The following is a 115,343-nucleotide window of genomic DNA, read 5'->3' as shown; positions in this document are numbered from 1 at the left end:
TTTTATCACAGTTACTAATGGCATCTCTTACGTTGTCTGACTCAGATCTTTTAGACCTTGAACTTGGTCGTAAAGCCCGTAACCAACTGAGCTCTAAGGATAGAGCTATACATAACTGGTATCGGTTTGTCTTGTCTTTTCCGCCTCACTTAGTGAGACATTATTTACATCGACTGCAAGCGACTGAACAAACTGTTGTTTTAGATCCGTTCTCTGGAACAGGAACCACTGTCGTTGAAGCGAAAAAACTGGGTCTACCTGCCGTTGGGCTAGAAGCAAATCCAATGGCGCATTTTGCATCCTCTGTAAAACTAGATTGGTCACCGCTACCGGAGCATTTGTCCCAAACCGCTGAGGTGATTGCGGCAGCCGTGCGGGAAGAGTTCGAGCTATTACCAAATCTTGCCCCAAGCTTATCTCCAGAAGCAGCTGGCTTATTGTTTAAAGATGCCATTAGTCCCCGTCCGCTCCAAAAAGTTCTGACGTTGTTAGGGCATATTGATCGAGACCGTTCTAGCGTCGCTTGGCGACATTACCGCCTTGCCTTAGCGAACTCAGCGGTATTTGCGAGCAATCTACGATTTGCTCCGGAGGTGAGTGTTTCCCGCAAACACAAGTCCGATGCTCAGGTGGTTGCTCATTGGTTACAACAGGTCAACATAATGGTCCAGGATTTGAGTGCTTTAGGGAATGCATTTTCACCAACCCAGTCTGCTGTTGTGCATTTGGGGGATGCCCGTCAGCCCCATCGTCATATTGCGCCCAACTCGGTTGATGTGGTGATCACATCACCTCCCTATCCCAATGAAAAAGACTATACCCGGACTACCCGTCTAGAGTCAGTACTCCTGGGATTTTTGGAAAATAAGGCTGGTTTGCAAGCAATTAAGCATGAACTGGTGCGGTCTAATAGCCGTTGTGTCTATCGTGATGACGATGATGATCGATGGATTCAAAACTATCCTCAGATTTTAGAGATTGCCGATACCATCAATCGACGACGGGAAGAACTGGGTAAAACGAGTGGGTTTTCTCGACTGTATGCGCGGGCAACAACGCTTTATTTTGGTGGGATGGCCTGTCATCTGGCTAATTTGCGATCGCGACTCCGTCCCAATGCCCGATTAGCCTACGTTGTTGGGGACCAGGCATCCTACCTACAGGTGCATATCCCCACGGGCTCCCTGCTCGCCCACATTGCTCAAGATCTCGGTTATGAACTGATGGGTATCGACCTTTTCCGCACAAGACGTGCGTCTAAGACCGAAGTAGATCTTAGAGAAGAAGTTGTTTTGCTCCGTTGGCCCGGTTAAAACATCTCTTTGGGCGCATGTTATACGTAGCTGTTGCACAACATATCACCTGCCCAAAAGCTTGCTTTAATGGTGTTGTACAGCCTGATATAAACATTGTTGTTAGTCGCCGAAATCTTTTTAATTCAAGAGTTTAGTTGGATCTCTCTAAATTCAGACTTTACCCTGGTAGATTGTGCGCAACAGTCAAGTGATCCAGTAAAGTACAAACCTGTTCATCCGTGACCTGCTCAAAATTGTCATACCACAGCCCAATGGCAAACAGACGGTTGGGAATACACAAACACACCAGCCGATCTACCTGCTTTTTAAGTTGTTGGTATGCATTTTGAGAGGCAATGGGTACAGCTACAATCAACTGCCTTGGATATTGAGATCGCACCCCCATCACCGCCGCCCGCATAGTTGCCCCAGTGGCTAACCCATCGTCAACCAAAACAACAATGCGATCATAGACATTGACTTTAGGGCGATTACCGCGATACACCTGTTCTCGGCGTTGTAACTCTTGCTGCTCCTTGGCCGTAATCTCTTCAAGCTGCTGTTTAGTAATTCCCAACCAGCGGACAACGTCATAGTTAATCACCCGTGAACCATTTGCGGCAATGGCTCCGATGGCATGTTCCTTATTATCGGGATCTCCTAACTTGCGTACCAAACAAAGATCCAGGGTTAGGTTGAGGGTGCGGGCAATCTCGTAGGCCACGGGCACCCCACCCCGTGGCAGGGCTAACACTAAAACATCCGCACGATTGGCGTAGGCTTGGAGCTGTAGCGCTAGTTTCTGGCCTGCCTCGGTGCGATCTCGAAATCGAGTGTTCATGCTTTTTCCCATAGCCATTACCCCTACTCCACGATAGGTACACCCCCATTAAACCGAAGTAACCGTCTGGGGTTTCATGGTTTCAAGTACTTGCCAGGCGATGTCACATTCTTGTTGAATCTGAGCATCTTCATCATCAATGATTCGAGCATGCTGTAACGCTGTTTGTACTCGTTGGGAGAGTTCATCTCGAGACAGGGCACCTGGGTGTCCTTTCATCAGCATGTCCGTCAATGAAATAATGCCCAGTAGCTGGTCATCCTCAATTACCGGAGCTCGATGCACACCTGTGGCTGAGAAAATTTGGGCCGCTTCCTGTAACGTGGCATTCATGGGCATGCGGATACAAGGACGTCGCATTACATTGCTAACCCGAGTAAAGTGTGGAGAGCTGCCCTTAGCGATCACCTTATAGATAATATCTCTCTCAGTTACAATCCCATAGGGACCCTGACCTTCAGCCTCTTCTACAATTAGCGATCGCACGCGCTTAGTCCGCATCAGCCAAATTGCATTTTCTACCGTTGCCGAACTGCGAATGACAATCACAGGCTTGGTCATAATGTCTTTCACAAATAGCATGTCGTCCTCCCTGAACAATGACTCCGCCGTCCATAGTTCCTCCCATACCTTTTGTAGGTAAAGAATCTGAGGAATTTATGAAGGGGGATCGTAGTGCATCACGTTCAAGATTTACAGACTACTAGATGTGCATCCGTTTTCAGGGTTGAGTTTTGAAGATTGAATGGCGACACTGACGTATACCCCACATTATTCCAAGGCATAGCTCAAGACTAGGGGCTCTAAATTGAGGGCTTCAGGGGGACAAAAATTAACTTCTAAAAAGGCCACAACATCTTTTTCCTGGGGATTTCCCCGATTTCGTCCCGTCACCCCTGCCGCAATCATAACGCCGCAGCAACCATGACTTTTGATTTGCTGTTGATGCCATTTATCTAGGGCAGTGCGATGTTGACCATCGCTCACGTCATATTCATGGAATAGGTGGAAACTATTATCACCAGCTTGCCAAATACCCAATTGAAATGTGAGCTGACTAAACGGATCATGACCAGGATTGAAACACATGGACTTAATCCCGCCGATTAACTCGATGTGCTCAACCAGGGCCATGGCTTTAGGGCGAGATGTTTGAACAATTACCACAGGCCAAGCGGCTTTTTTGGCGCTAGCTTTAACGCTAGCAACAGGCTGATAGTACATGTTTCCAGTGCGCAGTTGCTTGAGGCGGTCTGGAGGTAGCTTGGTCAGTAAAATCAGAGCGCCATCAGGGACAAGATCATCGTGCAAGATAGGACCACTGGCAAAATTCTCTCCTAGATCCAACATGTCCTCAGTTTCTGCCATCAAATTAGTCGAAACCTCTGGCAGTGACTTCACGTTTACCGTGCATTGTTTAGGATGGCTGCCTTCCATAGGGTTAGGCACTCGGAAGGTTTTTTCAATGGGCTCTAAAACATTAAGGGGATCGGGCGCTTTTTTAAAAAAGCGATGCAGGGCCTCTAATGCCACGATCAACGTAGCGGCCTCCGCCTCATCTAGTTCATGGCGCATCCCTTCAAGGGGGTGGATACTGCCAAATTCATAGTCATCAGGTTCTGGCTGGCGGGGGCGTTCGACAACGTAGTTTAGAAAAAAGCAGTCCTGCGTCAGAAAAATTTGCTGTAGATCCTGGGGAGACATAGACATGGGTAAATCGGCGCTGATGCTATCGCAATCCAGAACGCGCTCACGAAATTGCAATAGTGAATCCAAATTGCGATAAAACAGCAAACCATAGTCCACATCGGCCATGCCTAAAATAGACACATACAGCGTATCCACATCCCATTGATTTAACTCAATCGCCAGTAGTTCCTGCTCACTAAGTTGATACCAAGGCGCTTCATGCCACAACGCCAGCGCTTTTTGACGAAGACTCTCGCTGTAATTTGCCGGCAAAGAGGAGGACGGTACGGAGAAGTGGGACAACACATGATCAAAAATTTCGTCTACCCAAGGCAGCTTAGCCCCATAGACAACATCGATCTCTAAATCCTGAAGCACACCCCGCAAAAAAAACTGTAACTCTCGATCGTTGACAACAACTCTCTGGGGACGGCTTGGTTCAGCAGGTCCTTGGGGATGTTCTATCGCCTGCAGTAAACTCCGCGCTACGGCGTCATACCCACTATTGGCAGAGATCAGATCTACACTGCGTACATACCCCTGATTGCCATCAATCCACAAAATACAGTCACGCTCATCTTCCTGGGCTTCAGGCATAGAAAAACGTCCCCCCTCCCAAACACTATCCGTTTGGGGTAGCTTTTGAATACGACGGCGGGTAAACGGGCTCAGTGGAGGCATAAATATGGGTATATAAACAGCCTCTATTGTGGAGAAGAATCAAACCATTGGCTATGTCCCGATAGATTTGTTCAACTATTGAGGGTAATAAACGTGGCTGTATTCAATGATTGCCATTGAAGCTAGAAAAGCGCTCTATCAGTCCCTGAAGCTACACTATATAAGTATTAACGGCAGAATTTTAGTTAACCACACGACCCATGACCCAAGCTACTCAATCGCAACAGGGAATCATGATGACTGAGGCGGCTCTCTCCCACCTCCTCGCGTTAAAAGAGAAACAGGGAAATGACCTGTGTCTGCGAGTCGGGGTACGTCAGGGAGGCTGCTCTGGCATGTCTTATATGATGGACTTTGAAACCCTTGGCAATCTTGGCGAGCACGACGAAGTGTTTGACTATGAAGGCTTCAAGGTTATCTGTGATAAAAAGAGCATGCTCTATCTCTACGGACTGGTGCTCGACTATAGCGATGCCCTCATCGGTGGTGGCTTTCAATTTACGAATCCCAACGCTGACCAAACCTGTGGCTGTGGCAAGTCGTTTAGTGCCTAAGGCGGCTTAAAATGGGAAGGTTTTCGATAAAAACTTCCCATGAGCCAAACCATTGATGAACTGTTTGAAGAGGGGTTGAACCGCTACCAGGCAGGTGAAAGTGTCGATACTCTGATTCCTATGTTCAAGGAACTTAGCGCACAGGCACCCAAAAATAGTGCTATCTACACATGCCTGTCATGGCTCTATTTACTGGCGGAGAAACCTACTGCTGCCTATAAAGCTGCTCAGAAAGCCATTAAGATCACACCTCAAGACCCTCAAGCCCATATCAACATTGCGATCGCAATTCTTGATAGCGGTCGTAAAGGAGTACGGGAACATATCGAATTAGCAACTCAACTTGTGATGTCAGTTGAGGAGGTTCAAGACGATATACGGCAGAATTTTAAAGAAGGATTAACTAGAAAACCCGATTGGGCCAGTCTTAAAAAAGTAGAAAACTGGATTTTCAATAGCTGAAACCCCTGTTTGTAAAGGGCATGTGGCGTCAACGTACGATCCACTTGGGATACTTTAAGGGTTTACAGAAATTTATGAATTTTTGTTTTTTTGCCCTAAAAACATCAGGCGCTACCCCCCTTAACAAACGTCGGGTAGTGGGTGTTCGTTAGCTTTTTGTAAGGGTTGCGGGGCAATGATCCCCGCTTTTTTTTGCATTTTTTTGAGGTCAGATAACTTAACGCTCGGAATAAAAAGGAACTGATAAGCTTAAGAAAAGATTCCAATAAGATTTTCTTTTTGTTGGAACTCACCCCGTTGCAAGGAGTCTTAAAAAAATGGATAAGCATGCTGTAGAAGTTAAGCCTGAAACTAGAAACCACAAGGGGTTCTTTGTTCAGGATGGGCCCTATGAATTGATGGGAATCGAAAAGTCTGGTTGGGCTTTAATTTGTATCGATGATTCAGTTTGCCACTACGTTGATCCTGACAATTTAAAAGCTTCTCAAGGACTTGATGTTGATGCTGTGTAGGGCTTTACCCCTCATCCCTTCTGTTGTTCACCGTCGGTAAAACTCAGCTTCTACAGTATGGCTATCCTGATTGGATCAGCCATATTTTTTTGTCTTTTTGCGATGCCAATTTCAAGGTCAATGTGCATCTTAAATATGACTAATAAGAGGCTGGTACTTGACTGTTTCGGTGTTTGTTAGAGTGTTAAGAGTTTCCTTTTTAAGACATTAAACTTTACTGAAAAATGTCATCATATTTGCTATCTCCGGGCGATCTACTGATGACTTTGGGGCAAATATTCAGTCAAGTTTGCTCCGATTGTGCTCGATTAATTGCCCTTTAGGGTTGATAATCTGACCTATTAGACCGTAAGTCGCTTTTGTTGTCTGAATGAAAGATCGCTTAATCAACTGGTTAAATACAGCATTAACCATCAACCTTTTCTTTGTGCTGCTCAGTTTTGGGTGGTTTGTAGTGTCCTTAGCAGGCAAAGCTGCCCACATTAATTTGGGGTTCGACATCTGGTACAGCCTGTGGGACCCCCTATTTATGCCCTCCATTGGTATTTTGATGGCAGGGGCCATCGCCATCGGTGTGATTAACTGGGTATCAAATCGTTTTTTTGCTAAGGGATAATTATGTGGAGACGTTCCATGGAACGTCTCCACATAATTGTTTGACCTACATAATGATCAATAAACCCTGGCGTGCCAACGCATGAGCACCTTAGCCAGTCGTGGTGGGTCGTGGCGAATGGTGCCTTTTTCGGTTTCATGCATGACATTGGCGATGACAATGCGGCGACCTGAAGCGATGACGGCATCTCGATCAAACACCACTCGCTCTGCCCCCTCTTTGCGATAACGCTCTAGTGCCGCTGTCGAGGGTGAACGTTTTTGCACAAGGACAGCATCAAATAACCGGCGACCGCAGGCTCGGTCAATGGCACGAATATGCTCAGAAACACTGTAATCGTCGGTTTCACCGGGTTCGGTCATGATATTGCACACATATACACGGGGGACCTGGGCAGATGCGATCGCATCTGCAATATCGGGCAACAGTAGATTCGGCACAATGCTGGTATAAAGGCTACCTGGGCCAATGATGATATAGTCAGCTTCCTTAATTGCTTCGATGGCTTTAGGCAGAGCTGGTGGCGCAGATGGAGTACAGCCAATATTGACGATGCGGCCCCGCGCCTTCGTAATATTCGACTCTCCCTCAATCCGCCGTCCATCGCTGAGTTCTGCCCACAGCTTGACATCGCTGAGGGTGGAAGGCAGCACTTTACCCCGTACCGCCAGTACCTGGGAACTGGCCTCAATGGCCTTTTCCCAGTCGCCAGTTATTTCGTTCATGGCGGCCAAAAACAGGTTGCCAAAACTGTGGCCGCTGAGACCGCTGCCGCTGCTAAAGCGATATTGAAAAAGTTCAGTGACCAGTTTTTCTTGATCGGCCAGGGCGGCCAGACAGTTGCGAATATCGCCAGGGGGCAGACCGCCCATTTCCCGCCGTAGTCGCCCCGATGAACCGCCGTCATCTGCCACGGTCACAATGGCAGTGATATTAGCGCTGTAACGTTTTAACCCGCGTAGCATGGTAGATAAGCCCGTTCCACCGCCAACAACCACAATGCGGGGACCGCGATTGAGTTTACGATGGGATGCGATCGCATCCCATAGGCTACTTTCCTGGCTGCCCGGTAGCAAAACTTCCGTAATTGACCCCAGGGTACGACTTTGCCCCCAAATAATTAGGGATAATCCAAAGATGATGGCCAGCGGTCCACTAATGTATCGGGGTATCAGCTGAGTGATCGTACGCAGTACCGTAGATACAAATCGAACGGTCAAAAAGACGGGGGTTAATCTTAACCAAATCATGGCCCCTAGACCCACCAGGAGCACCCCCACTGTGCTTAGAAACAGCCAGCGTTTGACTAAAAGACCCGGTAGAAGCCAGCGTACCCAGCGCTTGTTCACTGGGGTTAAATCCTTTGTTTCTTGCCAAACAAATCGGATATTACGCTTTAAAAACTTCCTAATTGAACCGATCCACAAGAGCATAGGCTTATCTCTCACGCCCTTTTTATAACCTTGGGTTATCTTGTCATAAGCTGTCCCCAGCTCGTTAGCGAGTTATAGCAACCACCGCCATGTCTGTCCCAGAACCTAACGCGATTGTTCCCCAGTCTCCCTGCGGAGGGGATACCCCAATTCTTGAACTCAAGGGTATTTCTAAACGATTTGGTAGCAATCAGGTACTTGACAATGTTGACCTAACTGTTGAGCCCGGTGAAGCCGTCGCCCTCATCGGCCCATCAGGTACGGGAAAATCGACTATTTTGCGTATCATTGCGGGGTTGCTCGCTGCTGACAATGGCGATGTTTTTGTGGCTGGCCAGCAGCGCCACGGGTTGATTGAAGATGCGACAAACGATCCGGTCAATATTGGCATGGTGTTTCAACAGGCAGCCCTGTTTGATTCATTGACAGTACAGGAAAATGTCGGGTTTTCCTTATATCAAAACTCTGATTTAGCAGAGCGTGAGATTAATGAACTGACTAAACATGCCCTGGAGATGGTGGGGCTACCGAACATTTGCGATCGCTACCCAGCCGAACTCTCAGGCGGTATGCGCAAGCGAGTAAGCTTTGCCCGCGCCGTCATCAATAATCCCCGTGAGGCCGAAGAAAAGCCAACGGTTTTGCTCTATGACGAACCAACTGCCGGATTAGATCCCATTGCTTCAACGGTGATTGAAGATTTAATTCGTGACATCCATGGCAACCGGGGCTGTAGCACTTATTTAATTGTCACTCACCAGGACAGCACAATTCGTCGCACCGCCGATCGTGTCGTTATGCTGCACAAAGGCTCCATTCAGTGGATGGGACCTGTTGAAGACATTGACTCTACCCCTAACCCCTATGTCCGACAGTTTTTTAGTGCCGCCATCGACGGCCCGATTCGAGTTACCAATTGATTCTGTTAAATGTAGCGAAATTGAAACCGCGCATTTCCCTGGATCAGAACAATATTTCTGAATATGGGACAACTTTCTAGATATAGACGAGGTTTAGACTCCCCTTTATAATTTTCCCCAGGGTGTACGACTGGCTGTACTATCTACCGTTAATCCCATAGGAAACTAATGCGTGCAAGAACCATTCGTGAAGGCTCTGTTGGCCTGCTAGTACTGGCAGGTGTGGCCCTCTTTGGCGGTCTGGTTATATGGCTAAGAGGTGTGAACTACGGTCAGCGTAGTTATCGCCTGTTGGTGGATTTTGAAAGCGCCAACGGTATCCTGGAAGGCTCCGCCGTTAGTTATCGTGGTGTGCAAGTCGGCCAAATTACTCGCATGACCCCAAGCTCGAATACAGTGGTAGTCGAGCTTCAGATCAATAAATCAGACCTGCGTATTCCCGCCGAGTCAGTCATTAAAACAAGTCAGTCGGGACTCATTGGTGAAACGACGATTGCCATTCAACCGCCATCAGACGTCAGTGTGAACGACGATTCCTTACCTGAGCCCATTGCACGCGACTGTGATAGTAGCGTAATTCTCTGCAATGGCGACCGGGTGAATGGCTTGGTGGGGGTGAACTATGAGGATTTACTGGAATCCTCCCAGGAGATTTCTGAGGCCCTTGCCGACCCTGAGCTCTTGGCAGATGCTAGGGAAATTCTGGACAATACTCGCCAAATTTCGGGTAACGTCGTTGGCCTGACCGATGAAGTGACTTTGATGGCTCAAAGTCTACGCAATGAAATTCAACCCCTATCCGTATCAGCACGCCAGACCTTGGCGTCTGTATCGGAAGCAGCTAACCAGCTAGAAGCAACCACTGTACGTACATCTGAGCAATTAGATGTCACATTGACCCAGGTCAATACGATGCTGGCCAGCAACCAAGATGATCTGGCCATTACCCTTGACAACATTAGTGCTAGCACGGGGCAGTTGCGTTTGGCTTTAGATACCCTCAGCCCCGTCATCCAGGATGGCACTCTGGTGAACAACATTGAGCTTTTAGCCACCAATGCTGCCGTTGCATCCCAGGATTTGCGGGATATTTCTTCGAGACTTAACACTAGCGAAAACTTAGTCCTGCTACAGCAAACCATCGAATCCGCCCGCGATGTGTTTCAGAGCGCCCAAAAAATCATGGCCGATGTGGACACCTTGACCGGCGATCCCACCCTACGCAGTAATGTGCGGGATTTACTCAACAGCCTCTCCAATCTGGTGTCCTACACAGGGGATTTAGAAGACCAAACTGAGGTGGCTGCCCAGCTTAACCATCAGGGGCAAATTGTCACAGATCTGGAACACAGTCTGGAAGAAGCATCCATCCTGGATGCTCCCGCTGACACAACTGAGCCTGAAATGGATGAAGCGGTTCCTGTCCTGCGATATAACGGTGAACGCTACGTCACAGACTTAGCCAATAGCGCGCCCCTTTCACCCGTTAATGACCCCACAAAAAATGACCCCACAAAGAGCGAGTAGGCAATGACTCTACTCGCTTTTTGCTAACTAGTTACAGCCTACAGCCTGACATTTTGCAACTCTTGTCGGGGGTTATAGCTGCGTACATTACGCAGTTGCTCGTACAGAGCACGCTCTTTATCAGTAACGCTTTTGGGCGCTTTAATCATCACCGTTACCAGCTGATCGGTGCGACTGCCCTTGGGTTTGGGCCATCCTTTACCTCGCAAACGCAGGGTTTGACCAGAGCGAATCCCGGCAGGAATATTGACAGTAACACTACCGTCAGGGGTAGGGACGTCAATTTTGGCCCCTAACACGGCCTCATCGGGAGAGATAGAGACTTCGCACACCAGGTTATTGTCGCCATCAAACTGGAAAAAAGAATGGGGTTGAATATCTACCGTCAGGTAGATGTCGCCCCGCTGCTGGGTGTAAGGATTCATTTGTCCCTTACCCCGCAGACGGATTTTGCTACCCGGTTTTACACCGGCTGGAATTTTGACTGTCAGTGCATCACCACCGATGCGAAACTTTTTCTGAGAACCATTAAACGCATCTGACATGGCCAGAGTGATGCTGGCTTCTTGGTCAAACTGGGCACTATTATTGGCCCCAGCGGTTTCAAACCCAAACCCTGGGCCGCCACCGGTGGACTGACGATAGGTCGTGCGGGCTCCACCGGGGAAGCCGCCGCCTAACCCTCCCAACAGTTCATTTAGTAGCTCATTAAAACTGCCGTAGTTGCTAAAGTCGAAGCCACCAAAATCGCCCGGGGCTGCGCCTGCACCTGCACGCCCCCCCTGTTGCCAATAACGGCCAAACTGGTCATATTTTCGACGTTTTTCCGGATCCGATAAGATCTCGTTTGCTTCGTTGATTTCTTTAAATTTGGCTTCAGCTACTTTGTCGCCAGGGTTAACGTCTGGATGGTATTTACGAGCGAGCTTGCGAAAAGCACGTTTAATGTCGTCCGTGCTAGCGGATTTACTGACCCCCAGAATTTGGTAATAATCTTTGAAGTCAGTTGCTGCCATAGCCAAGCTCCTCGTTGCGATCGCACAATGCCGTTACGGTATTTTCTTGATTAGCCTAGCAAAGCTTGTAAGGGAAAGAGGTTCGGTATTCCGCCGTTAAAACCTAATCCTTTTTCAAGACTAGAGCTTTGCCATTGCGCCCTGCGGTCCATGTCTGTTCTTTTGAACCAGTTACTTACTACTTCAAACCGTTCCTAAGTCATCCGGGGGCCAAAAGCGTACAGTAGCATGGCCGATTATATTTTCTATGGGTAAAAAACCCCAAATGTGACTATCATTACTGTCGTTACGATTGTCTCCCATGACAAAAACAGTATTGTCTGGCACCGCGACTGGGGGCATCTCATAGTTAGGAGCAGCCAGAATATAGGGTTCTGTTAGGGGCTGATCATTGCGATAGACCTGACCTTGACGGACAGCTAATGTGTCACCAGGCAAACCCATAACCCGTTTAATAAAGGCCTGCTCAGGCCGATAGCCAATGGCCTGGAGCTGTGGCGGTGGTTCAAACACCACAATATCGCCATGGTGCGGTGGATGGAAACGATAGGAGAGTTTTTCGATCAGCAACCGATCGCCAATATGTAAGGTTGGATCCATCGAGTTAGATGGAATAAATCGAGGTTCTGCAATAAATAGTCGAATGACCACGGCGATTGCCATAGCAATGGCCACCAATCTGGCATTGGACTTCACCATGGTTTGCAGTGATGTTCCCAACGTGGTTTCGGGAGAAGATTTTTCAGCGGTCATTCCAGGCCTAATAATGTGCCTAGCAATTTTACCTTCTCCATACCCTATGTAGGGGCGTTCCATGGAACGCCCCTACATAGGGTTATTCTCTATTCCCCGACACATAATCCGCCCGTGTGCCCCGTGCATCCATGGCTGCACCTAAGCTATTCAGGGCATGGATATAGGCCGCCGTGCGCACCGATGTTTTGTGGGTTTGGGCAATGTGCCAAATCGTATCGGCCGCCGCCACTATTTGTTTCTTCAGGCGTTGATTAACTTCGTCGAGGGTCCAATACAGACCGCTGCGATTTTGCACCCACTCAAAATAGCTCACGGTCACTCCCCCGGCATTGACCAAAATATCGGGAAAGACGGTAATGCCTTTGGCCTCTAAAATGTCGTCGGCGTCGGTACTGATGGGCCCGTTGGCCACTTCAAAGATATAGCGAGCTTGAATCGCATCGGCGTTGGCTGCGGTAATTTGGTTTTCCAATGCCGCTGGAATCAAGATATCCACATCTAAGCTGAGCAACGTATCGTTGGTAATCACTTCGTGCTCAACAAGATTGCACACACTGCCATCACAGTAGACGGCTTTAACAGAGCGGGTATCAGCCTTGAATTTTTGAATACTGGGAATATCTAGTCCATTAGGGGTATAAATGCCCCCACGCGAATCACTCACGGCAACAATGGTGTAACCTGCGTCAAATAGATGCCGAGCGACCACCGCACCAGCATTACCAAAACCTTGAACGGCAACAGTTTTTGGAGAGGATGGCTGTTTGCCTGATCGTTTGTTTGACAGATGCTCCATCATGGCTTCTAGCACGTAAAACGCACCAGTCCCCGTCGCTGTAGATCGACCTAAACTCCCCCCCAGGGCCACAGGTTTACCGGTAATCACTGCCGGGCTGCGCTGCTGGCGGATGATGCTGTACTGATCCATCATCCACCCCATGATCATGGGATTTGTGTAGACATCGGGGGCCGGAATATCTGTATCAGGACCAATAAAGTTTGCGATCGCATCAATATATCCTCGGCTTAACCGTTCCAACTCTGCTTTGGAAAGCTCTTTGGGGTTAAGGGTAACGCCTCCCTTGGCCCCACCAAACGGGATATTGAGCGCCGCACATTTAAACGTCATCCAAAACGCCAGGGACTGAACTTCATCCAACGTCACCTGGGGGTGGAAGCGAATCCCTCCCTTTGTGGGTCCACGAGTGTCATCAAAATGCACACGATACCCCTCAAAAACCTTCAGGGATCCGTCATCCATACGCACCGGAATAGACACCTTAAGACTTGCTTTGGGGGCTTTTAACCGCTCCGCCGCATCCTCAGAAATCGTCACGTACTTGAGTGCCCGATCCAGGCGACGGCTGGCATCAGTCAGTAGAGATTTAGTCATAGTCCCTATGGTATGGGAGCCAACGCCGGATCCAAGGATATTGTTACGGAACGTGCCCAAAATCGCGGTCAGCTAAATCTAATGCAATAAATGTTAACCTACAGCTGTTCACTGATGGCTGTAAGCCTTGGTTCGGGAGCTCAGTAAGAGTGTTGCTAAACTCTCTTGGGAGTCTTGCATGTCCTGCGTAATTTCTTTATCAGCTTGATGAAGTTTTAAAATAGCCTGTATCTGGTGTCTTAATACCTCTCCGCTGTTTGCCTGATTCTCAGCGGGCATGGCTGCGTAAATCGTAGCGATCGCAATCGTCATTGCAACAGCTGTGATCCCACGATGAATTGCCTTACTGACCTTTGTTAGTCCCTGCATGGTCCCGACTCTATACTTATCTCAACCTACTCAATTCCACAGACAGACCCAGGATATTCCCGTAGAATTTGCAGACAACTCAAGTAAACTCCGCGTTTTACAAGATTGGTGTGAGTCTCATCACCATAACTTGATATACCTATCACCAAGTCAACTCAACCGTTTTCCGCACAGTACCCGACTGGATGAGAGATTTTCAGATTAAATAGATTTCCCTTCAGCCGTTTCTTATCGTCCCAATATCCACATAGGCAAGGGATACAGTGTTCATTCACCTTAAAAACGCAAATAGTGCAATAACTCTGTTATCACATCAGGAGGTAACTGTAGTCGCCGTTTTAGATCTAACCAATCCCTGTAGGGACCATAGCGATGACGACCGTAAACCAACCGCTCAGCAAGTGCTAGATCAATACTCGGAATTGTTGTTAACTCCCTAGCACTTGCCTGATTAATCAGCAGCTGTCTGGGCATAACCTCACTATCGGGATCGTAATAATAAAACTGCACCACACCCTCAAATACCTGCAGGTGCTGTAAACCGATACCAGTGATGGCTGCAACATCGTCCCAACAGGTTAGCAGCGTGCCCGAACGACTGAGTTCCACCAAAGACCTCGCCTGATGAATCGAAATACCTGGCAATCGTAACCAGTCATCGACAGTGGCGCGATTGGCGTCAATCCGCACTCCCAACTTTGCTCCCAATTGCACTTCATCAACTGAGCTAAAGCGATAGTAATTATCCTGAGCCAGCTTTTTTCTCAAGGGAGTAAGCCCAGCTTCTAGGGCATCCAAACCTCGCAGGGCCTGTTTAACCCAAAAACGTCGCCATGACTGTGGGGATTTCTGACGGGTCACTCAAGGCCTCCATTGCATCAGGGTATTTGCTCTAGCAAGCTGCGTCGTTTTTGCTCAAACTCATACTCTGACAGCAGCCCTTCCTGCCGCAAATGCTCGATTTCTCGGAGGCTATTCGCCACACCTTCAACGGCTTCACCCAGGTTAGGGATGGGTGAAGCCCTCTGGTTATTATGCTGCCAAAGCCTTTGGAACAGAGGCTCAGTTAAATACCAAATGCTTTCAAGCAGGCAGGCAAACCGTGGTACCTGGGTTGCCCCCAAAAGCAAATAAGCCATCCCCCAGCCATACTGACCTAAATAAAACTTATGAATCCCAGCAAAAGGAACCGGAGTTGGCTGAATTGCCCCTATAAATGCGAGTAAGGCTGCAATTTTTCTATTTTTCTGATGATTAGCTTGATGATCATCCATAAACAGCCTTGGTTTTAACTTGAAGGTACGACATCGCGAATTTTAGTAATTGAGCACTATAGAGGGTGCCTAATTTTCCAATGAAACAGCTAGAATTTGATATGTGTTTATATAACATGATGCATCCATCATGCTTGACCCCAAGGGATATTTTGACTGGAGAATCTAGAATTTATAGAGGTATCCATACCTCATCCATCCAAAACGTTTGTGCTTATAGACTGTATGCTTTTTGCAAAGTTAGTTTGTGCATTCTCCTGAAAGTAATCCCTAAGGTCAGAAATCAAAACTTAAAACGCTAAAAATTCGGTTACTTTTATATCTAACGGACGGTTCAAATGTTAGTAGTCGCCGGAATTTAGCAATCTCGTGTTGTTTATGAATTGTACGTGAGCCAATTCTTAGCCTCCTGTTGCATGACCAACGCCAAGTCATTTCAAGATGAATGGATCACAGTTGCTGAGAAAGATCCCTACGCTGCCCTAGGCCTCTCTCTAAATGCTGAAGATCGTCGCATTCTTAAGCGCTATCGCCAGATAGCAAAACTTCTTCATCCCGATGTTCAAGCGACTAACCCCACTGCCATTAGTCAAATATCTGAGCAGCTGATTGCTAAGGTCATCAACCCTGGCTATCAACGGCTTAAGCAAGAGAAGAATCGCTCCGAAGTTTTGGCCAACATGCGGTTTCGCGCTAGGCAACTCGATCGTCAAGGCAAACTCGCGCCTTCTTTTGAAAGCGCTCAACAGCTTTTGCGTATTCCAGAAGCAGAAGTGGAAGTTTTTTATGAAAATACGGTTAATCAGCTAGTAACAACCCAGTTCAGCTCGACCGATGAGTTTGCCATGGTGCTGTCGGGTCTAAGTCAGCTCAACCTAGCATTTCTACACCGTAAGATCAGTAAGCCTATTCGACCTAAGCGTACTGGCTTAGTTGCCGTTGACCATACCCCTTCAGAAGAAGAAGAAAAGAAGGAAGATCCTAAACCGCCGGAACCCCCTGTTATCAACTACGCTGAAAAATATGGTATTCGAGCTCGGACATATCTGAACCAGCGTAATTACAATCTAGCCATTCAGGAGCTGAGAGAAGCGCTTAAGATCGCACCCAATGGGATTGAACTTCACTCAATGCTCGGCCAAGCCTATTTGATGAAGAAGTCTTACGGCATGGCCCGTGCCCATTTGAAGCGTGTTTTAGAATTAAACCCCAACCATTCCGTAGCGTTGAAATATAGTCAAGTTTTAGAAAAACGCATGGCTGAAAAGCGTAAGGCAGCTAGTCAGGTGGTTCCACCAGACCCTAAGCCTGAGTCAGGGCAACAATCTTGGCTTAAGAAATTACTGGGTCGCTAGGTGATCGCTAGTAGGTATTAGGTGGGGATATCTCACCTTTGCGTATATCGAAACGAGCTTTTACTCTGAAAGAGTAGTCAACGTTAACGCTTACAGATAGCGCGCAGCCAATGAAAGTAAGCCCCTGGGAGTAGATGTATGAGCTTTTTTGATTCAGAGATCGTGCAGCAGGAAGCCACGAAGCTCTTTCAGGATTATCAGGCCCTCATGCAGCTCGGTAGCAGCTACGGCAAATTTGATCGCGATGGCAAGAAGCTATACATCGAGCAGATGGAAAGCATCATGGATCGATATCGCGTCTTTATGAAACGATTTGAGCTGTCCGAAGATTTCACAGCTCAACTTACGATGGAACAGCTGAAAACCCATCTGGGTCAATTTGGGATGACACCACAAAAGATGTTTGACCAGATGCAGATGACCCTAGACCGCATGAAGTCTGAAATCAAAGAGACATAACCTGTTCGAAAGTGGGCATTGGATATCCTGCTGCGGTATGCCTGAGCAATTTCTATTGCCCACCCTACGGGCTGCTTGAAAGGGATACCTTATGCCGACATTTAACCGTCGCCGTTTTTTACAGTTTGCCGGGACCACATTGGCAGCTTACGGGCTAAGTGAGCGGCAACTTGTTTCCCACGGTCTACGCTACGGTCAGGCATTAGCCCAACCGACGACTCGAAAATTGGCGTTGCTAGTCGGTGTCAATCAATATCCTGCTGGTAACAGTCGCTTTACAAATTTACGAGGCTGTACAACGGATGTAGAGCTACAACGCGAGCTACTGATACATCGCTTTGGATTTCAGGCCAGCGATATTCTGGTCCTTAGTGATGATGCGGCACATAAGCCTACCCGCAGCAATATTCTGGCAGCCTTTGAAGAGCATCTGATCCATCAGGCTCAGCCTGGGGATGTGGTGGTTTTTCATTTCTCGGGCCATGGTTCCCAGGTGTTAGAGCCCAATTCCCCTGATGGTGATGGGCTTAACAGTACTTTTGTACCTGGTGACATTCAAGAAAATGGCACTGACGTTGATGACATCATGGGACGGACGTTGTTTTTGCTGACGTCGGCGTTATCAACGGACCAGGTCAGTGTTGTCTTGGACAGCTGCTACGCCGGCGGCGGTACCCGTGGGAATGTGCGGGTGCGCTCAGGTTTTGATGGCAATTCGTATCAGGCGAGTGCAGCAGAGTTAGCGTATCAAAGCCAGTGGTTGCGGACGTTAGGTGTAGATGTTCCGACTCTGCAAAATCGTCGCAATATTGGTGTGGCTAAAGGGGTGGTCATCGCTGCTGCCCAAAAAGATGAAGAAGCTGTTGATGTAGGCTTTGACGGGTTTTATGCGGGAGCCTTTACCTACCTGCTCACCCAGTATCTGTGGCAACAGACCGATAGCAGTCAAGGTACTGTGGTGCGCATTACCCGTGATATGAAGGATCTGTCTGGTCAGATTCCTTTTCTGGATGCCCCATCGGAACAAGCCCAGTCAGATATCTACTTTGTTCCTGAGAAAAAACAAATTCCACCGGCTGAGGCCGTTGTTACTCAGGTGGATGGTGATCAGGCCACCGTATGGCTTGGGGGGATCGACCATGAAAGTATTACCACCTTTGGTCGGGGGGCTAAGTTTGCCCCGGCAGGCTTTGAATCACTGGGTGAGGTGGAGCTATTGTCACGCCAGGGTATGCGGGGTGTTATCAAGCTTCCTTCGGCAGTGCCAGCAGGAACATTGCTACAGGAATTTTCTCGGGTGGTATCGCCTGAGTTGCAGCTACGGATTGGCATTGATCCGTCTTTGGGTCTTTATACCAGCCGGATTCAGCAGCAGTTAGGTGCCATTCCTCGGGTGGTTGGGGTCCCTCACCAGGGGGGCAATGTTCCCTACGAAAAAGAGGTGCACTACATCCTCAGTCGAATGACGGCTGGATATAAGCGACGGTTTAAAGATAAAGCGGTCCCCAATACGGACAGGATTGGCCTATTTTCCCAAAGTCTTGATGAGTGGATACCGGGCTCCTTTGGCCGTGATGCTGCAGAGTCAGCTACGGATGCCGTGACACGCCTCACCCCCAAGCTTCAGTCCTTACTAGCCGCCCGATTAATCAAATCTCTACTCAAAGCTAATTCTGCCCGGTTGAAGGTAGACGCCTCCATTATTGGTGAAGTAGCTGAAGTAGCTGGTGAACAGGTTGAACTGATTGCCTCAGCCTTCACCCCCCGTGGTGAATCGGGTGAGGCACAGTCAGGGGGTACTCACCAAATTTTGCTAGATCAAGATTTTCGATTTCGGGTAGTTAATCACGAGCCTGAGCCTCTGTATATCAGCATTGTGATATTTGTTACCGATGGGCGGATGTTTGTGGTTTTGCCGCGTCCTCAAAAGGGCCGTGAACAACAGATTGCTGAGAGTCGTCTGGAGGGCAATGGTACAGAGCTTTATGCCCCATCTTTGTCAGAAAAAGAAAAGCCGCTCTATGGTCAAGAACGGGGTCGGGCCGAGGCATTAATTATTGCAAGTCGAGAGCCGTTTGTGGAAGGGTTGGCCCAGCTGCAAACGCTAGCCACGCTGCAAGCCCTGGGTGAGCGTAGTGACAGTGAGTCGGCTGAGCTATCGTTGAGAGCGGTGAATACGCTGCTGGGTGAGATCAGTTCTTCCCGGAGTGCACCGTTGGATAATACAGCGATGACGGATGAGCTGCCCCAGATTCAAACCGCTGATATTGCAGCATTTTCGATTTCGGTTGAGGTGGTTTAGTGGCTACAGGGTATTGCCGATTAACGTCATCGGTGCCCAATAGTAGGGATGGGCAAACAGTGTTGAGCCATTACCTTCCGTTTCGCGTTGGCCAATAATGCGATCGCCACTGGTTGTTATTGAGTCTGTACTCTGGATAAAGGCAATTTGGGCCGTTTGTAATGCCTCAGCTTTAGTGACGGGGTTAGCTGTGGTGCTTTGGGCCAAATTGGTGTAAAAATTTTGCATCAACACGTTAGTACTTGAGTCATTGACGTTCCAAAGAGAAGCCATTACCGCATCAACCTGACTTTTTAGAAACCAGTAGCTCAGACCCACCACTTCTATTTCATCTTTGTCATCCCCACCCAATGCAGTTTGACAGGCGGACAGGACAACTAAATGCACATCTTCCAAATAGCTGCTTAGATCATCAATTTTTGGGGTAGGTAGCCGTTGTCCGTCGCCCATAAGCAAGTAAGGATCGTCCTCAGACGCTACCCATTCACCATGGGTGGCCATATGGAGAATTTGTTGACCACCAAGGGAATCTCGCAATGTCTCAAATGTAAAATCATCATCAAGTAACTGTTGCCCAGGGTAAATACCTTTGGTGTCGTTGGGATTGTCTTCTTCACGGATAATGGCATCTAGCTCAATGGGCACATTAGGGAGAGCGTTAAAGTTTCCAATTTGTTGTGACACACCCACACCCAATACCGAAACACCATCGGTCCCTACCGGAGAGCGATCAGTCACATCCGTAAGCGCAGCCGATAAAATTGTGCCAACAGTATATTTTTCAATTAAATATTGTTCACCATCGTAAAGGGCCGCCAGGGGTAAATAACGGATTACCCGATCTGGAGAGAAAACCAGGTGTTTTATGTCCTGGTTACTGGCAAGCTCTGTTTCAAAGGGGGCAATTAACCAGTCATAAAGCTGTTGTCCCAGGCGCTGAATTTCTTCGATGTCAGAATTGCGATTTTCCACCAAGGTTCTAAACTGAACCACGGTCTGGCCAACCTCCTGACGGCTCACAGGCAGTTCTCGTCGACCAATGACACGACCATCGGCAGCCCACAGCAACCACAGTTTGTCTTTAAGCACCAATGGATAAATAACAACGGTGCCAGGTTGCTGATCAATAATATCTTTGGCCGTTGTCGCAAAGTTCTCAGGATCTAACAAAAGGTTAGATTTGTCGCCCTCTGCCAGGCGATCGCCAATAAAGGTTTTGAGGCTGTTGACGGCTTCTCGATATTGACGAAACTGATCGTCCCGTTGAGATCTCAAATCTCCTAATTTCTCACATTTAGTCGCTTCACAGTCCTGCAGCTGTTTACCAAATTCCACCAATGAGGAGTACTGCTCTACCATTTCCTTTTCCTTTGGTAGCAGCGTCACTTTCGCATCGCTATCGCCAGCCCGTTCGTCCGTATACTCTGTTAACTCCTCAACTTTCAGTAGTTCCAATACCTCCTGGGCTTCGAGAACCCTCCCTTGCTCCAGCAGCAGGCCAGCTAACGTACGATAGCTATCCGCCACCGTATCTGTGTAGGACTGTAGCAAAGCCTGATCTGCGATATCCTGACGAATATTTTCCCGTACCGTGACCGCCTCCTTAAAAAAGGCAATGGCTAATTCCGGTTGGTCATCTGCCTGAAACGCATAACCCAGGTTGCTTAGGGCCAGTCCGGCTTCGTGGCGATCGCCACTTTCACCACTGATGGCCAGAGTTTGACCAAAATACTCAATCGCCTTTTGAGATTGCCCCAAACGGCCATAGACATGGCCTAGATTTCCTAGGGCTCTGCTTTCTCCAGGCAGATCTCCTAGCTCACGGGCAATCACTAGCTGCTGTTCTAAAAAGTCGATGGCCTGATGCCACCGACCTAAACGACTGTAACCATAGCCTAAATTACCTAAGGAGCGACCTTCATCAACGCGATTACCTAGTTCGCGTGCGATCGCAAGGGTTTGCCCATAAAAACCAATCGCCACCTCAATTTGATTCAACCGGGAATAGGCATTGCCCAAGTTACCTAAGGTCCGTCGTTCCCCAGGGCGATCGCCAAGTTCTCGGGTAATGGCCAGTTGTTGTTCCAATAGGTCAATGGCCTGCTGGTACTGCCCCAGGTCGATATAGACATTCCCTAAATTTCCCAGGCTACGGCTTTCACCTGCTCTGTAGCCAAGTTCTTGGGTGATGGCCAGTTGTTGTTCTAATAAGCTGAGGGACCGTTGATACTGGCCCAGGTTGTCGTAGGCAATGCCTAAATTACCCAAAACCGAGCTTTCGCCGAGACGATTATCGCTTGCACGCACCAAAGGCAGTACTTGTTCGTAGTATTCAATGGCCCGTTGATATTGGCCTAGATTCATATAAGTACTACCCAGATTACCCAGAGCAAAGATATGTGCCTGGGGCTCAAGGTTAAGTGCCAGAGTTTGTTCATAATGGTCAATGGCTTGTGGGTATTGACCGAGCATGTCATATACCTGGCCCAGGCCAGTTAGGGCTCTACTTTCTGCGGGGATATTATGAAACTCTCGGGCAATGTCGAGGGATTGTTGGTGATGGTCAAGCGCTGGTTCGGCCTGGCCCAAGGTACGAAATAGAATTCCTAAACTATTGAGGGTATTGACCTGGTTCTCACGGTTACCGGAGGCTTGAAAAAGTTCAAGGGCCATTTGCCAGGAGACGTATGCCTCTTGATATTGACCGCGATTAAATTGCTCTAAGCCTTGATTATGCAGCTGTATGGCTCTGCTTTCGTCGGTTATAGGTTCAATGGTTTCTTGGGCGACTGCCTGCGGCATTGGCAGGGCTACAGGTGATATGAGGGCACCTATGACAATCAAGGTTGAGAGAAAACGTTGCATAGGTGCAGCTCAGGGAAGGGTTGTTTGTATTTACAATTCCCGTTTGGGTGTTTCGGAGCATAATCTTGCCCTATCCCCGCAGGGGAGGCTACGCCAACGACTCCGCTCAGGGCACGCTGGCTGAGATTGTTGGCTTCGACTCCGCTCAGCCAACGGTATCGGTAGAAATCTCCTAATCAGCAAGACCTACAGACCATTGCCGATCAAAATAAACGGAGCCCAATAATACGGATGCGACAATAACGTACTCCCCTGTTCTTCAGTCATTCGCTGACCAATAATACGCGCCGTATCCGCCGCCAACTCCTCCCCAGACCCAATCCACATTAACTGAGCCTGTCGCAACGCCTCAGTTTTAGACAACTCACCCGTCGCCAAATTCCGATAAAACTGCTGCATCAGCAAACTCGTACTCACATCACTCACCCGCCACAGCGACACCAGCACCGACTCCACCCCATGGTCCAAAAAGAAATAACTCATCCCCTGAATTTCCAGCCCATCCGCCTTGGCACCCCCTAACCCCGTCTCACAGGCCGATAGCACCGCCAGATGCACATCCTCCAGATAATCCCCCAAAATCCGAATCTCCGGAATCGGCAGCCGTTCACCATCCCCCAACAGCAAATAAGACTCATCCGAACGGCCCGGCACAAACTCACCATGGGTGGCAATGTGCAAAATATTTTGTCCCGTTAACCCATCCCGCAAACTCTCAAACGTAAACGCCTCATCCAACAAACTGGTGCCGTCATAAATCCCGTTCGTATCCTCACCGTCCTCTCGCACAATGCCATCTAACTCCACCGGCACATAGGGCAACGGATTAAACTCCGCTGTACCCGCTGAAACCCCAGCCGCTAAAACACTAACCGAGTCTGCCGGAAAGCGATCGCGCCAGTCCGTCAGTTCCTCTGACAAAATGTGACTGATGCCATATTTCTCAACCAGATATTGCTCCCCATCATGGAGAACCGCCATGGGCACATAGCGCAGGTTACGGTCCAGGGCAAACACTAGATTTGTAATGCTCCCCGCCTCTAATTCTTCTTCAATGGGTTGAACTAACCATTGATACAGCTGTTGTCCTGTCGCTTGTAGGGTATCAATATCCGACCTGGGGTTATCCAAGAGTTGACGCATTTGCACCACCGCATTGGCCACCTCAGAACGACTGACTGCAATCTCCCGACGACTGACCACTCGGCCTTCCGTAGCCCACAGCAACCACAGCTTATCCTCCAGCACTAACGGATAAATAACCACCGTACCAGGCTGTTGTTTAAGAATTTCCCTGGCCTGACCGCCTAAATCTTCTGGGTCTAATAAGGCCTGATCAGCCGCCAACTGCTCACGAATAAAGTTAGACAGTTTATCCACATTATCTTGATAGGCCCGCGCCAGATCATCGCGCTGATTGCGAAGCTTGCTGAGCTGGTCACAGCGGCTCTGTTCACATTGAGAAACGGCTTTACCAAATTCCACCAGGCTGCCGTGGCTGATTAACAGCGATTCTTCCTGGGGCAGTAGGGTAACACCGCTAGCACTATTAACAGCCCGCTGGTCATCAATATAGTTACGAATTTCTTGGACTTTTAACAGTTCTAAGACTTGCTGCGCTTCCAGAATGCGTCCCTGCTGCAATAACAAGTCTGCTAGAAACCGATAGGTGGCTTCCACACTTTGCACATACGATGCTTGCCGGGCCAGGGGAAGTGTTTCCAATTCGTCCCGTAGGGCTTCGCTAACAGTCACCGCTTCTTTGTAAAATGCGATCGCAATTTCCGGTTGATTTCGCTGGAAATAAACATAGGCAAGATCTCGCAAGGTCACCCGTGCCTGAAAGCGATCGCCTGTTTGACGATGCAGGGCCAGGGAGTTCTGAAATGCCAGAGTGGCTGCTTCTAGCTGGCCCAAACCCTCATAGCTGAGACCAACCATACCCCACGAACTGGCCACCGCTGGGATATCCCCCACCTCTTGATGGATAGCAATCGCCTGATGAAAGGCCACAAGGGCATTCTCATAATCATTGTTATGGTAAGCTTCTAGCCCAATAGACGTATAGGCGTAGCCCTCCTGTTGCTGACTGCCCAACTCCTGGGCGGCGGCCAATTGTTCCTCGGGTGACAGATTAGCCAAGTCATCTTCTGGTGCCTCAAACAACCCGATACGATACTCTCGCCGCTGAGATCGCACCTCCTCCGCTTCAGCTGATAAGGTCTCTTGTTGAGCAGACTCGCCTAGCTCCAGAGAAATATTAGCCAGACCATCCAGGGCCATGCTCTCGGTAAAGGGCTCATAAAAGTCTCGACCGATGGCCAGAGCTTTCTCTAGAGATGCGATCGCATCTCCATAGCGCGCCAGTTTCTCATAGGTACGCCCCAAATCTAGATGGGCATAGCCCAGGGAACGCTTTTCTTCTAGGGTGGCTAACGGTACTTGAGACAGCGGTGCATAAATTTCCTCAGCCCGGCGATAGTCTTCTAATGCGGTGGTATAGTCTCCCCGCTGATAAAAGACATCTCCCCTGAGTAGTAACGCCTGCCCCGCTTGATAAGGGGCCCCTAAAATCTCTCCATAGGGTGTTTCCACAAGGGCTTCATAGGTGGCCAAGGCCTGGGTCTCCAACTCAAAGGCCCTATCATAGTCACCCACAAAAAAATAATTTTCCCCCAGGCTCAGCTGATATTCTGCCACCTTCCAGGCATCACCAACTGCTGCCATGGCGGCAATGGCCTGTTCTTGAAACCGACGCGATTGTTGCTGAGCCTCCGCCTCGGTCTGCAACCCGACATCGTTTGGTTCAGCAAAATAGTAAATTGAGCCAATACTCTGTAACATCTGACCTGTCCAGTGGCCATAGTTCAAAGATTGAAAAGTGGCCAGGGCCTCCTGACAGTACCCTAAGGCAGGTTGAGACGCGCCCACAAAGCTATAGGTTTCACATAGATAATGTTGTGTGGTGGCGATGCCGGTTGTGTTCCCTAACCGTTGATACTCAGCATAAATGGTTTCCAGACCCTCAATCACCTCGGTCAGGATCGTAATAGCAGAGTCAAAGTCATTGTTAACAAAATCCACCAGCCCCACATTTCGAGTTTGTAAAACAACCTGCAATTGGTCTTGCAGAATAGCCTCGACAGGACTGTCTGGATCAGGATTATCGACCAGTTGCTGATAGTTTGCGATCGCTATTGTGGCCAACTCCCTGGCAGCAGCATACTGTTCCAGTCGAAATTGAATAATTGCCTCGGTACGGCTGATATCTGCCTTTAGGCTTTGTTTAGAGCTGCTAGAGCCATCTGACAGAGTCTGGAATAGCCGTTTTGCCTGCTCTAACGTTTCAGAGGCCAGCGTCTCGCGTTCAAACAATAGATAGACATAGGCCAGTTCAGTCAGAGTGTCAGCCTCTCCCAGGGGATTATCTGCCGCTTGATACTGGGTTTGGGCTTGTTCTAAATAGGGAATTGCATTGACAAATTGCCGTAGTTGACGATAGAGGCGGCCTGTTTGGTAAGCGGCTTGGGCTTGTTGTAAGGCTGTACTCTCTGAATTTGAGAGAATAGTTTTGTAGGTTGCGATCGCGTCTAGCCATTGACCCTGACGTTGCTGAGTCTGGGCTTGGGCAATAGCATCGTCGATAACAAAGGCAATAGATGTGGTTTGGGAGCTATTCACCGGTTTGGCCCACCCTCCTACGGACTGAGCAGAGAAACCACCCGTAATTAAAACCGTAGCCAGTAATCCAGTTGCTATTCCTGCCATCTTGGTTTGCCCCCAGCAAGATCGTCGACTCCCTTAAAGAATTTAACTGGCTTGAGCAAACGTGACTGTATTAGGGAGAGGTCTAAATAACTAGCGCCAACAACCACAGCCCCCTCTGACTAAGGCACCTCCCCTTTTCAGGGGGAGGAACAATTTCATAACAAAAATATACAAGCCCCTAACCCCCATCCAATCCCGCCAACCAAACCTCAATAGTCTCCAACCATCCCTCATCCATTTCCAGCGCCCTATACAACACTTGCGCCGCCACCAACCGCTGCCGCACCAACGCCTCATCCTGCTGCATTGCCGCCACCTTAGCCAACCCAACCCAGCCCTCAGCCCGCGTCCTCACCCCACCACTTTCATCCGCCAGTGCCACCGCCGCACCATAGTGCGTCTCCGCCAACCCAGGTAGTCCTACCCGCAAATAACTCTCCGCTAATAACCGATGCATCTCTGCCGAAGCGCCGCCCGCTTCCACTACCGGTCGCAGCGTGGCAATCACCTCCCAAAACAGTCCCTGCTCCAGATGCACATAGGCCATTAGCAACACATCGCCATCCGTCAGATCCGCAACAGCAACACTAACCTCTTCCTGTTTCTCTACTGCCAGTGCCTGAAACGCCACACTGTAGTGCAACTCAGTCCCAGCCATCACCTGAAACCGATACCGCTCCCCCGGCTCAAATTCAGGGCCGTCATACACCAGATTGTTGCCTAACACTGTCGATTCCCACACCACCGTTTCCACCAAATCCGGTTGCGCAAAGGTAAACGCATCCTCCGATTCCGGCTGCACATACTCCTGCTGTAATAGCTGCACCTGATATTCATCCACACCTACCAAGCCAGGCCAATAAAACCCTGGCACCGTGTCTAAAACCTGTGGCTTATAGGGAAACTGCCCTGCCAGCAACTGCAACAAATCATTGTCATTACGCGGATCCGTCGACCGGGCCAAATCCGGACAAATCACCCGCATGCCCGAACGTCGTCCTGCCGTTGCCCGTCGCCTGGCTCCACTGGGGCACTGCACCCGCACCCGTGTTTTGCGATTGGGAATAATTAACGCATCCCCTGGATTTAGCTGTGTTCCTACTCTTCCTTGCACATAGCCAGAACTGCCTCGACGCTGTACCTGAACGGTTCCTCGTTGAATGCTAACAATGCGGGCAGAGGCTAGAGCCGCTGTTGGAAAGAACCCTTGTAGTATAAGTAGAAAGGCGAGAATACCGAGGTTGCGGTAATGGAGAAGAGTGGGTTGGTTAGGTATTTTGTTATATGGTGGGGGTTTGGGGGCCTGAACACCCTCTGCCTCACCACCAGCCGCTACTGACCTCCCCTTTAGAAGGGGAGGTGCCGCAGGCGGAGGGGTCCCGACCAATGGCGCAAGTATCGAAGACCCCTCCCTGACGGTTCCCCTTGCCAAGGGGAACCAGGTATCACCCAGACTCTTCAGTCGGTCGATTACTTCCTTCCGCATCTCCCTACCCGTCATTCACCCGTCTCTTCTACATCCTCAGCCTGTAGTCTCTGCTCATAAATCCCTAACCAGGTATCTTCGTCAGGGTAGCCCGGATTCGCCTCGCCCACACAGGTTTGCCAAAACCCATCCGCTTCATCCGGCAGTTCTTGAGCATCCAACACCTGGGCCATCAGGCAATATGCAGCTCCGCGATGCAGCTCTTCTTCTGAACCTGGAGGCAGGGACTCAACCCAAGGAATCAGCTCTTCCTCTAAAACCAGAATTGCGTCATCCAGGTTTGTTTCAGCATCTAAATAGCGTTCCTGCCCTAATCGAGCCCAGCCCAGATTCTTCAGCAGCCTGTACTTTACCTTCGCAAACTCCAGGTTTGGTTCTGCCGCATCTTTTAGGACTTCTTCAGTTCCTCTCCACAAAAAATCAACCGCCGCCCGATAATCTTCTTGCAAAATGTATAGCCTACCTAAGTTGTTATTCGCCTCTAACCAGGTTTGCAACTCAACAACCCCAGGACCTCTCTCTACTACAAACTGATACGCCTCAATCGCATCTTGCTGCTGTTGTAGATCTTCATACAGTACTCCCAGGTGGTAGTACGCCTCCGCATAGTCAGGGCTTAAGTTAAGGGCCACCTGATAGTTTTGCAAGGCACTGGCCAACCGATCATTTTCATAATCCTTCAGACCCCAGCCGTTATACCAGGTGGCAAACAATGGCATTGATCCATGGATGCCTGCCACTGCCAAAAACACACCGCCCGCTGCCCCACAGCTCCATTCCTGCCAGTGGTACTCAGGCACACCACGCCGCTTCAAAATTTGCTCCCAAGCCTTGCGTCCGGAGTCTGTCAGCGCCCCTTTTCCTACAATCAGTGTCAACACACTTTGGGCTGCCACTGCTAGCGTCCCCGCTGATGCAATGCCGCCACTCCAAAACCGCGATGCCGTATTCAAAATCAAACTGGCTGATACGGTTAAAAAAACAATCGACAGACCATTCCAAAGCCAATCGTAACGATTTTGCTGTTTAGCATCCTTCGTGGTTGGATACCACCACCATGCATCTGACTGTGGCTGATAGAGCTCTCGCCATCGTCCCAGGTCTGACGCTTTACTAAAGGAATTTTCGTGGGTTTGTAGCTGGGCATCCAACTGATCTAGATGTACCAAATTTGGAGCATTGAGGGTGCCATCTTTTAATAAGCTTTGGATGCGATCGCGCACCAACAACGTTTCCAAAATCACCTGGGGGGCATAGCCAGACGGCTCTAAAGCAGCAATGGCCTGTTCATATTGCTTGAGCAAGCCATGCAGCGACTCACCTGCCTCGGTAACGTTATCCCCATCAAACATATGTCAGCCTATGCTCTCGTTTTTGCCCACCCTACGGACGAATGAACTCTGACGGACGACGGAAGTTCTGAACCGGCTCATTGCGCAACGCTTGGACCATATAATCTCGCCAGATGGGAGCCGCATAGCTGCCGCCCGTTGCCCCTCGGCCCATGGGGCTATTGTTATCGTTACCAACCCATATCGCCACTGCTAGCTGAGGCACATAGCCCACAAACCAGACATCTTTTTGGGAGTCAGTGGTGCCCGTTTTACCCGCCGCAGGTCGACCAATGCGAGCATTGGTGGCCGTGCCTCGCTCAAGGACGCCGCGCAACACATCCGTGAGGGCCGCTGTTGCCCAAGGATCCAGCACCAGCTGGGGTTTAGGCGTGTTGTCAAGTAGCACATTGCCATCACTGTCGGTTACCTGGGCAATCAGGGTTGGGTCAGAGTGCCAACCATTATTGGCAAAGGTGGCATAGGCTCCAGCCATTTCCATGGGGGTTAACTCTGCTGACCCCAGGGGCAAAGAAATCACCGGATCCATGGGGCTCTCAATGCCCAGGGTACGGGTTACGTCAATCACCCGCGAGATGCCCACAGCCTGTCCCAGTTTTACGGCGGGAATATTACGGGACAGCTCTAATGCACGCCGAATCGGCATACTTCCCATAAAGGAACCACCATAGTTTTTAGGTGAATAGTAGCCAGACCCATCGGGATACGTGACCGGTGTGTCCCCCACGATGCTATCAGGGGTGTACCGACCTGAGGCAAAGGCCGCATAGTAAACAAAGGGTTTGAAGGCTGATCCTGGCTGACGACGCGACTGAACGGCCCGATTAAACTGGCTGCTTTCATGGTCCACACCACCGACGATGGCCTTTACAAAATGGGTGCGCGGGTCGATGGCAACCAGAGCCATTTGATCGGCGATGGCACCGTTGCCAAAGCGGTTAGCATGGGCCGATTTTACGGTTTGTTTAGCTAAGGACTGTAGCTTAATATCAATGGTGGTCTGCACTCGCATGCCACCTTTGAGTACGGCTTCTTGACCAAATTGTTCCTGTAGCTCCTGGACAACCGCTTCAGTGACGTAGGGAGCCTTACTGGAAACAAAGGACGTGACTTTACCCAAGCGCAGAGGTTGTTTTTTCGCAGCCTCGGCTTCGGCTGGGGTAATCCACCGCAGCGTTTGCATCCGCTCTAGGACGATAGACTGCTCTCGCTTTGCGGCCTGGTAGTCTACAAATGGACTCAGGCTTTCAGGCGCTTTAATCAATCCCGCCATCATCGAAGCCTCAGCCAGGGTTAAGTCCTTGGATGACTTATTGAAGTAACTCTGGGCAGCGGTTTCAACACCATAGGTATTGTGACCCCAATACACCTGATTGAGATACATTTCGAGGATTTCATCTTTCTCGAAAATTTGCTCAAGGCGCAGCGATAAAACCACCTCAGCCACCTTACGGCTAATGGCTTGCTGGGGGCTCAAAAATAAGTTCTTAATCAGCTGCATGGTGATGGTTGAACCACCCTGCACTGTATTGCCTGCCTGGAAGTTGGCTAGAAATGCTCGGCCAATGCCCACAGGGTTGATGCCGCTGTGCTCGTAAAAGTCACTATCCTCAATGGCCAAAACCGCGCGCTTGAGGTGGGGGGAAATTTCGTTGAGGTCTACCACTTCCCGGTTAGCTTCGTCGTGCAAGCTATCGAGCAGGGTGCCGTCTACGTCGTAGATGTAGCTGGTTTCGGTGGGGATGTAGTTGCGTAGCGATCGCACATCGGGCAAATTTCGAAAGCTAATGGCTAAACCCACTAAGCCACCAGCTGAGATCGCACTACATAGCATGGTTGCCGTCAATAGTGTCGCCCCGCTAATCTGAAGCACATCTTGAATGTGCTTCATCAGCTTAGGTTCACCAGTAAACTGCAAAGGAACTCGGGTTTGACGAATGGTATTAAATGCCACGGATACGCTACATCCTTACGGAAATACACGGCAGGCCAGATTAGTGAGGCGCGGCTGATCTGAGCGATGATTTCGTCTGAAAAATGCCGACTTATAGCATTTCTAACAGATCGACTCCTCCTCTAAATCAGCACCCGTAATTATAAAGCTGCTGCCATAAACAGAATTTAAATCACATCCAAATTAAACACGTATACTTCCCAAATAGAAAAACCGTTGTTTCAGATGTGGATGCGGTTGATGTCGAAATTAGAGTCAGACTTCCCAGATCGTACTCAAAACGTCTTTAGGAACAACAAGCCCCTAGGACCGATTCAGTACCGAGGAATGTTCCAGCTGATCCATAGACCAGTAAAATGATTTGCGGCAAGCGCATCGGACGAATGACGTACCTATAATCTGAAAAAATTGGGTGGATAGGTCGTTGAGGGCTCAATGTGTGCCGTTAAATCTCCCTAACCACCTGATGCAGGCACAAGGGCCTTATGCATCCATCAGAAAAGGGAGATAATTTACCCGCTACTATAGTGGATTCCGGGCAGATGTCTAGGCAAGTTTGAAAACTTAGGCAGTCTTACGGAGTTATCAGTATTTATTTTTGGCGGTTCACTGCGCATTTTTACACCAACACACTATGACCGAGGCTTCTAATTTTGTAATGTCGGCCATCCCTGAGGAGTTTGCAGGGATCTATCGCGGCGTCAGTGAAGTATTTCCCCATCAGCCCAACTCAGACGATCCTAATGAAAGTTTGTTGGCAAGATTACAGCAAACTGACCGGCCACTCCGGATCAAATTAGGGATTGATCCCACGGGTTCTGAAATTCATCTGGGTCACAGCATTCCGGTGAGAAAGCTGCGGGCGTTTCAGGATGCAGGCCACACGGCGGTCCTGTTGATTGGCGACTTTACGGCTCGCATTGGGGACCCCACTGGTAAGTCAGAGGTGCGCAAACAGCTGACGGAGGCTGAGGTTAAAGCTAATGCAGAAACCTATATTGAGCAGGTACGCCCCATTCTCGATTTTGATACCCCTGGCCGTTTAGAAATTCGCTATAACTCGGAGTGGCTAGCGAAGTTGGACCTGGGCAAAATTCTGGAGCTGCTGGGTACCATGACTGTGGGTCAGATGCTGGCCAAGGAAGGCTTTGCCAAGCGTTACGAGCAGGGCAATCCGGTGTATCTCCACGAGTTTTTATATCCCCTGATGCAAGGGTTTGACTCGGTGGCGCTTAAGGCCGATGTAGAACTGGGGGGCACTGACCAGAAATTTAATGTGGCGGTGGGACGAGATTTACAGCGTCATTTTGGTCTGACGCCACAGTTTGGCATGATGCTGCCGCTGTTGCTGGGCACCGATGGCAGTCAGAAAATGTCTAAATCCTTGGGCAACTATGTGGGGCTGCAAGAAGATCCGCTATCCATGTATTCCAAGTTAGAGAAGGTGCCTGATGCCCTGATTTCTGACTATTTTGAGTTACTGACAAAGCGGTCCCTGGATAGTCTGCCGGAGAATCCACGGCAGGCTCAAAAGCAGCTGGCTTTAGATGTTACCGGTCAGTTCCATGGTGAAGCGGCTGCGCAGCAGGCGCAAAAGGATGCCATTAACCTGGTGCAGGGGGGCTCGGGTCAGGCAGAGGCGGTGCCGGAATTCTCTCTAACAGCGGTGAATTTCCCGGCCAAGGTCTTTTATTTGCTAGGGGCAACGCCTCTATGCAGCAGCAGCAGCGATGCTCGCCGTCAGATTAAGGGCGGTGCGGTGAAGTTGGATGGGGAGAAGGTCAGCGACCCCAATGTGGAATTTGCTGGCCCCGATGAGCTGGTGGGCAAAGTGCTACAGGTGGGTAAGAAGAAGTTTGTGAGGCTGGTGGCATAATGGCCCAAAAATTGACCACGCAATCAGCGGCGGAGCGGATTATTGTGCCGTTAGATGTGCCAACGATGGAGGATGCGATCGCACTCGTCGATACAATTCCCAACGTTACCTTTTGGAAAGTGGGTCTAGAGTTATTTGTCAGCGCTGGGCCTGCCATTTTAGAACAGCTAAAACAGCGTCAAAAGCGCATCTTTCTTGACCTCAAGTTCCACGATATCCCTAACACTATGGCGGGAGCCTGTCGAGCTGCTGCTGGTTATGGTGTGGATCTGATCACGGTCCATGCTCCGGCGGGTAAAGTCGCCCTACAGGCGGCCCAGGCGGCTGCTATGGAAGGGGCTGCCGCCACAGGCTGTGCCCCCCCTAACTTAATTGCGGTTACCTTGCTTACCAGCATTAATCCCCGGGCTCTGGCGTTTGAGCTCAAGGTTTCTCTGGAGCTACAGGACTATGCATTGCAGATGGCTTTGCTGGCCCAGGATAGTGGTCTAAGGGGTATTGTTTGTTCTCCCCAAGAGGCAGAAGCTTTGCGCCGTGTGTGCGGTGATGAGTTTTTGTTGGTGTGCCCTGGTGTGAGACCTGCCGGTTCTGCTAAAGATGACCAGCAGCGGGCCATGACGCCCAGTCAGGCCATTGCTGCTGGAGCTAGCTATCTGGTCATTGGTCGTCCGATTGCTCAGGCTGAAAATCCTGCCACGGCATTTCAACAGATTTGCGATGAAATTACGATAAATGGATAATCTCGTAGGGGTGATGCCTTGTGCTCGCCCTGAACTATTGCATGCTACCGATCAGAATTTAGGATTAATCGTAAGTGGTGTGTTAGCGATCGCACGAATGGCTTCTTTTATGCCCAACCTGTATTCCCAAAAGTTTTTGGGAAGCGTCTGCATTGTGTTGAGTTTTGCCCTGGGTAGTTCGCCCGGCCTGGCCAAGGTATCAAAGTCCTCCATCGAACAACCTACCTTTAAAGGGGAGCCTGAAAGCGATACCCCTTATATTCGTCCCCAGGCTAGCTGTCCTCAAGATTTTGCAGCTCTCTCGACTCTGTTAATTCGAGATATTCCTAGCTATACCAACCGGATTTTGCAAAGCAGTGTGGCGGATATTCGTTCTGCCTATCGGCCAGCTTATGTGATTACGGCTAGTCAGCCAGATCGGGTTCCTTTGGAGATTAAAGATCGGGTTTATACCACCCTGCCTGATGACGGCCAGGATTTGCAGCAGCTGTTTTTTACGACGCTTGAACGTCAGTATTCGGAGTCTGAGGCTATTTCCATCAGTCATTTTCATTGGTTGTTTTTAGCGCCTGATGAAGCGGGATGGCAAATGGTGTTTATGTTTTCTGCGATCGAGGCTGAGGATGAAAACCTGTTGCCGCCCCGTGATAGTAGTCAGGGAAGTGTGGGGCAGGCGGTGCAGCGTTGGTTGCAGGATTGTCAGGCAAGGGCGATACAACCTATGTAGGGGATGGCCTTGTGCATCTCAACCAGCAACTACTATGCTTGTTGGCTGTTTACTTCATCGAGCTTTTTTTTAATTTCCTGAATGTCCTGCCACATGAGCCATTTAGGTTTGCCTTTTTCGCGGGAGGGGTTTCGTAATAAGTAGGCTGGGTGGAAAATGGCCATGCAGTTTCGACCTTCCCATTCCATCCAGTTGCCGCGCACTTTAGTGATGCCTTGTTTGACGCCGACTAGGCCTTTGAGGGCGGTGCCGCCGGTGAGCAGAATGATTTTTGGATCTACCAGACGTACCTGTTCTTTCAGGTAGGGGATACAGGCGGCGACTTCACCTGCGGTGGGGGCGCGGTTACCAGGGGGACGACATTTGACTACATTGCAGATATAAACGTCGTTTTTGATGTCCAATCGGACGGAGGCCAAAATTTTGTCCAGCAGCTGACCTGATTTACCGACAAAGGGCAATCCCTGTTCGTCCTCGTGCTGCCCCGGCCCTTCTCCGATAATCATAATGGCGGCGTTGGGGTTACCTCGACTAACGACCACGTTGGTCCGACCACCGGCCAGGTCACAGCGCTGACACTGATTGCAGTGCTGAGCTAGTTGTTCTAGATTTTCGTAGGTGCCCGAGGGAATGGGGATACTGGCACGGGTGGGAATTTGCTCCCAGGTTTCTGGGGATAGGGCATCAACTTCGGAGGGCAGCTGATTACTAAACAGGCTGATCTGCTCTGTCATGAAAGGGGCAAGTAGCAAAGGATACAAGGCTCTAGTTTATAGGAAACCTTGGACCTGAAATCTCCTAGTGAGCCTTTAAACCCAAAGACACCGACCTTCTGTCGATAAGCTGAATTCTACGTTAAGAAAGAACATAAGTAAAAATTATGGGACGGTCGCTAAAAATGTGAGTCAGTCTAGCAAGAATATCAATACCTCTTGAATAAAACGTTCACGTCCCCGTTCTGGACGATCGTTGAACAGGTAATGGGTTGCATCTGGAATTGTTACCATTTGCACAACTGGAGCATTGATAAGTTCTGTCTCCAATATTGATAAGTCTTCTGGCCGGGACCAAAAATCTAACTCTCCCCGAATGCCAAGGGTGGGGGTATAAATATCTTCTGTGTTCCAGTATCGATACCCCTGAGCCAGGTTAAAACTTTCTTCTCGATAGGCGGTAGGAATACGAGCACTTGGCGGTGTGCGAGTTGCGCTGGTGGGGTCGAGTTCAACGGCTGTGCGAGCATAGGCATCAGCGACGGCTGGGTCTCGCCATTGAGTTTTGTTATCGATCGGAATTGAGTTGTCCCATCCCCGTAGAAAGCCGTCGTAATCAACCAAGCGATAGGCACCCCCATCAGGGTTAAACCTGCCGGGATTATTAGGATCTTCAAAGCGCTCAGTCAGTACCCAGGGGGCATTCACGCTGTAGAGGCTGTTTAGCATAATGAGATGGCTGACGACATCATTATGCCGACTGGTGTACATACCGGCCCAATGGCCACCAGTGGCCCAACCAACCAGGGCAACTTGGGGTTGCGTGGTGCGATCGCGGATCCAGTCCACTACGGCACCAATATCACGGACTGCTTCCTCAGAGTTAACTAGCGGGGGATTGCGATCTGCCGGTTCATCTAGACCATCGGGCCGAGTCGAATCTTCCCAGCCGCGTACATTCATGACATAAACAGGGTGCCCGGCCTGGGCAAAGTCCGCAGCCAGCGAGTAGTCTGGTACGTCTAAATCAAAGGATGCCAGACCTCCCGGACCACCACCATGAATCAAGAGAATGGGCACTCCAGTGGATTCTGACTGGGTTTTGACCTCTCGCACAGAAATTTTAATGCCCGGATCGCTCTCAACGCGAAAGTCAGTGCGCGATACTGCAATGGCAGAGACTATTTCTGTAACAGCAGGGGAAACGGTGGGTGCGATCGCGCCCTCGGCTTTAACGTCAGTGACTGCTATGGTTAGCCATCCTAGAATCCATGCCCCTTGGCTTAGGTGTTGATGAAGTGCCATATTCGTCGAATACCCCGTAACGCTCTATCTGCCACCATAGAAAAAGCCCATATGAACGTCCAACACCTCTTTTGTTCATAATTAGCACCTAAAAGGTTCAAATGGAGTTACGCCACCTGCGCTACTTTTTGATGGTTGCCGAGGAGCTGCATTTTGGCCGTGCAGCCCATCGTCTCCATATGGCTCAGCAGCCCCTGAGCCGACAGATTCGTAACCTGGAAGAAGAATTAGGGGTGAAGCTTTTTCATCGCACCAAGCGTACGATGTGGTTAACGGAGGCGGGCAAGGTGTTTTTGCAAGAAACACGAAAAACACTGGCTCAGGCAGACCATGCAGTGATGATGGCTCAGCGGGTTGGTCAAGGTGTGGCCGGACAATTCAATATTGGTTTTACTGGCCCCATTCTCAATAGTGTTTTGCCAAAAGTTGTGCGTGAGTTCAAGCAGAGATTTCCAGCAATTCACCTGGACCTAAAACGGTTGCAAACCAATGAACAGGTGAAGGCACTATTAGCTGAAGAGATTCACGTAGGCTTTCTACATCCTCCGATTAATGAGCCTTTGCTAAGTCAGGAGGTGATTTATAGAGAGCCTATGATGGCACTATTACCAGATATTCATCCCTTAGCGAAAAAATCTCCTGTGCCAATATCAATAACATGTTTAGCGGACGAGTCATTTATTTTGTTCCCTCGTCAGGTAGGCCCTGTTTTGTACGATTCCATTATTAGCTTTTGCCAGCAGGCCAATTTTAGCCCAAGGGTGATCCAGGAAGCGTTTCCACAACAAACAATTCTTGGGCTAGTGGCAGCAGGCTTGGGAGTGTCGCTCATTCATGCGTCTATTCAACAGATTCAACAACAGGGTGTGGTGGCTAGACCTTTGATAGAACGGTCTCCTATACTTGAATCAGCCGTTGTCTGGCGTTCAGATATATCTCATCCCGCCATACCTAATATACTGAACCTTGTGAACGAGCTTTTTTAAAGTAGCTCAAGGCACTCTTTTGGGGAGTCATGTATGATCAGCGATCGCAACAGCTGTTGCGATCGCTGATCATTTGTAACCATAACGTGCAGTCTATTGCTTCTCAGAATCAAGCTGAGCGATCAACCTCACCAAAGAATGTAATGAATCAATTTCCAAAACAATAGGTGTTTTATCTCCTATGGATAAATTCACTTCATTCAATGCGCGATCTGGCATATCACTAGCCTTACCCAATAACTGCTTGGTGAGCGCGATAAACAACAAGAAAAATGTCACAATCGGGAAGATGGCCATGGCTTTACAATGTGAGCAACAATGTGAACAACTTTGACAGGTGGTAAATCCTTAAATAGACTCCTTAAGGCAGGCACAGGCAAAGACTAAAAACGTCGTAGCTGCAAACAGTTTGAAGAGAGGTTGTACCTGAAAGTAGATAGTTTCTGCCAAATTTTGAGAAACGACCCAACCTACAAACAGTGTTAAGAGAGAAACCCCCATACCAAATAAAAACAACCAGCGAAATAACTGAAATGCTATGCGCACGATCAAGCTGTAGCGTCGACGTTGCCTAAATCGCCTGGGAAGCCTATTACCAGGACGTTTCTGTAGTAGTCGAGCCAGCACTGTATGCGTTTGAAACTTAGCAAACATGAGATGTCCCCCGAGGTTATTACCAAAAACCAAGGCCAAGGAAAGCGCTCTTCAGCACCCTCCTCGGCCTTGGTAATCTCTCCATAAACCGAGCCGTTTTTAATTGTTTTTGAACCTATGGGCTGCCGCTCCCCGGCATACCCATGGAATTAAAGATTCATCGCTTCTTGCGCTAAATACAGTTGATACGATGGCGCACCATGAATGAGAAAACGTTGCTGATGGTTTTTCCGCTCCATCTCCAGACTAATGTGGCCATACTGTGTACCTTGTTCACCCAAAATGGTGTGCAGGATTATTCCCAGCATGTCCCAAAGCCTTTGACTAATATAGTGCTCTGGGAAGTGTGGTCCGCTCCTTAATAACTGTTGTACCTCATCTAGACTAACTGCGTAGAGATCGTAAACTGTATTCTTAACAATGATTCTAACGGTCTGACGATCTGCAGGGCTAAACTCTAACTCCACGTTACCAAAGCCAGTATCTAAGACCGTTTGTCGGATGCTCTGATCAACGGACGTTAACACCTGATAGAGGTCCATTCGCCTAAAGTGTGAGTGATTAAACATAGATGCCCCCTTATGTGAGAAATTTATGGAGAAAATATCACTTCCGCGTAGCGTTTAACCTCACATAGATAAAAGTAGCGATAAAGTTAGATGCTGTCAATAACCAGCCTCAAGTGTTGCCATCTAAGATTCAGGTCATAATAATGTCTGCCCATCATGACTATCCTTAACCTATCTCACTTCAAAGGCTAGAGTAGAGTAATAAGTACCATGAAGTGAGATTTTTTCTGTTTAAAAATAATAAGCCAGGGTTTAGCTCCTCACATAAGTGAGGTAACCTATCAAATACAGTTAGTGTTTAACTATGGCTAAGGATCTTGGTGGGTTCCCCTCGATCATCGTTATTGCATGGTTTTAATCTGAGGATGTGGCGTTTATGGTGGAGCCCGATATTTCTGAAGACTTTCTGACCTCAGAAGCTAAGGCTCACGGAGTCACTGAGGCTGAAAGGCAGGCTTTGATTCTAGCGGTGGATGGTTTATCGACAGCTGACATCGCCAAACAGTTAAAAATTAGTGATGCTGCAGTGCGTAAGCGTCTTGGTGAGGTATATCGTAAATTTGAGATTGCGCGGAAAGGGCCAGGCAAACTTGCTATTCTCAAAGTCAAACTGCTCAACACTCAATCTGAACGTGCCCAGAATCAGAACCAGAACCAGAACTGCATTGATTTAGGGAATGCTCCCAAAGTAATCTCATTTACTGGCCGAAAAAGGGAATTACAGCATCTAAGCCAATGGATTCGTAGCGATCGCTGTGATCTAATAGCGGTTACCGGTATAGGTGGCATTGGCAAAACAGCCCTTGTCTTAGAGTTAATCGACCAAATAAAGACCGAGTTTGATTGGGTTGTCTGGCGCTCACTACGACAATTTGATTCATTTCAAGCTCTGCTTGAGTCATTACCTGAAATACCTGCCAATGCCTCCATTAAGGATTTGTTCAAAATATTTAAACAAAAGCGATGCTTACTTGTATTAGATCAGTTTGACCAGGTTTTTGTTTCTGAGACTAATCCTACGAAGAATGCAAAGAAAGCGTCTCGACATTTTCAAGCAGGGGCTTTAGATCCTCACGATCATAAGTACAAAGACTATAAGTATTATCGTCAGCTGTTACAAGAGGTTGGCATTTCAAAATTAGAAAGACAACTACGTAGCTGTGTTGTAATCACTAGTCGTGAGAAGCCTAGAGAGCTAGTGACTCTGGAAGGAGAACACTCAAATGTGCGTATCTTGGCTTTAGCAGGGCTAGATTATCAGGCAGCTGAGCAACTGTTAGAAGATATTGAACCATTGCAGGGCACCGATGTCGAAAAAGCGAAGCTCATCCATAGCTATTCTGGAAATCCTTTGGCTCTCAAGTTAGCGACGGGTACCATTAAAGACTTGTTTGCAGGGCGTATCCGACGCTTTTTAGACCAGCAACAGCTGGTCTTTGACGATCTGCGGGATGTGTTAAAGGATCAGTTTAATCGGCTATCACCTCTTGAAAAAGAGACCATGTACTGGTTGGCCATTAATCGCCTACCCATGACATTTATCAGTCTGCAAACTGATATTGTCTCTTTGCTGAATAAGCAAGATCTTGTTTATACGTTGCGCTCCCTGGAACATCGCTCATTAATCGAAGTGAGATCAGCAGGGGCAACCTTTACTTTGCAGCCAACGGTGATGGAATATGTGACTCAGCATTTGGTCAAGCGCATCGTTGAGGAACTCAACTCGTCAACTATACAGAAGTTGCCTGACAATTTATTACTTAACAATCATTCCCTCCTAAAGGCTGATGCTGTTCACTATGTGCGACGACAGCAAACAGAAAAGCTATTAAAGCCGGTTTTGGATGCCCTAAAACAACTCTATGGCAGTGCAAGGGAAACTCAAGAAAAACTAGAGATCTTCTTGGAGCGCCACCGTCATAATGATGCTTATAAAATTGGTTATTTAGGTGGAAATTTGGTCAACTTGATGACACAGCTGTCGAAAGAGTTGAAAGCCGCTAAAGATCTGAGCAATCAAGATTTTTCACATTTGGCGATCTGGCAGGCAGATTTGGAAGGGGTTAAACTAACTGGCACTAAGTTTAACCACTGCAACTTAGATAAATCTGTTTTCACTGAGATGCTAAGCGATGTGGTATCAGTTGGCTTTACCCATCAATCTACTAGCTTTAATTCTCTGGATGCACCGTATCTCGCTGCTGGAGATACGAATGGGCATATTCACATTTGGAATGCGCTGACCTATCAAAAACGTACCTATTGGCAAGGTCATTTAGGTTGGGTACGGTCACTCGCGTTTAATCGAGACAACACCTTAATCGCTACCGGGGGAGATGACAGTAAATTAAGACTTTGGCGTTTTCATCCTAGCCCTGAAAATCAACCCAGCCTCAATAATATTTCGCTAGTGTGGGAGAAAGTTGACTTTCCAGACTGGGTACGCTCAGTCACGTTTCATCCTGAAAGGGAGCTCGTCGCCTGCTCTAGCCGATCTACGATTTATCTATACAGTGTGAGGACTGGAAAGGAGTTGAAACGTCTTCAGGAGCGTGGAGAAGAGTCTTCTACGCCAACGAGTAGTGAAACTCTTCGATATATTACCTTTAATCAGGCTGGCAATCAAATTGCCAGCTGTGGTGATGATACCTATATTCGAGTTTGGGATTGGGAGAAAAGGCAACGAGTTTTCATGTCGTCGACAGAAACTGGGCATGAAGATTGGGCTCGGTCTGTGGTGTTTTCTCCCTGTAGCCAGTATTTGGTTAGCAGTGGTGATGATCAAACCGTACGCATTTGGGATCTGGAGTCCCAAACCTGTATCAGGGTTTTAAGGGGACATACCGATCGAGTTCGTTCGGTTGCTGTTAGCCCAGATGGATGCTATGTAGGTAGTGGTAGCGACGACGGCACCGTTATTCTGTGGGATTTTCACCTGGGAACTCAAATTAGTAAATCTCAAATACACGACAGTCGTGTCTGGTCTGTTGCCTTCTACCAGCACCATAGCGACACACTTTTAGCCAGTGGCGGAGATGATCGTTCAGTTGTTTTATCGAAAGTGTCTGCGACACCCAATAGCTGGACGCATCCCATGGAGCCGCTCAAAATTTTGCGAGGGTTTGCCAGGGGAAGTCGGTCGGTGGCTGTGCTGTCTTGTGCTCGTCAAACGTCTGATCTAGATTTAATTGTTAGTGGTGGGAATGACTGGCATATTAAGCTATGGCAATCTTTTCAAGAAGATCCCAATACGCCGATTCGAGATTTAGCGGGTCATACCGGACGTATTTGGGGGGTAACGGCCCATGCAGAATGGGTTGCCAGCGCCAGTGATGATGGGACGGTGCGGATTTGGGATTTGGAAAGCGGTTCCTGTGTCAAAGTACTTATAGGCCATCAACACTGGGTGCGAACGGTGGCGTTTAACCCCAGTGGCACAATGCTGGCGAGCGGCGGAGATGATCGACAAATTTATCTCTGGCAGCTACCTACGGGGATGAAATTACAACTATTGGAGGGGCATCAACATTGGATTCGAACGGTTGCCTTTAGCCCCGATGGGAAATATTTAGCCAGTGGTGGGGATGATAAGGCAATTTATCTCTGGGATGTGCGCAAATATAAGGTGATTCGTAAGTTTAAGGAGCGCCACCAGCATCGCATTCGTTCAGTTTCATTTAAGCCGTTTCCCAAATCTCAGTCCAATCCTCGATTATTGTTGGCGAGCGGTAGTGATGATGGAAAAGTGATCATCTGGGATGTGGAGATGGGGGAATATCTCCATTGTTTTGAAGATGAACATCGGACAGCAGGGGTGAAATCTGTTGCCTTTAGCCCAGATAGTTGTTGGATGGCGAGTGGTAGTGATGATCACAGGATTTATGTATGGGACACTCGCTCACCTAATCCACAAAACTGGAAAGCCCAGCCAATAGACATGCCAATGCCCATTGGCCAACCATTGGGGATTCAATCTTTGGTGTTTATGTCGGATAGTCGACATTTAGTGAGTTGCGATCGCAGTGGTTCTATCCACATCATCGATATTATCGATAAAACTCGCCGACAAATTAAGCCACCCCGTCCTTATGAAAAGATGCAGATAAAAGGCATCACTGGCATTGATCCAGTACAGCGTGTCAGTCTCAAGGATCTGGGTGCTATCGATGTGGAAGACTTCAGCAATAGCCTGTCCCAGAGCCAAAATTAAAGCCCTAAGCTTTAACGCTCTCCACCCGCTACATTGGGATTATACGAGCCAGTTATTTGCCCCCATGAGCACATCTGTTATTACCGGTCACTCCACCCATACGCTTGATCACTTATTTCAAACGCTCATTGTTCCACAGGCGGCACAGCTAGATCGAGACCCAATGTCCTTACATAAGGCATTTCAGGAATTAGGTCGCCATGGGTTATTGGGACTTAAGGTTGCCAAACAGGGTGGGGGACAAGGTTGGAATTCTGAGGCGGTTTATCGATTTACGGAGCAGCTGGCGCGCTACTCTGGAGCACTGGTGTTTTTACAAAGTCAGCATCAGCGGTGTGCCCAGGAGCTTTGGAATTCTGACAACCTAGAACTAAAACAGACCTATTTGCAGGGTGCGATCGCAGGTGACATTGGTCTGGGTGTCGGCTTCTCTCATTTGCGTCGGGCACAACAGCCTATCCTGGCAAAAGAGACCGCTGGGGGGTATATGTTTAATGGCACAGTGCCTTGGATTACGGGGTTTGGGATTTTTGAGCATTGGATGTTGGCAGCACAACTACCGGATGGACGAGCAGTTTTTGTTCTAGCTCCATTTCATCCTGTCAAAGGCTCGCTTGCATTTAGTGAACCCATGGAACTGGCAGCCTTAGGATCAACACAAACGGTAACAGCGACTTTGCAGGATTGGTTTGCGCCTGAGAAATTGGTTTTGGATGTTAAGCCAGCGGGGTGGATTCAGCAGGCAGATATGGGGTATCCGCTGACGCACAATTTTTTTGCCCTTGGCTGTGCTCAGGGAGGGTTGGATATTTTAAAAAGGGCTCAGTCGTCTGTATTTCCTGAGATTGGTGAGGCCTATGGGAGATTAACCCATGAGGTGTGTCGCTGCCGAAAAGCTACCTATGGGACTTTAAAGAATCCATCGGAGGAGAGGTTGCGGTTGCGGGCTTGGGCGATTGAGCTAGCGGTGCGGTGTGGTCATGGGGCAGTGATTGTGTCACGGGGGGCGGCGAATTTTGCAGGGCATCCGGCGCAACGGGTTTATCGAGAGGCCCTGGCGTTTTCGGTATCAGGCCAGAGTAATGGGGGAATGAGGGCGAGTTTGGCAAGAATTTTGTAGGGTGCTTTGTGGGCACTTTGCACAATTTTGGATCATCGCTCTGTTTGATCGTGGACAACTGGGCGATGCCGGGGGATCATGACCGGGAATCGCCATACCGTTAAACTGTTTTCGCAATGAGCTTCTCTAAGGTCTGCAATAACACTTGCTCATTGTATGGCTTGGCAAAGTAGGCAGCAGCTCCCAGGTTCATTGCTAATTTGCGGTGCTTTTCACTACTGCGGGAGGTTAGCATCGAAATGGGTAACGACTTAAACTCAGGTCGATTTTTAATTTCATCCAGCACACCATAGCCATCAAGACGAGGCATCTCTACATCACAAAGAACAGCCTGTACGTTTAAGCCTTTAAGAAGTTTATCGACGGCTTCTTGCCCATCCCGTGCTTGTTCGACATAGTAACCTGCTTTCTCTAGGGTAAGTGTAAGATAACGACGCAAGTGTACAGAATCATCCACGACCAAGACTGTTGGTTGCGAGCCATGGTTTTGCTGGGGTAATGGGACGAGGTTAGAAACGTCCGATTCGGTTTCTAATGGTGTGTGGATCTTGTCAAAAGCAGTACTAGAAATGAGTAGCGGTAGATCAACCAGAGAGACAACTCGACCATCCCCCAAAACAGTTGCCCCGACAAAGCCAGGTGGCAAGGGAATGGGGCTTGTAATGGCTCGGGTCGCAACTTCCTGCTCCCCCCAGTAGCGCTGGATGACAATGGCACAATAACCGTTGTCATGGCTAACGATGAGAGCCATCGGGTGGTCAATGGTAGGTTTACCCTCAAAGGGAGTCAAGGAGGCCCTGCCATTGAACGTGAGGTGATCTTCGAGCTGGACTAAGGGGATCTGTTGCCCCTGCCAGATAAATTTGGGTCCTTGGTCAGAGTCAATCAGTTGGTCCCTATCCAGAGCCATCAGTTCTTCTATAGCATCCACAGGCACAGCAAATACCATGGATTCCTGTTCCAAAAGCATGATCCGAATTACAGAGAGGCTTAAGGGAATTTCAATGGTAAAGGTTGTTCCCTGGCCAAGCTGTGTATCTACCTGAATATCACCATTCAACTGTTGCAAATTGCTGCGAACCACGTCCATACCCACACCACGGCCCGACAGTTCAGTAACCTCAGCTGCGGTACTAAACCCTGCATCAAAAATAACGGAGAGTAGCTCCTGCTTACTCATTTTATTGATAACAGCCTCATCAATATTGTGTTGTCGCATGCGATCGCGAATTTTATCCAGGTTAATGCCGCGTCCATCATCACGAATAACCATTCGGGCACGGTTGCCAATTTGAGAAGCCCGAATGGTTATCAATCCCATTTCAGCTTTACCCGCCTTAATCCGTTCATGGTTTGGCTCAATCCCATGGTCAAAGGAGTTTCTCAGGATATGGGTAAGAGGGTCTGCCAACAGCTCTAAAGTAATCCGTTCAAAGAGAGTGGTTTCCCCTTCGATTTTGAGCTTGACTTTTTTATCGTATTGAACAGATAAATCACGAATCAGTCGAGGAAAGCGGCCTAGTATATCCGAGATCGGACGCATTTGAGTCCGAGTAATTCGATTTTGCAGTTTTTGGGTCGTACCATTAAGAGACTGGGTGGTCTGGTCCATTTCCCGCAGACCCAGACGGATGTCAGCAGTTACCTCCTGAAGCTTAACAACTGTTTCCATTTGCTCCTGGGCAAGCAAATGTAATTCAGAATATTGGTCCATCTCCAGGGCATCAAAATCTTGAGAGAGTGCCACACCTATGCCACTATCAGACGCTCTTGACTCCGCAAGGGCAACCGGTAGACTGATATTCATCGCCCCTGTTGGCAGAAGACTTTCCATAGAAGAACGGTCATACCATTGACGCAACCGGACGTTAAACGATTCCAATGCTTGCATCCGTTCTTGTAGTAGGGTGGCAAAATCATTTAACTGCTTTTGTCGCAGGTTGATCGCATTTCGCTCCAGAATCAAGGTACCAAAGAGATCGTTGATCTGTTGTAAATCTTCCGCAGCGATCCGAAACGTGCCGGTTCGCTTAGGTGCCGTCATCTGAGGGCGAACAATTTTTCGTTTTACCCTAGGGCGAGCCAACCTTTGGGTGGAATTGGATACTTGTGCCGGGATAGCCTCTGAGGTTGCTTCAGAGATAGCGTCTGGGGTAATTTCTGGGGCGACTAAATTAGTATCGGATGTTGCGGTAACCCTATCCTTATCAAAAGGGTCAACTAAGGTGGTTATGTCAAGTTGAGCAAATGCTGCCTGTAACTGGCTGAGATCCTTTGCATCCAGCTCAGGTAAATCCATTGCTGGTGGGTCCACAGTAGTCTCAATACCCAGGTTTTTAGGCCTTGGTGGATCCATTTCTGCAAGTAGTTCGGCTTCTGTAAGTATTTCGACAGCAGGCTCAGGAACCACAACAATGGAGCTGTCAATATTATCATTATCGATACTTGGTAATATTTCTAACGCTTCAGCGGCAGCAGCCATTTCCATCTGCAAGCTTGCTAGATCAGTATCACCCAAACTGATCGTCTCTTCTGCCATCGGGAGAGATATGTCAGGAACGGCATCTTCTATTTCGGACGGCGAGTCTGTGGGTAATATCGATTCCCATACGGCGGTGGGCTCTACTACAGTGGCACTCTCCAAGGTTGCATCAGGCGTCGTATCAGGAATAAATTTAAGTTGGGATGGCAGCTTATCCATACGCCCCAGTTGCACCAGGGACTGAGAACGTCTCCAGGCCGTCAATGCCTGCTTGCATAATGCTGGCATCTGCCCAAGGCTAGCGCTTTGGGCTTGATCATAAACTGACTGGCAAAGCTCTACAAAGGTATCGATTCCCCCCATCAGCCCCAGTTCAATTAATCGATTAGCCTGTTTACACAAAGCTTCCCGCAGTGGTTCTCCTGCATAGCCAGGCAAATTTGCCTCAAACGTATCCAGAGCTTCTTCTACACCCCCATTGAACACAAGAATGGCTACGTCTATATCGTCCTCGTCTGAGAGGAGGAGGCTTTCATCGGCCTCGCTTAGTTCACCCAAACGATCTCTTAACTGCTCAATAATAGGATCTACATGGATTGCAATCCATGCGTTATCAACACTCAAGCCTGAGGACAGTTGTGAGTTCACAGCCTTCAGGCTATCTACCCCTTGCAGTAAAAGGGTTTCCAAAGCAGTATCCACATCCACATTACGGGCTCTAATGATTTTGAGGAAATCTTCTAGTCGGTGGGCTACCTGGGCCATGGGTGCAAACCCCATCATGCCAGCTCCTCCCTTCAGGGAGTGGGCAGCGCGCATGGCCACATCAATCTGCTGAGCAGGGTTTTCTGCATCGGGCAGACCAAGCAAAACCTGTTCCATCTGCTCAAAATATTCTCCGGATTCCTCCAGAAATCTTTCTCGAACCTGCTGATCGGTAGCCATGGTGTGATTCAGGTATGGTGTTGAAGTCGAAACTGGACTGCGAATTTAATCGGAGCTTTAAGCTGGACCCATAGCAGCTCTCTCGTTTATTCGTTTGGTTGAATGGCCAATCGGTTTTAGCCGTATTTGTTAGTTTTCATCGTCAATCTTAAACTGTTCTACCGAGGCTTCCAGTTCTTGTGCAACTTCAGTGGCATCTTTCATGGCTTGGGCCATCTGCTGTGCCGATTCTGAACGTTTTTCAGATTCCTCAGCGACTTCTCTCACCAGTGCGTTAACAGCGGATGATGACTCTGTCTGATATTTGGTAGATGCTGAGATTTGTTGCATCAGTTCATTAATTTGTTCTGATTTGTTGAGTGCTTCAGTCAGACGCCGTTTGGTTGTTTCCACAAGGTTGGTACTATCAACCACCTGGGCAGTACCCGTTTCAATTGACTCGACAACTTCCTGGGTTTCTGTTTGAATTTCCGCAACAATCTGAGAAATTTCTTTGGTTGCAGATGATGATTGTTCTGCCAGCGATCCTACCTGTTCTGCAACCGCTGTGAAACCTTCACCCATTTCACCGGCTCGGGCCGCCTCAACACTGGCATTAACCGCCAATAAGTTGGTTTTCAAGGCAATTTCGTCAATCAAGCTCACTGTCTGGGAAATCTTCTGGGCTGATTCACCCAATCGTTTGATTTTCTTCGCTGTTTCACCAACCGTTGATCTCAGACCCACAATACTTGCTACTGTTTGATCCATAGAGGATGTACCGGCTTTCACCGTTGCGTAGGTATCTTGAGTAAGAACAGAAGCTTCACCTGCGTTGTTGGCTACTTCCTGAATTGATTGGCCAATGTCTTCTACCGCTTCCATCGTATCTTTCAAAGATTCTACCTCAGCTACTGCCTGAACTGACAGCTCTTGAATAGCGGCCTCATTTTCAGATAGAGAGCTGGTTACCTGCCCGGTAGACTTTTTTACCTGTTTTGTCGTGAGTCGTAAGTTCTCAATGATTGAGTTAAACAAGTCAGCTACAATACCGACATCACCCTCAGATAGCTGGGCACGGACTCGCAGGTCTCCGTCTGCGGCATCGCCAACGTCTTCCATCAATTGGGCGATTTCATTCTCTAGCTCCGCCCGTTGACGCTCTTGTTCCTGGGCTACAGCAGTTTGTTCTTGAAGCAAGGTCTGCAACTGATTGAGCAATGAATTAAAACCTGCCCCTAAAGTTTTGGTTTCCACTGTGCCCGCTAGAGGTGCTCGAATCTCTAGTTGGCCACCTGCGGCAGCGGCTGCCGTCGAGGTCAAAGATTTCAGGGGAGAGGCTAACTGTCTCGCTAAAACACTCAACACTACAGTCGCTACAAGAGCCAGAGTTAGCGTCGTCACACCAAATGTTCGAATTAAATCATTGCCTGCTGCATTGACCTCTGCCTCGTTAATAACCGCAAGTGCCACCCAATTTGTACCTGGCACAGTGGTAATACTGTAATAAATACCTTCTAGTTTAAAGAGTGAAGATAGATATAAGCCAACATTCTCTTGATCAACTTTTTCTAGCTCAATTTGTAGATCAGGTAACTCTACGGCTGCACGGATATCTTCAATAATGTCATCAACAGTATAGTCAGGAGTATTTAGGGCATTATCCAGTTCCTTAGCAATCACCTTAATGGACTCAGTTCCCAATAAAGACTCGGCCTCAACCTGAGTACCTTCTGAAGAGACAACCGCAACAGGAGTACCTGACCTTGCATCTAAGATTTCAATAACCTGGTTATCTTGCAAGATAGCCGACAATAGGGTTGTCAGCTCTATGTGGAGTGCCTCAACCGGGACTAAGGTTTTAATCACGCCTAAAAAATTATTATTGCTCGGCTCTAAAATGCTCCGAGACATTTCGATACCGTCAATACCAGCAGACTCATCGCTAACAACTGAACTGACGAAATATCCTTTCTGACTTGCAACCTGCCACCATTCTTCATCTCGTTGCACAAAGTCTGAGGTAACATTACTATAGGCCACATTAAAGCCATGGCGCTCAGTAAAGAAAATCTCGCCAAATCCCTCAACTAAAGCAACATCCCTAAGATATTGATTTAAAGAGCTATTTGGAGTCAGGAGCTTGGTACTGGAAAATGATGTTTCTAGAGCATCAATGGGTGTAGTATGCCAATTTTTACTCACAGCTTTATTGGCATCAGTCACTAAGGCCTGGCGAACCGATGGATTTAAACCAATCACTTCTGGAATTTTTAGCGTATCTACCACAAAGACATTGGCAGCTTCGGCAGCCAGCAATGATTCTAGTTTAAGATTTTCCAGTGCCTGTGTTTTGGCCTTTTGCTTCACCGTAAAAAATTCGACGGCTCCTGCTACGATCAGCGGGATCAGGGCCGTTGGCAACACATAGGTAAGAAGACGTTGGGTAAGTGTTTGTCCTTGGGTACCTTTCGATTGGGTTTGATCGCGGGATGCACCAGATAAACTATCTTTAGCCAGGGAGGATGTTTCAGTTAAAGATGGATTTTGATTTACAGAAGAAGAGACCATAATCATTCAAAATGATAAGCAATGAAAAATAAAGAAAACAGAAGCTTGCCAATAGCTCTTACGAACTACTTGCGTAAACGTATAAAGATTCCGCACTACAAACAGCATCAACATCTAGAAGAAAGAGCTTTTCATCTTGCTTCTGAAACTGTCCTTGCAAATATGGTGCAAGTCCTGGCATTATCTCCTCAAATGAGGGTATCAGTTCTTCCGGATTCATCCGTAATGTACCTTGAATCTGAGGAACATATAGGCCTAGAAATTGGCAATCAGATTCTTGACCATCATCTAACATAACCTCAACCACAATGATATCGTATTGCCGAGAACGAACATCTTTTTGGGGTACTTCTAACAATTTAGGGAGGTCAAGTGCCCATAATATTTTACCTTGATGGCTCATCAGACCTAGCACAGAAGCAGGCATATTTGGAATAGGTGAAACCTGATGAGCTGAAATCCTGAGAGTTTCTACCACCTGTACCAAAGGAATAACTACAGTTAAGGATAAACCAAGGTGAAATTTTAGATATAACTCTCCTGTTTGAGTTTGGGGTTCAAACACATCAGGCAGTAAAGCTTGGAGTCGTTCGATCGGTTTTTGCGTCGTTTGCATGGGTCAATAAGAAGTATCAAAAAGCATAAGACAGGATCTGACAACACCAGAACCAAGGAAATAGAATATAAGCCATACTACGAACCAATTAGCAACATGCCGCACCGCATCAAACTGCGTCAATAAGTTGTTCTACTGCGCAAGACTTGACGGCATAAGCTGCAACTCCTTCCTTCTTAGCCCAAGAGTGATCCATTTCGCGATCTTTGGCTGTGCAAGCAACACAGGAATATAAGATATTTTGACTCTGTTATTGCAATTCTTGAATAACATCCATCAGTAGCATAAGACGGCTTTGACTAGATGTGTGATAAACCCATACATACCTAACTTGTTTCAATCACCATAAAGTTTTTAATGCATTCTTATGATTGTGTAAGCAGTTGTGGAAGTACTTGTAGATTGCCCAACAGCCCCATATAAGTATCAAACCACCTATTTAGTGTCAAATACTTGTTTCGTTTGGCAGGCTATCTTGACCTGTATATGTGAGGTCAAATCTTCGAGAGTGTAGTGTCCTAGGGCATTGTATTATGCAATTCCTGAATCATTGCCATTATGTAAAGTTATCAATTTGCAAAAGTCTCATCCAGAAACCTTATGCTTTAGACGAGAATCATCAATCACAACTTTCCGGGGGAATCATATTGCCAACACTACACACCCGGGAAATTCCTAAGGGTTTCTATCTGACCTGCAATCGAATATTGCACCTCAATCCGTTTACAGTAAGGACATGTAACCTAAATGTTTTTTGAACAGCTTCGACAAACTGGTCTACCACGCAGAAAATTCAACACATTACTAGGCTTGACAGGATTAAGTCTGGTATTAACGATCTCTGCTTGCACACCCAAGACAACTGTTGAGAATAATACTGGGGCAAACAACAGCAACAGTGCAGGTAGTATGCCAGAAGAAATCAGAGTAGGTTATCAGGTGATTCCCAATGCTGAGCTATTGGCAAAATCCCAGGGTATGGTTGAAGAAAACCTCCCAGGGGTTGAGATAGAATGGGTTCAGTATAGTTCTGGTGGTGATGTCAACCAGGCGATGATGGCAGGAGAAATTGATTTAGGGTTGGCTGGCTCTGTCCCTGTTTCTACAGGCATTGCCAATAATTTGCCTTACCAGGTTTATTTCATTCATGACATTATTGGTGAGAACGAGGCTCTTGCCATCAGGCCTGACTCTGGGATTATCCGCCTTGCTGATATGAAAGGGAAAACTATTGCTGTGCCATTTGGCTCGACGACCCACTTTAGCCTTTTATCGGCCTTACGAGAAAATGGGATAGATGCTGCGGAAGTAAAAATTGTTGATATGACGCCGGACGAAACACTGGCAGCATGGCAGAAAGGGACCATTGATGGCAGTTTTATATGGCATCCAGTTCTGGGTAAGCTTCAAGAGGATAATGGTATTGTTATTACATCGGCCAAGCAATTAGCTGATGAGGGTATTATCACTGCTGATTTGGCTGTTGTTCACCAAGATTTTGTCAGCCAATATCCAGAGGCCGTTGAGAAATATGTCATGGCATTAGATGAAGCAGTTGACTTCTACCGTGCAGACCCAGAATCAGCTGCACAGGCTATCTCAGGCGAACTTGGATTAACACCTGAACAAAGTCTCGATGTAATGAACGAGTTAGTTTGGCTCAGCGCTGAAGAACAAGCGAGCATTAAATATTTAGGCACATCGGATGCACCTGGTGCTTTGGGTAAAGTCCTACTGGAATCAGCTGAGTTTATGGTCACTCAAGGCGCTATTGAACAAGCACCTGATCTAGCAAGCTATCATGCTGCAATCTACAATAATGCGGTAAATTCCGCTGGTGGAGCTGTAGCTGCCAAGTAAGGTTCCTCAAACGTATTTCACACTTGATAAGTAACTCCCGTAGGAAAAACGAAGTCTGATTCGTGCTGCGGGAGTTACTACTAGTTTTAATACAACATTGATGGGCTATTGATTAGGGGACTGCACAAAAATAAAGACCCGGGTTGGGGCTGTCGATGGGTGGATGAGTAATGGGATAATGGGGTGATTATTTAAGCGCCAGCGCCTTACGTTGGTCATCAGCTTTTTACACCAAACTTGTAACACACCTTAATACATAAATCCCCTAGCCAGAGCGCATGCCCTAGCTAGGGGATATTACTGCTTAAATTAAAAAGATGCAACAGTTTTTATGGGGGCAAAGCTCAAATACATGAAGGAATCAATCTGTTCTTAAACCCATTCTCCACATTACCCAGGACTCCCAATGTCATGACAAGCATATTGGGAATAAGTGCAATATGGAGATAGGTATCTAAGCGATCTGGCTTGCAGGGACGTCCTAATAAAGCCTTATATACTAGACGACCGAGCGAACTGCATCGACTAATTCTTGCTCAGTACAGGGCTTAACAACATAGGCGGCTACCCCCTGCTTTCTGGCCCAGTTCTGGTCCATTTTGCGATCTTTAGTTGTACAAGCCACGACGGGGATTGCTGCAGTGTCTGGTTGACGTTTAAGTTCACGGCACAATTCCAAACCTGTGATTTCAGGCATCACTAAATCTGTTACAACAATATCGGGTTTGTTGGCTTTGACCATGACAAGGGCCTCTGCACCACTTTCAGCGGTGGTAACGTTATAACCGGCTCGTGATAAGTAGTTAGACATTAAATCACGCTGAGCCTGCATATCGTCAACAACAAGTATATTTTTACCCATGGATTACTCCTTAGAACATCAAAAAATATAGGAAACGAAAGACTTAGAACACACACTTAGCCTGCCCAGAGCTTTCTATGCAGCAACAACAATTGAAAGATACTCTTCAACAATGGCGAGCAAATCTGCTTTTGAAAAAGGCTTGGTTAGGTAATCAGTGGCACCAGAGGATTCGGATTTGGCTTTATCTAAGACACTGGTATTACTGCTGACCATAATGATTGGCACCTTTTTGAAGACAGAGCTACGACGCAGGATCGTGCACAGACGATTACCGTTAATACCTGGCATGGAAACATCCATCAAAATTAAGTCTGGTTTCATGGAAAACAGAGTTGACATTGATTCCATCGGATTTTCAACGGTGGCTACATCAAAGCCTTCTGAACCTAAGTAACCTTGAATCGTTTCTAGCATGGCTGGGCTGTCATCAATGCAAACAATCTTGTGAACCTTTCTATGGGTTGGCAAGGAGGTTGGGGGTGAAATGGTTGGTTTCCCTACGGCCTGAACACTGTTCGGGGCTGGAATATTGGGAAGTTTGTCGTAAGGAGAAACCGGAGATTTTAAAATAAAGTACTGTTGTTGTATGTACGGATTTAGCAATTGGGCAAATTTCAGAGTATCTTGCCTCACAAATGACGCGAGTTGTTGAATATTATTGCCATTCATCAGCTGAGCCAGTGCTTGAAGGAGTGTCTGAGTCAATATACCATTGGGCACAGGCTGACTAAGCTTACTTCGGTCAGGGCAATAGGGCCGCTGGTAGGGTGAGGACACTATTTGACTCAACCTTTGCCAGATTTTGAGTTGTTCTTTCAACTGGTTAATGATGGTTGAGAAAGAAGCAACATCAGGGTGATATGACGTCTGGTCTAGCCATACATATGTTGCTTGTCTTAACCAAAACAAAGATTCTAGGGCGTCTTTAGACAGTTCCAGCTTAAGCATTTGGGTGGCATTACTGTCTAATACTCCCTCTTGATATAGCTGATTGCTGGCTTCATAGAGTAACCATACTTGGTTAGTGGATAGTTGAACGCTTCGAAAATCGGGCTGTAAATTGTCTAGCGTCTTTTCAGGCACCCGATACCCTAACTTATTTAGGCAGTATTTTATTGTCTCGAACGTCTGTATGGAATGGACGGCATATTGAAGGCGGCCTTCCTTGACAAAAACATTCCAGGTGATGCCATTGCTCTTAACCTGTAAGCAACCATTTTTTTTGGATTGGGCAATGTCAAGACACTGCTTAATACCGTTAAAACTATCGACCATGTACAGAACCTAACTAACTGATCTTTCACTCAAGTTCACAGCTTTTGTTTATGGAATACGAATAAGCTGTTTAACTACTTAACATCTACCTCTACACTCAAATCCTTGGAGGCTTTAAGTCTGGTCTTTACCAGTCTTGGGAAAAGGGAATGAAGAGGTAAATAATGGATGACTTTAAGATTCCCATTTCTTGTTTAAATACAACATTGGTTAATCCTTTTTAAAGCCAAGCAATAATCGTAATCTTGTTACTTCCAGCTCTACTCTAGAAGCAACAAGATTAATATTGCTGTTTAGGAAAAGTGATTAAATTGCGTGGATTTGTTGGGCATGCATGCAACAGATATTGTACTGGTTACAGCCAGTCAACATACTTTCTCTCTACTATTCAAAACCCATCAACAATAAGATCAGACTCCTCAACAGTTGTTAATTTCTGCTTCAATACCACCAAAATAAAACTGGCGACAAAACCTCCAGTAATCAAATATAGCCATAGATTAGTCCCCATCGTCTCAGGATGATCCAGTGCCCAGCCTCCTAGGGCAGGGCCAACCGTAAATCCAATGGACCAGCATTGAGATTCTAGGGAAAAGTAAATCCCTCGCAAATTTGAAGGTGCCATTTCACCGAGAAGAGAAACCCCTGCTGGTGAATAGAGGATTTCGGCCAGGGCGATGAGGCTAAAGGCACTGATGGCTATCAATAGTGGGTCGATTGCAATATTGCCGACAAGCCACAGCAAAAAGAAAGCAGCACTCCAAATGATGAGGGCGACTAACATAATGGAGACATGGTTGATGGTTTTGACTAAACGGGTGATGGGGAGCTGAAAAACAACTTTTAGGACAACGTGCCAGACGAAGAAGTAGCTGATCCACTGTTCTGAGAAGCCAATTTCTGTATTGCCACCAGGGATAAAGTTGGCGAGGTACAGAGGTAGGGTGCTGGTGTACTGGGCGGCATAGATAGTAAAGATGATATTGGCGCTGAGGAAGGTGAGGAGGTTGCGATCGCGAAATGCTTGCCACCAATCTTGCCATACGTTACGCACGTCACCGAGGGGCTGTCGTGTTTCTGCAATTGCCACATAGATCACCCCAGCAAATAGGGCGTAGGTTAAGCCTTTTAGGATAAACAGAATGCTATAGTTACCAGACATAGCCACATATTGTCCAGCGAGTAAAGCACCCAAAGCAAGGCCCAGATGATCCACTAGCCGCGTTAGGGCAAAGGCTTCTGTACGGTTTTCTGTTGTGGTCAGGTCTGTTGTGATGGATAAATTTGCAGGCCAGTATAAGCTGATTCCTAACCCCAACAGCAGATTGCCTAAAACTAACAGCACAAAGGTATTGGCAAAGGCAAGACAAAAACAAGCTAACGCCGTAATCATGGCTGATAGCATCAGCGTTCGACGACGACCCCAAAAATCAGAATCAATGGCATAACCGGACCAAAAACGTCCGACTATTCCAGCCAGACCGCTACTGCTTAAGGCTAACCCGACTTGAGTCGGAGAAAAGCCAAGTTCGTTGACAAAGTAAATCGAGGCATAGACCAGGGTAAATCCCTGGCCGATGTATAAAAGCAACTGCCCGGTCGCTAGAATCCATATTTCGCGTCTGAGTTGAGGTAGCCAGGCAAAGATGCCAGTGGCGGTGTCTTGCAGGTCGGTCTGAGCTTCGGTGTGCTCCATGGATGGTTATGTTCTACCTATCGCCCAGAAGTGGGGCTCTATTATTATTGTCTCTATCATTATTGTCCCAAGTGCAGCTGTAATGCCGCAAATTATCGTTGTGCTAGTAGGGCTGCAGCAACGCGATCGCGTAACGATAATTTGCTCAAAAGCTGTGCACTCGTTCTGCCATACCGTTAGAAATTACCTTAATCGCTGTCAGGGAGGGGGCGATATATGGCGCTTATGGTCAAACAATCAAAAAATAAACGGGACCAACCGCTTCGTCCGTTGCCGATATGCCTGATATTGTTCACCAAATTGTTCCAGCATCATTTTCTCCTCATTACCCACCCGGAGAAAATATAGAAAACCAAACGTAATTATGCCTGAAAGACCGGCAATCCAATTTGTTAATAATAGTGCTTGGGCCGTGGCCCATAACCAGAGCGAGGTATACATGGGGTGGCGGATAGATCGATAAATGCCGTTGGTAATTAATGTATGGTCTTTTCGAACCTGCAATGTGGGTGACCAGTTTTTGCCGAGATCATGGTGAGAACGCCAAAATAAGTAGAGCGCGATCGCAAACATCAAAATGCCCAATACATTCGCCCAAATCGGTAGAAAATAGTTAGCAAAATTAAACAGTGGCGTAACAATATAAATCAGCGGCAAAACAAACATCCCCAGCAGAACAAATGCTAACAGGCCATTCTCTAGAGGGGTTTTACGGTTATCGATGATGGTATTCTCCTTAATCTCCCGTTGATAGGGTTTGCGGATAATCCCTGTTAATACGAAGAAAACTAAGAAGATAATTTTGAGAGTGAGGGAATCCATGATTGATCTCTTACATGCTAATTAAGTTTACTTCCAGACACAGGATCAGTTATTTATTAAGAATGTTTCTCAATAAATAACTCCCATGATCATAGCGAAATCCCCCAGGAATGACGGGCCATTACTCAATCTTTTGTAACGTAACTCTCTTCCTGCTAGTTGATGGGCAAACGCGTTTGCTTTGCCTCAAATGCAGATCCTCTTGCTGCGGCCCATTGAATCAGCGCTGCGGTTAAACCATTTATAGAGTACTCATTAGGCTGAATATCTACCCGACTAAAGATCTCTTGACAGGCTTCAGATGTTAGTGGTCCAATAGAAGCGATCGCCACCTTTTCCAATAGCTGTTCTGGCAATGCGCCCAGCTTATTTTGATGGGCCTGTAGGAGTTGTTGGAAGCATCGAACTGTCTTAGGACTGGCAAATGTAACTACATCAATAATTCCTTGCTTGAGGGCCTGTAGCGTGTCCGGTTCAATATCCTCTGGACAGGCAGAGCGGTAGGCTGGAACATCCCACACCACAGCCCCTAGGCAAGAAAGTTCAGTAATGAGTAGGTCCCGTCGTTCATCTTCCAAGCAGGGATATAAAATTTGGGCCCCGTTCAAGTGATCGCGATCAGGAAAATGTTCTACCAGCGAATCAGAAATGAATTGAGGTGGAATAAAATCGGGTGTCAGCCCCTTTTGTTGCAAGAAAATTGCAGTTTTTCGACCGACAACCGCAATTTTGACTGTGGCAATGTCTTGGAGTGAATAGCCCTGGGATCTCAAACGCTCAATAAAGAACTTGCCCCCATTAGCCGAAGTTAGAATCAACCAATCAAACTCCGATAGCCGGGAAAGTTGTTGGTCGAGCTCGTGCCAACTAGACGGTGGCTGAATCGACAATGCCGAGAGTGAGATCGCATTGGCTCCCTGACCCCTAAGTTGTTGGACAAAGGTATCGGCTTGGTCTACGGGCCTAGTCACAAGAATAGTTTCACCCGAAAATCGAGTAGCAGTCATCTTTTTACTCTTATTGTCGTCGCTACATCTAGCTTACATTCGAATCCCCCTTAAATTATTGACATAGAAAGGTTTAAGGGCACTCATGCTGATCAGCGGTTAGGATGGGCATTGCCTCCACCCTACAGGGATTTAATAAAGTACTGCCACCTCAGATCTTGATCTTGTTGTTATATTTCAACAACTTACTACAGATCCCCAGACGGTTACCCTAAGTTCTGAAATGGTCAAGCAGCAAACGGAAACGGCGATCAATTTTATTCTTGCAGGTGTAGGTACTTAATAGCACGCATATTTGCAATGGGATCTCAGGGGCAGTGCTTGATGAGTTGGGTCGTGTATCCTGTTAAGTGATATCAATAACAACTTTGCCGATGAGTTTGCCGCTGTCCACTGCATCATGGGCAGCGGCGGTTTCGTTTAAGGGATAGTGGGCTGCGATCAAATGTTGAAGGGCACCATCGCGACTAGCCTGATTAATGTCGCGGGCAGCGGCCTCATGGGCTGCGTCACTCATGGCGTAAACCAGCACTGTACGGAGGGCGGCATTTTTGTAGAGCAGTTCATAAAAAGGAATTTCTACTTTAGCTGCATTGCCTGACTCATAGGTGGCAATCACGCCATTGCGGGCAACAAGTTTGGCGTTGATGTCAATGTTGGCAGCCAGGGCAACATCGACGATGCGATCGCACCCCCACTTTCCGGTAATCTCGCGAACCTTTGCGACCACGTTTTCCTGCCGATAATTAATCACATAATCAGCCCCCACTTGTTTGGCAACGGCTGCTTTCTCATCACTGCTCACTGTCGCCAAGATTGTCTTCGCGCCACCCCATTTAGCTAGTTGAATGGCATACATGCCAACGGCACCGGCTCCTCCATGCACCAGCACCGTTTTGTCAGTAATGGGACCATCACTAAACACGGAAAAGTGTGCCGTCATCGCTGGAACACCTAAGCTAGCGCCTGCTGCAAAGTCCAGAGACTCGGGCATCGTCATTGCTTTATGGGCAGGCACCACTACATAGTCTGCAGCTGTGCCAAATGCTGAGTGTCGTTGGGCTTCGTAGATCCACACCCGTTCTCCGATGCGCTCAGGTGACACATTCTCTCCTACGGCATCAATCACCCCTGCACCATCGTTGTGGGGAATAGTTTTTGGGTAGGGTTGTTTTAGCCCCATCCAACCACTGCGAAACTTGGTATCAGAGGGATTAATGCCGGAAACATGCACTTTGATTCGCACATCTCCAGCACCAGGTGCTGGCTGTTCCATATCACCATATTCTAGAACCTCTGTTGCATTACCTGGTTTTTCATACCAAACAGCTTTCATTGTACGTTCTCCTTTAGGGGCATTTTTTGGATGTAGAGACGTTGCATACAAAGTCTCTAGAAATCAATTATGTTGCGATCTCGCCAAAACTTACCACTGTCTTTCCCAGAAGCTTCGGTGGCTAACCAGATGGCCGTATCTGCTCCTTGTTCTGGTGATCGTGGTGCTGAGGATCCTCCCATATCGGTTCTGACCCAGCCTGGACACATGGCATTCACAACAATGTTTTTAGACCTTAGTAATTGGGCCAGCATGATAGTGGCACCGTTGAGCGCTAGCTTGGAAAGGCAGTAGCTAGGTGCTGTTGTGGTGAGGCCATCCAGCGCTCCCATACCACTGGAAACATTGATTATCCTAGCATTCTCAGCGGCTTCTAACAGAGGTAAGAAGGTTTGCACCATGCATACCACGCCAAATGTGTTGGTGTGCATGGCTGAATCTAACAACTCGCGGGAGATGGTTAGTATGTCGATGCTGTTATCTGGGTAAACGCCAGCATTATTGATTAATACATCTAGGTGGTTGATGCCTTGGGATTTAAGTGTCTGAACCGCTTGCTTGATGGAGCTGTCATCGCTAACGTCTAATTCGAGGGGAATGACGGGACCGTTGAGGGTTTTGGCAGCTTGTTTGGCACTGTTGAGCGCGCGCGAGGTGAGGATTACTTTGTAGTCTTTGGCGAGGAGGCCCTGTGCGATCGCAAATCCAATGCCGCGATTGCCACCGGTTACTAGTGCTTGTTTTTGTTGTTGTGTGGTCATGGGGTGAATTTTCTGTTGTGGAATGGGTGTCGTGCTCTTCTCGTTTCACCATTGGCTTATTCAACAAACGTCAAGACAGTTAAATAGATCATCTTTGAAACCATACCTAAAATAAAAACGTTGCGTTTCGTATATATATCTTCTAAACGATTCGTATCGGAAATGTCAACACTTCTGAGATAATTTCTGTACGATTCGTATCGTATGTATAATCAAAAAACCTGAAAAGCTTGAGGTAAATAGTATGCCACGTCAGAAAAGCAGCGCCAAATCCAACCAGCCGGCCTCGGTTGGACGACCCCGTTCCTGGGAGTCGAAGCAGGCAATCCTGACAGCAGCGTGGAAATTGCTGCAGACATATAGCGTCCGCAAGGTTTCTATTGAGGCTGTCGCCCGTGAAGCTGGGGTGGGTAAAACAACAATTTATCGCTGGTGGCCCAGTAAGGCGGCGGTGATTGTGGATGCGTTTTTAGCTCAGGTGGAGCCAAGTCTGCCGTTTCCTAAAACGGATACTGCGTCGGCATCTTTAGCATTGCAGATGCGCCAGGTGGTCAAGATCCTGAGTGGTGATGTGGGTCGGATTGTGGCACAAATTATTGCTGAGGGACAGTGTGATCCGGAGGCATTGGAAAGTTTTTGCGATCGCTTTCTCAAGCCTCGACGCAATGCTGCCCGACACATAATTCTTCAGGGTATCGAGTCTGGTGAATTTGCCCCAGACATAGACCCAAATTTAGCGATGGATATTCTGTATGGGCCGATCTACTATCGTCTGTTAGTAAAGCATTTACCTTTGGATGAGGCGTTTGCGGCAGCATTGCATAGGCAGGCAATTGTCAGTATTCTCAAGCCATAAGAGGCTGGCAAATAGCTGGGACTACCATTCCCACTTTTGAAGACAATTTATACCTTTACAAGTTAGAGCGTAAATTACTGACTACACCCAAGAGGGGCGGGAACGTCCTCAGACAAACACCTCTATATGAATTAATCTATGCCCTTACCTGGTCGAATCAGGCAGCTTAGAAATTCTTCTTTAGTTTTTATAACAATTTTTGTTGTTTTATCTCTAAGTAGACATTTGACTTCAGTTACAGGATAGGGCTTACAGCAAACGATGCCTGATCTCTAATCATAGATAGCTAATATGAAATATTAAAGAGAACAATAATCTATCAAACTTATTAAAATAATCCACTAACCTGACTAAGTATGTGATATGAGACTAGTTTATTGAGTTTAAACCTGCATGCATACTTAAGATAATCACCGTAATTGTTAACCGTCTTGTGGTTCTCAGGCAACTTCTCCCCAGACAGCGCAGCCTAGTATATAATCGTGTTCTATACTTGGGACATCACTTTACTAAGTGACAGATGTCACTTGGCTGTTTTTCACCTATGTCAGAAATCTTTTTCTTTTTCTGACTTTATGATGAACAAATCAAGTGTCGCTACTCCGAAGACATTTAAGAAATCATAAAGGAGCCAAATGCAAGCGCGGATAGCAAAAACATCAACCCTTTCGGACCTAGCTGAGTGGCTGGAACAGAAGGGCTGGAAGGAGCTTCCACCCAGTTCAGCCGTGCTTAATTACTGTGACCGTCTTTGGCAAAAGAAAGCTGGCTGTTTATTGGTAAATCTCTATAATTACGATGCATTTCAAGCGGGAGAAGCAAATATTGATGGAGAATTAAACTCCTTTGCTATTGAATTAGCTGCCCAATCTACTGATGGTTACTGGGCAAGGCACGAAAAGTATGGTATCCGTGGCAGTGAGCTAAAGGATGTTTTGGATGATCAAGTAGTGAAATTGTTGAAAGCGTGGCAAGTTATCAATGAATGCTAGTGAGATCTTCACAGCTCGTACTGATGTTGAGCGTAAATCCCAGATATCTCTTCATACTGCGTAGCTACTTACACGTATGTGTGAATATATGCCATTAGACGCTCAAAGCTAAAGGGTTTAGCAAGGTACTCATTAGCCCCTAAAAATAAAGCCCGTAGCCGTTCCTCTTCACTAGATAAGGCTGTCACAACTATCACAGGGACCTGTAAGTTCTGGGCACGTATTGCACCAAGAATTGATACACTATCTAACTCTGGCAGAACCAAATCCAACAAAACCAGATCAAACATGTCAGAGAGAGCTAACGGTATGGCTCTCTCTTCATTATTCACGGCTAACGTTCGATGCCCCAGTTGCTGCAATCCTTTCGATAGAAAAGAAACAGCATGCGGTTCATCTTCAATAATCAGAATACTTGCCACAAGAGTACTCTCAAGTGATGGTGGGCTCTTTGTAAATGCAGCTTTTCAGGACTTTCACCAAGAGTACTACCTGTTACTGGCACTGATGATAAACCTGAGCTTTTCAAGCAATTTGTCTAATGTCACTTGCGCCACAAGGCCTAAAACACTTAAGCCGAGATAAATCAATTTCTCTTGAGGTAATCTAAAAGCCTGACTTTTCAGACAGTACACGGTTTAAATATTGAATGATGTATGCAGTTATACTTTAGGACATCTTTTGTAAAGATGAGCCCGTAAGATACATAGCAGCATTGGACCTCAAGATCTGATAGCTCATTAGGATAAACTACTCATTCAAAGGGAGCTAACTCCCTGTAATTGGTAGGGTCAGCCTTACTATTGTTCCCTGCTGATAACTACTTCTCACTACAAACTGTCCTCCAACAAGGGCAACAATTCTTTTGACAATTTTCAATCCTAGCCCTGTATGCTCTTGCCCATAAGCTTTCCGATCAAACTGGATTGAGTCATCAATGGTGGCAATTTGTTCTTCTGTCATCCCTTGCCCTGAGTCACGGATGAATAGAGTCACAAAATCTTCTGTCACTTCACTTCTAACTTCAATAGGTGTTTCTGGTGGAGAAAATTTTAGGGCATTATCGAGTAACTCATTGAGAATAATTGATAGATATCGAGCCGATAGTGCAATTTCGGCATCCTCAATTATCAAGACCAGGTCATTACTACGGTTATATCTGCGTGCGAGAGGGGCTGTTAGTTCAACAGCCCTACTCAAGCTTTGCTTCTCTTCAAATTCTAAAGAGCTTGGTTGACTAGCAGCAAGCTCTAACTCCATATAAACCTGAAACTTGACTGTTAGATTTTCTAAACGTTGGGCCGATTGCTCAATCCGATCGCACAGATCATGGTGGGATAATTGAGAAGCTAAGCTGGCTCGTAAATCATCGAGGGTACTTTCTAAAAGATTAATTGTATTTGATTGGATACGAGATAGTGTTTCGTTTGTGTCATATCCTTGTTTAATTTTAAGCATGGAGTTCACACAAGTGCGCAGCTTGAGCGAGTCAACCGGTTTAGTAAGAAAGTCATCAGCACCTGCGTTGATACAAGATGTTACTGTTGTTCTAGTATCTAATATTGTTACTACAATAATAGGAACATTCTGCCATTGGGGTGATGCCTTGATGCGACGGCACACTTCGATACCACTAATACCCGGCATGAGAACATCGAGCAAAATTAGATCGGGCTTAAATGCATCTAGAGATACAATGGCATCCTCTCCACTGGCAGCATAATAAAGCTGATAATCCTGACGATTGAAGAGGGCCTCGATAATGTCAAAATGACTAACTTCATCATCAATCACTAAAATAACGGGCTGTTTCATAGAGCGTTTGTTTGTTCGCTTAAAAGCTTCTCAATAGTAATGGCAAGTTGCCCTAAATTAACTGGTTTGCTCAAGTACTCAGGTAAACCTGCCCCCTGTTCAAATATTATTAATAATTTTACCTTTACCGCCCTGAAGCTCAGCAATGCGTTTTATTAAAGCGATTTTTAGGCCTGTTCTAACTTATTATCGGCTAAGCGCATCATCAGTTTGAATAAAGAGTTTGAATAGCTTTTGCATATAATCAGATTTAATACCAATGCCTGGGTTAATGACAAGAAAATTTAATAAGATGTTGCGGGAGTTAGATGTCTCCGCATCGCTGGTCTCGTTAGATGTCTTGTCAGACTGTTGTTTATGATCAATCTTAAGGTGGCAAAACCCCCTGCTGGTAAGATTTTAACGGCATCGCTGAGTAGATTAATTAGCAGCCTCACGTATACCAAGAATGGTGTTTAGAAGTGTGCAGGATTCATGTGAGAGTCGTTAGCCAACGAATGCACCGCTTATTCTAATTTGGGTAAGAGAACTTTGATTTTACTTGAAGCAAGGGTGTAGTGTCGATGGCCATGGAACCTAAACGTGCTAAGAGTGGAATGGCAGCAGATATCCAAAACCATTCAATCGGTTCCGGTCAAGTTTGAATTAGTCTGGACCCATCGAATTAATATGGAGAGAGTTCTGTCGGCAATGATCTGTGCTTAGGTGGTGGGTGCGATCGCACAGAGGCTAAAAATAGATAGATAAAGACGTCTAGATAACGGCTGCAACGTGGAAAATATTCTTGATAAAGCTTGGTGTGCATGACTTCGATCGGATAAATGAGGTGTTCTTTGAGCTAGAACCCAAACTCCAGCTATGCATGAATCTTGTATTTTTCCTTTAGAAATTAAATTTTTCAGGTAGTCGAGGTTTTGAAGTTAAAGCAGTAAAGTTATGATTAGGAGGGTTTATTTAGAGAAATATCTAGAAAACGTTAGTGTCGGTAAGCGTTATGTCGATGCTATTGCTCCACCCGTTATGTTGAGAAGGATTGCCGTTTTAATCACCACCCTTGGGTTTGTTTTGAATGCGGTATCACCTTCCTATGCTCGCAGGCCTGATGACATCAAGTTTAATCACTTATCCCAAGAGGACGGTCTGGCGGGCAACCGAGTACGGGCAATTGTGCAAGATAACCATGGCTTTATGTGGTTTGGTCATTGGGATGGGCTGACTCGCTACGACGGCGGCACCACGGTGGTCTATAACAATGACGTGGATGACCCCAGCAGTTTGAGTCACAATCTGGTGAGTACGCTCACCCTTGACCAGGAGGGCTTTCTATGGGTTGGTACCCTCGGAGGCGGTCTTAATCGCTTTGATCACGCCCGCCAAACCTTCACTCATTACCGTTATGCTTCTGACAATGCCAATAGTTTAAGTAGTGATGATGTTGTCAGTGTCTATCACGATCGGGCTGGGACTATGTGGGTTGGTACCTGGGGAGGCGGTCTTAACCGCTTTAATCCAAAGACAGGTAACGTCACTCGCTACCAGTATGACCCAAATGACCCCACCAGTCTCAGTGGTGACAAAGTTGTCGGCATTCATGAGGATCGGATCGGGCAGCTTTGGGTGAGTACGTTTCATTCGGGGCTCAACCGTTTGGATCCGATCACGGGGCAGTTTACCCGTTTCCCAGTCGATCCGAAGACCGGGAAAAGCCTGAACGCTGACTGGGGCAATAACCAGAACTTTTATGAAGATGCCTCTGGTCTGATTTGGTTTACGGCCAAAACTGGACTTTATATCCTAGATCCAGAAACAGAACGATTTACCCGTCAACCCTATGCGGTTCCTGGCGTCCTTAATCCTGAGCTGAGGGGAATTCTAGTCGATCGCACAGGAACTATGTGGGTCAATGGTCGACATGGCTTTGCTAGACGTGAGCTTGAGCGGGGGCAATGGACTCATTTGGTAAACAATCCATCGGATGCATCCACCATCAGTCCTAGCGATAAGATCACCACATATCAAGATCGCTCTGGCGTCATTTGGGTTGGGAGCTTGTGTTGTGGGGTGAATATCTTTAATCCCACTCCTGCCAAATTCACCCACTACAAACACAACCCAGATAATCCTAATGGACTAAATCATCCGTCTGTTCAGGTCATTTATGAAACGAGCGACGGTGCACTATGGTTGGGCACTCAGATCGGGCTGGAAAAATTTGACCGTCAGACAGGGCAATTTACCCATTATTTACATGAACCGACAATCCCCCATAGCCTGGGGGCTGGTACAGATTTTTTAGCCATTGATGAAGATGCGGCGGGTGATCTCTGGGTGGGCGGTGTTGGTCACACCGGATTGAATCGCTTGGATCGGGCCAGTGGCCGGTTTACGACCTATCGGCACGATCCGAATGATGTCAACAGCTTGAGCGATCCAGACGATAGTGTTTTATCTATTCAGGTCGACGATGACGGCAGCATTTGGGTGGGGACCCGAGCGGGTGGTCTTAATCATTTTGATCCGAGTACCGAAACGTTTCGTGCTTACCGCCACGACCCCAATGATGCCAACAGTCTGAGTGATAATAATGTACGAGTCATTCATATTACCCCGTCCGGTATTCTATGGCTCGGCAGCTGGCATAAAGGGTTAACTCGATTTGACCCTCAGGCTAAAACGTTTACCCGCTATCAACACAATCCAAACGATCTTCAGAACAGCTTGCCGAGCAATACCGTATATACAATTCATGAAGATACCAAAGGTACATTATGGATTGGCACATCCGCCGGGTTAAGTCGGTTTGATGCGGCCAAGGGCGCATTTACCAGTTATAGAGAGAAAGATGGTCTACCCAGTGCATCCATTCGTGACATCTTGGAAGATAATCAAGGCCATCTATGGATCAGCACGAATCGAGGACTCTCCAAATTTGATCCCGAGACACTCACGTTTAGAAATTACGGTGCACACGATGGTTTACAAGGTAAAGAATTTACTGCGAGTGCTGGTTACAAAAGTCGAACGGGCGAAATGTTTTTTGGTGGCACTGCTGGTTTTAATGCGTTTTACCCCAATCAATTAATCAATGATAGTTTCGCACCGCCGGTCGTGTTCACCGACTTTCAACTGTTCAATCAGTCAATCCCTCTTGGTCAGGAGGGGTCTCCGTTAACCCAGGACATCAGTGTTACCAATAAGGTTACCCTGAGTCACGATCAGTCAGTATTTAGCATTGCCTTTGCGGCGTTGAGCTACTGGTTTCCTGAACACAATCAATATGCCTATAAGATGGAGGGCTTTGATCAAGATTGGACATGGGTCGACAGTCGTCGTCGCTTTGCCACCTACACCAACCTTAACCCGGGTAACTATACCTTCCGGGTCAAGGCCAGTAACAGTGATGGCTATTGGAATGAAACTAGTAGAGCTCTACAAATCACGATTACCCCCCCCTGGTGGCAGACCCTTTGGTTTCGCAGTTTGGCAGTGGTGTCAGGATTAGGCGCAGTCATCGGGATTTATCGCTGGCGAGTTCAAGCCATCGAAAGTTACAATCGCCAACTCACAGCTGAAGTAACAGAACGGACCTATGAGTTGAAAATTGCCAAAGAACAGGCCGAAACCGGGGCTTATGAGCTGAAAGTTGCTAAAGAACAAGCTGAAGCTGCCAACGAAGCTAAGAGTGCTTTCTTGGCTAATATGAGCCACGAACTACGCACCCCCCTAAATGCGATTCTGGGGATGACCGAGGTACTACAAGAGAAGGTTGTCGGCCAGATTAATGGGCAACAACTAAAAGCGTTACAGACCATTGAACGCAGTGGATCGCATCTGCTGGAACTGATCAACGACATTCTCAACTTGGCCAAAGTGGAGTCAGGGTTAATCGAGCTAGAGTATTCTCCCGTTGCGGTGACATATCTCTGTAAGTCTAGTTTGGCCTTTGTCAAAGAACAGTCCCTGAAGAAAAACATCCAGCTTCACCAGAAAGTTCCCTCAAACTTACCAGATATAGTGGTTGATGAACGGCGGATTCGCCAGGTTTTGATTAATCTGTTGAACAACGCTGTAAAATTTACCCTGGAAGGGGGACACATCACCCTCGAAGTGGAGCCATTGCCACCGGACGAGACCTGCCACCAAAAATACCTACGCTTTGCCGTGACCGATACAGGCATGGGCATTGCTCCAGACCATCTGAAAAAGTTGTTTCAACCCTTTGTCCAGATTGAAAGTGATCTCAATCGACAATATGAAGGCACTGGACTGGGGCTAGCTCTGGTAAAACGGATTGTTCAACTCCATGGAGGACAAGTCGCCGTCACCAGTGAGGTCGACGTAGGTAGCTGCTTTTCCATTGAGCTGCCCTATACCATCTCTGAGCTTAGTGATCCCATATCTCAAATTGTGCCGGAGTCTTATCCAACAACTCCTGAAAGCGAACAACCCACCGTAGCTCCCCTCATCCTATTGGCGGAAGACAACGAGGCCAATATTCTCACCTTCTCCAGTTATCTGCGTGCTAAAGGCTATCGCCTTCAAGTGGCAAAAAATGGTCAAGCAACCATTGAGTTAGCTCAGGCTGAACTACCCAATATTATTCTCATAGACATCCATATGCCTGGCATGGATGGTTTAACAGCCATCCGACACATTCGCCAATTACCTGCTCTGACTAAAATCCCCATCATTGCGCTGACAGCCCTTGCTATGACAGGAGATCGAGAGCGTTGTTTAGAGGCTGGGGCTAACCTTTATCTCAGTAAACCGGTTAAACTCAAACAGTTAACGCTATCAATTCAAAAGTTGTTAACCTAATGAGAGAGAAAGCATACCCAAGCTATATTAGCCTCTGCTCCTATCAATAGCTGTCTTTACATGGAAGAGGTTCTAGGGTTGGATTGAGTAAGTTAAATGGCTTTTTTAAAGTCACTAAGGCTTTAACCAGAGTCGTTGTAATCTTAACGCCCTGTAAGCAGATATCATTTGGCTTGGGATAACGGTTCAACATGGCAAGAGTTTCAAAAGAAAAGAGAATTGGATCAAGTTCTTCTGGTTCGATAATTTTAAGTATGTCGCGCTCTTGTAGGCGAGCTAATCTTCGTGTTTGTTCCGGTTCAACATTCCCTCCAAACGGTAATAGCATTGCCCGAGTGCCGGTTTGTAGAACATTTAGGGTCATGTCGTATCCGGCTATGCCGATGGCCAAATCAGCTTGAACCATATAGCTAAGTAAGTCAGAGGTATACCGCTGTACGGTGAGATTAGAGCAATGTATTGCCATTGCTTGCAGACGTCTGTAAATGTCCATGGGCACAAATGGCCCTGTGAATATTTGAATATGATGGGGGATTTTATCTTCTAAATACTGACTGGCCTGAGCGACGCAATCCAATAGCCCATGCCCTAAACGACCATCTCCAACGGTCACGAGTATCATTGGCTTAGTCTTAGCTTCAGGGGAGAATTCTCGATCTACATCCGGTACTACATAGCCTGTGTAGTGAATGTCGCAGGTGAGTTCTCTGATGCAAGAAAAACTTTCATTCAGTGAAATGAAGCTAGGGTCACCATGGATTAAGATCTGGTCAAAGTATTGATTGATCAGCTGGCAGGTTTCAGTTTCATAATCGGCTTTATTGGTGGGTGAAATAACAATGTCACCCAGACTACAGATAGTTTGAGCTCCGTAGTCTTTAGATCTGTCTAGTAAAGGGATGATCTCAGCAGCAAGGTGATGATGCTCAAAGGGAAATCGCTCTACAATGACAGCAGCAGGACGGATGCGATCGCAAAGTTCCAATAATCGCTTACGGCGACGGTCTGAAATATTGTCTGTAGGCAAAGAAGCTACAGACAGTTTAGAATCCGCTAACTCTGTTTGAGTTGTCGGTAAGTCAACAATTTCAATACCTTCAAGTGTAGGAAAATCCTGAATCACCCCTCCACTGTTGACGACATACACTCTAAATTCTTGAGTCAGGCTATGGACAATTGCCATACTACGAATTAAGTGCCCAATGTCATGGCTAGGCTGACTATAAAACAGTAGATTTTTCATTGATTATTCCCGCCATGGATATTAATCATGATTCCTAAACACAAGATTTATAGTATGCCTGCAATTATGTAGGGATGCACTGTTATCGGCCCATAAAATATGCACGTGGCGTATGCATGTCATCTACGAAGCTGCTAACTTGAGCAAGTTCGCTAGCGTATTTTCCTGATTTGTCAGCCTCATGGGGGGCTGTACAGCTTTTATTAAATTGTCTTTTAAAGCGCCTACATTACTCGCTAGGCTAAACTTATCCAACACGGTTAAGCGGCCTGCTTTGCCTAATGTGCTACTTAACTCAGGCTGCTCCATTAATGTCTCTAAAGCTTTGGCTAAGGATAGGGAGTCTTTCTCAGGCACTAATACTCCATTGTAGTAAGAGTGCATCAGCTCAGAAATTCCTAAAATACTGGTTGATACAACGGGTATTTCCATTGCCATAGCTTCTAGCAATACGTGAGGAATCCCATCGCGATTGCCACTGTCGCTTACCAGATAAGGCAACACAAACAGAGTCGCTTTTTGATAATAATCAATCAGCTGCTCCTGAGATATATGGCTAACTAGAGTGACATGCCCATTAAGACCTAAGTGGTTAATTTGCTGGCGTATTGAATTCTCTAAGGGGCCATCACCAAAAATTATGCCTTGAAACGACGTGCCTTCCTGTTTAAGAAGATGAAAGGTTTCTAATAAATATTGAAATCCATTGTCTTCACACAAATAACCACCACTCAGAATGAGAGGAATATCTGACTGTTGACGTTTAGGTGGAGGATTAAAGCGACCAACGTCAATGCCATGATAAGCCACGTGAATAGGCGTGTGGGAGGTGGAAATACGATCTAGATAACAGCGATTGTATTCACTACACGTACAAATAAAGTTCGCTTTAGCCATACGGCGATTAAGGCTAGCCGTATCCTTAATATAGATATCTTTTGTATGGACTGAAAGGCTATAGGATATGCCAGAAAACGCCTTCACAATCTCTGCGGTAGCTGCAGGTATGTCCGCAAAATGAGCATGGAGATGAATAATGCCTAAATCTTTCAGCAACTGGGCCAAATAACCTGCTTGTAAAAATTCATTAAGCCGTTGGTGTTGATCGCGCTTTAGATGGTGCTTTAAGGTTTCTAAATAAACATCACTATCTTGTTCGAATAAAGCAAGCTGAGTACTGACTAGCTCTTTTTCAGCAGCTCGATCAAACTCAGGAAGCAGAGATGGCACGTAGGTGATTGGCGCTTTAATATTGACCGCATCAGGATGACTATCCCCTTCAAATGGAGGTCTTAAAGAGAAAATGTGTAGGTCGAGCCCTTGTCTTTCTAGCTCTAAGATCTCATTGACAATAAAAGTCTCTGATACGGTAGGATAGGTTTCCAGCAAAAGTCCAATTAAAGGGCGCATAGTCATCCTGTGAAATTACGGCTGAGTCAAAAAAAGCGCTTCGTATAAAGACATACGTTCGTTGAATAAGGTGGAATAGATGCAAATATAGCTCCATTCCCTGCAGCTGACCTGAGTCCACAACACTATGTTGGGTATTATGGTCGATTTTGTTAAAACGCAAGTGAATGAACGGTTAGATTCTCCTCATGAAAGCCATTTCCATGAGAGTTTTCTTAGATACTCTCTATTGGCGACCTATTAATAAACTATATCTGTCAAGATATATCTGTGAAGACATTTCAACCTGGGTTGTCGCAACGATAATGGCCAAGTAAAATACCTTAGGCTAATTAAGTATAAAAGTTTAGCTTAATTAGACGACTGTTTAAGGTATACCTGTTTGTCTACTTGAAGATCTGGTTTTGAGTCTACTCGTGATCAAATTAGTTTATTCAGATTAGCTTGTATAGCAATCACACTCTTATAGTAATCAAGCGTTATTGAGAGCAGCTAGCTTTGCTAGGATGCAGGAGAATTTCAGATGAGACAGATTTTAATTGCTGAAGATGAGACTCGGGTCGCATTTTTTTTAGAGCAAGGGCTACGCAGTAATGGATTTATGACTAAACATGTCGCGACCGGATCTGAAGCGCTGAGTCATACCCTCAATGGCGAATTTGATCTGATCATTCTCGATTTAGGTTTGCCTGGAAGAGAGGGGTTTTCAGTACTTCAAGAGCTACGGGGGCAGGGATGTCAGATTCCAATCATCATTTTGACGGCCCGTGATGGGATGACCGATAAACTCACCGGGTTTGATCTTGGAGCCGATGATTATGTTACTAAGCCGTTCCGATTTGAAGAACTGTTGGCGCGTATTCGGGCTCGGTTGCGGACGACGGCATTTGCCAATCCTGAGAAAGACTGGATACTGAGTCATCATGGGGTGGAACTCAACATGCGTACACGGCTAGTGCGCATTGGTGAGAAGCTCATTGAACTATCAGCCCGTGAGTTTTCCATGGCAGAGACCTTTTTGAGTCATCCAGGACAGGTAATTAGTCGTGAACAGCTACTGGATCGGGTGTGGGGATACGACCATGCACCAGGTTCTAATGTGGTGGATGTGTATGTGGGCTATCTGCGTAAAAAGCTAGGAAGTCACTTAATTGAGACTGTTCGAGGGGTGGGATATCGCATGCCTGTTTAGGCTATAACTTTATATATACCAGGGAGAACATAAATAGATCTATAGTTTTAGCTCTAACAACTTGAGACTGTGATAACGACAATGGCTACTACAGTCAGAGCACGATATTTTAATGGTTACCTTGGTCGATTATTTGGAGTGCTCTAATTATGGATGAGCGTTTAAGCGTTCTATTCATTGCAGATTCAGAAGAGCATCTGCTGCCAATATTGCAGGTATTACGTAGCAGTGGGTTTTATCCTAGTTGGGAATGGGTGAAAACGGCTGAGCCACTACACAGAAAAACAGCCAATCGCTCCTGGGGCGTGATTATTTTTTTAGATAATGCTCTGTCTGAATTTGATGTTTTTGCTGCACTCGCAATTATCGAACAAAACCAGCCTGATACCCCTTGTATTGTAATTTCAGCCATTTCTGGTGAACGCAGGGCTGTAGAGATCATCAAGGCAGGTGCCCATGATTATTTGCTTCAGGATGATTTAGGGCTTTTGCCAGAAATCGTGCGCAATGAAACCCGGAAAATGCAATTAGAAAGCCAACGGTTTCTGGTATCGGATAAATCGGATGGCTCCAGGAATGATCACGGAGTTACGTCTAGCGATCGCAAAGAATCTCAGCGTTTAAGGGAAGCACGGGTCGACGCTACTTTCGTTCAATCGACGGTGGGCTATGTTGAAACCAACTTGCAAACCATGGGGTTAACCTTTGTCAATCCTTACTTCTGCAAGATGATGGGCTACAGTCAAGCAGAACTATTGGGCATGGGGGTTGATGAAATTAGTCATCCTGATGATACGGAAGAATCTTTCTCAAAAATCCGCCAGTTATTTTTAAGAAAGATTGAGAGCTTCGAATTAGAAAAACGGTATCGTCGCAAAGATGGTTCGTTTTTTTGGGCTGAAATAACGGTTTATCCCCTCCATTTCCAGGAAAATCAAGTTACCCATTGTTTCGCTATTATTCAAGACATTAGCGAACGTAAAAAAGCTGAACAAGAGCGTGAGGGGTTCTTTAATCTGTCTCAGGATTTATTGTGCATTGCTAGTTCAGAAGGATATTTTCTAAAAGTTAATCCTGCTTGGCAAACCACCCTTGGCCATGCACAAGATGAATTAATCGGTTTTCCCTTTATTAATTTTGTTCATCCTGAGGATCGAATAGCCACTCTAGAGGAGTTTCATCGTCTGAATTATGACAATAAGATTGGTCTCAACTTTGAAAACCGCTATCGCTGTAAAGATGGTTCCTATAAATGGCTGTCGTGGAGATCAAGCCCAGATGTAACAACAGGGGTTGTTTACGCAATTGCCCGTGACATAACCAGCATCAAGCAAGCACAGCACAAACTCCAGCACCTTAATCAAGAGTTAGAAGACAAAATCGAGGAACGAACTAAGGCGTTAATGATGACACAATCAGCCGTAGATCTAGCTGCCGATTGCGTGTTTTTAATCCGTTCAGATGGCAGTTTTCATTATGCCAATAAAACAGCCTGCGCCAAACTAGGGTATACCCAGGAAGAGTTTCGCCAGATGAACGTGTTTGCCATCAATGTAAACGTCTTTCCAGAAAATTGGGTGAAGATGTGGCAGACTCTTAAAAAAGAATCATCGCTCACCTTTGAATCTCAACATCGCTCTAAGAATGGTCATATTTATCCCGTTGAGATTAATACCAGATATCTAAATTTTGACGGTCAAGAATATTGTTTTTCGTTTGTGAGAGATATTAGTTATCGCAAATTAGCCGAAGCAACTATTAAAAAGGAAAATACGTTTCGTCAGCAAATTTTAGAAAATATGGCTGAGGGTCTTTGTGTTTGTCAACAGATAGATGAGTTTCCCTTTATTCGCCACACGATCTGGAATCGAAAAATGCAGGCGATTACTGGCTATTCGATTGAGGAAGTCAACCATTTGGGGGTTATACCCGGCTTAATTTCTAATGCGGTTGATCAAAAAAACTATGTTCAACAATATATGGAGCACCTACGTATGGACAGTGTTCCAGCCCTTGAAGAAGCTGAGATTTATCGCAAAGACGGTCAAAAACGGACGATTTCTATTTCTACCTCTGTTTTATCAGATTTTGAAGGCCATTTCACTGTGTTGGCGCTTGTACAGGACATTACCGAGCGCAAACAGAGCCAGCAAAATGCAAGTCTATTGGCTGCTGTGGTTGAATCAACTGACGATGCCATCATCACCACAAACTTGGATGACATTATCACCAGTTGGAACTCAGCGGCTGTAAATTTGTTTGGATATACAGAAACTGAAGCCATCGGTCAACCCATATCCATTCTCTTTCCTCCTGATCGTCTAGATATAGCGCCTCAGATTCTTGAGCGGATTACTAACGGAGAGCGTATTAAAAACTTTGAGACGATTAATCTTCACAAAAATGGAACTCCCATTAATGTCTCAGCTACTATTTCCCCATTAAAAGATGAAACAGGAAAAGTTGTAGGAGCCTCAAAAATTATTCGTGACATCACTGAGCAAAAGCGAGCTGAAGTACAACTGCGACTCACTAATGAAGAACTGATGCGTGCGACTCGCCTTAAGGATGAGTTTTTGGCTAATATGAGTCACGAACTACGCACACCCCTGAACGCTATTTTGGGTATGACCGAAAGCTTACAGAAGCAAGCGTTTGGCACAATTAATCAAAAGCAACTTAAGCCATTACAACTGATCGAACGTAGTGGGGCCCATTTACTAGAACTCATCAATGACATTTTAGATGTTGCTAAAATTGAATCTGGCCAGATGAAGCTAGATTTGCAGCCAACCATCGTTATTCTTCTCTGTAAATCCAGCTTAGACTTTGTTAAACAACAGGCCTATAAAAAAGCAATTCAAATTGAGACTAAATTTCCTCCCCATATACCTGATGTGTGGTTAGATGAGCGACGTATACGTCAGGCTTTGATTAATCTGTTGAGTAATGCCGTTAAATTCACCTCAGAAGAAGGACGAATCACCTTAGCCGTGAGCCTTCAGGGTGAGACAAAAACTCTTTTAAAAAAGAGAATAGGACATTAGTGGAAAAAACAGTTCTCCGATTTTCTGTGACTGATACTGGGATCGGTATTGCACCTGAATATATTAGCCAGCTGTTTCAGCCCTTTATCCAAATTGATGGATCGTTAAATCGCAGATATCCAGGCACTGGTTTAGGCTTAGCGCTAGTAAAACGCATTGCTGAACTTCATGGTGGAGAAGTTGGAGTTTCCAGTCAGTCAGACATGGGCAGCTGCTTTACCATGGATATTCCGTGCGAAGTTGTTACATCTTATGATGAAGTATCGGCCATAAAAAAACAAACTGAACTCAGCGTTACCACAAAGCCAGCTCCAAAGAAAAGGGCCTCCTTAATTTTACTGGCAGAGGAAAATGCAGCAAACATTATTACAATTTCCAGTTATTTAAGAGCAAAAGGTCACCGTCTACAAATTGCAGCAGATGTGAAAAAAATTAGTAATATTGCTCAATTGACTAGCCCAGATTTGATCTTGATGGATCTCCACGTATTAGGAAATAATAGTTTAGAGATTATTCAGCAAATCCGTCTTAATTCCTATTTAAAGATTGTTCCTATCATCGCTTTGATTGATCCTTTTATAGATAACAGCCAGGATGATTACTATGATGCTGGAGTTAATCATTGCATCCATAAACCTTGTAACCTTCAACAGTTAATTGATACGATGCAAAAGCTATTGTAAAGTATGTTTACATTAAAATATTTTTGTAAACATTGCAAAAATTATATGTAATGTCAATAGATTTGAGTCAATCGTTTAGTAAATAAACGTTGATTCAGGTTTTATTTTTATATTAGGAGTAGGAGGCTAATTAATGAATGCCCCCACAATTCTCATTATTGATGATGAGCCAGATAATTTTGACGTAATTTCAATTCTCCTAAATGATCAAGAGTATCAACTACACTACATTGGCAATGCTGCGGAAGTCATAGACTCCCTTGAGATTATTCAGCCTGATTTAATTCTATTGGATGTCATGATGCCGGGCATCAATGGTGTTGAGCTATGTCGACAGATTAGGGCAGTCCCTAAATGGCAATCGATTCCAATTACCATGGTGACGGCACTGACTAGAAAAGAAGATTTGGCACGCTGTTTGAATGCAGGGGCCGATGATTTTATTAGTAAGCCGCTGAATGGTCTTGAGCTGCGAGCCAGGGTGCATTCCATGCTCCGTATTAAACACCAGCATGACCATTTACAAACCTTACTCAAGTTCCGAGAGGATATGGTCCATATGCTCATCCATGATTTGAGAAATCGCCTTACAGATGTATTGCTAGGGGTAGAATTCCTTGAAATGGATGTGGAGCCTGTTATCCAGGAAAGACTGGCAAAAATCTATAAATCAGCCCAAGGATTGCAGCTTTTAATTGATGATTTACTCAAAATCGCGCTGCTTGAATCTGGCAATATACGTTTGAATCGAGCCAATGTTGACATTCGTCAACTCGTAAATGCTGTGATCAATAATTTTAGGACGATCGCAAACCAAAAAAGTCAATCTCTTATCAGTTTATTTGCAGATGACTTAGTGGATACCATTTTCATTGATGAAACCCTGATGTACCGGGTATTAGACAATCTTTTATCCAATGCGGTTAAATTTTCTCCATCTCACAGTAAGATCGTTGTGAAAGTCACAGGTTCTCAACCAGACACATTAATCATTCAAGTAATCGATTCGGGTCCTGGTGTGCCCCATAAATTGCGGCAACAGATCTTTGAAAAATATGAGATCGGCACTCTAATGCCTAACGTTTCTCAAATTGGCCTGGGGTTGGCGCTATGTAAGATGATTGTCGAGACCCACCAAGGCAATATCTTTGTCAAAAGCAATCATCCCAAGGGCTCTATTTTTGAAATTAACTTAGCTCATAACCCTGCATTTGAACCATCGCCCTAATCGTTTCGATCAATAGAAAGATCTATACTTATGATAAAAAACATTCATGGAAACTCTCTTGCTGAGAAGATCCTCATGAATGTTTCATAATCTTTCTCATGTAATCTGTCATACTAAATCAACATCCTTAACGCTGAGTTGTTACTCACGGTTACTACTCACGTTAGTAATGATTGCTACCCTTGGTCTGTTGGAGGGTAGCAACAATATTGCAAGCATTAGGTTTATCTATTTAACTCATTAATCAGACTATACATTGTTTAATTTAAATTTACTCTTATGTTATTAAATTCTGAAAGCTCTCAGACGTCTACAGTTGGACGTCTTACAAAGATATGGGCTGCTCGTTATTTACCTGATCTTTCTATCTTATCAATTGAGAATGATCTCTCAGTTCGCGATAAATTGCAAGGGACCGTATCAGAGCAAGGTCGTGCCTATACAGCTAATAAACTGAATAAACGTCTGGTTGAGGATCGCTGTAATCTTGCTGCTGTTAGAGCCAAAAACCTTTACTCCTTTTATAAGAACTCAGATTTGAGAAAGATAGCTAGCATCGCTAAACTTGTTAGCCGTATTTATCTCAAAATAATAGAGATGTATCAAGATCCATCGGCAATCGTTCTTTCATCATATTCCACGCCTGATAAATCCTTTGATCAATCGTCACTAGCTGCTTGGGGGTTGCCAAAGATAGACCGGTTGGCATTAGAGCTGTCTCCTCTGTTATTAGATCTACAAGAACGGTACCGAGTTTCTCAAAACTGGCAATCTGTGGGGTTTATCACAACGCAGATAACCCTTAGCAATGCTCTATTATTAGAAGAATTAACGCCTTTAGAACAAATTTTTGTTAAGTGCTACTTTAAATTTCTGGAGGAGCAGGTTTGCCTGCCTTGGCAACGCCTTTGTATAGCGGTGAGAAAGTATAGCCTGTATTCTCCGATTTTTGAGGCTGTTGAATTGATGTTATCTAAGCTAACGAGAGTTTCCACTCGGGTTTACGAACGTTGGGCCAATGCGTTTCCCCATTACATTAGCCATAGGGGTGATTTAACGGATCCCAAGGTTAGGCAGTCATCAATTCGAGATTTTGATATGTTTCAAGCATATTTATGTGTATGTTTACTGGAAGAAGATGCAACAGTTATTGAACAAGAATTGTCGGCAATTTGTCTGATTGTTTATGGGGCTTTAAATATTCCCTGGGACATGACGGTTGAAGGTACTCTTTTATTAATGAATGAAATCTCGACTCAACTGAAGCCTTATCACAAGCAAATCGCTGAGCCTTATTTGGAAATGATGACTAAAACGTTCTCTCACAGAAGGTTTGCATCGTAGGTTTGCAGGGAATGACGAAGGCAATGGATCACAGCCTCTTAAGGAACAGCAATTTCCAATGAACAAGAACTATTGAGAATTGCATCAAGACAGTTATTTTGAACTAAGTGGGCATTCAAAGTCCTGCTAGGAAAGGTTTTCAGATTTAATGCCTGAGTGTGACAGTTGAGAGGGCGGAATGTCGGTATAAACATCACCCATGAATAAGTCGTCCCTTAGAAAACTGCTGATTGGCGAATTTACCTGGAAACGACTAGTGCGCTCAGTCCTGTTTATCTACATAGTTATTGCCTTATATGTCTTCTTCCGGGCAGACAGCATGATTTTCCTACCTCCACCTGCCAGCTACCAAGACACTCAGGAAATCCTAAAAGTACCTGTCACTAATAACCAACAAATTTCAGCTCTCTATCTGCCCAATCCTGACGCCGCTTACACTCTACTCTATATCCATGGTAATGCTGAAGACCTCGGCGATATTCGTCCCATATTAGAAGACCTGCACCGCTGGGGCTTTAGCGTATTTGCTTATGACTACCGAGGTTATGGCACCAGTGATGGTAAACCTGGTGAACGTAACGCTTATCAAGACGTAAATGCTGCCTATACCTACCTGATTCAGCAGCTCAACGTACCTGCCAATCAAATCATTGCCTATGGTCGCTCTGTCGGCGGTGGCTCAGCAACAGCTTTAGCCAGCCAACAGCCCGTGGCCGGACTTATCTTAGAAAGCGCATTCACATCTGCTTTTCGTGTAGTGATTCCGTTGCCCCTATTCCCTTTCGACAAATTCTCAAATCTGCCTAAGCTTAAAAAGGTCCGCTGCCCGGTGCTCGTTATGCACGGTCAGGCTGATGAAATCATCCCATTTCACCATGGCCAGAAACTATACGAAGCAGCGCCAGAACCAAAAGCATTTCTATGGGTACCCGCAGCAGGCCACAATGACTTTGCCTGGACCAGCGGCGACCGCCTGCGACAAGCATTGGTATCTTTCCAAAAACTCCTGAAAACCTAATCCGACGTGGATACCCTGCGATATTGGGCGCTATCGGTCAGGATTTCATATGAGGTAAACGATCTGGATTACTGATACTTCATCATGTAGCTCTTTGCTCAGAGTTCAGGTTCCTTGAGGAAAATCGTCATGCATCAGGCTTCTATCGAAAAAGGCAATGGGTTGCCCCCCCTGGGGGCATTGCTCAGAAACATCATGACTGCGGCTTTGTTAACCAATCCATTAGGGTATCAAGCGCTGTCGGCATCAGAGATGGTGGCCAGCCAAAGCGACCTAAGCAGACATCGTCTTCTTGCTCAGACAGACTCGGCCTATGCTGAAGCCCAAAGACTGATTCGGGAGGCCCTTAAGACTCAGGCCACCGAATTAAGCTTGTCCGGGCTAGATTTGCAAACGTTGCCGCCAGAAATCAGTCAGCTGTCTCAGCTACAAACGCTAGACCTGAGTTACAACCAGCTAACCACGGTACCACCTGAGATTGGTCAGCTTTCTAGCCTGACTTATCTGAACCTGAAGATCAACCAAGTCAATCAGTTGCCTGCTGAAATTGGCCAACTGTCTAACCTACAAGAGTTGGATCTTTGGAATAACCAACTGAGTGATTTGCCATCGGAGATGGGTCAACTCTCTCAGCTGCAAATCCTAAACTTTTGGGATAATCGGCTAAGCAGTCTGCCCGCTGAAATGGGTCAGCTCTCTAACTTGGAAGAACTCAATCTGCGGGGCAATCAACTTCATAGTCTACCGTCTGAAGTGGGTCAGCTCTCTAATTTACAAGAGCTAGATCTCTCCTTTAACTGCCTGAGTGACTTACCGATAACAATCGGTCAACTTGTTACTCTGAAACAGCTAGATCTCGGCTACAACCGACTGAGGGGGGTACCGACAGAAATTCGCTGGTTGAATCGTTTAGAACGCCTTTCTCTCAACCACAACCAGTTTATTAGCCTCCCAATTGAGATTACTCAGCTCTCTAATCTGAAATATCTTGATCTTGACGAAAATCAATTGAACAGCCTACCTGCTGAGATTGGTCAACTCTCGCAATTGCAACATCTAAGTCTTGGGGATAATCAGCTAAATAGTCTGCCTGCTGAAATGGGCCAGCTTGTCAGCCTGAAAGATCTGTATCTGAATAGCAATCGGCTCAGCCAGTTACCAGCTGAGATCGGTCAACTGACGCGGCTAGAACGGATTTTTCTAAATTCTAATCAGTTGGCTAGTTTTCCAACTGAAATTAGCCAACTCGTGAACCTGATCGGTCTGGGTCTTTACGATAATCAACTGAGTCACCTGCCTGCTGAGATTGGCAAGCTCTCTAATTTGCAATATCTGGGGCTTTCGGGAAACCAGATTAACCGTTTGCCAACTGAGATTGGCCAGCTCTCTGCTCTGGCTTATCTTTACCTGGCGAACAATCAACTCAGTCAGGTACCCTCTGAAATTGGCCAGCTGGTTTATTTATATGACCTGGATCTAAGTCAGAACCAGCTGAGTCGTTTGCCTGGCGACATGGGGCGAATGTTCAGCCTGGAAAGGCTGTCCCTTAAGGATAATCAGCTGACTAGTTTGCCAGTTGCGATCGCACAACTCCCCGAACTCCGTTCCCTGGAACTCGCAGGCAACCCCATGCCCCCTGAACTCATAGAGCAATATTCACGCTGATTGGTCAATTTTGGCGGCTGTTCTAATAATTTGCCCTGCCAACACAGCAGCCCCAAACCCATTGTCAATATTCATCACGCCAATCCCTGCGGCGCAAGAGTTTAACATCGTCAATAAGGCTGATACACCGCCAAAGCTGGCACCATAGCCAACGCTGGTCGGCACGGCAATCACCGGGCAGTTCGCCAACCCAGCAACAACACTGGGCAATGCTCCCTCCATCCCGGCAACAACAATTAACACATCGGCCTTGTCAATCACCTCTCGATTATTCAACAATCGATGGATACCTGCCACACCCACATCCCATAGACGGGTCACTTGAAAACCCGATAGTTCCAACGTGACTGCCGCCTCTTCTGCCGTGGGCAAATCGGCTGTGCCCGCCGTAAGAATCGCAATGTTACCGGGATGCACCGCTGCAACAATATCTGGCTGTAGGGCACAAATGCGGGCCAGTTCGTAATAGCGCAGATTTGGTAAGGAGTCTCGCATCTGTGGATACACCTCCGGCGTAATTCGTGTCGCCATCACCACCGGATTCTCGGGCTCCATCGCCCGAAAGATTTTTATTAGCTGATCTACGGTTTTATCTTGACCCCAGATCACCTCTGGAAATCCTGTTCGCAAGGTCCGATGATTATCGATTTTGGCAAAGTCATCAACGGGCTGATAGTTCAGGTGCTTGAGTTTATCAAAGGCAGTGTCGGGGCTAACTTGTCCTTGGGCAACAGCGGTCAACAAATCGCGTAGTACAGCAGGCTGAGTCACGGTGAAAATGAAAATTCTGAAGGATGGTATTTAGGCTAACGTTTTTTTGAAATGGTTGGTGATTATCCCTTAGGGGGTTCCATGGAACCTCCCTAAGGGGTATGGTGCGTGATAATGTGGCCACTGCAATGCCTTTGGAATCAACAAAACCGATGGCGATAGATGTCCTAATTTTGACCAACGGGCCAGGGGAAGTCTCAACCTGGGTAAAACCTGTCGTCCAGCAGCTGAGAAAGCGTGAGCCGGACCATGAACAAATGCGCCTTTCGGTGATGCTGTCCCCCTGCCCCCATGCATCGGGTGGCGAGATGGCTTCCCTCAAGTCCTATGCCGAGGTAGATCGCGTGCAAGGGCCAGACGCGTTTTTCCGGTTTTTGCTCACAGGCAACACCACTGATGACTGGGACTGGCATAGTCAGGGTGTGGTCGTCTTTCTTGGTGGTGATCAGCTCTATGCCGTCTGGGCGGCCAAGCGTCTGGACTATCGCACCGTCATCTATGCAGAATGGGAACCGCGCTGGCTCAATTGGGTGGATAACTTTGGCATGATGCAGGGGGATACTACCGAGAAAGTTGCGGCTAAATATCAGCCCAAGTTGACGGTGGTGGGTGACCTGATGGCGGATGTGGAATCTGCTAGTGGCGCAGAGCTGCCCTTTAGCCCTGAAACGCAGTTGATTGGGCTGATGCCGGGGTCAAAGCCAGATAAGTTAAGGCCTGGGGTACCGTTGTCGCTTGCGATCGCACTCACACTCCACAAAACCCATCCCGATCTTGAATTCATCATCCCCGTCGCCCCCACCGTCACGCCAGACACCCTCGCCACCTACGCCGACCCCACCCAAAATGCCACCGTCGCAGTCATGGATGGCCCCGACGCCCAGCTCATTACCCCCGACAATGCAGGCCTGCCCTACTTCCAAATCAAAGACGGTCCCAAAGTCTGGCTCTGGACCGATTTTCCTGCCCATGGCCTGCTCAAACGCTGCGCCTTGTGCGTCACCACCGTCGGCGCTAACACGGCCCAGTTAGGTTCCCTGGCTGTGCCCATGGTGGTTTTACTCCCCACTCAGCAGCTCGACGTCATGCGCACCTGGGATGGTCTTTGGGGCCTACTCTGCCAGCTGCCGGTGGTTGGCTCGTTGCTAACCAAGCTGATTAATACCGTGGCGATTCAATACATCCAGCGCAATCAAAAGCGCTTTGCCTGGCCGAATATTTGGGCCAAGGAAGAGGTGGTGCCGGAGCTGCTGGGACGGATTACGGCTGAAGAGGTGTGCGATCGCATTGCCACCTACCTCAAACACCCGGAACAGCTGGAAGCCATGGGCCAAAACCTGCGTAACCTGCGCGGTCCATCAGGAGCCGCCAGCCGTTTCGCCCAATTAATTTTGGAAACACTCCCCGTCGATGCATTCAATCGAATTGAAACAAATCATTAACCAGGTATTAAATGTAACCATGAATACCTGTTATCTAACGGAGGCTTAATCTAAGCTACGACTGTTTAATTTTGAGTACAGCTTGAGTCCTAACTACTTGCCCCTTGATTCTCCACCTACAGCAATTGCTGAGGTACTACAAACATAATTATTTTCTATAATACCTGTAACACAAAGGTTCTAGAACGTCACATGTCTTGACTAAGCCTTCGATTGCCATAACCAAGATGTCGCGACTTAAGTTGATTCCCCTTACGTTTAACTGCTCAGTGTTATTTACCCAGTGACGGTATGTCTGAAATTTCGTCTATATCTCAAGATCCGTCCCCTACAACTACGCCGTCTCTCGTGATAGAAACCCGAGGATTAACAAAACAGTTTGATCAGCATGTCGCTGTTAATAACGTTGATCTCACCATCGCAGCTGGCGAAGTTTACGGGCTGATTGGCCCTAACGGTGCCGGTAAAACCACATTGATTCGTTTGTTGGCTACGGCAGAGGAACCGACCACCGGAGAAATTCTAATCGGTGGAACTCCCCTCAAGCGGGGCCATCCCAATGCCCAGGTTAAGCATCAGTTAGGGTTACTCCCTGACGATTTTCCCCTCTATGACGACCTCACCGTTGACGAGTACCTACAATACTTTGGCCAACTATACTATCTCCAAGGACCTAACCTGGAGCAGCGGATCACCGATGTACTGGCGTTAGTGAGTTTAGAAAACAAACGCCATGGGCTAATCAGTAAGCTGTCGCGAGGCATGAAACAACGCCTCAGTTTAGCCCGCACTGTACTACATAAACCCACCCTCTTACTTTTAGATGAACCCGTTTCTGGCTTGGACCCCATCGCCCGCATTGAGTATCGTCAAACCATTAAAACTCTTCAAAAACAGGGGATGACCATTTTAATTTCATCCCATATTCTCAGTGATCTAGAAGACTTTTGTACTGCCATTGGCATTATGGAGCAGGGCCGACTGGTTCAAAGCGGTCAATTGCATACCTTATATGAACCTGCCACACAACAGCTGCTGATTTCTGTCGTTGAAAATATTGATGGGCTTGCTCGCTATTTAGAGGATCAAACTATCCTCGTAAAACAATTAGACAATAATCAGCTAGCCATTCAATTTACCGAAGATGTCCAAGCCGCTGCTAATCTTTTGCGGCAGTTAGTTTCCGAAGGCTTTGCCATTACGGAGTTTTATCAGACCCAAGAGACCCTGGAAGATATTTTTATTCGCTCCGGCTATCAACGTACGGCTTAAGGAAAAACTCGTCCAGATGGTGGGCACTGCCCACCCTACACGCCATTCCCCATTCTCCATCCCCCACTCCCCATGAACTGGATCAATCAAATCGGCATTTGGAACCCTCAATTTTTACGAGAGTGTCGCGGCCATCTTAAACCTCGTACGGTCATAGCAACGCTGAGCATATCGGCCATATTTCAAATTTTGCTTTGTTTCCTGTTATTTCAACGTAATACAGTAGCCCCTGAGTTTCATAACCCATGGCTTGATATTGGGCGTTTTTTTACCTGGGCAATTCCCTTCTTTTTATTTGTCATCGGCGGATACTATGTAGTCAGTGACTTGACCCAAGAAGAGAAGGAGGGAACTCTGAATTTTATTCGTCTGAGTCCACGACCTGCCCGAGAGATTCTGCTTGGCAAACTCTTGGGGGTCCCTATCGTCCCCTACTTGGTAGTACTCTCGGTTGTTCCTTTACATGTTTACGCTCTGGCTCAAATACCATTGCCAGTCTCTTTCCTTTTGAGCTATTACAGCCTGTTGATTACTTCTACATTTTTATGTCTCAGCCTGGCCCTTTTAGCGGGTATTACTGGCAAGCTGCAACCCCAAAAAACATCCATAGCCATAGCCTTTTCTGGCCTTTGCCTAGTTTTGTTTGCGCCCTTTTTTATGTTTTGGAACGCAAACATTAGCTGGTATACCATTGCTGAAAACTCAAGACTGTTCGATGCAAACAATCCAGTGATATCAACGCAATGGCTATATGTCAACCTGGCTTACAATAGTTTTTTGGCCTATGGATTTACTCTGGTTAATCTGATTATTGCCATTGGTTTAGTGTGGTGCATGCTAAAACGTCTATTTCATCAACCCAAAACCACATTAATTAGCAAGCGATTGAGTTATTTGCTAACGGCTTATATCAACGTACTGGTCTGGGGATTTTTTCAACATCAAGACGCTGCATCAGACTATGATTCATTGCTTGATTTCTTAGTGTTGTATGGGGTCAATTTTGGCTTAATGCTAATGTTGTTATTGGCCCTGATGCCTCAACGCCAACAGCTATTCGACTGGCTAACTTATCCCAAAACTAATTTAACTACGCGTCTTTGGGCTGATAAGAGTCCAGCATTCACGGCCATAGGGGTCAATATTCTGATTGCCGGTTTATTGATAGTGCCATCGTTGCTCCTGAAGTATCAGCCATTATTATCTCCGCATTTACTAGTAATACCCTTGAGTATTGTTTTGAGCTGGTTAATTTATGCAGCGCTGACTCAAATTATCTTTACCACCCAGGTGCGTAATCCAGCCCTTTGGTCAACAGGCACAATCCTGTTGCTGATTATTGTGCCATCGAGAATTTTGTCTATTTTTCAGAAAGGTGATTCCCAAAATCCTCTATGGCTGTTATATCGAACATTCTTTGGCAATCCTCCATTTTATAGTGATCCTAACCCCGTATTTTTGTGGGCCGTTGGTTTAGGCATAGGTCTCCAAGGAATTGTTTTGGCTGCCCTATTGGTGTTGCTTCGTCACCGTTTGCAGCGGCTCAGATCTTTGATACAGGCCGTAGGGGATTAAGGTGCGATCGCAATTGAGTCTGGAAACGCTACACTACTCGGGTAATTGTCAATTACCCATTGACAATTATCAACTATCAATTACCCTCCCCATGCCCTTCCAATACCCCCAAACCCGCCGCTGCGACCAAACCGACACTTACCACGGCACGGCTGTTGCTGACCCCTATCGTTGGCTTGAAGATCCAAACTCGGATGAGACGAAGACCTGGGTTGAGGCACAGAATGAGGTTACATTTGGCTATCTGCGTGAGCTACCTGCGGTGGAGCCTCTCAAAAAGCGGCTGACGGAGCTTTGGAACTATGAGCGTTACAGTGTGCCATTTAAGCGCGGTGGACGTTATTTTTACTACAAGAATGATGGCCTACAAAACCAGGCAGTGCTTTACACCCAACCATCCCTGGAAGCTGAGCCGGTTGTGCTGCTCGACCCCAATACCCTTTCAGAGGATGGTACCGTTGCCCTAGGTAGCATTGCCGTTAGTGAAGATGGTCGATATCTGGCTTACAGCCTTTCTAGTTCAGGGTCAGATTGGTTGGAGTGGAAGGTGCGAGACATTAAGACAGGCGAAGACACCACCGACCACCTGAAATGGAGCAAATTCTCAGGAGCACTCTGGAGTCACGACAACCAGGGTTTTTTCTATAGCCGCTATGACGAACCCTCACAAGATTCTCAGTTTGAAGAGGTTAATTATTTCCAAAAACTTTTCTATCATCGTCTGGGTACTCCCCAGTCAGAAGATACATTAATCTATGAGCGTCCTGATGAAAAAGAATGGGGTTTCCAGGGGCGAGTCACCAATGATGGTCGTTATCTGGTTATTTATGTATGGCGAGGCACTGATAGCAAGAACCTGATTTTTTATAAGGATCTCCAAGATCCCAATGGCGAAGTTATAGAGCTGATTAGCGAATTCGAAGCATCCTACAGATTAATTGACAATGACGGCACCACATTCTGGTTCAAAACTGATTTAAACGCATCCCGTGGTCGTGTCATCGCTCTTGATCTGACTAAAGGAAATGTCCCGACAGAAATTATTCCCGAAGCAGAAGAGACTTTGGACTCGGTTAGCCTGTTAAACAATCAGTTTGTTGCTAATTACTTGAAGGATGCCTACACCACAATTCAAATCTTTGATCTAGCAGGTCAACCCCTCAAAACTGTTGAGCTACCAGGCATTGGCTCCGCAGGTGGGTTTGATGGCAAAAAAGAAGATACGGAAACGTTTTACCAATTTTCTAGCTTTACGGTGCCTAGCCGCATCTATCGCTACAACCTGGAAACAGGAGAAAAACGCCTGTTTCGTGAAGCGGCGGTGGCGTTTGACCCCAATCAATACGAAACACAACAGGTGTTTTACACCAGCAAAGATGGCACCCGCGTGCCCATGTTCATCACCCATAAAAAGGGACTAACCCCCAATGGCCAAACGCCTACATTACTCTATGGCTATGGCGGCTTTAATATCCCCCTTAGCCCCAATTTCTCAGTCGGCAATTTAGTATGGCTAGAAATGGGGGGGATCTATGCTGTAGCCAACCTGCGAGGAGGTGGGGAATATGGTGAAACCTGGCACCAGGCAGGCACAAAGCTGACCAAGCAAAATGTTTTTGATGACTTTATCGGTGCAGCTGAATGGTTAATTGACAACAATTACACCTCATCTGAAAACCTGGCCATCATGGGCGGTAGCAACGGCGGACTATTGGTTGGAGCCTGCATGATTCAGCGCCCCGACTTGTTTGCAGCAGCTCTACCCGCCGTGGGCGTAATGGATATGCTGCGGTTTAACCAGTTCACCATTGGTTGGGCCTGGGAAAGTGATTATGGATCTCCCCAAGATCCTGAGGAATTTAAGGCACTCTATGCCTATTCGCCACTGCATAATCTAAACTCAGCCAGCTACCCATCCACACTGATTACCACCGCCGACCATGATGATCGCGTCGTGCCAGCCCACAGTTTTAAGTTTGCCGCTACACTCCAGGCGGTTCACCAGGGAGACAATCCAGTATTAATCCGCATTGAAACAAAGGCAGGCCATGGAGCTGGTAAACCAACCGCTAAGATCATTGAGGAAGTCGCTGACAAATGGGCCTTTCTAGTAAAGACCTTAGATGCAGAGGGCAAACATTTGACAGTTTAACCTGTTGCGATTTCAGCTGGTGCTGATTTAGGGGATAAATCGAGCTGTGATATTTGCTAATAGCCCAGATTTAAAGGATTAAATCCCTCCGAGGCTCAGCAACGCCAATTTCAAATTATGATGCTATCGAGTGGGTGGGACATCGACTATGTCAGAATTGCAGGCCTCTCTTGAAAAGCTACACCATACCTATGCGGCAATGGAGGAGGGTGAGGTCGCAGCTTACATTCCAGAACTCTCCAAGGCTAACCCAGACTGGTTTGGCATCAGCGTTGTTACCACCGATGGCCAGGCATTTAATGTCGGGGACACCGAGCAGAAATTTACAATTCAGTCAATTTCTAAACTCTTCTCCTACGGTCTGGCGTTAGAAGATCATGGTCGAGAGATTTTGTTGGAGAAAGTGGGCGTAGAACCCACGGGTGATCCTTTTAACTCAATGATTCGGTTAGATGAAGGCTCCCATCGACCCTATAACCCTATGATCAATGCCGGAGCAATTGCCACCACCAGTCTACTGAAGGGTGATGGCCCTACCGATAAGCTCAACAGGTTGCTCAAACTATTTGAGCGCTACACCGGGCACGACGTTTTTATTGACATGCCCACATTTATTTCAGAACGGGCTACTGGTCATCGCAATCGCGCCATGGCCCACCTGATGCTCAACTTCGGCATGATCGATAAAGATATCGATGCTGCCCTCGATCTGTATTTTCAGCAATGTGCCATCATGGTCACCTGTCAGGACTTAGCCACCATGGCAGCTACACTAGCTAATCACGGCCAAAACCCCATCACCCAAACCCGCGCCGTTAACGAAGACTACGTTCGAGACATCCTCAGCGTTATGTACACCTGCGGCATGTATAACCGGGCAGGAGAATGGGCCTATCGAGTCGGTGTGCCAGCAAAAAGTGGAGTTTCCGGTGGTATTTTAGCAGTAATCCCCGAAAAAGCAGGTATTGCCACGTTTTCTCCCCCCATTGATGACAATGGCAATAGCGTAAGAGGCCTGCGAGTATTTGAAGCCCTATCTAAAAAATACAACCTCCACATGTTTGACCTATCCATGGGGCGATGCATATTTTGCATTTAAAATTTGTCGCTTACCATACTTAGAAATGTTGTGAACTGATCTATTAGACCGTAGCTATACAACGCTTGGTTAAATTCCTTATAGGTTATGTGAGATATCTGTAGAGACTCTAGGAACAACAACAGCGTAATTGATATATTTTTCCATGGTGGTCTACCAGGGGAAAATCAAAAAGATGCGGAATAAGTGGAGTAGTACCAAAAAGAGACAAAAGCACTCAACCAAATTAAGAAAGAACAAACATAGAGAATCTGAAACAACGGCTGTTACCGCCATTGACGATACAACTACAACCGAGGCAGTAGATGAAACAGCAGAAATCATCACTGCCGAAGATGAACCTGAAGCAACAGCGACTACTGCTGTAGATAGTGAAACTGTCGACGATGAGAACGAAGCTGAAGCAATAGAAATTACTGCTGTCGATGATGAGAACGAAGCTGAGATGGCATCTGCTGCTGACGAGTCAGAATAAGGAGTGAATGCGAGTTTTTTTGTAACAAGCATCTAAAATAAGATACTTACTTTGACCCTAGCCATAGTCAGGGTTTCTTTTTACCTGAATATGAATAGTGGGTACTGGTTCCATATAGTGGGATAGCTAAAGAGAATGCTATGGATGCTGTTGAGGGATAATAGCTGCTAGCAAAGTCCCCAACCTGTGGTGTTATGGAGCTATACCACACCTTTATTGACATGCCCACATTTATTTCAGAGCGGGCCACTGGTCATCGTAATCGCGCCATGGCCCACCTGATGCTCAACTTTGGCATGATTGATAAAGACATTGATGCCGCAGTCATTGGCGTACTCCCACCCCCAATTCAATCGAAAATATAGCCAACAAAGTATCCCACCATATTTCGGTATTCTAGGCCACCACTACCAAGTATCTACCCACAAAGTGAAACCTAGGTCAATGCCAACAATGCGTTGTCCATTCCGTTTTGGCCCCGTGGCAAGCGGATAGGGACGTTTTGATATGTCTATTTTAGGCATGGTCTCCTGGTCTCCTGTCCTCACTCCTCACAATCATCGGGCACACTTCGCCCTACAGCAACATGGTCCAAATCGTTATTACAGCGTCTAACAGCCCATTGTCGTGCTGTTTGCAGCATCCTTAACAGGCTTTTGTCAGCCAGCTAGGATTCTCACACAAATTTATTGTTTATGTGAAGTTAAAATAAATTACACCCCCATCATCAATTCAGAGTATTTGATCTGCCATAATCTCTCTACGACGATAACAAGTATTTTCACTCTAAACGCAGTGTTAATGCTTAGGTGTTACCATCGACTTCTTTTGGTAAAACAGTCACTTATGTAACATGTCATGAAGTATCACAAAAAAGCTTTCTGCAAGCTAGATCTAGAGAAAATCAACGAGAGGCTTAATAAAGCTGATTTAGGTAGCGCTATTAAGGAGAGGATGGTGAAGAAGAGGCCTAATACTCTTATTTGCGCGTAATTGCTCGTTGTAGTGGTTGATAAAATACCAAAATACAGCAATATGATTTTTGAGCTTTTTCGAGAAGGGTAACATTTTGCGCACCAATCGAGATACCCGCTGCTGCATCGTATCTTTAAATCGCTCAATATAGCTGGTATAGCCACCATCCTTGTCTATAGGATGATGACGTTTGCTGGGTAAAGCCACTGGATAGGAACTCAACCGATCGGTGTAAATCACAGCACATTGTCGATAGATGGCTGGTAGGGACATCCATATGGCCTGAGCTGACTCTCCACTACGGTCACCGACATAGGCCCCCATGTTCTCACGCGTCTTGACATCTAAGGCTAACCACACCCATTGTTCATTACCTTTATTATCGACAAAAGACCATAATTCATCCATTTGAACCGTTAGGCGTTTTTTTGCTTGCTGGTTACCTCTACTTGGGTGGCAACGGTATTGGCTTTCCGATTGCCATAGCGTTGGATGCAGTCGTCTAAACGCGCCAGGGAAATCCACTCCAGAAGAAAGCGATCAATCAGGTCTCATTGCTCCTGGGTGCAGTGATGCCACTGAGGATTCAGGACAAACTGACATCCACAATCCCGGTATTTATGGTTCTGTTTGCCATGATGGCTTGCCCATTGAAACTCATAGACTCAGGGTGACAGCTTGGACACGCAGGTATAGAACAGGACATCTTGTGACTGAGGGTAGAGTCGATTCTCTAAAGATGCTTTATCGGTCTCCAGAGGATCTCTCTGATCCACTTTTCTTATCCTTTTTTTCCTAAAAGGGGCTACCCTGATTTGCTGTCTCACAACAGAGTTTAGTTTTAGCGGGTAGAGCTTTTTGAATAATTCAACCTTTGGTGTGTAGAGGTTTCAGTACTCGACGCAGGTAATAGAAATTTTATTTTTTTGACTAATGTGAGTCTCTGGAAGAACTACTCTACTAAGGTTTTGGTGCAGTAGAGCTGTTGACTTTTTAGATTGTTGAAAAGTTCTCTGATGTAAAGATTTTATATCACTCTCTTCAATATATGGAGTCGATCTGTTTTTAATGAGTTAGTGAGCTGATACTGGACAGTGCGAAGTTTTTCTCTTGTTGGTCAAGTTCTTCCATCTAGGAGTAAAACTCAAGCCCAATACCTCGATTTACAAAGGGTACGTCCGAATAGAAAGCTCTTAAAAGACCAAGTATGTGCCTACTTCAAAGCTGGTAGAAAACGATTTTCAGTAAAACTATGGCCTTTCGACCATTAGGTAATCTATCGAAAATCTATCGAAAAACCAACCAATCTGCTGAACTTTAGCGAGGAATCAGGGCTTTACTGACTGATTTCTAAGTTTATCCACAACAAGAACTTTTCACTGTCCAGAGCTTTTAGTAATTCATTTTTTCGACAACATGTCTAAGCTTTTAACAATCGCGATACCTACCTATAATCGTGCCTCTCTATTAGACCAGCAAATGGCTTGGTTGAATGAGGCTATTCATCGACTAGAGAGTTCTGTCGAGATTCTTATTTCCGACAATGCCTCCAGTGATGAGACTCAAAGGGTAATCGAAAAATGGTGTCCCCAGTTCTCTAATGTACAATTCACAAATCATCGTCAGCCATCTAATTTAGGACCTATTAGAAATATTGAATATTGCATAGAACAGGCGAAAGGGAAATTTGTCTGGGTAGTTAGTGACGATGATCGATTAAGACCAGAGACCTTAGGCTATATCATTAAGCATCTTTCTGAAAAACCTGACTTAACCCTTATCGTGCTGAACCATGCGGCCAAAAATTTTGCTCAAGATATTGTGGCTTATGAGCAGTGCTATCGCATTAAGGAAGATGTTTTTGCTACCGATGGTAAATCCCTGTTTAGTAAATGTCTGCTTCAGCATCAGGGTGGAGTCACTCTAACAACAGCCTTAATTTATCGAACCTCTGTAGTTCAAGATTCACTGACATCTTGGCCCGAGGGTATGGATAATTTTTCAGTGCAAACCTATATGACAGCTTACTGCGCTCTTTATGGCTCTGTATTGCTAACGGCCATTCCTTACGTTGTTTGTGCCTTGGGAGATCATTGGTTTATCCAAGATACCTCAACCCGCAATCGTTTCCGATATGAAGACAAACCAGCAATGTATGCCAGATTATCTGATATTGGCTATGGCAGAGTTCTAATGTGGAAATTCTGCTTGACAGTTGGCCAGTCCATTTTTGAACTCCTACGGCATCCCAGTAAGTTATCGTTATTTTTAAGAAAACTCTTCTCTTTAGCTAATGCCAAATTCCATAAGAAGAGTGCCTAAGAATTCATAGAAACTAGATGGGTGGAATCTTTAACCGACATTCCACCCTCTCAGGGTTGCTACAAGCATAGCTGTTATTGCTGTAACCTATGTTGTTCATTGTGAATGGCCTGGATAAACTCAGAGTGAGTGGCATCGTACCCATGGTTTGACTTTTCGTTACTTTAGAGATGTAACAAAAAAGCTGACAATGCTCTGATTAGATTTAAAATTTTTATGTTGAGCTGTTATCCCTTAGGCTTCAGATAGAAGTATCAACATGGTTTCCCATACACGGTAACCATCATTCGATCAGCAGTTTGTGAATCCAGGAAAAGAGGTAACTGCTTTCAAGGCCATTCGAGTTATTTTTGGGTTGAGATTATCTCTATTTAAACTCCATTGAGGTGTTATCAAATTTGTTTGATAACACGTTTTAGGAAACCACATTTATGAGTTACAAACACCACCTTAGCTTCACCTATCTATCTCAGGAAGATCTGCTTAATGCCGGATGTTTAGATATGCAGATGGTAATGGATATCGCCGAAAAAGGCATGTTCGAATTTGAAAGACATCATGTCATTTTTCCTGAGAAAATTGTCCAGATTTTTAATCAAGCTACCCAAGAACGGATTAATTGTTTACCGGCAACACTATTAGATGAAAAGGTCTGCGGCGTTAAATGGGTTTCGGTCTTTCCCCTGAATCCCAGTCAGCACGACCAGCAAAATTTATCGGCTATTTTTATCCTTTCGGAAATTGAAACAGGGTTTCCTATCTGTGTCATGGAAGGAACTCTCGCCTCAAATATGCGGGTTGCAGCCATGGGTGGTATTGCTGCCAAGCATTTAGCCCGTCCTGATTCTGCAGTGATTGGTTTTATTGGGGCCGGGGAACAGGCAAAAATGCATTTAATCGCAATGAAAGCTGTGTGCCCTGGTCTAAAGCAGTGTCGAGTTGCCGCTTACTTGGTAGCCCATGAGGAGCAGTTTATTGCTGAACTCTCACCCCTGTATCCAGAGATGGAGTTTGTATCCACAAACACTAATGCGCAACAAGCCATGGAGGATGCTGATATTCTGGTGACCGCCACCAGTGCCCAGGCCCCTCTGCTCAAAGCAGCCTGGATGAAACCCGGTGCCTTCTATAGCCATGTGGGGGGCTGGGAGGATGAGTTTGAGGTGGCATTACAGGCCGATAAGATCGTCTGCGACGATTGGGAAACCGTGACCCACCGCACGCAGACATTAAGCCGAATGTATAAAGAGGGGCTGATTAACGCCAGCCATATCCATGCTGATCTACACGAGTTAGTCTCTGGCAAGAAACCAGGGCGTGAATCGGAGTCAGAGCGAATCTATTTCAATGCCGTTGGTTTGGCCTATATTGATGTTGCCATTGCCACCGCCATGTTCAACCGAGCTAGGGAGAACCAGCAGGGCACTCAACTCGATCTACAACAGAGTATGGTATTCGAACATCCTGATTTGAAATCGAAACTGAAACGCTGATACTAAGACCGGGCAACGCAACTATGTTTAAGCGTCTGAATAACTTAACAGATGAAACCGTCACGGTAACGATTGAAGGTGAAGCTGTTCAAGTTCCAGTGGGGGAAACCGTGGCGGCAGCTGTTTTAGTACATGGGTTGGACTATACCCGCACCACCTCTTTATCAGGGGCACCTCGGGCACCGTTATGCATGATGGGGGTGTGCTTTGAGTGTTTGATGGAAATTGATGGCTTGCCCAACCGTCAAGCCTGTCAGGTACAGGTGGCAGAAGGGATGACGATTCGTCGCCAGCAGGGTGTGGGAGGAGATAATGCGTAAATCTTATCAGCTGGTGGTGATTGGGGCTGGACCGGGGGGACTTGTTGCAGCAACAACGGCGGCGAATTTAGGCTTAGATGTGGTGGTGCTCGATGAGCAGCCATCGCCCGGTGGACAAATTTATCGTGCGATCGCAAATGCCCCCACAAACCGCGCCACATTACTCGGAGCCGATTATCAACACGGCGCTGACCTGGTGACCGCATTTCAGACTAGTGGAGCCCACTATTTACCCAACACCACCGTTTGGCTATTAAATGCTCGTCACCAGGTTGGCATCCTGCACAATGATCAAGCATCTATTATTCAAGCGGAGTCTGTGATTGTTGCCAGCGGTGCGATGGAGCGACCAGTAGCGTTTCCCGGCTGGACCTTGCCGGGGGTGATGAATGCAGGGGCGGCCCAAATCTTGCTGAAAACCGCTGGTGTGGTCCCCGCCAATGGCACGGTCATCGCCGGTGTGGGTCCGTTACCCCTACTGGTGGCTTGGCAATATCAGCGGGCTGGCATACCGGTAAAAGCGATTCTAGAACTCTCGCCTGGAACCAACCTGTGGCGGGCTGCACCGCGCTTACCGAAGGCATTAGGGGCCGGTAACTACATTAGCCGTGGATTAAAATACACCCTGGATCTCAATGCAGCGGGCATCCCCATCTACTATGGGGTTTCTCACCTACAAGCTCAGGGGGACAAACACATTCAAACGGTAGAGTACGGCTGGAATAGCCTTGGCATTCGTCGGCGAGAAACCATCCCCACAGACAGTCTCTTGGTCCATTTTGGGGTGATTCCTAGAACAAATCTGACCCAGGCCGCTGGTTGCTACCATATCTGGGATGCGGGGCAACAGTGTTGGCGACCCCAAGTAACGCCGTGGGGAACGACCACTGTGCCGGGGATTGCCGTTGTGGGTGATAACGCCGGCATTGGGGGTGCCCGCAGCGCCGAACATAGTGGCCGATTAGCCGCCCTAGAAGCTGCTCGGGCGTTGGGCCTCATCAGTGAGCAACAGCGCGATCGCCAGGGCCAGGATGATCTCAACTGGCGGCGGAAAGATTTAAGGGTACGCCCTTTTCTAGAAGCCCTGTACCGCTTACCGGAGTCCCTGCTTGTTCCCGGTGATGATGACACTCTGGTCTGCCGTTGTGAAGAGATTTCAGCTGGGCAAATCCGCCAAACGGTGCGAGAAGGCCATGGTGATCCCAATCAAGTGAAATATTATCTCCGCTGTGGCATGGGGCCTTGTCAAGGAAGACAGTGTGCCTCGACCGTAGCCCACATTGTTGCAGCCGCTCACCAGCGTCCCGTCTCAGACTATGCCCCCTTTCGCATCCGCCCGCCGATCAGGCCCATGACCATTGACCAGCTGGCTAATTTGACAGGAACAGAAGCATGACGGTTGATGTTGTAATTATTGGTGGGGGATTGATTGGATCCTCAACAGCGCTACACCTGGCCATGGCTGGACAACGGGTCATCGTCGTAGAGAAAGATAGCCCTGGCCGCCATGCATCTGGTGTGAACGCAGGCGGTTTACGTCGATTGAATCGTCATCCGGCGGAGATTCCCCTCGCGGTTGTTGCCGCCAGAATGTGGCGAGATATCTATTCCCTGGTGGGCAGTGATTGTGACGTAAAACTCAGCGGCCAGGTGCGGGTGGCGGAAAATGCCGCTGATCTGGAGAAACTCAAAGAACGCGCAGCTATGGTCTGTGCCCTGGGGTTTGACCATGAACAGCTGATTGATCGCGAACACCTCTACACACTGGTCCCTGCTCTGGCTCCCCACTGTGTGGGTGGACTGTATACCGCTGGTGACGGCTTTGCCCGTCCCTATCACGCCCTCACTGCTTTTCGCCGCAAGGCCGAGTCCTTGGGAGTAGAGTATCGAACAGGCTGCCGTGTGACGGGGATAGAACGGATGGGAGACCGTTGGCGTGTGGTGTCAGAGCAAGCCAAGTTGGACGCACCTATCCTGGTCAACTGTGCAGGGGCCTGGGCAGGGCAGGTATGTGACTATTTAGATGAACCCGTCCCGCTCAATATCGGAGCTCCAATGATGATGGTGACTGAGCGGTTACCCCCTTTTCTTGAGCTAGTGGTAGGCGTGGCATCCCGTAAGTTGTCGTTTAAGCAGATGCAAAACGGTACTGTATTGATTGGAGGGGCTTATTTGGCTGACCATGACATGGTTAACGAGAGAACAGAGATTGATTTCTTCAAACTCTCTGAAAGCAGCCGCACCGTTGTAGAGCTGTTTCCTAGAATGGCAGGTGTGCGAATTGTCAGGACATGGGCAGGCCTGGAAGCCTTTATGCCCGATCGTATTCCCGTCATTAGTGCCAGTGGAAAAGTCCCTAATGTTTATCATGCCTTTGGGTTCTCGGCCCATGGCTTCCAACTTTCACCCGTTGTCGGGCGCATCATGTCAGAGCTGATTTTGAATCAAAAGAGTTCCTTAAACATCAAACCGTTTTCGATTCAGCGATTTCAAGCCATCGATGCCAGCCATACTTCACATCAGCTTAGTTAACGTTGGTAAAGGGAACGTTACAGCGCTACTCCCTGCTGCATCAGCTGTAACGTATTCTCAATCAGCGGTTTAACCGCATCCCCTTCAATCCCTAAGCGATTATCCAGTAGCAGCATCGCCAAACCATGAACCAACGACCAATTGGCCAACGCCAATAGTTGTGGCTCGCCTGGCTGTATTTCCTGGGCTGCCTGACCATCCGCAATAATATCCACCAAAATTTGAAAAGACTTATTAGCCGTTGTTGTTAACAAAGGAAACGCATCTGCATCTGCACAGTAACTGCCAAACATCACCTGATAGTGGGTGGGGTAGCGTAGCGCATATTCAACATAGGCGATTCCCGTTGCCTGTAGCTGGGCCAGCGGAGTCGATTCAGCATCTCTAGCCTGCTCCAAGTAGCGACTAAACTCCCGAAAACCTTCTTCGGCGACGGCGGCCAGCAGCGCTTCTTTATCAGCAAAATGACGATACGGAGCTGTGTGGGATACCCCAGCCCGACGAGCCACCTGCCGTAAAGATAGGGCAGATATATCCTGCTCCGTAATAATTGCCAGGGCAGAATCTAGCAATGCCCGTCGTAAATCTCCATGGTGATAGCTCTTTTTTGTCGCCATATAAACCTTGAGTTTGAAAATTCTCAGGCAGACTCCTATTTTCGTTAATTATGTTAACGCCGTCAACTTTTATGATGTTGTCCTGTGGTGATAACTGCTCGGCGCGATCGCAATGCCTTGAAACCTGGCAAAATTTTAAGAGGTGACGATGCACAGGTAGAAAATGCCCCAGGCAGTATTTCATTTCCATGGCAGCTTAAATGATTTTCTGCCCCCTGCCCGCAGGCACAAAGCATTTTCTCACACTGTAAAAGATCGAGCGTCTATTAAAGATGCCATTGAAGCCCTGGGGGTACCCCATCCAGAAATTGAGTTGATGGGCTGATGTCTTTTACCCCAGAGCAGAACTCGATACCATAGCCTTTGGCCTGTGTGTAGTTGTCCCCATGGAAAAGTTATCTAATTCTGGAAATCGCTGGCAATTCTGGATTGATCGAGGGGGCACATTTACTGATTTGGTAGCCCAGCGACCCGATGGGGGGTTGGTTATTCATAAACTGCTATCGGAAAACCCAGAACGATATGTGGATGCGCCGCTGCAAGGCATTCGGGATATTTTAGGGATTGCAGCAGGACAGCCGCTGCCCACCGAGCAAATTGGTGTGGTGAAGATGGGCACCACGGTGGCCACGAATGCTCTACTGGAGCGCAAGGGCGATCGCACCCTACTGGTTATTACCCAGGGTTTTAAAGATGCACTGCGCATCGGCTATCAGAATCGACCTGACATTTTTGCCCGCCAGATCGTGCTGCCAGAAATGCTCTACGAGCAGGTGATCGAGGTGGAGGAACGCTATAGCGCCCAGGGCGAGGAGCTATTGCCGGTTGAAACGGAGTCGCTGCTGCCCCAACTGCAACGGGCCTATGATGCGGGTATTCATTCCTGTGCCATTGTGCTGATGCATGGCTATCGTTACCCCGATCATGAGCATCAGATCGCGGCCCTGGCCAAGGACATTGGCTTTACGCAGATTTCGGTGTCCCACGAAGTTAGCCCCCTAATGAAACTGGTCAGCCGGGGGGACACCACCATGGTGGACGCTTACCTATCGCCGATTTTGAAGCGCTATATCGATCGGGTGGCGTTGGAGCTGGGTGCCGTGGGCACAGATAATTCAGACGGTAAGAACACTACTCAAACAGAGCCTAACCAAGGTCCCCAGCTGATGTTTATGCAGTCCAATGGGGGGCTGACCGATGCCCATCTGTTTCGGGGCAAAGACAGTATTCTCTCGGGACCTGCTGGCGGTGTGGTGGGGGTGGTACAGACGAGTGCGATCGCAAATCTCCACAAAATCATCGGCTTCGACATGGGCGGCACCTCCACCGATGTCTCCCACTACAACGGTGAATACGAACGGGTATTTGAGTCAGAAGTGGCAGGTGTTCGCATCAAGGCACCGATGATGGCAATCCATACGGTGGCAGCCGGTGGGGGCTCCATTTTGCATTTTGACGGAGCCCGCTATCGAGTGGGACCAGCCTCTGCTGGCGCTAATCCGGGGCCAGCCTGCTATCGCAAAGGCGGCTGCCTCACCGTTACCGACTGCAACGTTATGCTGGGCAAAATCCAGCCGGAATTTTTCCCCCAGGTGTTTGGCCCTGAGGGAAATCAGTCCCTGGATCGCGAAGTTGTCCAACAAATGTTTGCAGATCTGACTGAACAGATTCACCAGGCGACCGGTGATGTGCGATCGCCCGAGCAAGTGGCAGCTGGCTTTCTGGCCATTGCCGTTGAGAACATGGCCAATGCCATCAAAAAAATCTCAGTGCAGCAGGGCCATGACGTGTCAGAGTACACCCTGTCCTGCTTTGGGGCAGCGGCTGGGCAACATGCCTGCCTGATTGCCGATGCCCTGGGCATGCGACAGATTTTTATTCACCCCCTGGCCGGTGTGTTGTCGGCCTATGGCATGGGGCTGGCCGACCTGCGAGCCCTACGCCAGGCAGCGATAGAACAACCTTTAGTCGCTAGTTTGCTGCCGGACCTGGAAGACAAACTAACTGGGATCACGGCCCCTGCGGTTGCCGAGGTAAAACGCCAGAAGGTTGCCGATGACCGCATTGAGATCCTACCCAAGGTGCATATTCGGTATCAGGGCACCGACTCAGCGCTGATCGTGGCCTTTGGAGATTTATCCACGATGCAGGCCCAGTTTGAGCGAGATTACCACCAGCGCTACGGCTTCACCATGGCGGAGAAGCCCTTGATTGTAGAAGCGGTTTCAGTGGAAGTTGTTGGCAAAATGCCGCTGCCAACGGAGCCCACCCCTGGGTCTCTCCGTTCCCATCCCCCCCAGCCAGCCACCACAGTAACGATGTTTACAGCCGATGATTGGCAATCCACGCCCCTATTTCAGCGCAGTGAGCTACGACCGGGTGATCACATTTCAGGCCCCGCCATTATTGTGGAGGCAACCGGTACCAATATTGTTGAACCGGGGTGGGTAGTGGAGATTAGCGATCGCAACCACCTCATCCTGACCAAATCCCCTAAAGATAAAGACCCAGCAGCAGCCACTGGCACAGAATCGCTGTCACCACCAAGAGAGCTGTCCCAGCAGACCACTGCCGATCCCGTCATGCTGGAGATTTTCAATAATCTGTTGATGGCCATTGCCGAACAGATGGGCTTTACCCTGCAAAAGACCAGCTATTCGGTCAACATCAAAGAACGATTAGACTTTTCCTGCGCCATCTTTGATCAACAGGGGCAGCTGGTGGCCAACGCTCCCCATATTCCCGTTCATCTGGGGTCCATGGGTGAAAGCATCGAAAGCCTGATTGCAGCCAAGGGTGATAGCCTAAAACCTGGCGATGTGTATGTGCTCAATAACCCCTACAACGGGGGCACTCACCTGCCAGATGTCACCGTAATCACGCCTGTTTTTCCCAGGGTCTCCTCACCTGAGTCTGAACAGCCGATATCCCCTCTCTTTTATGTTGCCTCCAGGGGACATCACGCTGACATTGGCGGCATCACTCCAGGCTCTATGCCCCCCAACAGCACAACGGTGAACGAAGAGGGTGTGCTGATCGACAACTTCCAGCTGGTGGATCAGGGGCATTTTCGAGAACAGGAACTCCTGGAATTACTCACCCAGCCACCCTATCCGGTGCGTAACCCCACCCAGAATATTGCCGATCTCCAGGCCCAAATTGCCGCCAATGAAAAAGGGGTGCAGGAGCTAAACAAAATGGTGCAGCACTATGGTCTACCCACCGTCCAGGCCTATATGCAACACGTACAGGACAATGCTGAAGAATCGGTGCGTCGGGTGATTGATGTGCTCAATCCAGGCCAGTTTACCTATGCAATGGATGACGGTTGTCAGATACAGGTGGCCATTAGTTGCGATCGCACCCGCCGCAGTGCCCGCATCGATTTCTCCGGCACCTCACCCCAGCAGACCACCAACTACAACGCCCCAAAAGCCGTCTGCAAAGCAGCAGTACTCTACGTATTTCGCACCCTGGTGGACGACAAAATCCCCCTCAATGCCGGCTGTCTAAAGCCCTTGGAGATCCTTATCCCCGCTGGCTGTATGCTCAACCCCCATTATCCAGCCGCTATTGTGGCCGGCAATGTGGAAACCTCCCAGGTGATTACCGACGCCCTCTATGGAGCCCTAGGCATCATGGCCGCATCCCAAGGCACCATGAACAACTTCACCTTTGGCAATGAACGCTATCAGTACTATGAGACCATCTGTGGTGGCTCCGGCGCAGGTCCCAATTACAATGGCACCGATGCCGTTCAAACCCACATGACCAACTCCCGACTGACCGATCCAGAAGTCTTAGAATGGCGCTTCCCTGTTTTGTTAGAGGGTTTTGCCATTCGTCAGGGTAGCGGCGGCCAGGGCTTACAGTCAGGCGGCAATGGCGTCATCCGTCGCATCAAGTTTCGGGAACCCATGACAGCCGCCATTCTCTCCAACCATCGTCACGTTCCCCCCTTTGGCCTGCATAGCGGCACACCTGGTCAGACCGGTCACAACTCTGTTGTGCGCCAAGATGGCACAACAAAAACCTTGGACAGTAAAGCCATGATCCAAATGCAAGCAGACGATACCTTCATCATCGAAACCCCCGGCGGCGGCGGCTATGGTGCCATTCCCACAGAGTATTAAAATAGCTTGCTCTGCATCAGAGGCTGCCGTGTACACACAAGTATTGGAAATTAGCGTTTACGGTTGTCTAACCCCCTCTAACTCCCCCTTACCAAGGGGGAGAACCGGAGCTTCCCCCCTTACCAAGGCAGGGCTGTTTCATTGTCTGGACAGAAAATCTGGAGGCATTGAAAGCTTATTTGAGGAAAGGCATGCTCTACATGAAGGTGGGCCAAACAACAATGCGATAACCTGATTAATCGACCCCGCCGTAACCCTTAAGTTAATGCCATTGAGGACAACCTAGTAGGCTGGGTCTTAGGGCGGCCTCCCGGCCCTAACCATGGGGGTTTGGGGAACTCGGAGGGACCCCAAGCAACCGGTTTTGGCTCCCTGCGATCATCTCTCGATTCAGTATGAACGAAGTAATAAGCCTTACAGATTTTCTCTGGTGAACACGAAACAACCCTGCCTTACCAAGGGGGGATTAAGGGGGGTAATGCAGGATTGTGAACTCCCTTTCGAGATGTGTGTACACCGTAGCTGTATCAGGGGGGATTAAAAACTAAGCTTATGGCGTTAAGAGGGTTCCTTAACAAACATAGTCATCAAATTAGGCCCCAGCAGATACTGATGTTGCACACATCGAAATCCCACTTGAGTGCCCATGTGTTCTCGCACCTGCGAACCATAGAATTTAATCCCACCTGGAGAAACTGGAACCTTCAACGTTTCCGTTGATACCCGTGCAGCTGGATCAACCAAATAAAACCTGCCCCCCGGACGTAATACCCGATAAATTTCAGCAAACACCTGGTCTGGCGCAGCATAATGCAGAAAACTTAACGTGTTAAAAACCGCATCAAATTGTTTGTCAGCAAAACGCAGTGGGTTAGCATTACCCTGCACAAAAATTAAGCGAGGGCGATGGCGGTTCGTGCGACGCGCCTGACGTAGCATCTCAGGCGCAAAATCTAGACCCGTGCCCTGGAGGTCAGGATACTTAGCTGCTAAGCGATCCAACAAACGCCCGGTCCCACAGCCAATATCAAGCACATGGGAATGCTGCGGTAGGTCAACATAATCTAGCAGCCGCTGATGGGTGGCTTGATAAAATACTGACGGAAATAACAGGTCATACAGGGGTGCCCAGCGATCGAAGAGTTGCCTTTTGTTCGGTGAAGTCATCAATTGACCAGGTCCTAGCTCCATTACCAGAGATTCTAGCGAATTCCCCTAGAAATACGAGTTCACATCCTGGTTTCACATATTCAGAGTTGAGCATTGAGCAACCCGCACCATGAGACTTGCTGTGATTGCAGCCAAAGCCTTCAGTAGCTTGGCAATGAAGTGCCTTATTTGACGTCTATTTTTTGCGATCGCACGGCTAACAGAATAATGCTTTTCCAACGATTCCGGATAGTAAACCCATGCTTCATAAGAAGCTCACATTCTTGCTTTAGGATTAACGTGAAATTAGGAAATCTCCACATCTAAGCTGTTTTAAGGAGAAACGATGACTTCTTTTTTAGAAAAGACCTGAGGTCATTGGCCCATTGAGTAGATATAGGGGAATAGCAGCTAACGCTGTTCTATTTTTATTTTTTGCTGCTGATCCTCAGTATGGGACGTATCTGTCACATTTAGGCTGTTAGCCAGTTTTGCGATTCGATTCATCCTCTAAATCAGCAACAGCTTTTTTTAACCCTCGCATCTCCCCCACCAGCGTTGGATAGTTATGCCAACTCTTGGGAAGTATTTAAACTATGACTAACCCAAAGCCATCCCCCAAATTTTCTCTCCTATTTGCACTCTGGGACTACCTTAATCAGCCCCTGTTTGAGCGCGATGTCCAATTCGTGTGGAATCCTCGTAAGTTCACCATATCCTACAGGTCTCAACTATTAGAACGCTGCTGGTCTAAAGACTATGAAACTGAAAAAAATCGCTATCGGCTAGAAGTTAACTGGCACAATACCGATCCTCAACCTAAGATGCCAGACACCGCTTCCAGTGAGTAAGATGGCTCTGCCAGATTTGAACCTATGGTCGTGATTAAGGTACTGAATGTCTGCCATCGGGTACTGGCCTGTCCTAATTTATTAAGAGTTGTGGATTACCGCTGCGGATGAGCAGGGCTTTACAGCAGTATCGGGGTAAAAGCTTATGCCCCAATCTCTTCAGCACTTATTCAGAACGGGTTGTCGTTGGATATGGCGACGGAATTTACGGGTGAAAATCAGTGTGGTGCTGTTGCTGACGGGGCTGGTTGTGCGGGGTGTCCCCTACTTGATGCCTATTCATGCGACGGATTTAGCCCAGGTGGATCAGGCAGTGGAGTTTCGCGATCGCAACTCTCTCCCCCTTGGTACCCTCCTTTCCCGCGACCAAGAGCACACCGCTGTTGTTCCCCTATCCCAAGTCTCCCCCCATTTTCAGCACGCTATTCTCGCCGCTGAAGACCGACGCTTTTATCACCATGGCCCTGTCGATCTACAGGCCTTAGCCCGCGCTAGTTTACAGGCCATTCGTACCCGCCGCATTGTCAGTGGCGCATCCACTGTGACCATGCAACTGGCTCGCATGGTAAACCCTGTCCCGCGCACATTTCTCGGAAAAGCCCAACAAATTTGGTACGCTTGGCGATTGGCCGCAGGCATGACTAAGGATGAAATTCTTGCCGCCTACGTTAACCGACTCCCCATGGGGGGCAATATCTACGGCGTTGAAGCCGCTGCCCGTGTCTACTTTGGGCTGCCTGCCGCCGATCTAACAGTTGCCCAGGCAAGTTTGCTGGCCGCTTTACCCAATGCTCCGACAGCCCTTAACCCCTACACTAATTGGGATAATCTCAAACAGCGACAGCAGTATGTTCTCAATCAAATGGTGGCCGATGGCACACTAACTCAGGCTCAAGTCAAGCGCATTTATGTCCAACCCGTTACTGTCCAATCGATTGATCAGGGGCTTTTAGTTGCACCACACTTTCTCTTCTGGCTGGCCGCACAGCTCCCTACGGATCACCCTGCCCAAGTCCATACCAGTCTCGATCTGTCCCTTCAGCGTTTTGTTACTGCCCAGGTGCAACAGGCTGTTCAAGGGCTAGCTCTAAAAAATGTACGCCACGCCGCCGCCCTCGTGATCGAAAATGCCACAGGTGACGTTCTAGCCTATGTGGGTTCCCCAAAATACTTTTCTAGTCAACAGACCGGTCAAAACGACGGTGTTCAGGCTCTGCGTCAGCCAGGGTCCACCCTTAAACCCTTCCTCTATCAGCTGGCGTTAGAACAAAACATCATTCAGCCCAACACTATCCTGGCGGATGTGCCCACACACTATGCGATTCCTGGGGCTCAGCTCTATAGCCCCACCGACTTTAGTGAAACGTTTCAAGGTCCGGTGCGGGTGCGAGCTGCTCTTGGTAATTCTCTGAATATCCCAGCTGTGCATATTCTGGAGAAGGTCGGTGTTGATAACTTTCTGGAGCGATTGCGCCAGCTGGGTTTTACCTATCTAGATCAGTCTCCTGACCACTATGGTTTAGGCCTGGCCCTTGGCAGTGGCGAAGTGTCGTTGTGGGAGCTGGCACAGGCCTATTTAACCCTTGCTCATCAGGGTGATCCAAGTATGACTCTCTCTCCAATTCGAAAGGCAACTCATAATGAGCCGTTACCTATGAGTCACAGCCGGTCGAGTGTGTCCCCTTTCATAAGGGGGACCGACAGGGGGGTATCGACATTTGGCGCTACCGATCGAGACTCCTCCGCCTACGGCACCTCCCCTGCGTTAGGGGAGGAAAAGCTTTTGCCACCTTCTCCCACATGGTCTCTTATCACTGATATCCTCTCCGACCCTCACGCTCGTGCCGCTGCCTTCGGTGTCGATTCTGTCCTCAACCTGCCCTTCCCAGCAGCTGTAAAGACCGGGACCTCTTCGGATTTTCGCGACACCTGGACCGTTGGTTTTACTTCTGACTACACCGTTGCCACCTGGGTCGGCAACTTTGATGGCACCCCCATGCAGGATGTTTCTGGTGTGATGGGGGCTGCTCCCCTGTGGCATCGAATTATGGTGCATCTCCATGAGACCCATGAACCTGAACGATTCCCCTCACCTGATGGCATGGTAAAACGACCTATCTGTACACTGACTGGCCAGAAACCCACATCCGACTGTGAAGCCATCGTCCAGGAGTATTTTGCCCTGGAGGATTTGGCAGATTATGAACAGAACACAACAGAATCAAACCAAACCAATGTGGCTGAAAACAGTGCAGAGTTAATAATTGTTTCGCCTAAAACAGGCAGTCAGTTTTTGCTATATCCAAATGCCCAAGACCAACGTCTGGAATTTAAGGTGGTTGATAACACGTCTCAGGAGTCTTCAACTATCGAGTGGCAGCTCAATGGTCAAACGTTAGAGTCTTCTGGCAAACCCTCTTTGTTTTGGTCGATGCAGCCAGGACAGTGGCATTTAGATGTCCGTAGCGGCAGCCGGCGAGCCCAGGTGCAGTTTGATGTACTTTTAGCTGATGAACAACCTGTAAGATCTGGATTTTCTCTTCGGAAAAGTCAATAACGTTTTCTAACACAGATTCTATCCAGAATTAAGAATTGTAGGTATTTCCGTAATCTGTCAGGTCCCATTGGATATGACAAAGAAGTGTGGCCAGTGGTGGAGTCAATGTCAGAAAGGAAAAAGCTACGAAAGCTGTTGATCTACGGACTGATCGGTTTTGTTCTGACATTACTGTTGGCCACCTGTAATCGTCCCAATGCTTTGCGTACGCAAGATCAGAGTGTTCCCATTCCACCGCCCGAACCATTGCCAGCAGTGGCCGCACTCACCGACCCAGACCCGCCCGATTGGATTGAACAGATTAGCCCTACTGGAGAAGCTGAAACACTAGCCCAGATAAGGATTCGGTTTGCTGAGCCGTTGGTGGCAGTGGAGAGTTTGGAAAGTCAAGGGCGTAACGCTACCCTAGAAAAATTTGAAGTCTTCCCTCCCATCCCTGGTGAATTTCGCTTTCTCACCCCGCGTATGGTTGGTTTCCAGGCCGATCGCGCCATTCCCAAGGCCACCCGAGTGCGCGTCACCCTGAAAGCCGGTCTAAAAGATCTCTCCGACCATGAGCTAGACCAGGACCTTGCCTGGACCTTCACCACAGAGCCCATTAAAATCACTAACCTGCCTGGTATTGATAGCAGACGAGGATCAGCCGAGGACCCCATTGATATAGAACCTGTCCTAGAGTTCAACTCTAACGTTCAGCTTGATCTAGCTTCCCTAAAACAACACCTACAACTCTCGACTGAAGATCAAGAGACTGAAGGCCAAGCCAGTTCAATTCCAGTACGGGTAGTTGAGGCCGATTACAAAGACGAGTATCTATCTGCTCGGGAAAAGTTTGGTACCTCGACACGTCCCTGGCAGTACCATGTCACCCCCAATCGCCCCCTCAAAAAAGCCACTCAATACTTTCTCAGCATTTCACCTGGACTGCAGCCTGTAGGTGGAAATCTCCCCACTGAAAATAGTATTGATAGTCTGATTACCACCTACAGCCCCCTAGCCTTCGAGAAGTTAGAGATGGTAGGCGCAGGACAACCCGGTGGAGCTACTGGTCGATTTACCAATGGCCTGGCCCAGCTTGTATTTAATAATGGACTAGTGGCTGAAAGCGCTGCTGAACAAATCACCATCGATCCTCCCATTCAAGCAGGCACTCGCCTACTCCGAGCCTACGATAATGACACGTATGTCAGCCTCAATCCCTGGTCGTTGGAGCCTCAAACCACCTACACTATTACCTTTGGAGCTGATTTAAAAGACCGCTTTGGCCAAAGCCTGGGTAGTCCGGTGACGGTGGACTATACCCCCAGTGATTTAACCGGTGACATCTGGGCTCCCACGGGGCTCAACATTTTCCCAGCTAACCAAGATTTGCAGCTCAACATATCGGCAGTGAATCTGCCAGACAACGCCTATAAAGCTGCCTATCAGGTTGTTCAACCAACGGATTTAGTCAAAACTGACACGGCCTATCCCCGTGGTAACAACACAAGTCTGTTGCCAGACCGCAGCACCTGGTCCTCATTTTCTGTCGCCGCTGAGAAGAATACCTTTGCTGATATTCCCGTGCCCCTACGAGAACAGCTGGGGGGCAACACCGGCATGTTGGCCTATGGCGTTACGGCCCGCGCCAGCACCTATAATCGCAACGGCACTCAACGCTGGCATGAACCCAACTATTACGGACTGGTACAGCTCACCAACCTGGGTGTCTTTGCCCAGTGGTTCCCAGACTCAGGCCAGGTGCGGGTACACCATTTAGCAGATGGCTCAGTCGTCCAGCAGGCCCCCATCTCGATCTATCGCGCCTACACCTACGAAGGCAATCCTCCAGTAGGGACACCCCAGCCCTGTGCCACAGGTAACACTGACAACACCGGCACCCTGAAATTAAATGCCCAAGCTCTCAAATCCTGTATGAATGGAGCTGAGACGTTTGATGACCCGCCAGAACTACTCGTGATTGCCCGTGAAGATAACGATTGGGCATTTGCCCGCACCACACCCTATACCGGCAGTTCTCGCTACGGTATTTATGCAGGTTGGGAAGGGAGTCAGCCCATTTCCCGTGGAAACGTCTTTTCTGACCGTTTTCTTTATCAGCCCGGAGAAACCGCTTGGCTGACTGGCAATGCCTACTATCTACAGAAGGGCAGCCTGCGTCAAGACAAAAACAGCCCTTATACCATCACTCTACAAGGGCCTGAGGGTGAGAAAATTGACCTGGGCACCCAAACAACCAATGACTTTGGCACCTTTTCTGTGAAATGGGATATCAGTGCCGATCAGCCTTTGGGCTACTACTCCGTTTTGGCCTCTGCTGACAATGGCGTAGAACTGCTGGGGAACTTACGGGTAGCCGAATTTAAGCCGCCTAACTTTAAGGTTGCCATGGGCCTTGATCAAGAAACAGCAGTGGCAGGCGATAGTCTTTCAACCAGTGTAGAAAGCAGCTATCTATTTGGAGCACCGGTACAGGGAAGTGAGATCAATTACTATGTCACTCGTCAGCCAACGACGTTTATTCCAGAGGGTTGGGAAGACTTCTCCTTTGGTCGTCGATGGTACTGGCCAGAGGAACGCCCCATTGTTGCCAGTGATGTATTAGAGACTAGCCAAACCCTGGATGACCAGGGGCAAAGTCAGCTTTCCGTAGAGATTACTGATGACCTGCCCTACCCCATGACCTATCGCTTAGATGCTGAGGTGGTGGATGTTTCCAATCTTTCAGTTGCTGATACAAAAGAGGTGACGGTGCTGCCAGAGGAACGGTTGATCGGTTTGCAGAGTGATTTTGTAGCCGATGCTGGAGAGCCCTTCGATGTGGAGGTGATTGTTACCGATGCTGCGGGGCAAGCTCAGTCTGGTCAGTCAGTACAGTTGGCGCTAGAGCGCATGAATTACACCAGCGTCACTGAGGTGATTGAGGGCAGTGTTAACCCCAACTATCAGGTGGAATATGAGCTAGTAGATGAGGTAACGGTTCGTTCTGGTAATACGACTAAAACAGTGCAGCTGACAGCCCAAGAAGCAGGACCTTACCGCATTCAGGCCACGTTGGGTGATGAGCGCTCTGCTACGGATACCCGGATTTGGGTGTCTGGTGCTAACCCTGTTTACTGGGGCAGCCGCTATAACAATAATCGGCTAGAGGTGCAGCTGGACAAAGACAGCTACGTCCCTGGAGAAACAGCCACGGCGATGATCCAATCGCCCTATGACGCAGGCGAACTGTATTTTGCCGTAGTCCGCCAAAACACCCTCTATGAAGAAGTGGTTTCCGTTAGCGGTGGCGCACCCCAGGTGCAATTCACCGTTACCCCAGACATGTTGCCTAATGCAGCCGTGGAAGTCGTTCTTGTTCGCCAGGGAGAGCGGTTGGAAACTGTCGAAGTTAATAATCTGGAGAATCTAACCAGCATTGGCTTTGCCCCATTTCAAGTAGATCTGGCGTCTCGTTATCTAAAGCCAGAAGTGACACCCACTGAATCCGAGATTCGTCCGGCTGCCGAGCAAACACTCAATCTCACCCTTAAGGATGATCAAGAGCAGCCTGTGTCAGGTCAGTTTACAGTGATGGTAGTAGATGAAGCCGTCCTCCAGCTTAGTGGCCATCGTCCACCGGATTTAGTGGAGACGGTGTATGCCGAACAGTCCATTTCCACCCGCTTTGCGGATAACCGTTCGGATGTGGTGTTACGACCGCTGAGTTCTCCCCTAGAAAAAGGCTGGGGCTATGGCGGCGGATTCTCGGCAGGCGGTGAGAGTACCCGCATTCGCAAAGACTTTCAGGCGCTGGCCTACTATAACGGCTCAGTACTGACGGACGATCAGGGGCAAGCTCAGGTGAGCTTTACCCTACCCGACAATCTCACCACCTGGCGCGTGATGGTGGTGGCTACTGACGGCAATCTAAATTTTGGCAATGGCGATGCCACGTTTGTTGCCACCCAGCCCTTAATCACTGCGCCAATTTTGCCCCAATTTGCTCGGCCTGGCGATCGCATAATGGCTGGCTTGTCGGTGACTAATACCACAGACCAGCGGGGTCGGTTAAAAATCCAGGGAGATGCGGCTGACGGCCTGAGCTTTGCTGATGAAGAGTCAACGACAAGCCTTGAAGAACGTGGTAAAAAAGGCACCCAGGCCTATCGCTTCCCTATGGAAGTAACCACAGCGGGAGAAGCGCAGATACAATTTCAGACCCAGCTAGGCGATGAGGCTGACGGCTTCCAACTGCCGTTAACTGTCAAGCCGTTGACGATTAATGAACAGGTGGTAGATGCAGGATCGACTACGGACCCGGTCACCATTCCCGTGAATGTGGACAAAGATGTGGTGTCGGATGTGGGTGGCTTAGATGTCTCTCTCTCTAGCACCCTGCTAACGGATATCAAAGCACCGGTGCAACAGATGGAGTGGGTAGAGTCGTTACCGAATCTTTCCACGGCAGCCAGTCAGCTGAGTATTGCGGCTAATTTACAAATTCTCAGCCAGCAATATGGTCAGGTGCTGGATGGATTTGATCCACAAGCAAAAGCCAATCAGGCACTGCAGCGCATAAAGATATTACAGCGTCCCGACGGTGGCTTTTCCAGCTGGCCAGGCGGTGAACAGTCTGACCCCTTTGTCACACCCTATGCCGCTAGATCCTTGGCCCAGGCCAAAGCCGCTGGATTCTCGGTGGATGGAGCCTTGATGAGCCAGCTCCAGAAGTATCTATCTGAGCTGCTAAAAAATCCAGGGCAGGTGGACTGGTGTTCATCGCCCCAATGCAAGAGCCAGGTGCGTTTAGAAGTGCTGTTAGCATTGTCGGATCTAGGCGATGTGCGACAAGACTTTTTGTCATACCTATACGACAATCGCGACGAGTTTGACTGGGTTGGCCAAATTAAGCTAGCGCGTTATCTGTCTCAGTTGGACAATTGGCAAACGGCAGCTGATACCCTGGCCAATCAGGTTCAGGAATCGGTTTACGAAACAGCCCGCAGTGCTACGGTGAACCTGCCCGATGGGTGGGGTTGGTGCCACTCCCCTGTGAGGGCCCAGGCTGAAATCTTAAATCTGTTTGTAGCAAGAGAGGGCAGTCCTGAACTGTTGGGACGACTGGTAGAAGGCCTACTAGCCCTGCGGCGGGAAGGCAGCTGGGGATTCCCTTACAACAATGCTCAAGCCCTCGGTGCGCTAGTGACCTATGCTCGACGCTTGCCTGAGCCGCCTAATTTTGAGGCAACGATCCAGTTGGCCAGTAAGCAATTGGCTCAACAACAGTTCCAAGGCTATCAGCAGCCGAGTTTAGATATCTCTATTCCCATGGCAGAATTGCCCAAGGGTACGTCAGATTTAGTCCTTAACAAAGCTGGTGACGGAGAACTACACTACTTGAGTGCCTATCGCTATCGGCTAAAAGGTAATGCTCCCGGTCGTTTACAAGGCTTGCGTGTCACCCGCACAGTGCGTCCAGCAAACGAATCAGAGATGCTCTATCAAATGGGTCTGAGTCGGGTAAAAGAGAATCTCTCATTAGACGTAGGCCAGGTGTTTGATGTGGGCCTGGAAATTATTACCGACCATCCGGTGAACCATGTGGTGATTACGGATCCGCTGCCTGCGGGTCTGGAGCCCATTGACACGTCATTCCAGACGAGTACGGCCTATTTCCAGCCGCAGCAGGATAGTTGGCAGATTGGTTATCAGCAGTTGGGTCGCGATCGCATCCTTGCCTATGCTGACTACCTCGACACAGGTGTCTACACCTTGCATTATCTTGTCCGTTCAGTCACACCCGGCACTTTCCTCTGGCCTGGCTCAGAGGTACAGCTGGAATATGCCCCCGAAGAATTTGGTCGGGCTGCCACCACCACCTTAGAGCTACAGTCAGCAAGAGAATAGATGATCCTGGAATGTTGAAAACTAAAGTTTTCTCCTATGAACAAGGTTTATAGGCTTATTTCTTAAGCCATGTCTGGGTTCGTTGTTGTAACCCTCTCGTTAGCAACCAATAAATTCCCTTAACCCCTAAGCTTGTCAACACAATTAACACTGACATCGCTGCCGCCGCAGACACATCTCCCGCATCATCCATATTGACAATGGCCACAGATGCTAATGGTAGTTTGGGTGGATAGAGAAAGATCACCGCCGATACCGTCACCATGGCATTGATGAAATAATAGATCCCAATTTCCAGAATCGCCGGTAAACACATGGGGACCGTTACCCGCCAGAAGGTTTTATAAAACGGGACTGACAGAGAGGCCGATACTGCCTCAAATTCTGGATCAAGTTGTTTTAGAGCTGTGCTGGCAGTCAAGAAACAAACTGTCGAAAAGTGGATAATCGTACACAGGACTAAAATTCCCATGGTGCTGTATAGTCCATTGAGTGGATTTAGCAGGGCATAGCCAGTAAAGGGAATACTGATGGTGCGCTGGTTAAAGAAGAACACATAGGCCAGACCCAAAACGAGTCCTGGTAATGCTAAGGGTATTGTCGAGAGAAAGTAAGTTACATTCCGTAGCCATTTCATGCCCCTACCTTTTTCAACTAAGTAGGCAATGGTAAACACCAAAGCAGTTCCCAAGACTGCTGTGTAAAACGACATCCGAATACTGTTCCAATAAGCTCTATAGCCACCGCCACCGACACGACTAAAGTCATAGTTTCGCAAACTTAGACTAAAGTCATAGGGCCATACTTTAACCAGGGAAGCAAAGATAATGGTGCCAAACACAATGATGGCCGCTGAGGCAATCAGGGTACAGCAGGCAAACATCATCCAGTCCAAAACTGGCTGTGGTTTGGGCTGTAATGGAACGGCTTTAGCGCTAACTAACGCTGTTTGCCGACGCTGAATCATGCGGTCAAGCACAAAGGCCAGCACGGCAGGCACCAGCAGGAACACACTGATGGTGGCACCCATGGAGAAGTTTTGTTGGCCAATCACCTGCTTATAAATATCGGTGGCCAGAACATTAAAATCCCCACCAACAACCTTAGGCACTCCGAAATCCGTAAAGGCAAGAATAAAACAGACAAAAATGGAGCTAATTAAGCCAAATTTAACCCCTGGCAAGGTAACCGTAAAAAAGGTACGAATAGGAGATGTGCGCAGAGCTTGAGCTGCTTCATACAGACGAGCATCTGTCAGACTGAGAGCCGTGGTCAAGATCACCACTGCCTGAGGAAAACAGTAGAAAAATTCCCCCATCACAATACCTGTGGGGCCATACAAATTAATGTCCCAACCTACTTGAGTGACTAATCCCTGATTTCCAAATAGGTAAATCAGGCCAATCGCATGGGCTAGAGGGGGAATGTAAAGGGGTAACAGACTCAATAGTCGAAAGACACCTTTACCAGGCATGGCGGTACGGGTCAGGGCATAGGCATATACAAAGGCCAGGCTAACGGAAACCAGGGTGGTCAGAAATGCCACATATAAACTGTTACCAAAAGAGGCCAGCAGAGAAGGCGTTGTCAGGTATTTTAGATAATTATCAAAGCCCACCCAGGCACCATCGGTGTCTTGTAAACTCCGCAACACCATAGGGAACAAAGGTAAGATCACACCCACGGTGAGCCAAATAACAGCCAAGATCAGTGCGCCCCGCATGATCCAGTCTTCTCGGGTAATCACTTGTTTAATGGGCTTATTACCAGCGGTCAAGGCAGCTGGTGGCGGTAAGGATGGAGAAACAGTCATGATTTCAAAAACCTTTACTGTCTTGTTGTCGTAAAAGTGTTACTTTCTGAATCGATTAGTTTTCTGCTGCAAATACACGAATAGATTCTGGGGGGAATTGAATCACCAGCTGAGATTGCAGGCCCAAGTCAAATCTCAGAGCCTCTGTAGTGGTAATTTCCACCAGCATTGGTGAGGCTGCCTCTGTGCCGGACTGAGTCACCACATCTATTGGCATCAGGGATAGTTGATAGCTAGACCCTAAAAATTCTAGACCTGTAACTACGGTTGAAAGAACGTTTGCAAGACCTACTGGAGCATGCTTTCCCAAGACTTGAACATCTTCAGGACGAATTGCCAGGGTGACTGCTTGATTGGTCGGTACATCATTTCTGGGGGTCTGCAAATATAACTCTCCACATTGAACTTGATCAGTGGAGATGACCTGTCCTGGAAGAAAGTTCATTGTACCAATAAAGTCAGCTACGAACGGAGAATTGGGTTGTTGGTAAATCTCGTAAGCAGTTCCCACCTGGGCCAGGTAACCGTTGTTCATTACCACCACACGGTCGGCCATGGCCATGGCTTCTTGTTGGTCATGGGTCACCATCACTGTGGTGAT

82 protein-coding genes and 2 pseudogenes (1 of these 84 cut by a window edge) are annotated in these 115,343 nt (G+C 47.5%); 44 read left to right on the top strand and 40 right to left on the bottom strand.

Annotation, left to right across the window (positions count from 1 at the left end; all coding sequences use genetic code 11):
* The first annotated feature begins 17 nt into the window (after positions 1-17).
* Positions 18-1,313: a DNA methyltransferase gene (locus tag U2F10_RS09010; RefSeq protein ID WP_499058547.1), complete on the top strand. Its 1,296-nt coding sequence runs from the start codon at positions 18-20 to the stop codon at positions 1,311-1,313.
* Positions 1,314-1,473: 160 nt separating this feature from the next.
* Here U2F10_RS09010 and U2F10_RS09005 read toward each other — a convergent pair whose 3' ends face one another.
* The 3 genes from U2F10_RS09005 to U2F10_RS08995 all read right to left on the bottom strand — a co-directional run bounded on the left by U2F10_RS09005 (position 1,474) and on the right by U2F10_RS08995 (position 4,506).
* Positions 1,474-2,154, bottom strand: coding sequence for a phosphoribosyltransferase (locus tag U2F10_RS09005; RefSeq protein WP_499871792.1), 681 nt, complete (start codon positions 2,152-2,154; stop codon positions 1,474-1,476).
* Positions 2,155-2,184: 30 nt separating this feature from the next.
* Positions 2,185-2,718: a CBS domain-containing protein gene (locus U2F10_RS09000; RefSeq protein WP_163664082.1), complete on the bottom strand. Its 534-nt coding sequence runs from the start codon at positions 2,716-2,718 to the stop codon at positions 2,185-2,187.
* A 189-nt stretch (positions 2,719-2,907) separates the two neighbouring features.
* Complete coding sequence (locus U2F10_RS08995; protein ID WP_163664075.1) at positions 2,908-4,506, bottom strand: DUF6930 domain-containing protein; 1,599 nt, start codon at positions 4,504-4,506, stop codon at positions 2,908-2,910.
* 200 nt (positions 4,507-4,706) lie between these two features.
* Between U2F10_RS08995 and U2F10_RS08990 the strand changes: the two genes are divergently transcribed.
* The 4 genes from U2F10_RS08990 to U2F10_RS08975 all read left to right on the top strand — a co-directional run bounded on the left by U2F10_RS08990 (position 4,707) and on the right by U2F10_RS08975 (position 6,650).
* Positions 4,707-5,060: a HesB/IscA family protein gene (locus tag U2F10_RS08990; protein ID WP_006514010.1), complete on the top strand. Its 354-nt coding sequence runs from the start codon at positions 4,707-4,709 to the stop codon at positions 5,058-5,060.
* 39 nt (positions 5,061-5,099) lie between these two features.
* Positions 5,100-5,522: a tetratricopeptide repeat protein gene (locus U2F10_RS08985; protein WP_163664073.1), complete on the top strand. Its 423-nt coding sequence runs from the start codon at positions 5,100-5,102 to the stop codon at positions 5,520-5,522.
* Positions 5,523-5,839: 317 nt separating this feature from the next.
* Positions 5,840-6,034 carry a hypothetical protein gene (locus tag U2F10_RS08980; protein WP_006514008.1) on the top strand — a complete coding sequence of 65 codons (195 nt, stop codon included), beginning with the start codon at positions 5,840-5,842 and terminating at the stop codon, positions 6,032-6,034.
* Between the two features lie 370 nt (positions 6,035-6,404).
* Positions 6,405-6,650 (top strand): DUF8620 family protein, encoded by a 246-nt coding sequence (locus U2F10_RS08975; protein ID WP_163664070.1) that lies wholly within the window; start codon positions 6,405-6,407, stop codon positions 6,648-6,650.
* Between the two features lie 56 nt (positions 6,651-6,706).
* Here U2F10_RS08975 and U2F10_RS08970 read toward each other — a convergent pair whose 3' ends face one another.
* Entirely contained in the window at positions 6,707-8,083 is a 1,377-nt protein-coding gene (locus tag U2F10_RS08970) for a gluconeogenesis factor YvcK family protein (RefSeq protein WP_163664068.1), read from the bottom strand.
* 89 nt (positions 8,084-8,172) lie between these two features.
* On the opposite strand from U2F10_RS08970, the gene U2F10_RS08965 reads away from it, so the two are divergent.
* Positions 8,173-9,003 carry an ABC transporter ATP-binding protein gene (locus U2F10_RS08965; RefSeq protein WP_163664066.1) on the top strand — a complete coding sequence of 277 codons (831 nt, stop codon included), beginning with the start codon at positions 8,173-8,175 and terminating at the stop codon, positions 9,001-9,003.
* 168 nt (positions 9,004-9,171) lie between these two features.
* Positions 9,172-10,530 (top strand): MlaD family protein, encoded by a 1,359-nt coding sequence (locus tag U2F10_RS08960; protein ID WP_163664064.1) that lies wholly within the window; start codon positions 9,172-9,174, stop codon positions 10,528-10,530.
* 38 nt (positions 10,531-10,568) lie between these two features.
* Here the strand turns inward: U2F10_RS08960 and U2F10_RS08955 are convergent, their stop codons facing one another.
* The 6 genes from U2F10_RS08955 to U2F10_RS08930 form a co-directional block, all read right to left on the bottom strand.
* Positions 10,569-11,546, bottom strand: coding sequence for a DnaJ C-terminal domain-containing protein (locus tag U2F10_RS08955; protein ID WP_163664062.1), 978 nt, complete (start codon positions 11,544-11,546; stop codon positions 10,569-10,571).
* Between the two features lie 183 nt (positions 11,547-11,729).
* Complete coding sequence (gene lepB / locus U2F10_RS08950) at positions 11,730-12,245, bottom strand: signal peptidase I (protein WP_499872345.1); 516 nt, start codon at positions 12,243-12,245, stop codon at positions 11,730-11,732.
* Positions 12,246-12,381: 136 nt separating this feature from the next.
* Positions 12,382-13,695, bottom strand: coding sequence for a Glu/Leu/Phe/Val family dehydrogenase (locus tag U2F10_RS08945; RefSeq protein WP_163664060.1), 1,314 nt, complete (start codon positions 13,693-13,695; stop codon positions 12,382-12,384).
* A gap of 108 nt (positions 13,696-13,803) precedes the next feature.
* Positions 13,804-14,064, bottom strand: coding sequence for a hypothetical protein (locus U2F10_RS08940; protein WP_163664058.1), 261 nt, complete (start codon positions 14,062-14,064; stop codon positions 13,804-13,806).
* Positions 14,065-14,340: 276 nt separating this feature from the next.
* On the bottom strand, positions 14,341-14,925 hold the full coding sequence (locus U2F10_RS08935; RefSeq protein WP_348917942.1) for a ComEA family DNA-binding protein: 585 nt from the start codon (positions 14,923-14,925) through the stop codon (positions 14,341-14,343).
* Positions 14,926-14,942: 17 nt separating this feature from the next.
* Complete coding sequence (locus U2F10_RS08930) at positions 14,943-15,338, bottom strand: hypothetical protein (RefSeq protein ID WP_163664057.1); 396 nt, start codon at positions 15,336-15,338, stop codon at positions 14,943-14,945.
* A 416-nt stretch (positions 15,339-15,754) separates the two neighbouring features.
* On the opposite strand from U2F10_RS08930, the gene U2F10_RS08925 reads away from it, so the two are divergent.
* From U2F10_RS08925 to U2F10_RS08915, 3 genes are all read left to right on the top strand, one after another.
* Positions 15,755-16,693, top strand: a complete 939-nt coding sequence (locus U2F10_RS08925) for a J domain-containing protein (RefSeq protein ID WP_163664055.1) — start codon at positions 15,755-15,757, stop codon at positions 16,691-16,693.
* Between the two features lie 138 nt (positions 16,694-16,831).
* Positions 16,832-17,152, top strand: a complete 321-nt coding sequence (locus tag U2F10_RS08920) for a DUF1825 family protein (protein ID WP_163664053.1) — start codon at positions 16,832-16,834, stop codon at positions 17,150-17,152.
* Positions 17,153-17,243: 91 nt separating this feature from the next.
* Positions 17,244-19,454, top strand: coding sequence for a caspase family protein (locus U2F10_RS08915; protein ID WP_499871789.1), 2,211 nt, complete (start codon positions 17,244-17,246; stop codon positions 19,452-19,454).
* Between the two features lie 3 nt (positions 19,455-19,457).
* On the opposite strand, the gene U2F10_RS08910 is transcribed toward U2F10_RS08915, so the two are convergent.
* From U2F10_RS08910 to U2F10_RS08890, 5 genes are all read right to left on the bottom strand, one after another.
* Positions 19,458-22,319, bottom strand: coding sequence for a CHAT domain-containing protein (locus U2F10_RS08910; RefSeq protein WP_499871787.1), 2,862 nt, complete (start codon positions 22,317-22,319; stop codon positions 19,458-19,460).
* Between the two features lie 186 nt (positions 22,320-22,505).
* A complete protein-coding gene (locus U2F10_RS08905) occupies positions 22,506-26,087 on the bottom strand; it encodes a CHAT domain-containing protein (protein WP_499871786.1) in 3,582 nt (1,193 codons plus the stop codon).
* Positions 26,088-26,265: 178 nt separating this feature from the next.
* On the bottom strand, positions 26,266-27,573 hold the full coding sequence (locus U2F10_RS08900; protein ID WP_499871784.1) for a tetratricopeptide repeat protein: 1,308 nt from the start codon (positions 27,571-27,573) through the stop codon (positions 26,266-26,268).
* Between the two features lie 11 nt (positions 27,574-27,584).
* Positions 27,585-28,925 carry a tetratricopeptide repeat protein gene (locus U2F10_RS08895; protein ID WP_499871782.1) on the bottom strand — a complete coding sequence of 447 codons (1,341 nt, stop codon included), beginning with the start codon at positions 28,923-28,925 and terminating at the stop codon, positions 27,585-27,587.
* Positions 28,926-28,956: 31 nt separating this feature from the next.
* Positions 28,957-30,879 carry a transglycosylase domain-containing protein gene (locus U2F10_RS08890; RefSeq protein WP_431732020.1) on the bottom strand — a complete coding sequence of 641 codons (1,923 nt, stop codon included), beginning with the start codon at positions 30,877-30,879 and terminating at the stop codon, positions 28,957-28,959.
* A 658-nt stretch (positions 30,880-31,537) separates the two neighbouring features.
* Here U2F10_RS08890 and tyrS point away from each other — a divergent pair.
* From tyrS to U2F10_RS08875, 3 genes are read left to right on the top strand one after another with little or no spacing between them, the layout of a single operon-like run.
* A complete protein-coding gene (gene tyrS / locus U2F10_RS08885; protein WP_499872343.1) occupies positions 31,538-32,755 on the top strand; it encodes a tyrosine--tRNA ligase in 1,218 nt (405 codons plus the stop codon).
* Positions 32,755-33,495 carry an orotidine-5'-phosphate decarboxylase gene (pyrF, locus tag U2F10_RS08880; RefSeq protein WP_163664040.1) on the top strand — a complete coding sequence of 247 codons (741 nt, stop codon included), beginning with the start codon at positions 32,755-32,757 and terminating at the stop codon, positions 33,493-33,495. The genes tyrS and pyrF overlap by 1 nt, the downstream gene beginning before the upstream one ends.
* Complete coding sequence (locus U2F10_RS08875; RefSeq protein WP_499058570.1) at positions 33,488-34,222, top strand: hypothetical protein; 735 nt, start codon at positions 33,488-33,490, stop codon at positions 34,220-34,222. Before pyrF ends, U2F10_RS08875 begins: the two co-directional genes overlap by 8 nt.
* A 32-nt stretch (positions 34,223-34,254) precedes the next feature.
* Here the strand turns inward: U2F10_RS08875 and U2F10_RS08870 are convergent, their stop codons facing one another.
* Together U2F10_RS08870 and U2F10_RS08865 are read right to left on the bottom strand one after the other, a co-directional pair.
* A complete protein-coding gene (locus tag U2F10_RS08870; protein WP_499058572.1) occupies positions 34,255-34,956 on the bottom strand; it encodes a uracil-DNA glycosylase in 702 nt (233 codons plus the stop codon).
* A 171-nt stretch (positions 34,957-35,127) separates the two neighbouring features.
* The gene (locus U2F10_RS08865; protein ID WP_163664034.1) at positions 35,128-36,240 is read right to left on the bottom strand and encodes an alpha/beta fold hydrolase; all 1,113 of its coding nucleotides are present in this window, start codon (positions 36,238-36,240) and stop codon (positions 35,128-35,130) included.
* A 101-nt stretch (positions 36,241-36,341) separates the two neighbouring features.
* On the opposite strand from U2F10_RS08865, the gene U2F10_RS08860 reads away from it, so the two are divergent.
* Positions 36,342-37,226 (top strand): LysR substrate-binding domain-containing protein, encoded by an 885-nt coding sequence (locus U2F10_RS08860; RefSeq protein WP_499058574.1) that lies wholly within the window; start codon positions 36,342-36,344, stop codon positions 37,224-37,226.
* Positions 37,227-37,319: 93 nt separating this feature from the next.
* Here U2F10_RS08860 and U2F10_RS08855 read toward each other — a convergent pair whose 3' ends face one another.
* From U2F10_RS08855 to U2F10_RS08845, 3 genes are all read right to left on the bottom strand, one after another.
* Positions 37,320-37,523 carry a hypothetical protein gene (locus tag U2F10_RS08855; RefSeq protein WP_163699383.1) on the bottom strand — a complete coding sequence of 68 codons (204 nt, stop codon included), beginning with the start codon at positions 37,521-37,523 and terminating at the stop codon, positions 37,320-37,322.
* 51 nt (positions 37,524-37,574) lie between these two features.
* Positions 37,575-37,880 (bottom strand): hypothetical protein, encoded by a 306-nt coding sequence (locus U2F10_RS08850; RefSeq protein WP_499871780.1) that lies wholly within the window; start codon positions 37,878-37,880, stop codon positions 37,575-37,577.
* 149 nt (positions 37,881-38,029) lie between these two features.
* Entirely contained in the window at positions 38,030-38,449 is a 420-nt protein-coding gene (locus U2F10_RS08845; protein ID WP_499058577.1) for a hypothetical protein, read from the bottom strand.
* A gap of 376 nt (positions 38,450-38,825) precedes the next feature.
* Between U2F10_RS08845 and U2F10_RS08840 the strand changes: the two genes are divergently transcribed.
* Complete coding sequence (locus tag U2F10_RS08840) at positions 38,826-42,659, top strand: WD40 domain-containing protein (protein ID WP_499871778.1); 3,834 nt, start codon at positions 38,826-38,828, stop codon at positions 42,657-42,659.
* Positions 42,660-42,723: 64 nt separating this feature from the next.
* Positions 42,724-43,779 (top strand): acyl-CoA dehydrogenase family protein, encoded by a 1,056-nt coding sequence (locus tag U2F10_RS08835; protein ID WP_163664022.1) that lies wholly within the window; start codon positions 42,724-42,726, stop codon positions 43,777-43,779.
* 100 nt (positions 43,780-43,879) lie between these two features.
* On the opposite strand, the gene U2F10_RS08830 is transcribed toward U2F10_RS08835, so the two are convergent.
* The 3 genes from U2F10_RS08830 to U2F10_RS08820 all read right to left on the bottom strand — a co-directional run bounded on the left by U2F10_RS08830 (position 43,880) and on the right by U2F10_RS08820 (position 50,372).
* Complete coding sequence (locus tag U2F10_RS08830; RefSeq protein ID WP_499871777.1) at positions 43,880-47,206, bottom strand: response regulator; 3,327 nt, start codon at positions 47,204-47,206, stop codon at positions 43,880-43,882.
* A gap of 129 nt (positions 47,207-47,335) precedes the next feature.
* Positions 47,336-49,756, bottom strand: a complete 2,421-nt coding sequence (locus U2F10_RS08825; RefSeq protein ID WP_499871775.1) for a methyl-accepting chemotaxis protein — start codon at positions 49,754-49,756, stop codon at positions 47,336-47,338.
* A 58-nt stretch (positions 49,757-49,814) separates the two neighbouring features.
* On the bottom strand, positions 49,815-50,372 hold the full coding sequence (locus U2F10_RS08820; protein WP_499871773.1) for a chemotaxis protein CheW: 558 nt from the start codon (positions 50,370-50,372) through the stop codon (positions 49,815-49,817).
* Positions 50,373-51,281: 909 nt separating this feature from the next.
* Between U2F10_RS08820 and U2F10_RS08815 the strand changes: the two genes are divergently transcribed.
* Positions 51,282-52,232 (top strand): taurine ABC transporter substrate-binding protein, encoded by a 951-nt coding sequence (locus tag U2F10_RS08815; RefSeq protein ID WP_499871771.1) that lies wholly within the window; start codon positions 51,282-51,284, stop codon positions 52,230-52,232.
* Positions 52,233-52,731: 499 nt separating this feature from the next.
* Here the strand turns inward: U2F10_RS08815 and U2F10_RS08810 are convergent, their stop codons facing one another.
* The 7 genes from U2F10_RS08810 to U2F10_RS08780 form a co-directional block, all read right to left on the bottom strand.
* A complete protein-coding gene (locus U2F10_RS08810) occupies positions 52,732-53,094 on the bottom strand; it encodes a response regulator (RefSeq protein WP_006513972.1) in 363 nt (120 codons plus the stop codon).
* A gap of 75 nt (positions 53,095-53,169) precedes the next feature.
* Positions 53,170-54,372: a response regulator gene (locus tag U2F10_RS08805; protein ID WP_499058588.1), complete on the bottom strand. Its 1,203-nt coding sequence runs from the start codon at positions 54,370-54,372 to the stop codon at positions 53,170-53,172.
* A gap of 388 nt (positions 54,373-54,760) precedes the next feature.
* Positions 54,761-56,068 (bottom strand): MFS transporter, encoded by a 1,308-nt coding sequence (locus U2F10_RS08800; protein WP_499871770.1) that lies wholly within the window; start codon positions 56,066-56,068, stop codon positions 54,761-54,763.
* Positions 56,069-56,305: 237 nt separating this feature from the next.
* On the bottom strand, positions 56,306-56,890 hold the full coding sequence (locus U2F10_RS08795; protein WP_499871768.1) for a protein-S-isoprenylcysteine O-methyltransferase: 585 nt from the start codon (positions 56,888-56,890) through the stop codon (positions 56,306-56,308).
* A 155-nt stretch (positions 56,891-57,045) separates the two neighbouring features.
* On the bottom strand, positions 57,046-57,897 hold the full coding sequence (locus tag U2F10_RS08790) for a uroporphyrinogen-III synthase (protein ID WP_499871766.1): 852 nt from the start codon (positions 57,895-57,897) through the stop codon (positions 57,046-57,048).
* 346 nt (positions 57,898-58,243) lie between these two features.
* Positions 58,244-59,233, bottom strand: a complete 990-nt coding sequence (locus U2F10_RS08785; RefSeq protein WP_163699404.1) for an NADPH:quinone reductase — start codon at positions 59,231-59,233, stop codon at positions 58,244-58,246.
* Between the two features lie 56 nt (positions 59,234-59,289).
* A complete protein-coding gene (locus tag U2F10_RS08780) occupies positions 59,290-59,994 on the bottom strand; it encodes an SDR family NAD(P)-dependent oxidoreductase (RefSeq protein ID WP_499871765.1) in 705 nt (234 codons plus the stop codon).
* Between the two features lie 244 nt (positions 59,995-60,238).
* Here U2F10_RS08780 and U2F10_RS08775 point away from each other — a divergent pair, with 244 nt between their 5' ends.
* Both U2F10_RS08775 and U2F10_RS08770 read left to right on the top strand, forming a co-directional pair.
* The gene (locus U2F10_RS08775; RefSeq protein ID WP_163699409.1) at positions 60,239-60,850 is read left to right on the top strand and encodes a TetR/AcrR family transcriptional regulator; all 612 of its coding nucleotides are present in this window, start codon (positions 60,239-60,241) and stop codon (positions 60,848-60,850) included.
* A gap of 635 nt (positions 60,851-61,485) precedes the next feature.
* Positions 61,486-61,842, top strand: coding sequence for a hypothetical protein (locus U2F10_RS08770; RefSeq protein WP_163664000.1), 357 nt, complete (start codon positions 61,486-61,488; stop codon positions 61,840-61,842).
* A gap of 68 nt (positions 61,843-61,910) precedes the next feature.
* On the opposite strand, the gene U2F10_RS08765 is transcribed toward U2F10_RS08770, so the two are convergent.
* On the bottom strand, positions 61,911-62,264 hold the full coding sequence (locus U2F10_RS08765; RefSeq protein ID WP_163699411.1) for a response regulator: 354 nt from the start codon (positions 62,262-62,264) through the stop codon (positions 61,911-61,913).
* A 346-nt stretch (positions 62,265-62,610) separates the two neighbouring features.
* Positions 62,611-63,657, bottom strand: coding sequence for a hybrid sensor histidine kinase/response regulator (locus U2F10_RS08760; RefSeq protein WP_499871764.1), 1,047 nt, complete (start codon positions 63,655-63,657; stop codon positions 62,611-62,613).
* A gap of 936 nt (positions 63,658-64,593) precedes the next feature.
* On the opposite strand from U2F10_RS08760, the gene U2F10_RS08755 reads away from it, so the two are divergent.
* Positions 64,594-68,475, top strand: coding sequence for a hybrid sensor histidine kinase/response regulator (locus U2F10_RS08755; protein WP_499871762.1), 3,882 nt, complete (start codon positions 64,594-64,596; stop codon positions 68,473-68,475).
* 43 nt (positions 68,476-68,518) lie between these two features.
* On the opposite strand, the gene U2F10_RS08750 is transcribed toward U2F10_RS08755, so the two are convergent.
* On the bottom strand, positions 68,519-69,718 hold the full coding sequence (locus U2F10_RS08750; protein ID WP_499871760.1) for a glycosyltransferase family protein: 1,200 nt from the start codon (positions 69,716-69,718) through the stop codon (positions 68,519-68,521).
* Positions 69,719-69,841: 123 nt separating this feature from the next.
* Positions 69,842-71,128, bottom strand: coding sequence for a glycosyltransferase (locus U2F10_RS08745; protein WP_499871758.1), 1,287 nt, complete (start codon positions 71,126-71,128; stop codon positions 69,842-69,844).
* Between the two features lie 523 nt (positions 71,129-71,651).
* Between U2F10_RS08745 and U2F10_RS08740 the strand changes: the two genes are divergently transcribed.
* The 7 genes from U2F10_RS08740 to U2F10_RS08710 all read left to right on the top strand — a co-directional run bounded on the left by U2F10_RS08740 (position 71,652) and on the right by U2F10_RS08710 (position 81,305).
* On the top strand, positions 71,652-72,320 hold the full coding sequence (locus U2F10_RS08740) for a response regulator transcription factor (protein WP_006513955.1): 669 nt from the start codon (positions 71,652-71,654) through the stop codon (positions 72,318-72,320).
* Positions 72,321-72,469: 149 nt separating this feature from the next.
* Positions 72,470-75,367 carry a PAS domain-containing protein gene (locus U2F10_RS08735; protein WP_499871756.1) on the top strand — a complete coding sequence of 966 codons (2,898 nt, stop codon included), beginning with the start codon at positions 72,470-72,472 and terminating at the stop codon, positions 75,365-75,367.
* Positions 75,367-76,050: an ATP-binding protein gene (locus U2F10_RS08730; protein ID WP_499871754.1), complete on the top strand. Its 684-nt coding sequence runs from the start codon at positions 75,367-75,369 to the stop codon at positions 76,048-76,050. Before U2F10_RS08735 ends, U2F10_RS08730 begins: the two co-directional genes overlap by 1 nt.
* 133 nt (positions 76,051-76,183) lie before the next feature.
* A complete protein-coding gene (locus U2F10_RS08725) occupies positions 76,184-77,278 on the top strand; it encodes a hybrid sensor histidine kinase/response regulator (RefSeq protein WP_163663984.1) in 1,095 nt (364 codons plus the stop codon).
* Positions 77,279-77,557: 279 nt separating this feature from the next.
* Positions 77,558-78,622: a bilin-binding protein gene (locus tag U2F10_RS08720; RefSeq protein WP_163663982.1), complete on the top strand. Its 1,065-nt coding sequence runs from the start codon at positions 77,558-77,560 to the stop codon at positions 78,620-78,622.
* A 199-nt stretch (positions 78,623-78,821) separates the two neighbouring features.
* The gene (locus U2F10_RS08715; RefSeq protein ID WP_163699424.1) at positions 78,822-79,640 is read left to right on the top strand and encodes an alpha/beta hydrolase; all 819 of its coding nucleotides are present in this window, start codon (positions 78,822-78,824) and stop codon (positions 79,638-79,640) included.
* A gap of 129 nt (positions 79,641-79,769) precedes the next feature.
* On the top strand, positions 79,770-81,305 hold the full coding sequence (locus U2F10_RS08710; protein WP_499871752.1) for a leucine-rich repeat domain-containing protein: 1,536 nt from the start codon (positions 79,770-79,772) through the stop codon (positions 81,303-81,305).
* Here U2F10_RS08710 and larB read toward each other — a convergent pair.
* Entirely contained in the window at positions 81,297-82,076 is a 780-nt protein-coding gene (gene larB, locus U2F10_RS08705; RefSeq protein WP_163659601.1) for a nickel pincer cofactor biosynthesis protein LarB, read from the bottom strand. The genes U2F10_RS08710 and larB overlap by 9 nt on opposite strands.
* Before the next feature lie 101 nt (positions 82,077-82,177).
* Here larB and U2F10_RS08700 point away from each other — a divergent pair, with 101 nt between their 5' ends.
* The 7 genes and pseudogenes from U2F10_RS08700 to U2F10_RS08670 all read left to right on the top strand — a co-directional run.
* Complete coding sequence (locus U2F10_RS08700) at positions 82,178-83,518, top strand: glycosyltransferase family protein (protein WP_499871750.1); 1,341 nt, start codon at positions 82,178-82,180, stop codon at positions 83,516-83,518.
* Between the two features lie 291 nt (positions 83,519-83,809).
* The gene (locus U2F10_RS08695) at positions 83,810-84,790 is read left to right on the top strand and encodes an ABC transporter ATP-binding protein (protein ID WP_499871749.1); all 981 of its coding nucleotides are present in this window, start codon (positions 83,810-83,812) and stop codon (positions 84,788-84,790) included.
* Between the two features lie 72 nt (positions 84,791-84,862).
* Positions 84,863-86,365: a hypothetical protein gene (locus tag U2F10_RS08690; protein ID WP_499871747.1), complete on the top strand. Its 1,503-nt coding sequence runs from the start codon at positions 84,863-84,865 to the stop codon at positions 86,363-86,365.
* A gap of 91 nt (positions 86,366-86,456) precedes the next feature.
* Positions 86,457-88,517, top strand: a complete 2,061-nt coding sequence (locus tag U2F10_RS08685) for a prolyl oligopeptidase family serine peptidase (RefSeq protein WP_499872341.1) — start codon at positions 86,457-86,459, stop codon at positions 88,515-88,517.
* A gap of 148 nt (positions 88,518-88,665) precedes the next feature.
* A complete protein-coding gene (gene glsA / locus U2F10_RS08680; RefSeq protein ID WP_499871746.1) occupies positions 88,666-89,616 on the top strand; it encodes a glutaminase A in 951 nt (316 codons plus the stop codon).
* Between the two features lie 145 nt (positions 89,617-89,761).
* A complete protein-coding gene (locus tag U2F10_RS08675) occupies positions 89,762-90,091 on the top strand; it encodes a hypothetical protein (RefSeq protein WP_163659592.1) in 330 nt (109 codons plus the stop codon).
* 203 nt (positions 90,092-90,294) lie between these two features.
* Positions 90,295-90,417, top strand: a pseudogene (locus U2F10_RS08670) (glutaminase A); the annotation flags it as partial.
* Between the two features lie 607 nt (positions 90,418-91,024).
* Here U2F10_RS08670 and U2F10_RS08665 read toward each other — a convergent pair.
* Positions 91,025-91,772 (bottom strand): annotated as a pseudogene (locus tag U2F10_RS08665) (hypothetical protein); the annotation flags it as partial.
* A gap of 710 nt (positions 91,773-92,482) precedes the next feature.
* Between U2F10_RS08665 and U2F10_RS08660 the strand changes: the two are divergent.
* The 5 genes from U2F10_RS08660 (at position 92,483) to U2F10_RS08640 (ending at position 97,733) form a co-directional block, all read left to right on the top strand.
* Entirely contained in the window at positions 92,483-93,388 is a 906-nt protein-coding gene (locus U2F10_RS08660) for a glycosyltransferase family 2 protein (RefSeq protein ID WP_163659591.1), read from the top strand.
* A 431-nt stretch (positions 93,389-93,819) separates the two neighbouring features.
* Positions 93,820-94,881 (top strand): ornithine cyclodeaminase family protein, encoded by a 1,062-nt coding sequence (locus tag U2F10_RS08655; RefSeq protein WP_163659590.1) that lies wholly within the window; start codon positions 93,820-93,822, stop codon positions 94,879-94,881.
* A gap of 23 nt (positions 94,882-94,904) precedes the next feature.
* Positions 94,905-95,201, top strand: coding sequence for a (2Fe-2S)-binding protein (locus U2F10_RS08650; protein WP_163659589.1), 297 nt, complete (start codon positions 94,905-94,907; stop codon positions 95,199-95,201).
* On the top strand, positions 95,194-96,597 hold the full coding sequence (locus U2F10_RS08645; RefSeq protein ID WP_499871744.1) for an FAD-dependent oxidoreductase: 1,404 nt from the start codon (positions 95,194-95,196) through the stop codon (positions 96,595-96,597). Before U2F10_RS08650 ends, U2F10_RS08645 begins: the two co-directional genes overlap by 8 nt.
* On the top strand, positions 96,594-97,733 hold the full coding sequence (locus U2F10_RS08640) for an NAD(P)/FAD-dependent oxidoreductase (RefSeq protein WP_499866384.1): 1,140 nt from the start codon (positions 96,594-96,596) through the stop codon (positions 97,731-97,733). Before U2F10_RS08645 ends, U2F10_RS08640 begins: the two co-directional genes overlap by 4 nt.
* Positions 97,734-97,750: 17 nt before the next feature.
* Here the strand turns inward: U2F10_RS08640 and U2F10_RS08635 are convergent, their stop codons facing one another.
* Entirely contained in the window at positions 97,751-98,350 is a 600-nt protein-coding gene (locus U2F10_RS08635; protein ID WP_499871743.1) for a TetR/AcrR family transcriptional regulator, read from the bottom strand.
* Between the two features lie 163 nt (positions 98,351-98,513).
* Here U2F10_RS08635 and U2F10_RS08630 point away from each other — a divergent pair, with 163 nt between their 5' ends.
* Entirely contained in the window at positions 98,514-98,675 is a 162-nt protein-coding gene (locus U2F10_RS08630) for a ubiquitin family protein (protein WP_499871741.1), read from the top strand.
* Between the two features lie 61 nt (positions 98,676-98,736).
* A complete protein-coding gene (locus U2F10_RS08625; RefSeq protein ID WP_499871739.1) occupies positions 98,737-102,483 on the top strand; it encodes a hydantoinase B/oxoprolinase family protein in 3,747 nt (1,248 codons plus the stop codon).
* A 558-nt stretch (positions 102,484-103,041) separates the two neighbouring features.
* Here the strand turns inward: U2F10_RS08625 and U2F10_RS08620 are convergent.
* Positions 103,042-103,650, bottom strand: a complete 609-nt coding sequence (locus U2F10_RS08620; protein ID WP_250564956.1) for a class I SAM-dependent methyltransferase — start codon at positions 103,648-103,650, stop codon at positions 103,042-103,044.
* Between the two features lie 578 nt (positions 103,651-104,228).
* Between U2F10_RS08620 and U2F10_RS08615 the strand changes: the two genes are divergently transcribed.
* From U2F10_RS08615 to U2F10_RS08605, 3 genes are all read left to right on the top strand, one after another.
* Positions 104,229-104,483, top strand: a complete 255-nt coding sequence (locus tag U2F10_RS08615; RefSeq protein WP_163664899.1) for a hypothetical protein — start codon at positions 104,229-104,231, stop codon at positions 104,481-104,483.
* A 145-nt stretch (positions 104,484-104,628) separates the two neighbouring features.
* The gene (pbpC, locus tag U2F10_RS08610) at positions 104,629-107,040 is read left to right on the top strand and encodes a penicillin-binding protein 1C (protein WP_499871736.1); all 2,412 of its coding nucleotides are present in this window, start codon (positions 104,629-104,631) and stop codon (positions 107,038-107,040) included.
* Between the two features lie 105 nt (positions 107,041-107,145).
* Positions 107,146-112,929: an alpha-2-macroglobulin family protein gene (locus U2F10_RS08605; RefSeq protein WP_499871735.1), complete on the top strand. Its 5,784-nt coding sequence runs from the start codon at positions 107,146-107,148 to the stop codon at positions 112,927-112,929.
* A gap of 55 nt (positions 112,930-112,984) precedes the next feature.
* Here U2F10_RS08605 and U2F10_RS08600 read toward each other — a convergent pair whose 3' ends face one another.
* Positions 112,985-114,742: a putative 2-aminoethylphosphonate ABC transporter permease subunit gene (locus U2F10_RS08600; RefSeq protein ID WP_499871733.1), complete on the bottom strand. Its 1,758-nt coding sequence runs from the start codon at positions 114,740-114,742 to the stop codon at positions 112,985-112,987.
* 55 nt (positions 114,743-114,797) lie between these two features.
* Positions 114,798-115,343 carry the 3' portion of a putative 2-aminoethylphosphonate ABC transporter ATP-binding protein gene (locus U2F10_RS08595; protein ID WP_163664907.1) on the bottom strand. It continues 660 nt past the right edge of the window, so the window shows 546 of its 1,206 coding nt (coding positions 661-1,206); its start codon lies beyond the right edge, outside the window; it ends in the stop codon at positions 114,798-114,800.

This window comes from Leptothoe sp. EHU-05/26/07-4 (assembly GCF_043421015.1).
In the GTDB taxonomy this organism is placed as follows: Bacteria; Cyanobacteriota; Cyanobacteriia; order Phormidesmidales; family Phormidesmidaceae; genus Leptothoe; species Leptothoe turfae.
This window is presented reverse-complemented; position numbering and strand designations above follow the sequence as displayed.

Excerpts from the sequence above, each read along its gene's own strand:
- U2F10_RS09010 (WP_499058547.1), top strand. The coding sequence starts at position 18 with ATGGCATCTCTTACGTTGTCTGACTCAGATCTTTTAGACCTTGAACTT.
- U2F10_RS09005 (WP_499871792.1), bottom strand. The coding sequence starts at position 2,154 with ATGGCTATGGGAAAAAGCATGAACACTCGATTTCGAGATCGCACCGAG.
- U2F10_RS09000 (WP_163664082.1), bottom strand. The coding sequence starts at position 2,718 with ATGCTATTTGTGAAAGACATTATGACCAAGCCTGTGATTGTCATTCGC.
- U2F10_RS08995 (WP_163664075.1), bottom strand. The coding sequence starts at position 4,506 with ATGCCTCCACTGAGCCCGTTTACCCGCCGTCGTATTCAAAAGCTACCC.
- U2F10_RS08990 (WP_006514010.1), top strand. The coding sequence starts at position 4,707 with ATGACCCAAGCTACTCAATCGCAACAGGGAATCATGATGACTGAGGCG.
- U2F10_RS08985 (WP_163664073.1), top strand. The coding sequence starts at position 5,100 with ATGAGCCAAACCATTGATGAACTGTTTGAAGAGGGGTTGAACCGCTAC.
- U2F10_RS08980 (WP_006514008.1), top strand. The coding sequence starts at position 5,840 with ATGGATAAGCATGCTGTAGAAGTTAAGCCTGAAACTAGAAACCACAAG.
- U2F10_RS08975 (WP_163664070.1), top strand. The coding sequence starts at position 6,405 with ATGAAAGATCGCTTAATCAACTGGTTAAATACAGCATTAACCATCAAC.
- U2F10_RS08970 (WP_163664068.1), bottom strand. The coding sequence starts at position 8,083 with ATGCTCTTGTGGATCGGTTCAATTAGGAAGTTTTTAAAGCGTAATATC.
- U2F10_RS08965 (WP_163664066.1), top strand. The coding sequence starts at position 8,173 with ATGTCTGTCCCAGAACCTAACGCGATTGTTCCCCAGTCTCCCTGCGGA.
- U2F10_RS08960 (WP_163664064.1), top strand. The coding sequence starts at position 9,172 with ATGCGTGCAAGAACCATTCGTGAAGGCTCTGTTGGCCTGCTAGTACTG.
- U2F10_RS08955 (WP_163664062.1), bottom strand. The coding sequence starts at position 11,546 with ATGGCAGCAACTGACTTCAAAGATTATTACCAAATTCTGGGGGTCAGT.
- lepB (WP_499872345.1), bottom strand. The coding sequence starts at position 12,245 with ATGGTGAAGTCCAATGCCAGATTGGTGGCCATTGCTATGGCAATCGCC.
- U2F10_RS08945 (WP_163664060.1), bottom strand. The coding sequence starts at position 13,695 with ATGACTAAATCTCTACTGACTGATGCCAGCCGTCGCCTGGATCGGGCA.
- U2F10_RS08940 (WP_163664058.1), bottom strand. The coding sequence starts at position 14,064 with ATGCAGGGACTAACAAAGGTCAGTAAGGCAATTCATCGTGGGATCACA.
- U2F10_RS08930 (WP_163664057.1), bottom strand. The coding sequence starts at position 15,338 with ATGGATGATCATCAAGCTAATCATCAGAAAAATAGAAAAATTGCAGCC.
- U2F10_RS08925 (WP_163664055.1), top strand. The coding sequence starts at position 15,755 with ATGACCAACGCCAAGTCATTTCAAGATGAATGGATCACAGTTGCTGAG.
- U2F10_RS08920 (WP_163664053.1), top strand. The coding sequence starts at position 16,832 with ATGAGCTTTTTTGATTCAGAGATCGTGCAGCAGGAAGCCACGAAGCTC.
- U2F10_RS08915 (WP_499871789.1), top strand. The coding sequence starts at position 17,244 with ATGCCGACATTTAACCGTCGCCGTTTTTTACAGTTTGCCGGGACCACA.
- U2F10_RS08910 (WP_499871787.1), bottom strand. The coding sequence starts at position 22,319 with ATGCAACGTTTTCTCTCAACCTTGATTGTCATAGGTGCCCTCATATCA.
- U2F10_RS08905 (WP_499871786.1), bottom strand. The coding sequence starts at position 26,087 with ATGGCAGGAATAGCAACTGGATTACTGGCTACGGTTTTAATTACGGGT.
- U2F10_RS08900 (WP_499871784.1), bottom strand. The coding sequence starts at position 27,573 with ATGCGGAAGGAAGTAATCGACCGACTGAAGAGTCTGGGTGATACCTGG.
- U2F10_RS08895 (WP_499871782.1), bottom strand. The coding sequence starts at position 28,925 with ATGTTTGATGGGGATAACGTTACCGAGGCAGGTGAGTCGCTGCATGGC.
- tyrS (WP_499872343.1), top strand. The coding sequence starts at position 31,538 with ATGTCGGCCATCCCTGAGGAGTTTGCAGGGATCTATCGCGGCGTCAGT.
- pyrF (WP_163664040.1), top strand. The coding sequence starts at position 32,755 with ATGGCCCAAAAATTGACCACGCAATCAGCGGCGGAGCGGATTATTGTG.
- U2F10_RS08875 (WP_499058570.1), top strand. The coding sequence starts at position 33,488 with ATGGATAATCTCGTAGGGGTGATGCCTTGTGCTCGCCCTGAACTATTG.
- U2F10_RS08870 (WP_499058572.1), bottom strand. The coding sequence starts at position 34,956 with ATGACAGAGCAGATCAGCCTGTTTAGTAATCAGCTGCCCTCCGAAGTT.
- U2F10_RS08865 (WP_163664034.1), bottom strand. The coding sequence starts at position 36,240 with ATGGCACTTCATCAACACCTAAGCCAAGGGGCATGGATTCTAGGATGG.
- U2F10_RS08860 (WP_499058574.1), top strand. The coding sequence starts at position 36,342 with ATGGAGTTACGCCACCTGCGCTACTTTTTGATGGTTGCCGAGGAGCTG.
- U2F10_RS08855 (WP_163699383.1), bottom strand. The coding sequence starts at position 37,523 with ATGGCCATCTTCCCGATTGTGACATTTTTCTTGTTGTTTATCGCGCTC.
- U2F10_RS08850 (WP_499871780.1), bottom strand. The coding sequence starts at position 37,880 with ATGTTTGCTAAGTTTCAAACGCATACAGTGCTGGCTCGACTACTACAG.
- U2F10_RS08845 (WP_499058577.1), bottom strand. The coding sequence starts at position 38,449 with ATGTTTAATCACTCACACTTTAGGCGAATGGACCTCTATCAGGTGTTA.
- U2F10_RS08840 (WP_499871778.1), top strand. The coding sequence starts at position 38,826 with ATGGTGGAGCCCGATATTTCTGAAGACTTTCTGACCTCAGAAGCTAAG.
- U2F10_RS08835 (WP_163664022.1), top strand. The coding sequence starts at position 42,724 with ATGAGCACATCTGTTATTACCGGTCACTCCACCCATACGCTTGATCAC.
- U2F10_RS08830 (WP_499871777.1), bottom strand. The coding sequence starts at position 47,206 with ATGGCTACCGATCAGCAGGTTCGAGAAAGATTTCTGGAGGAATCCGGA.
- U2F10_RS08825 (WP_499871775.1), bottom strand. The coding sequence starts at position 49,756 with ATGGTCTCTTCTTCTGTAAATCAAAATCCATCTTTAACTGAAACATCC.
- U2F10_RS08820 (WP_499871773.1), bottom strand. The coding sequence starts at position 50,372 with ATGCAAACGACGCAAAAACCGATCGAACGACTCCAAGCTTTACTGCCT.
- U2F10_RS08815 (WP_499871771.1), top strand. The coding sequence starts at position 51,282 with ATGCCAGAAGAAATCAGAGTAGGTTATCAGGTGATTCCCAATGCTGAG.
- U2F10_RS08810 (WP_006513972.1), bottom strand. The coding sequence starts at position 53,094 with ATGGGTAAAAATATACTTGTTGTTGACGATATGCAGGCTCAGCGTGAT.
- U2F10_RS08805 (WP_499058588.1), bottom strand. The coding sequence starts at position 54,372 with ATGGTCGATAGTTTTAACGGTATTAAGCAGTGTCTTGACATTGCCCAA.
- U2F10_RS08800 (WP_499871770.1), bottom strand. The coding sequence starts at position 56,068 with ATGGAGCACACCGAAGCTCAGACCGACCTGCAAGACACCGCCACTGGC.
- U2F10_RS08795 (WP_499871768.1), bottom strand. The coding sequence starts at position 56,890 with ATGGATTCCCTCACTCTCAAAATTATCTTCTTAGTTTTCTTCGTATTA.
- U2F10_RS08790 (WP_499871766.1), bottom strand. The coding sequence starts at position 57,897 with ATGACTGCTACTCGATTTTCGGGTGAAACTATTCTTGTGACTAGGCCC.
- U2F10_RS08785 (WP_163699404.1), bottom strand. The coding sequence starts at position 59,233 with ATGAAAGCTGTTTGGTATGAAAAACCAGGTAATGCAACAGAGGTTCTA.
- U2F10_RS08780 (WP_499871765.1), bottom strand. The coding sequence starts at position 59,994 with ATGACCACACAACAACAAAAACAAGCACTAGTAACCGGTGGCAATCGC.
- U2F10_RS08775 (WP_163699409.1), top strand. The coding sequence starts at position 60,239 with ATGCCACGTCAGAAAAGCAGCGCCAAATCCAACCAGCCGGCCTCGGTT.
- U2F10_RS08770 (WP_163664000.1), top strand. The coding sequence starts at position 61,486 with ATGCAAGCGCGGATAGCAAAAACATCAACCCTTTCGGACCTAGCTGAG.
- U2F10_RS08760 (WP_499871764.1), bottom strand. The coding sequence starts at position 63,657 with ATGAAACAGCCCGTTATTTTAGTGATTGATGATGAAGTTAGTCATTTT.
- U2F10_RS08755 (WP_499871762.1), top strand. The coding sequence starts at position 64,594 with ATGATTAGGAGGGTTTATTTAGAGAAATATCTAGAAAACGTTAGTGTC.
- U2F10_RS08750 (WP_499871760.1), bottom strand. The coding sequence starts at position 69,718 with ATGAAAAATCTACTGTTTTATAGTCAGCCTAGCCATGACATTGGGCAC.
- U2F10_RS08745 (WP_499871758.1), bottom strand. The coding sequence starts at position 71,128 with ATGCGCCCTTTAATTGGACTTTTGCTGGAAACCTATCCTACCGTATCA.
- U2F10_RS08740 (WP_006513955.1), top strand. The coding sequence starts at position 71,652 with ATGAGACAGATTTTAATTGCTGAAGATGAGACTCGGGTCGCATTTTTT.
- U2F10_RS08735 (WP_499871756.1), top strand. The coding sequence starts at position 72,470 with ATGGATGAGCGTTTAAGCGTTCTATTCATTGCAGATTCAGAAGAGCAT.
- U2F10_RS08725 (WP_163663984.1), top strand. The coding sequence starts at position 76,184 with ATGAATGCCCCCACAATTCTCATTATTGATGATGAGCCAGATAATTTT.
- U2F10_RS08720 (WP_163663982.1), top strand. The coding sequence starts at position 77,558 with ATGTTATTAAATTCTGAAAGCTCTCAGACGTCTACAGTTGGACGTCTT.
- U2F10_RS08715 (WP_163699424.1), top strand. The coding sequence starts at position 78,822 with ATGAATAAGTCGTCCCTTAGAAAACTGCTGATTGGCGAATTTACCTGG.
- U2F10_RS08710 (WP_499871752.1), top strand. The coding sequence starts at position 79,770 with ATGCATCAGGCTTCTATCGAAAAAGGCAATGGGTTGCCCCCCCTGGGG.
- U2F10_RS08700 (WP_499871750.1), top strand. The coding sequence starts at position 82,178 with ATGGTGCGTGATAATGTGGCCACTGCAATGCCTTTGGAATCAACAAAA.
- U2F10_RS08695 (WP_499871749.1), top strand. The coding sequence starts at position 83,810 with ATGTCTGAAATTTCGTCTATATCTCAAGATCCGTCCCCTACAACTACG.
- U2F10_RS08690 (WP_499871747.1), top strand. The coding sequence starts at position 84,863 with ATGAACTGGATCAATCAAATCGGCATTTGGAACCCTCAATTTTTACGA.
- U2F10_RS08685 (WP_499872341.1), top strand. The coding sequence starts at position 86,457 with ATGCCCTTCCAATACCCCCAAACCCGCCGCTGCGACCAAACCGACACT.
- glsA (WP_499871746.1), top strand. The coding sequence starts at position 88,666 with ATGTCAGAATTGCAGGCCTCTCTTGAAAAGCTACACCATACCTATGCG.
- U2F10_RS08675 (WP_163659592.1), top strand. The coding sequence starts at position 89,762 with ATGGTGGTCTACCAGGGGAAAATCAAAAAGATGCGGAATAAGTGGAGT.
- U2F10_RS08660 (WP_163659591.1), top strand. The coding sequence starts at position 92,483 with ATGTCTAAGCTTTTAACAATCGCGATACCTACCTATAATCGTGCCTCT.
- U2F10_RS08655 (WP_163659590.1), top strand. The coding sequence starts at position 93,820 with ATGAGTTACAAACACCACCTTAGCTTCACCTATCTATCTCAGGAAGAT.
- U2F10_RS08650 (WP_163659589.1), top strand. The coding sequence starts at position 94,905 with ATGTTTAAGCGTCTGAATAACTTAACAGATGAAACCGTCACGGTAACG.
- U2F10_RS08645 (WP_499871744.1), top strand. The coding sequence starts at position 95,194 with ATGCGTAAATCTTATCAGCTGGTGGTGATTGGGGCTGGACCGGGGGGA.
- U2F10_RS08640 (WP_499866384.1), top strand. The coding sequence starts at position 96,594 with ATGACGGTTGATGTTGTAATTATTGGTGGGGGATTGATTGGATCCTCA.
- U2F10_RS08635 (WP_499871743.1), bottom strand. The coding sequence starts at position 98,350 with ATGGCGACAAAAAAGAGCTATCACCATGGAGATTTACGACGGGCATTG.
- U2F10_RS08630 (WP_499871741.1), top strand. The coding sequence starts at position 98,514 with ATGCCCCAGGCAGTATTTCATTTCCATGGCAGCTTAAATGATTTTCTG.
- U2F10_RS08625 (WP_499871739.1), top strand. The coding sequence starts at position 98,737 with ATGGAAAAGTTATCTAATTCTGGAAATCGCTGGCAATTCTGGATTGAT.
- U2F10_RS08620 (WP_250564956.1), bottom strand. The coding sequence starts at position 103,650 with ATGACTTCACCGAACAAAAGGCAACTCTTCGATCGCTGGGCACCCCTG.
- U2F10_RS08615 (WP_163664899.1), top strand. The coding sequence starts at position 104,229 with ATGACTAACCCAAAGCCATCCCCCAAATTTTCTCTCCTATTTGCACTC.
- pbpC (WP_499871736.1), top strand. The coding sequence starts at position 104,629 with ATGCCCCAATCTCTTCAGCACTTATTCAGAACGGGTTGTCGTTGGATA.
- U2F10_RS08605 (WP_499871735.1), top strand. The coding sequence starts at position 107,146 with ATGTCAGAAAGGAAAAAGCTACGAAAGCTGTTGATCTACGGACTGATC.
- U2F10_RS08600 (WP_499871733.1), bottom strand. The coding sequence starts at position 114,742 with ATGACTGTTTCTCCATCCTTACCGCCACCAGCTGCCTTGACCGCTGGT.